Origin of the sequence: Dysgonomonas mossii DSM 22836 (assembly GCF_000213575.1) — a bacterium.
GTDB lineage: Bacteria > Bacteroidota > Bacteroidia > Bacteroidales > Dysgonomonadaceae > Dysgonomonas > Dysgonomonas mossii.
The window spans coordinates 173,014-261,166 of record NZ_GL892009.1; the positions used below are offsets into that span (position 1 = coordinate 173,014).

At 36.6% G+C, this 88,153-nt stretch carries 73 protein-coding genes, 1 tRNA gene and 2 rRNA genes (1 of these 76 cut by a window edge); 31 read left to right on the plus strand and 45 right to left on the minus strand.

Translation table 11 applies throughout. The features are described from left to right. Both HMPREF9456_RS13450 and HMPREF9456_RS13455 read left to right on the plus strand, forming a co-directional pair. Positions 1-170, plus strand: partial view of a DUF1735 and LamG domain-containing protein gene (locus tag HMPREF9456_RS13450; protein ID WP_026177084.1) — the 3' portion only. The gene continues 967 nt to the left of window position 1, outside the view; only the last 170 of its 1,137 coding nucleotides appear in the window; its start codon lies beyond the left edge, outside the window; the stop codon is at positions 168-170. A gap of 266 nt (positions 171-436) precedes the next feature. Then, positions 437-1,093, plus strand: a complete 657-nt coding sequence (locus HMPREF9456_RS13455; protein ID WP_006844090.1) for a carbonic anhydrase — start codon at positions 437-439, stop codon at positions 1,091-1,093. 177 nt (positions 1,094-1,270) lie between these two features. Here HMPREF9456_RS13455 and HMPREF9456_RS13460 read toward each other — a convergent pair whose 3' ends face one another. The 10 genes from HMPREF9456_RS13460 to HMPREF9456_RS13510 form a co-directional block, all read right to left on the minus strand. Next, entirely contained in the window at positions 1,271-1,732 is a 462-nt protein-coding gene (locus HMPREF9456_RS13460) for a DUF4293 domain-containing protein (RefSeq protein WP_006844091.1), read from the minus strand. Between the two features lie 6 nt (positions 1,733-1,738). Further along, positions 1,739-2,071, minus strand: coding sequence for a DNA-directed RNA polymerase subunit omega (locus tag HMPREF9456_RS13465; RefSeq protein ID WP_006844092.1), 333 nt, complete (start codon positions 2,069-2,071; stop codon positions 1,739-1,741). 45 nt (positions 2,072-2,116) lie between these two features. Next, the gene (locus HMPREF9456_RS13470; RefSeq protein WP_006844093.1) at positions 2,117-2,971 is read right to left on the minus strand and encodes an outer membrane protein assembly factor BamD; all 855 of its coding nucleotides are present in this window, start codon (positions 2,969-2,971) and stop codon (positions 2,117-2,119) included. A 93-nt stretch (positions 2,972-3,064) separates the two neighbouring features. Further along, a complete protein-coding gene (locus HMPREF9456_RS13475) occupies positions 3,065-4,279 on the minus strand; it encodes an aminotransferase class V-fold PLP-dependent enzyme (RefSeq protein ID WP_006844094.1) in 1,215 nt (404 codons plus the stop codon). A gap of 70 nt (positions 4,280-4,349) precedes the next feature. After that, a complete protein-coding gene (sufD, locus tag HMPREF9456_RS13480; RefSeq protein ID WP_006844095.1) occupies positions 4,350-5,690 on the minus strand; it encodes a Fe-S cluster assembly protein SufD in 1,341 nt (446 codons plus the stop codon). Next, positions 5,687-6,448 carry a Fe-S cluster assembly ATPase SufC gene (sufC, locus tag HMPREF9456_RS13485; RefSeq protein WP_006844096.1) on the minus strand — a complete coding sequence of 254 codons (762 nt, stop codon included), beginning with the start codon at positions 6,446-6,448 and terminating at the stop codon, positions 5,687-5,689. Before sufC ends, sufD begins: the two co-directional genes overlap by 4 nt. 243 nt (positions 6,449-6,691) lie before the next feature. Next, on the minus strand, positions 6,692-7,456 hold the full coding sequence (locus tag HMPREF9456_RS13490) for an exodeoxyribonuclease III (protein WP_006844097.1): 765 nt from the start codon (positions 7,454-7,456) through the stop codon (positions 6,692-6,694). Positions 7,457-7,470: 14 nt separating this feature from the next. Further along, positions 7,471-8,244, minus strand: a complete 774-nt coding sequence (locus tag HMPREF9456_RS13495; RefSeq protein ID WP_006844098.1) for an ABC transporter ATP-binding protein — start codon at positions 8,242-8,244, stop codon at positions 7,471-7,473. Beyond that, positions 8,241-8,984: an MlaE family ABC transporter permease gene (locus HMPREF9456_RS13500; protein ID WP_026177083.1), complete on the minus strand. Its 744-nt coding sequence runs from the start codon at positions 8,982-8,984 to the stop codon at positions 8,241-8,243. The genes HMPREF9456_RS13495 and HMPREF9456_RS13500 overlap by 4 nt, the downstream gene beginning before the upstream one ends. Before the next feature lie 866 nt (positions 8,985-9,850). Continuing rightward, a complete protein-coding gene (locus HMPREF9456_RS13510) occupies positions 9,851-10,180 on the minus strand; it encodes a hypothetical protein (RefSeq protein ID WP_006844101.1) in 330 nt (109 codons plus the stop codon). Positions 10,181-10,799: 619 nt separating this feature from the next. Between HMPREF9456_RS13510 and HMPREF9456_RS13515 the strand changes: the two genes are divergently transcribed. After that, a complete protein-coding gene (locus HMPREF9456_RS13515; protein WP_245531029.1) occupies positions 10,800-11,141 on the plus strand; it encodes a group III truncated hemoglobin in 342 nt (113 codons plus the stop codon). A 65-nt stretch (positions 11,142-11,206) separates the two neighbouring features. Next, positions 11,207-11,380, plus strand: a complete 174-nt coding sequence (locus HMPREF9456_RS17420; RefSeq protein ID WP_006844103.1) for a hypothetical protein — start codon at positions 11,207-11,209, stop codon at positions 11,378-11,380. Between the two features lie 423 nt (positions 11,381-11,803). On the opposite strand, the gene HMPREF9456_RS13520 is transcribed toward HMPREF9456_RS17420, so the two are convergent. The 6 genes from HMPREF9456_RS13520 to HMPREF9456_RS13545 form a co-directional block, all read right to left on the minus strand. Then, positions 11,804-12,499 (minus strand): SIP domain-containing protein, encoded by a 696-nt coding sequence (locus HMPREF9456_RS13520; RefSeq protein WP_006844104.1) that lies wholly within the window; start codon positions 12,497-12,499, stop codon positions 11,804-11,806. 82 nt (positions 12,500-12,581) lie between these two features. Further along, entirely contained in the window at positions 12,582-13,463 is an 882-nt protein-coding gene (locus HMPREF9456_RS13525; RefSeq protein WP_006844105.1) for a helix-turn-helix domain-containing protein, read from the minus strand. A gap of 334 nt (positions 13,464-13,797) precedes the next feature. Then, on the minus strand, positions 13,798-14,550 hold the full coding sequence (locus HMPREF9456_RS13530) for a ZIP family metal transporter (protein WP_006844106.1): 753 nt from the start codon (positions 14,548-14,550) through the stop codon (positions 13,798-13,800). 21 nt (positions 14,551-14,571) lie between these two features. Beyond that, entirely contained in the window at positions 14,572-15,024 is a 453-nt protein-coding gene (locus HMPREF9456_RS13535) for a hypothetical protein (protein WP_006844107.1), read from the minus strand. Further along, the gene (locus HMPREF9456_RS13540; protein ID WP_006844108.1) at positions 15,021-16,310 is read right to left on the minus strand and encodes an ABC transporter permease; all 1,290 of its coding nucleotides are present in this window, start codon (positions 16,308-16,310) and stop codon (positions 15,021-15,023) included. Before HMPREF9456_RS13540 ends, HMPREF9456_RS13535 begins: the two co-directional genes overlap by 4 nt. 10 nt (positions 16,311-16,320) lie before the next feature. Then, positions 16,321-16,962 (minus strand): ABC transporter ATP-binding protein, encoded by a 642-nt coding sequence (locus tag HMPREF9456_RS13545; protein ID WP_006844109.1) that lies wholly within the window; start codon positions 16,960-16,962, stop codon positions 16,321-16,323. 114 nt (positions 16,963-17,076) lie between these two features. On the opposite strand from HMPREF9456_RS13545, the gene HMPREF9456_RS13550 reads away from it, so the two are divergent. The 8 genes from HMPREF9456_RS13550 (at position 17,077) to HMPREF9456_RS13585 (ending at position 24,724) form a co-directional block, all read left to right on the plus strand. Continuing rightward, positions 17,077-17,487, plus strand: a complete 411-nt coding sequence (locus HMPREF9456_RS13550) for a Fur family transcriptional regulator (RefSeq protein ID WP_006844110.1) — start codon at positions 17,077-17,079, stop codon at positions 17,485-17,487. Positions 17,488-17,528: 41 nt separating this feature from the next. Next, on the plus strand, positions 17,529-17,816 hold the full coding sequence (locus HMPREF9456_RS13555) for a thioredoxin family protein (RefSeq protein WP_006844111.1): 288 nt from the start codon (positions 17,529-17,531) through the stop codon (positions 17,814-17,816). 6 nt (positions 17,817-17,822) lie between these two features. Further along, positions 17,823-18,458, plus strand: coding sequence for a hypothetical protein (locus HMPREF9456_RS13560; RefSeq protein ID WP_006844112.1), 636 nt, complete (start codon positions 17,823-17,825; stop codon positions 18,456-18,458). A gap of 22 nt (positions 18,459-18,480) precedes the next feature. Beyond that, on the plus strand, positions 18,481-19,452 hold the full coding sequence (locus HMPREF9456_RS13565) for a CobW family GTP-binding protein (protein ID WP_006844113.1): 972 nt from the start codon (positions 18,481-18,483) through the stop codon (positions 19,450-19,452). A 15-nt stretch (positions 19,453-19,467) separates the two neighbouring features. Further along, the gene (locus HMPREF9456_RS13570) at positions 19,468-20,658 is read left to right on the plus strand and encodes a GTP-binding protein (protein WP_006844114.1); all 1,191 of its coding nucleotides are present in this window, start codon (positions 19,468-19,470) and stop codon (positions 20,656-20,658) included. A gap of 12 nt (positions 20,659-20,670) precedes the next feature. Continuing rightward, positions 20,671-23,016, plus strand: coding sequence for a TonB-dependent receptor (locus HMPREF9456_RS13575; RefSeq protein ID WP_006844115.1), 2,346 nt, complete (start codon positions 20,671-20,673; stop codon positions 23,014-23,016). Positions 23,017-23,083: 67 nt separating this feature from the next. Beyond that, positions 23,084-24,178 carry a DUF4625 domain-containing protein gene (locus HMPREF9456_RS13580; protein ID WP_006844116.1) on the plus strand — a complete coding sequence of 365 codons (1,095 nt, stop codon included), beginning with the start codon at positions 23,084-23,086 and terminating at the stop codon, positions 24,176-24,178. Positions 24,179-24,241: 63 nt separating this feature from the next. Next, complete coding sequence (locus tag HMPREF9456_RS13585) at positions 24,242-24,724, plus strand: DUF4625 domain-containing protein (RefSeq protein WP_006844117.1); 483 nt, start codon at positions 24,242-24,244, stop codon at positions 24,722-24,724. Between the two features lie 44 nt (positions 24,725-24,768). Here HMPREF9456_RS13585 and HMPREF9456_RS13590 read toward each other — a convergent pair whose 3' ends face one another. Then, positions 24,769-25,179, minus strand: a complete 411-nt coding sequence (locus HMPREF9456_RS13590; RefSeq protein WP_018074937.1) for a Fur family transcriptional regulator — start codon at positions 25,177-25,179, stop codon at positions 24,769-24,771. Positions 25,180-25,416: 237 nt separating this feature from the next. On the opposite strand from HMPREF9456_RS13590, the gene HMPREF9456_RS13595 reads away from it, so the two are divergent. Then, complete coding sequence (locus HMPREF9456_RS13595) at positions 25,417-25,665, plus strand: TetR/AcrR family transcriptional regulator (protein ID WP_006844119.1); 249 nt, start codon at positions 25,417-25,419, stop codon at positions 25,663-25,665. Between the two features lie 219 nt (positions 25,666-25,884). On the opposite strand, the gene HMPREF9456_RS13600 is transcribed toward HMPREF9456_RS13595, so the two are convergent. Both HMPREF9456_RS13600 and pheS read right to left on the minus strand, forming a co-directional pair. Further along, positions 25,885-25,958: transfer RNA gene (locus HMPREF9456_RS13600), tRNA-Arg, on the minus strand. Positions 25,959-26,143: 185 nt separating this feature from the next. Then, entirely contained in the window at positions 26,144-27,163 is a 1,020-nt protein-coding gene (gene pheS / locus HMPREF9456_RS13605) for a phenylalanine--tRNA ligase subunit alpha (protein WP_006844120.1), read from the minus strand. A gap of 400 nt (positions 27,164-27,563) precedes the next feature. On the opposite strand from pheS, the gene HMPREF9456_RS13610 reads away from it, so the two are divergent. Continuing rightward, positions 27,564-28,511 carry a M28 family peptidase gene (locus tag HMPREF9456_RS13610; RefSeq protein ID WP_006844121.1) on the plus strand — a complete coding sequence of 316 codons (948 nt, stop codon included), beginning with the start codon at positions 27,564-27,566 and terminating at the stop codon, positions 28,509-28,511. Between the two features lie 47 nt (positions 28,512-28,558). Here the strand turns inward: HMPREF9456_RS13610 and HMPREF9456_RS13615 are convergent, their stop codons facing one another. Further along, positions 28,559-29,293, minus strand: a complete 735-nt coding sequence (locus HMPREF9456_RS13615) for an alpha/beta hydrolase (protein ID WP_006844122.1) — start codon at positions 29,291-29,293, stop codon at positions 28,559-28,561. A 789-nt stretch (positions 29,294-30,082) separates the two neighbouring features. Between HMPREF9456_RS13615 and HMPREF9456_RS13620 the strand changes: the two genes are divergently transcribed. From HMPREF9456_RS13620 to HMPREF9456_RS13680, 13 genes are all read left to right on the plus strand, one after another. Next, positions 30,083-33,196 (plus strand): SusC/RagA family TonB-linked outer membrane protein, encoded by a 3,114-nt coding sequence (locus HMPREF9456_RS13620; RefSeq protein WP_018074935.1) that lies wholly within the window; start codon positions 30,083-30,085, stop codon positions 33,194-33,196. 20 nt (positions 33,197-33,216) lie between these two features. Next, positions 33,217-34,785 (plus strand): SusD/RagB family nutrient-binding outer membrane lipoprotein, encoded by a 1,569-nt coding sequence (locus HMPREF9456_RS13625; protein ID WP_006844125.1) that lies wholly within the window; start codon positions 33,217-33,219, stop codon positions 34,783-34,785. 52 nt (positions 34,786-34,837) lie between these two features. After that, on the plus strand, positions 34,838-35,347 hold the full coding sequence (locus HMPREF9456_RS13630; RefSeq protein WP_006844126.1) for a lipid-binding protein: 510 nt from the start codon (positions 34,838-34,840) through the stop codon (positions 35,345-35,347). 297 nt (positions 35,348-35,644) lie between these two features. After that, on the plus strand, positions 35,645-36,730 hold the full coding sequence (gene prfA / locus HMPREF9456_RS13635) for a peptide chain release factor 1 (protein ID WP_006844127.1): 1,086 nt from the start codon (positions 35,645-35,647) through the stop codon (positions 36,728-36,730). Between the two features lie 56 nt (positions 36,731-36,786). Continuing rightward, positions 36,787-37,611: an orotidine-5'-phosphate decarboxylase gene (pyrF, locus tag HMPREF9456_RS13640; RefSeq protein ID WP_006844128.1), complete on the plus strand. Its 825-nt coding sequence runs from the start codon at positions 36,787-36,789 to the stop codon at positions 37,609-37,611. Positions 37,612-38,112: 501 nt separating this feature from the next. Then, positions 38,113-41,256: a SusC/RagA family TonB-linked outer membrane protein gene (locus tag HMPREF9456_RS13645; RefSeq protein ID WP_035329743.1), complete on the plus strand. Its 3,144-nt coding sequence runs from the start codon at positions 38,113-38,115 to the stop codon at positions 41,254-41,256. 76 nt (positions 41,257-41,332) lie between these two features. Beyond that, positions 41,333-42,973: a RagB/SusD family nutrient uptake outer membrane protein gene (locus HMPREF9456_RS13650; protein WP_006844130.1), complete on the plus strand. Its 1,641-nt coding sequence runs from the start codon at positions 41,333-41,335 to the stop codon at positions 42,971-42,973. A 280-nt stretch (positions 42,974-43,253) separates the two neighbouring features. Continuing rightward, positions 43,254-43,343: a K(+)-transporting ATPase subunit F gene (gene kdpF / locus HMPREF9456_RS13655; RefSeq protein WP_006844131.1), complete on the plus strand. Its 90-nt coding sequence runs from the start codon at positions 43,254-43,256 to the stop codon at positions 43,341-43,343. A gap of 11 nt (positions 43,344-43,354) precedes the next feature. Next, complete coding sequence (kdpA, locus tag HMPREF9456_RS13660) at positions 43,355-45,046, plus strand: potassium-transporting ATPase subunit KdpA (protein WP_026177081.1); 1,692 nt, start codon at positions 43,355-43,357, stop codon at positions 45,044-45,046. 12 nt (positions 45,047-45,058) lie between these two features. After that, on the plus strand, positions 45,059-47,134 hold the full coding sequence (gene kdpB, locus HMPREF9456_RS13665) for a potassium-transporting ATPase subunit KdpB (protein ID WP_006844133.1): 2,076 nt from the start codon (positions 45,059-45,061) through the stop codon (positions 47,132-47,134). A gap of 6 nt (positions 47,135-47,140) precedes the next feature. Continuing rightward, positions 47,141-47,716: a potassium-transporting ATPase subunit KdpC gene (gene kdpC / locus HMPREF9456_RS13670; RefSeq protein WP_026177080.1), complete on the plus strand. Its 576-nt coding sequence runs from the start codon at positions 47,141-47,143 to the stop codon at positions 47,714-47,716. Beyond that, on the plus strand, positions 47,713-50,382 hold the full coding sequence (locus HMPREF9456_RS13675; RefSeq protein ID WP_018074933.1) for a sensor histidine kinase: 2,670 nt from the start codon (positions 47,713-47,715) through the stop codon (positions 50,380-50,382). The genes kdpC and HMPREF9456_RS13675 overlap by 4 nt, the downstream gene beginning before the upstream one ends. A gap of 5 nt (positions 50,383-50,387) precedes the next feature. Beyond that, positions 50,388-51,068, plus strand: a complete 681-nt coding sequence (locus tag HMPREF9456_RS13680) for a response regulator (protein WP_006844136.1) — start codon at positions 50,388-50,390, stop codon at positions 51,066-51,068. Between the two features lie 241 nt (positions 51,069-51,309). On the opposite strand, the gene HMPREF9456_RS13685 is transcribed toward HMPREF9456_RS13680, so the two are convergent. The 5 genes from HMPREF9456_RS13685 to HMPREF9456_RS13705 form a co-directional block, all read right to left on the minus strand. Next, positions 51,310-53,853, minus strand: coding sequence for a glycosyl hydrolase 2 galactose-binding domain-containing protein (locus HMPREF9456_RS13685; RefSeq protein WP_245531030.1), 2,544 nt, complete (start codon positions 53,851-53,853; stop codon positions 51,310-51,312). 212 nt (positions 53,854-54,065) lie between these two features. Beyond that, on the minus strand, positions 54,066-55,709 hold the full coding sequence (locus tag HMPREF9456_RS13690) for a RagB/SusD family nutrient uptake outer membrane protein (RefSeq protein WP_006844139.1): 1,644 nt from the start codon (positions 55,707-55,709) through the stop codon (positions 54,066-54,068). 12 nt (positions 55,710-55,721) lie between these two features. Further along, entirely contained in the window at positions 55,722-59,027 is a 3,306-nt protein-coding gene (locus HMPREF9456_RS13695; protein WP_006844140.1) for a TonB-dependent receptor, read from the minus strand. Positions 59,028-59,140: 113 nt separating this feature from the next. Next, on the minus strand, positions 59,141-60,124 hold the full coding sequence (locus HMPREF9456_RS13700; RefSeq protein WP_006844141.1) for a FecR family protein: 984 nt from the start codon (positions 60,122-60,124) through the stop codon (positions 59,141-59,143). Positions 60,125-60,184: 60 nt separating this feature from the next. Next, entirely contained in the window at positions 60,185-60,784 is a 600-nt protein-coding gene (locus tag HMPREF9456_RS13705; RefSeq protein WP_006844142.1) for an RNA polymerase sigma factor, read from the minus strand. Between the two features lie 286 nt (positions 60,785-61,070). Between HMPREF9456_RS13705 and HMPREF9456_RS13710 the strand changes: the two genes are divergently transcribed. After that, entirely contained in the window at positions 61,071-61,736 is a 666-nt protein-coding gene (locus HMPREF9456_RS13710; protein WP_245531031.1) for a tetratricopeptide repeat protein, read from the plus strand. A 421-nt stretch (positions 61,737-62,157) separates the two neighbouring features. On the opposite strand, the gene uvrA is transcribed toward HMPREF9456_RS13710, so the two are convergent. The 11 genes from uvrA to nspC form a co-directional block, all read right to left on the minus strand. Further along, positions 62,158-64,995, minus strand: a complete 2,838-nt coding sequence (uvrA, locus tag HMPREF9456_RS13715; protein ID WP_006844144.1) for an excinuclease ABC subunit UvrA — start codon at positions 64,993-64,995, stop codon at positions 62,158-62,160. A 41-nt stretch (positions 64,996-65,036) separates the two neighbouring features. Further along, on the minus strand, positions 65,037-66,014 hold the full coding sequence (locus HMPREF9456_RS13720; protein WP_006844145.1) for a lytic transglycosylase domain-containing protein: 978 nt from the start codon (positions 66,012-66,014) through the stop codon (positions 65,037-65,039). A 143-nt stretch (positions 66,015-66,157) separates the two neighbouring features. Further along, positions 66,158-66,982, minus strand: coding sequence for a 4-(cytidine 5'-diphospho)-2-C-methyl-D-erythritol kinase (gene ispE, locus HMPREF9456_RS13725; protein WP_006844146.1), 825 nt, complete (start codon positions 66,980-66,982; stop codon positions 66,158-66,160). A 119-nt stretch (positions 66,983-67,101) separates the two neighbouring features. Continuing rightward, entirely contained in the window at positions 67,102-67,998 is an 897-nt protein-coding gene (locus HMPREF9456_RS13730; RefSeq protein WP_006844147.1) for a diaminopimelate dehydrogenase, read from the minus strand. A 52-nt stretch (positions 67,999-68,050) separates the two neighbouring features. Then, on the minus strand, positions 68,051-68,737 hold the full coding sequence (locus HMPREF9456_RS13735; RefSeq protein ID WP_006844148.1) for a DUF2461 domain-containing protein: 687 nt from the start codon (positions 68,735-68,737) through the stop codon (positions 68,051-68,053). Positions 68,738-68,839: 102 nt separating this feature from the next. After that, the gene (glmM, locus tag HMPREF9456_RS13740; RefSeq protein WP_006844149.1) at positions 68,840-70,225 is read right to left on the minus strand and encodes a phosphoglucosamine mutase; all 1,386 of its coding nucleotides are present in this window, start codon (positions 70,223-70,225) and stop codon (positions 68,840-68,842) included. 33 nt (positions 70,226-70,258) lie between these two features. Next, positions 70,259-70,876 carry a BamK family beta-barrel-assembly machinery protein gene (locus HMPREF9456_RS13745; protein WP_006844150.1) on the minus strand — a complete coding sequence of 206 codons (618 nt, stop codon included), beginning with the start codon at positions 70,874-70,876 and terminating at the stop codon, positions 70,259-70,261. A 12-nt stretch (positions 70,877-70,888) separates the two neighbouring features. Continuing rightward, positions 70,889-71,935, minus strand: a complete 1,047-nt coding sequence (locus HMPREF9456_RS13750; protein WP_006844151.1) for a DHH family phosphoesterase — start codon at positions 71,933-71,935, stop codon at positions 70,889-70,891. Between the two features lie 44 nt (positions 71,936-71,979). Continuing rightward, positions 71,980-73,953: a ComEC/Rec2 family competence protein gene (locus tag HMPREF9456_RS13755; RefSeq protein ID WP_006844152.1), complete on the minus strand. Its 1,974-nt coding sequence runs from the start codon at positions 73,951-73,953 to the stop codon at positions 71,980-71,982. A gap of 33 nt (positions 73,954-73,986) precedes the next feature. Further along, positions 73,987-74,637 carry a ribulose-phosphate 3-epimerase gene (rpe, locus tag HMPREF9456_RS13760; RefSeq protein WP_006844153.1) on the minus strand — a complete coding sequence of 217 codons (651 nt, stop codon included), beginning with the start codon at positions 74,635-74,637 and terminating at the stop codon, positions 73,987-73,989. A 381-nt stretch (positions 74,638-75,018) separates the two neighbouring features. Next, entirely contained in the window at positions 75,019-76,161 is a 1,143-nt protein-coding gene (gene nspC / locus HMPREF9456_RS13765) for a carboxynorspermidine decarboxylase (RefSeq protein WP_018074930.1), read from the minus strand. 220 nt (positions 76,162-76,381) lie between these two features. Between nspC and HMPREF9456_RS13770 the strand changes: the two genes are divergently transcribed. Then, positions 76,382-77,023, plus strand: a complete 642-nt coding sequence (locus HMPREF9456_RS13770; protein ID WP_006844156.1) for a thiamine diphosphokinase — start codon at positions 76,382-76,384, stop codon at positions 77,021-77,023. A gap of 13 nt (positions 77,024-77,036) precedes the next feature. Here the strand turns inward: HMPREF9456_RS13770 and HMPREF9456_RS13775 are convergent, their stop codons facing one another. The 6 genes from HMPREF9456_RS13775 to gyrB form a co-directional block, all read right to left on the minus strand. After that, a complete protein-coding gene (locus HMPREF9456_RS13775; protein WP_006844157.1) occupies positions 77,037-77,477 on the minus strand; it encodes a SufE family protein in 441 nt (146 codons plus the stop codon). A gap of 13 nt (positions 77,478-77,490) precedes the next feature. Beyond that, positions 77,491-78,486 (minus strand): M28 family peptidase, encoded by a 996-nt coding sequence (locus HMPREF9456_RS13780; protein ID WP_006844158.1) that lies wholly within the window; start codon positions 78,484-78,486, stop codon positions 77,491-77,493. Positions 78,487-78,655: 169 nt separating this feature from the next. Continuing rightward, positions 78,656-79,333, minus strand: a complete 678-nt coding sequence (locus HMPREF9456_RS13785) for a bacteriophage terminase small subunit (RefSeq protein WP_006844159.1) — start codon at positions 79,331-79,333, stop codon at positions 78,656-78,658. A 74-nt stretch (positions 79,334-79,407) separates the two neighbouring features. After that, positions 79,408-80,454, minus strand: a complete 1,047-nt coding sequence (locus HMPREF9456_RS13790) for an EFR1 family ferrodoxin (RefSeq protein WP_006844160.1) — start codon at positions 80,452-80,454, stop codon at positions 79,408-79,410. Positions 80,455-80,727: 273 nt separating this feature from the next. Further along, entirely contained in the window at positions 80,728-81,249 is a 522-nt protein-coding gene (locus tag HMPREF9456_RS13795) for a hypothetical protein (RefSeq protein WP_006844161.1), read from the minus strand. A 101-nt stretch (positions 81,250-81,350) separates the two neighbouring features. Then, complete coding sequence (gene gyrB / locus HMPREF9456_RS13800; RefSeq protein ID WP_006844162.1) at positions 81,351-83,306, minus strand: DNA topoisomerase (ATP-hydrolyzing) subunit B; 1,956 nt, start codon at positions 83,304-83,306, stop codon at positions 81,351-81,353. A gap of 253 nt (positions 83,307-83,559) precedes the next feature. Between gyrB and HMPREF9456_RS13805 the strand changes: the two genes are divergently transcribed. After that, entirely contained in the window at positions 83,560-85,098 is a 1,539-nt protein-coding gene (locus HMPREF9456_RS13805) for a CotH kinase family protein (RefSeq protein WP_006844163.1), read from the plus strand. An 81-nt stretch (positions 85,099-85,179) separates the two neighbouring features. Here the strand turns inward: HMPREF9456_RS13805 and HMPREF9456_RS13810 are convergent, their stop codons facing one another. Then, a complete protein-coding gene (locus tag HMPREF9456_RS13810) occupies positions 85,180-85,938 on the minus strand; it encodes a glycosyltransferase family 2 protein (protein WP_006844164.1) in 759 nt (252 codons plus the stop codon). A 270-nt stretch (positions 85,939-86,208) separates the two neighbouring features. Here HMPREF9456_RS13810 and HMPREF9456_RS13815 point away from each other — a divergent pair, with 270 nt between their 5' ends. Further along, complete coding sequence (locus HMPREF9456_RS13815) at positions 86,209-87,609, plus strand: prealbumin-like fold domain-containing protein (protein ID WP_006844165.1); 1,401 nt, start codon at positions 86,209-86,211, stop codon at positions 87,607-87,609. A 140-nt stretch (positions 87,610-87,749) separates the two neighbouring features. Here the strand turns inward: HMPREF9456_RS13815 and rrf are convergent. Both rrf and HMPREF9456_RS17505 read right to left on the minus strand, forming a co-directional pair. Beyond that, positions 87,750-87,860 (minus strand): 5S ribosomal RNA (gene rrf, locus HMPREF9456_RS13820). Positions 87,861-87,993: 133 nt separating this feature from the next. Then, a 23S ribosomal RNA gene (locus HMPREF9456_RS17505) occupies positions 87,994-88,153 on the minus strand; the annotation flags it as partial.

Sequence of the window (88,153 nt, forward strand, 5' to 3'; positions counted from 1 at the left end):
ATAATATGCACTTCTCTATAGACCCAACCAATCCTAATTTAATTGGTTATTGGCCTATGAATGAAGGTAAAGGAAATACTTTCGCAGATATTACAGGTAATGGACACAATGGTACTGCTGATGAAAACATCCTGATTAATTGGGAACATAATATAAGATTTGATAAATAAATATAGTCTTATTCTAAATAATAAATTAGCATATTAAGCTAGCATCTAACTGAATCGATAGGAAGATAATCTTCCTATCGTATTTTTTTATAAATATCCGAAGGTTATTATATACATGGATTTAAGGTAAAAGCCCATCAATCTATACTTCGTTTAATATTAAGCAATATCCCTATTGAATTTAACAACTTTAAGGTTAGCTATCTCAAAAAATAAGAATAAAAAAGAATAAATATTATCTTTGACTACAAACTAAAAAAGAATACATGTCTGATCAAGAAAAATATAATCGAATATTTGAGGCTAATAACAAATGGATAGAAAAAAATAAGATAGACAATCCCGGATTATTTAAGTTATTAGCAGCAGACCAACATCCTGATTTTCTATATATCGGATGTTCTGATAGCAGGGTACATCCCAATCAGGTTATGGGATTAAAACCCGGAGAGGTTTTTATCCATCGTAATATCGCAAACATGGTTATAGCCACTGACCTGAGTGCTCTCTCCGTCATCAACTACGGGGTTGAATACCTAAAAGTTAAATTTATTATTGTTTGTGGTCACTATGGTTGTGGAGGAATAGAAGCGGCGATGAAAAAGTCGGACTATGGGATACTTAACCCTTGGCTGCGAAGTATACGAGACGTCTACCATCTACATAAAGAGGAACTGGCCGCTATTAATGATATCGGAGCCAGACATAGGCGACTTGTAGAACTTAATACATATGAACAATGCCGCAACATAATCAAAATGGGCGAAGTTCAAAAGTCTTATTACGAAAAAGGATATCCTAAAGTTGCCGGATGGGTTTTTGATATAAAGGATGCCCAACTCCATGATCTTTACTTCGATATGGACGGCGAGCTTGATAAGATTAAAGAGATTTATGATATTACAGGCAATACTGAAGATTGAAGAATCCCCCACCCCTACCCCATAAATATCATTGCACCCTTTTTCCTCTTTAAATACCCTTTTAGGGGCTTTTAGGAAAAAGGGTGTAAATGTCTCTTATATTACTTATATCCGCAATTGATATTAAATAATATCAAAAAACGAATATGTATGCTTACTTCAAATTAATGTCATAGCTTATCGTATGCGGTCTAAAGATTTTACAAGCTTTTCGTCTTTCTTTATACGTGAAACAGCAAGTAAATCAAAGATCAGTGCTAATACAGGGAAAATAATTCCCAGTTGAATATTTAAGGAATATTCTGGAGTAATCTTATCTAAGAATGCATTTATATAAAATGCGGCAGTCACATAATATATAGCTATCAACAAAGCCGTAAATAATCCCAGTTTTATTTGTAACTTCCTTTTCTTATACAAAAATATATTTAGAAAGGCTACTATAGCAGATAGGGCGCAAAAGATAGCAGCTCCCCAAGCATGATAAGATATTGAATCATCAAATATGCCTAAAGAATTGAACAATATACTTGAAAATTTAAGACCTTCACTGGTTATCTCAAGCGATGGAATCACAAAAGTAGCCCCCATCGATATCGTTGTAAGAAGGAGAAAAATCGACTGTATACGCTGTATCATTCTATATTAGAAATTATCTTTATCCTTACTAGGATTTCTATAATAAAGTTTACCTTCTGTATATTCCTGAGCAGCTATAAGCGTTGGCTTAGGTAGTTTTTCGTAATAACGAGAGATTTCTATTTGTTCTCTGTTTTCGAAAACTTCTTCCAGATTATCGTTATATGAAGCAAATTCCTGTAGTTTTTTATCCAAATCCTGTTTCATTTCCACAGAGATCTGATTAGAACGCTTAGCAATAATTCTAACAGTTTCGTATACATTACCGGTGTCTTCTGACAAAGACATCATATCTCTGGTAATGGTATTGCTTGCTGCATTTGTTTTTCTATAATCCATAATGATTTTTAAAATATAATTATATTGTTTTTTTCTATTATTTATTTACTTCTTTAGCTCTTGCTGAACGGCTTCGTTGGTAGCATCATCCACCTCCTGTCCCAATGCTTTTAGAGCAGCACGATAATAGCGTTCACTTTCTTTGGTGTACTTACCGTTAGGGAACATATTCTTATAATTGAAATGTTCATCCATCAGTTCTCTGTAACGTACAGGTTTCTTCTCTTCAACACTATAAACGGCTTGTTCAAATCTCGCTCTTACAATCAAAATCTGGAATTCCTCTGTAAATTCAGAGAAAGGATAAGATTTCAGAGCCTCACGTGCAGTTACTACGCAAGATTCGTAATAGTTCTCTCTATTATAAAGCCCCAAGTTGTAATATAAGCGTGCGGCAAGGAATTCTTTGTATGCTAACTTTTCTTGAAGTTTAAACATCAAATCCTGAGCTTCGGGAGCCTTTTCACTTTGAGGAAAATATTCCAAAAAGTTTTGAAATTCCTGAATACCTTTATAGGTACTTGTTTGGTCTAACCTCGCATCCGGAGAGTCGAGATACAAGCCATAAGCAGAATTGAAACGTGCCAACTCGGTAAATTCTCCCTTCGGGAATTTATTATAATATCGGGTATAATATTGAGTAGCTGTTGTATAATCTTTATCATAGAAATAGGACTGAGCCAACAGATACAATATTTCCTGTTCTTTGGAAGACCCTGTATATGCAGATAAAATCTCATCTAGCAAGGTGATTGTTCTTCCATATTTCTTTTGATCGAAGTATTTCTTAGCATATTCATACTTTAACTCGGCATCGCGGCTTTTCAATATTTTATTATATTCGCCGCATGATGCAAGCAGCATTGCTAATAATAAGGTACACAGGATTCGTATCTTCATTCTACTCAAAAATTAGTTTGCAAATTTACACAAAGCTTTTATAATTTAAAAATAAACTTTTACAATTATATTTTTTTGAGATTCACTATCAGTCTAGCGAAACATCGAAACAACTTTTTTCACTCCAATTACCAACTGATAAATCTCTTCTTTTGTATTGTAGAATGCCAATGAAGCTCTCACCGTACCGTCTATACCCAACTCATCCATAAGAGGTTGAGCGCAGTGATGACCTGTACGAACGGCTATTCCCATTTTATCTAAAAGCATTCCCATATCGTAATGATGAATATTATCTACCAAAAACGAGATTACGCTGCTTTTCTTATCCGAAGTTCCATATATTCGTAAACCTTCTATTTTCAGTAATTCATCAGTACAATATCTTAATAACTCATCTTCGTATGCTTTTATTGAGTCGAGCCCAATATTTTTTATGTATTTCAATGCTGTAGCCAACGCTATCACACCCGGATAATCCGGAGTCCCGGCTTCGAATTTGAATGGTAACTCATTGAATGTAGTACCTTTAAAAGAAACAGTTTTTATCATTTCACCCCCTCCCTGATAAGGTGGCATCTGATTCAGCCATTTTTCTTTCCCGTACAACACGCCTACTCCATTCGGCCCGTACACCTTATGTCCTGAGAAAACAAGAAAATCACAGTCCATTTTTTGTACATCCAGCACCATATGCTGAACCGACTGAGCTGCATCTATTAGCACAGGAACATTATGTTTATGAGCAATTTCGATTATTTTATCAACAGGATTTACAGTGCCCAATACATTAGAGACATGTGTAATAGATATCAGACGTGTTTTTGGAGAAATAAGTTTCTCCATTTCGTCCAACATCAATTCTCCCTTATCGTTGATAGGAATTACTTTAAGCTTAACTCCTCGTATTGGCTCTTGCAACTGCCACGATACAATATTGGCATGGTGCTCCATTGCCGAAATAATAATTTCGTCACCCTCATTGCAAAATTGGCGGCAAAAACTATGAGCAACAAGATTTATCGACTCTGTAGTGCCCCTTGTAAAAATGATCTCATGACTATGTTTAGCATTGATGAATTGTTGCACCACCACTCTCGATTCTTCAGCCAGGTCTGTAGCTTGCTGGCTTAAATAATGTACACCACGATGCACATTGGCGTTCGTGGTGTAATATATTTTCGTCATTTCCTCTACCACACATCTTGGTTTTTCGGTAGTAGCCCCATTATCAAGATAAATAAGAGGTTTACCATAAACCGTAGTAGATAGAATAGGAAAATCTGATCTTATTTCTTCTATATTCATTTTTTTACTGTCAACAGTCAGCAGTTAGCAGCATAATCAGATTCTGCAACCGAAAACCATGTTTCATTTATCATTTACATACTGCACAATTTCCGCAACGAGCAGATTCTCCCTTGAAACGTTTTTCGACCAAATCCAGTAGTCTTTCTTTCAGACGATCGATACGAACATGTTCTAATACTCCCGCAGCAAAGGCTTGCATTAGCATCAAACGAGCAGATTCCTTAGATAGACCACGAGAGCGAAGATAAAATAAAGCCTCTTCATCTAACTGTCCTGTAGTTAATCCGTGCGAGCATTTCACATCGTCTGCATAAATCTCCAACTGCGGCTTAGAATACATATGAGCATTTGGAGAAATACATAAGTTATTATTCGACTGATATGCCAATGTTTTCTGTGCATCTTTTTCAACCCGTATACGTCCACAAAAAGCGCCTGTAGCCTCGTCTTGCAACACATACTTGAACAACTGCGTACTCGTGCAGTGCGGTACAAGATGATCGAGAAAAGCAAAATTATCTACATACTGATGCTTATCCGCTATAACCATACCACAGACATAAGCTTCGGCATGCTGTCCGGATAGTTTTACATTATAGTTATTGCGGCTAACGCCGGTATTAAATGTCATATTATTGATCAATACATTTGATGCTTCAAGCTGATGAACAAACGTATTTGTCAAACGAGTAACTTTATCTGAGTTTTCTTCCAAGTCGTAATAATCGATAAGGGCATTACGTCCCGCAAATATTTCTGTAACCTGTGTTGCTAAAAACTGAGATTCATCTACAGTATGATCGCAAATAAGTAATTTTACCTGCGCATCATCCTCGGCTATAATCAGAATTCGGCGATTAACAAGAATATTAAATTCACTCTTCAATATATTGATCAGCTGAATCGGTTCTTCTACAACAACGCCTTTTGGCACATAAATAACAAAACCATCTTGCGCAAACATTGTATTGAATGCTACAATTCCGTTATTATCCATGTCTGCGATCTGCCCATAATATTTAGAAAACACATCAGGCTTTTCTTCCGCAAAATGTTTGAAACTACCAACAAATACCCCGCTCGGATAGTTTATCTTTGGCTTGTGTTCTTCATGAAATATATCATTAAGAACAAAGTACAGGTTTGTAGTCAAATTGGGGATTTCACACCTAAATGCAACATAAGGGTTCCCTGTAAATGGTAATCTGTTGATATTAAGAGCAAAGTCAGGTAAAAACTCCGCTGCTACGTCCAGATAAAGATAGTCCTCCATCTTTTTAGTAGGGAATCCCTGATCTTTAAAAATATTTAGTGCTTTATCTCGAAGACCATTCATCCCTGATAAAGACTTTGAATCGATCTTATCTCTATACTGGGTAAATATGTCTATATATTGGTTTTCTATCATTCTTCAAAATCTTTAATAATCCAATCGTACCCTCTTTCTTCCAGTTCTAGAGCCAATTCAGCTCCTGCGCTTTTTACTATACGTCCTTTGTATAATACGTGTACATAGTCAGGCTTAATATAGTCTAGCAAACGTTGATAGTGTGTGATAACCACAGTAGCATTATCCTTGCTTCTCAACTTGTTTACACCGGCTGCAACAATACGCAATGCATCGATATCAAGTCCCGAATCAGTCTCATCAAGTATTGCCAACTTGGGCTCCAACATAGCCATTTGGAAAATCTCGTTACGTTTTTTCTCTCCTCCCGAAAAACCTTCGTTCACCGAACGTCCAGCAAGGTCTTTATCAAGCTCAACCAATTGACGCTTTTCACGCATCATTTTCAAAAAATCTGAAGCTGAGATAGGCTCCTCTCGCCTATGCTTACGTATTTCGTTTAATGAAGCACGCATAAAGTTAGTCATACTTACTCCCGGTATTTCTACAGGATACTGAAAACTGAGGAATAATCCTTCGCGAGCTCTATCTTCGGGATCCATTTCCAAAAGATCATGTTCTCTGAAAGTTACTTCGCCTTCTGTTACCTCAAAATTGGGATTGCCTACCAAAACCGAAGCAAGAGTACTTTTTCCGGCACCATTAGGTCCCATTATTGCATGAATTTCTCCTTCATTTACAACAAGATCTAACCCCCTTAATATTTCTTTGCCTTCAACATTGGCATGTAAGTTCTTTATGTTTAATAAATTTGCCATTATTATTTATATGTTGTTAAAAATAAAAATCTTAGTTTACAACTATCCATTTAACACTAAGATCTGATATATGTTCAAGCCTCAATGACTTTCGAATGCAAAAATAGTAAATAAAACACAAAAATAGCCCGTTTTTAACAGGCTATTAGTTATTTATTAAATCTATAATACTTCTTTTTTAATAAATTAAACTATTTAACAAACTAACACGAGTCGTATTCTAAATGAGGATCGATTTTATCCCTAGAAACTCATTTCTACTACAACAGGACAATGGTCAGAAAAGTATATTTCACTAAGAATTGCAGCATTATTAAGTCGAGGACGAGCTTCTTCTGTAATAATATGATAGTCTATACGCCACCCTAAATTTTTACCTCTGGCTCCTGCCCTATAACTCCACCAGCTATACTTCTCCGGACTTTGATCATACACACGAAAAGTATCAATAAGTCCTGTATCTATAAACTCATCAAACCACTGACGCTCTTCAGGCAAAAAGCCGGAGCTTTTGGTATGACGTTCAGGGTGATTTATATCGATCGGTTTATGACAGATATTGTAATCTCCGCAGATAATGAGTTCGGGTCTTTCTTTACGTAGGTTGTTTATAAAATGTGTAAAATCAGCCAAGAATTTCATTTTTATATCCTGACGAATATCCCCCATTGTACCGGAGGGTATATAAACACAAATCACAGTGACATCACCATAATCGGCACGCAATACACGCCCTTCTCTATCATAGTCAGGAATGCCCATTCCAATTTTCACTAAATCTGGTGTCCGTTTGGTCAAGATACCAACTCCGCTATATCCTTTTTTTTCGGCAGGATGAAAATAGTAATTATACCCCAATGATTGAATAGTCAATACATCTATCTGATCTTCCATAGCCTTTATTTCCTGCAAGCATAAAATATCAGGAGACTCTTGTTCAAGCCATTGATAAAGACCTTTATTTACGGCGGCACGTATGCCGTTTACATTATATGATATTACTTTCATTTAATTAAAATGGATTAAGTCAACTTGATACCTTCGTTTTCGGCAGCTTTAACTTTCTTAAATAAGTCGGAGGCAAAAACAAAATCATTAAAATCTTCATTTGTAGAAGACATCACATCTTTGCTCGAACCTTGCCACTCGAGTTCGCCTTCCTTGATAAAATTGATTCGTTCGCCAATACCCATTACCGAGTTCATATCATGAGTGTTGATTACGGTTGTAATATCATACTCCTTTGTAATATCATGTATCAAATCATCTATCACGAGAGATGTTTGAGGGTCAAGTCCGGAGTTTGGCTCATCGCAAAACAAATATTTTGGATTTAGGGCTATGGCTCGAGCTATGGCAGAACGCTTCATCATACCTCCACTAATCTCTGATGGATATAGATGACCCGCATCTCCAAGATTTACCCTTTCGAGGCAAAATCTAGTCCGTTTCTCTTGCTCTATTTTGGTCATTGAGGAGAACATCATTAAGGGGAAATTGACATTTTCGAAAACGGTCATGGAGTCAAATAAGGCCGATCCTTGAAAAATCATCCCCATCTCTTGACGCAAATCTTTCATCTCACCGAGGCTCATTTTTGTAAGATCACGTCCATCGTATAATATTTGCCCGCTTGAAGGACGCATCAAGCCTACGAGATTTTTAAGAAGAACTGTTTTACCCGAACCGCTTCGTCCAATAATAAGATTGGTTTTGCCTGCTTCGAAAAGAATATTTATATCCTTCAGAACTTCTCGTTCATCAAATGATTTATATAAGTTCTTTATTTCTATCATGACATCATCAATTGAGTGATCAACAAGTCTGCAACAAGAATAAGAATACTACCCATAACCACCGAATCAGTACTAGCTTTGCCCACATCCAACGATCCCCCCCGTGCTGAATAGCCGTAGTAAGAAGCCACCGTAGACATAATGAAAGCAAATACTATCGTTTTGACAATAGCATACCATACATAAAATTCTTTAAAGTAGAATTGAAGCCCATACTGAAAGGTATCAGCAGGCATCACTTGCCCTATTATACAGACTGCATATCCGCCTATTACACCAAAGAACATACTAAGAACGACAAGTACCGGGATGAAAGTCATCAAAGCGATTACTTTAGGCAAAATGATATAATTGGCAGAATTTACGCCCATTATTTCCAATGCGTCTATTTGTTCTGTAACTTGCATCGTTCCTATTTCGGATGCGATGTTAGATCCAACCTTTCCTGCCAATATAAGACACATAATCGTCGATGAGAATTCGAGGATAAGGATCTCTCTGGATACATAACCAACCGTATAACGTGGCATAAATGGAGAGTCGATATTCAACTTTATCTGAACCACAATAACAGCACCGATGAAAAAAGAGATTATTATCACAATCCAAATTGAGTTTACTCCTAATTTACTTATTTCGGCTAGATATTGGCGAAGAAAAACACTCCATTTCTGAGGTCTTGTGAAAACCTTTTGCATGAGGAGAGCATAGTGTCCAAGTTTATCTAAAAGAGAAATTATAAACATATTTGTTTTTTCAGAGATTTATAAACATGAACAAAGATACATTTTTTTGTATAATTCTCAGATTTCAATCGAATGGAATGTATTAAGAGAACATTTTTTGAAAAATTTTCACTTATCTTATGAGTTATAGAAAATCAATCCTATCAATAATAACACTGGCAAATTTGATTTATAGTGGATTATAAATCCTTACATTATTGATCTTCGGATTGCAAATCCGAAGAGACGAAGAAAGCTCTTGGAAAATAATAGATCTATTTTCTTTTCTCTAAGTATATGAAAGATTTAAAAGCTATCTTATATCCAATAAATACCCCCAATATTATAAGTAATATATAATTGAAGATTATATCATCTTTGTATAAGTCAAAAATAAAATATATAAAGAAGTATATATAAAAACAATAGCTTACAATTATTTGAGAATATATACATATAAAGCTCACAAATCCATCAGACTGATAATATAGATTTTCCCCTGTTCTCTTTTTAGAAACTAGAAATCCAATTAATTCAAAAACAGAAATAACAATTAGCAATATCCATAATCCAGTTAAAGTATACATTATGATAGGAAGACAAGAAGATTCAATCAATTCATAAAAAAACAGACAATATATCGTTGTTAAGATACACATTGATATAAGAAATTTCTCTCTTAGCTTGGTTATATTTTTCATAAAAATAGAAATTATATTTTCTTCTCTTGCTCTACTTTTTTCAATATAAGCATCATATGAGTCTTTACTTAGGAGCATTATATTGGCAGGATAGTTTAAAATGGACTATAGATACTTGCCCTGTTCATTTTCGGATTGCAAATCCGAAGGGACGAGGTAATATGAGAATAAAGATATTTCTTAATTTGGAATATATAAAGGAAATTCTCTTCGTCCTCCGTTTTTTTTCTTTATTTCGATACTACGTTTACCATATTTTTTGACAATAAAATCACCCACATTTAAAAAGTTCCATGATTCAGGATAAAAATCTACTGTTATATTTAATGTGTCGTTATTAATCGTATAGACTTTAACCACCTTCGCTGCATGATTCGAGTTATCAATATATTTATCTATTATTTGTCCCTCATAACTTGAATTTATAACATCTATAGCATATTCTTTTCTACTACTAATATTACAAGACAAAAATAAACACATCATAAATAAATAAGATATAGATTTCATATATGTATTTAATCTTTTAAGTAAATATGAATTTAGTTTTTGATTCTAAAGAATTTCCAGAAAAAGCAGATAAATTATGAATCAGCTCAATAGAATATATTCTACTGCGAACCAACATGGATTTTCCCATTAAAACAATACATATCTTTGGCATAATTTCTACCAATACTGATATACCAATATGATGAAGACATTACTTGATCTGATCTTTTGCACTCGGGCTGGCTATCTCTATAGCCAAGCACAAACTTAACTAAAAAGTCACAACCAAAGGTCACAGGAGCGAAGCGTATGTAAAAGTAACAACTTTTTGTATGTATTTTTTTGTCACCTTTTTCTTTTCTTAATGTTATAAATATAGATAAATAATCTAGCAAATGATAATTCTGGCAAGGTTAACTTTTTTCAAATGAATACAAATCTCTTAAACTATATCAATATTATTTCTATATATTTAATAAATACGAAACTACTCTGCCGCTCAAATATAACGTCAAAACATTTATAAAATAGAATTTGAAATAAATGCATATCTTTGATGGGAACATTTTGTTTTTATTAAAGAGAAATAGATATGACACCAACTAAAGATATTGAAGATATTAAAGACATAAAAAAAATGGTTGATATTTTTTATGGCAAGGTCAGAAGAGATAATTTAATTGGTCCGATCTTCAATGACAAAATACAAAATCATTGGCCGGAACATCTTGCTAAATTATACTCCTTCTGGCAAGGAATACTATTAGGAGAAAAGACATATAGCGGATTCCCATTCCCACCACACGCACAATTACCTATAAGTAAAGAACATTTTGACCGATGGCTAGCCCTTTTCACTGAGACCGTGGACAGTCTTTTCATTGGGCCAATTGCCGATGAGGCCAAAAACCGTGCATATAAGATAGCTGATATATTCCAAGATAAATTAGCGTATATACGCAACAAGGCAAATAAATAACATGCAAATATTGTATAGAAAATAATCTCTATATTTGCATTTTATAAATTAAATAGAAAATAATTATGATGAAACCACGTCTGGGCATGACTGCCCGAACAGGTGATAAATGTCCGAAGAGTGGTGTATGGAGAGCTATGGGAATAGCGGAATCTGTTACAATGTCTATATCTCGAGGAAATAGAATGCCTATGCATGAGAACAGAAATATAAATTGGAAACTAATTATAATGTTTTAAGTCATTTGTAATAGCTAAGACTTAATCTGAAAGTTGTAGGTTTTCTATAACTGTCAGATTAAATCGTGACTATTTCATTTTATCATTTAATCCTATCAATTAACAATATTGAATGTTATTTTTTCTTTCCAGTTGATAAACCTCCTATCTAAAAAGAGAATAATACAAACAGGTAAACCTTCATCATAAAGTTTACCTGTTTGTAGGGTATTAGCTTAAGTTTTTTGATAGAAAATTATTAAATTATTCGCTGTTGCTAATCTCAAATTCAGCCTCAATATCTATATTTAATTGGACGAAAGCATACAGACTGGATATGTATTATAAAAAACTGATAGTAGCAATATGCCATGTCCTTTTGCATGTTGCTACTATTCACTTGTATACTTAAATAACTTATTTGGTTATCCTCATATATTATTGCTATTTCCAAAATCCATTTGCATATATTTGGGCTCTCACTTTGGGTTTAGATTTCAATATGTTTCTCACTTCTCTTACCATCGAAGAATTTCCTGTAATGTAAATGGATGAGTAAGTTGTCAAATCTTTAGATTCACACCACTGAATCAATATTTTTATTTTATCTTCTAAAACACCAAACAAAAATTCAAATTCTGGATTTTGTTCTTTCAAAGATGACGGTATCTGGGAGTTTTCTTCAAAAAATGTAACTGTATCCAATGGATAGGTTGTCTTATCGATAAGTTGTTTTAGAGCTAAAGAATTTCCCAATGCACTTGCATCGGCGATACACAATACTCTTCCTGTTTGGGATGGTGTTGGAGTTGAGTGTGCCGCACTAAAAATCAAATTGTCACCTATTTTTAGGTCTCTTATATATTTGCTGCCAACACCTTCATGTCCGGCATCAATATACAATGTACAGATTTGCGTTTTATCATCCCAATGAGCAGGAGTATAGTCTCTGTATTTCAATTCTCCAACTTTGCATTTTAAACGTTGTACGCATTTCCATTTATTCATATCAATCATTGGAAGATGCACATCTATTTCATATATGCCTTTCGAGTTCCAAGCTCTGACGTCAATAATTTCAGCAGATGAAGTCATTTTATCTATCAGATTTCCAACAAACCCTTTTAATATATTTGCCATTTTTATTTTATTATAAAGTGAGTGGGCAAAAGTATAGGGATAGCAATAAATATAAAATAGAGAGAAGCGAGTAATGATTGGACTATTTGCGGTATTTTTTTCTGAATTTTAGAGGTGATTCTCCATTTGCATTGGAAAATAGGCGGGAAAAGTAAGTATGGTCGTCGTATCCCAAAGCAAACGCAATTTCTTTTGCATTCATATCACTGTAATAGAGTAATCTTTTAGCTTCTAGCATATTTTCTTCTAAGATCCAATGACTGACCGAAAATCCTGAGATTTTCTTTACAACTTCGTTAAGATAAGAAGTGGATATGTGTAATGCTTCTGCATATTGTGATGGACTTTTCATTGCTTTAAAGTTTTCAGATAATAGTTTTCGGAATTCTGATGTTATAAGAAATTGTCTAGAGTTGGTGTTTAATGTAGCCTCTTGTCGTTCTTGATATATTTTAGAGAACATTCCGATGAAAGCATCAAGCAGAGAAATAATTACTCTATTATCTATTGCCGAGTTATCTGATCTTGATAACTCTTTTTGAATTATAGACAAGCATTGTGTGATATTATAGAATTCCTCTTCTTGTATTTTGACACTTCTATGATTTAATAGATTATCTGTTAGCACCTTTCTATACAGATCATCTATAAGGTTAGGCTCTACTGCAATACCCCAACCGGATAGACCTTTAAGTTCAGGGAGATTTGGAAGATTTGATTGTACTTGTCCCGGAAAAATATAAAATATAGATCTATCCTTTATTTGAAAGTCCTTAAAATCAATTTTAATATTTGCATTACATTTATCCATTACCATAAACATATAGTAATCATCTCGATGCATCTCCATATTAGCAATATCTATATTTGACCAACTATCGTAATTATCTTCTAAATTTATCAGTATAAAACCAATGTCGGTAAAATTTCCCAGTTTATGTACGGGTATGTTTTTTTTTGCCATTATTCCAAAAGATTAAATCTTGCTTTTTTCTCAAAAATAGATATATCTTCTGAAAGAACTGCTTATTCTTCCATAAAATAGCTTTTTCAAGGCTTAAATACGGATATGTAAATGAGAAAAAAGCGCAGCTGATTGTATTCCGGCATTGATAGCTATGAGTGTAATATACTGCAATATGTGGGGATCGGAGAACTCAGAATCACTATTGATATAATTCCAAAGCGACTAAAGCGCAATATATAATCTTAAAATGAATAAAATATACCAACATTTTTGCTCCGTCTTTGTTTTATTTTCTATTTTCTAATATCATGTTGCCTCACAAAGATAGAATTCAGTGGCTATGGCCATTCTGTAGTCCTATGTAATAGATGAAAGCTAGCCCTGATAGAATAAAAATAATATTTACAGCCAGATTTTTCTTGGTAGTATCCCGTAATATTTCCGGAATTAAACAGCCCGTAGCCAGATAAATAAAACCTCCGGCTGCTACGGGAAGCATATATATAGAAAAATGGGCGATTTGAGTTCCTATCCAAAGAGCTATCGCTGTTCCCAATATTGCTGTACAAGCTGAAATGAAATTAAATAGCAAAGCCTTACGTTTATTAAATCCGGCACGGAGCAATATGCCAAAATCGCTGATTTCCTGAGGTATTTCATGCAAGATTATACCTAGTGTTGTAGCCAGACCCAGTTCCGGGCTGAACATCCATGTCGCACCAATGAGTATACCGTCTACAAAATTGTGTATTCCATCGGCATAGAGGCTCAAATATCCATATGGTTTGATAGTCTTTTTGTTTCCATGGTTGATATGTATTAATTGTTCCATTACAAAAAACACTAAAAAACCTCCGAGGATGAACCATGAAGTTATTGCGGCTGATTCCATGTGAAAATAAGATTCCGGCACTAGCTGGAAAAAAGCATTTCCCAATAAGGTACCTATAGCAAAGCAAATCAGGAGATTTAAAATTCCGCTTAATTTGTCCGATTTAAAATATAAAAGAAATACCCCGACAAATGACAGGGCACTGACAAAACATGCGCTTAATATCGCATATAAAGCATTATTAATTTCCATATCTGTAGTTGTAATTTTAATTTATTTAATAACGCGTACCAGTTCTGCATCATATAGCATATACATCAAATGGTAAGGGTCATTTCTGTTTAGTCGTAGAATTCCTTTTATTTCAATATATTTATCTGTTTTGACTCGCTTTAGTTCCTTGTGGCCTTTTTTTACAAATATCTCCATAACGGTTTCTATACCTCCCGTGCCACAGAAGAAACACATGTTTGACGGAGATTTAGAAAGGGCAAATATTTTGCCTTCCATATCAATCGGCACATAAAAACCTTTAATCAATATCTCTTTATTGTTGAGAGCTTCAATGCTCGCTCCAAAACGTGCTACATCATAATATCCATCCAACGCTTTAACATAGCTGCGTTTCCACGTTACATCATTCAATGCCTGCCAGGCAATGGCTTTCTGGGCTTTTACCGAACAAAAACAACAAATGAAAATTATAGCAAAAAATACTTTCTTCATTGACTTAATGTTTTTGAGATATTTGTTTTCATTGCTTTAATAGCGGGAATTATTGCAGCAACTATACCAATGATCAAAGAAGCGATCAATAAAGAAAGATCCGTAGGAGTTACCCATTGTTGCAATGTGTAATTAAAGTTATTATCAGTATAGGTAGATAGAGCAAACATCACAAAACGGCTGGCCACAAATCCGACAATATATCCGATAATAGCAAAACTAATCCCTTCCAGAATAACGATAACAAACAATCGGAATCGACTTCCTCCCATAACGCGTATTAAAGCCAATTCATATTTTCTTTCTTTTAAGGAGTTCAGAAGAGAGATAAATATACTCAAGGCTGAGATTAGGATTATAAATCCGCTTATATAAGTCAAAGCTTCTATCCCAAGCCCCAACAAGGAATACAGGCGATTTATTTCCTGTACGGGAGATGCAGCCTGCATATTTGTCGACTTATTGATAAGACGCGGCAGGCTGATAGCACCCATCGGATTTTGGTACCGGATCAACAATGTTGTTATTTCTTTAGGATGCTCCCCTTCCTCGTGTTCACGTTCCTCATGGCTGTGATCACAATCTGCATCGTGCTCGTGCTCATGTCCCCCATCCGTATCATGCTCATGATCTTTTTCTGCCTCGTTATGCTCATGATGATGCTCATGACTATCATGTATTTTCCATACACTCTCAATATTGGTTAAGATCAATTGGTCGAGCACCGTTCCAGTTTCTTTAAAGATGCCCGTTACTGTATAAGGAGTACTCTCATGTACATCATCCGACTCTGCCGATAGCCCGTGTACCCCTGCAAATTGCCGGCCTATTACTAAGCCTGTTTTTGAGGCGACTTTCGAACCTATCGTTGCCTCAAAGTCTTTTTGCCACAAGCTTCCCGCTTGTATTTGTCCATTATAAATAGTGGGGTATGCCTTATTGGTTCCAACTATGCGGAATCCGTTAAAGTTATCTCCAAGGGCAAGAGGAATAGCCTGTTTTATCAAGGGATTCTTGCTCAGTTCTATTGACTCATTATAATCTATATTTCCGGTTGGATAATCTACATGATAAATACCGGATAGTATCAGTTGTAGAGGGCTACCTTTAGCCCCCACTACAAGGTCAATTCCTCCGGCATTTTTATCCATTTGGTTTTCAAATGAGTCTTTAAGGAGGAAAACCAAAGAGATAATAGTAACTCCGGTTGCAAAAAGAATTATATTCAAAACCGAGGATAACGGACGGCTCTTTATTTGTTTGAAGTTGAATTGTATAATATTCATGTCTGTTTTTTTAAGATTCTAAATGAACGATTTTTGAGAAATCCGGAATAAGCCTGTTGTCATGTGTAACGATTACCAACCCCGCCTGAAGTTTTTCAGCCTGGTAGCGAAGCAGCTTTATAGCTTCTCTACAATTTTTATCATCAAGGCTGGATGTCGGTTCATCTGCGAGGATTAGCGAGGGTTTATTTATAACAGCCCGTGCTATAGACAGGCGTTGTAATTCTCCCTGACTCATCTCATTTGTTTTACGATTCCGACAATGACTTATATTCAAAGTATCGAACAGGATATCCAGATACACATTATCTACAGATAGCTTACTAAGGGATACTGTCATCTTTAGATTTTCCTCTGCTGTTAACGATTTTATAAATTGAGGAGTTTGAAAAACAATTCCGATTTGCCGTCCTCTGTATTTATCCAACTTGGTACCTCTTAATTGAGCAATGTCATTTCCTTTTATCAAAATACTCCCCCTTTTGGGTGTAATCAAACCCGCAATCAGGTGAAGCAATGTTGTTTTCCCACAACCCGAAGCCCCGGTAATAAGTAAATGTTCTCCTTTTTCACAAACAATATCCGGAAACACGAACGTATAGTTCTTATTATAAGAATATTGAACACTATTTGTTATTAAGTTTTTTTCCATAACCAATAAAATTTTCAACAAATGTAATTATTTTTCTTTATCCGCAACAATGTTGCAAATGAATTTATATTACATTTGCATTGTCAATTCATTTCAGATTTAAAATACATCATTATGGAATCTGTCAAAGAAATATTACACAGGAATAATTTAAAAGGAACATCAGCCCGTATCGCCATCTTGAATACGATTATAGGCAGTGAGGCTCCTTTGAGTGAATCTGATATAAAAAAAAGAATACATGAAATTGACAGGGTAACATTCTATCGCTCAATTAAAAGTTTGTTGGATACGAAGATTATTCAGGGCATAATCACCCAAAGAAAAATAATCAAATACACCTTCTGTCATGAGAATCATAGCAGTGAAACATCAGTCCGGTTTTATTGTACCGAGTGTAAAAAACTGACAGACGTGGAGATAGAAGCCCAGATTCCTGTTGTTCCGCAAGGATATACGGAAAAAACATGCAGTATAACTATAACCGGAATTTGCAAAGCATGTAATAATTCAGATGAAGATTAACGAGTGTCGCAATTTAACATTAAAATATAAAAGAGTCGATAATGAAAGAGATCAAAGAAGAATATAAATTAATTGAATTCTATGCAAATTGGTGTGTTTCATGCCACATACCCGAGATCACTACAGCCTCAATAGAGAAGAAAAATGAGAATCTTAATATTCAAAGAATAGATATAGATTCCAATCCGGATCTAACCCTACAGTTTGGAGTTCGCTCTATACCTGCATTGACACTTCTTAGAGGAGAAACTGAAATTTGGAGATATTCAGGTCTGATATCCGAATCTGAACTGGTTTCCGTATTAGCAAAGCATTTAAATAATAAATAAAACAAGATGGAAGTAAGCAATCTATTTTATGGGATACTCGCTGCATTAGGCTATGTATTACTGCAATCGATGTTTATTGTTGGTGTGCGAATAGCTGCCGATGACAGCACTGAAATTTTACCCAACGGAAAACAAAGAGATCGTATGGGGATGATATTATATCCGGTTTTAAAATACCTGAGTCGAACAAAACAGGAAAAAATATACTATGAGGGTTCTCAGTTTACGAGTTTAATCAGCAAGATTAGGATGGCGATACCTGATTTGGCTATAATTGAAGGAGATGGCCGATTGAAAATTATAAGCAGAGGGCGGTCTTTAGGGATATATTCTAATAAGATAGAAGATACACTCTATCACATTGACAACAGGATAAAGATAGAGATGGAAGAGGGACTACTTCGGTTTTACAGAATGGACGAGCAATACCGACTCAATAAATACCTGCGGAAACCTATTCTTCAATGTCCTATCTGTATGTCTTCAGTCTGGAGTATACCCAGTTATTGGATACCCATTATATATAAGTTCGGCTTTAATATGGAGGTACTATATCTGGGAGCGGTTAATATCTGTGTGGTAGCTTGCGTCAATGCCCTGATCTGGGTGAAATTCAAATCCATGCAGAAATCATTAATGTAAAACAAATTATCAAATCAAAACAATGAAGGGCAAAATCCCCGTAACGATAATAACCGGCTTTCTAGGAGCTGGAAAGACTACTCTTATCAATAACCTGATAAAGAAGCACCCTGATAAAAAGTTTGCTATTATCGAAAATGAATTTGGCGAAATTGGCTTGGACGGGAGTTTCATTATCGGAGCTGATGAAAACATATTCGAACTGTCCAACGGATGCATCTGTTGTTCGTTGAACACCGATTTTTATGAACTGATCAATAAGTTACAAACAGGAGGATATGATTTCAACCATTTATTGATTGAAACAACAGGTATAGCAGATCCTACATCGATCGTAAATGCTTTTCTTTCCGATTATGAGATCATCGAACGTTTTACTATTGATTCAGTTATCTGTCTGGCGGATGCTGTCAACATTGAAGATCTGATAGACTCGGAACCGGAAGCCCGTAAACAATTAACTATAGCTGACATTATCTTATTGAACAAAATAGATTCGGTAAGGCAAGGTTACTGTGATGGGCTAATGAGTAGAATACAGGATTTTAACCAACTGGCTACGATATATCCGACTTCACAGGCAGATATTTCACAGTTGGAAATTCTGGATACTTGCCAGTATTCGGGCAGGAAAATAGAACAATCGGTTTCGACTTTTAAAAATCTTGCCTTTCTGGGAAGTAATAATCTAAAGCATGATATCAAATCAATTGGAATCTCCATTCCCGGAGATCTTGATTTTGAGCGTTTCCGCTTCTGGTTTGAGACAATTCTCTATTTTGCCAAGTACAGGCCATACCGGGTAAAAGGGATTCTCAGTTTTAAAGATGTACCCGAAAAATGTATTCTGCATGCGATAAAAGATAATTATGTCTTTGACAGGGGCGATTTGTGGCAGCAAGACGAAGATCGTTATTGCAAGCTCGTATTTATCGGTCGTAATCTGGATAATCTGGAAATAGAAGAAAATATATACAAATTAAGAGCAGAATAATAAACTAAAAAAACAATGAATAAGATACCTGTAACAGTCTTAAGTGGCTTTTTAGGAGCCGGAAAGACAACCATATTAAATCATATACTCAATAACCGGGAGAATATGAAAGTAGCTGTCATAGTCAACGATATGAGCGAAGTCAATATCGATGCACAGTTAGTGGAAAAAGGTTCGGCACTTTCCCGCACAGAGGAAAAACTGGTACAACTCAGCAATGGATGTATCTGTTGTACTCTGCGTGATGATCTGGTAAAAGAAGTAACCCGCTTAGTTGAAAACGGCAAGTTCGATTATCTGCTAATAGAAGGAACGGGTATTGCAGAACCTATGCCGATAGCCCAGTCATTCAGCTATGCTTTCGAAGACTTGGGTGTTGATCTGACTAAAATTTCACGTCTGGATACAATGGTAACAGTTGTTGATGGCTTTAATTTTTATAATGACTTCGGATCATCCGAAACATTAACAGACAGGGATCCAGACAATACGATCAGCGAACGTTCCATAGTAGACCTCCTCGTGGAACAAATTGAATTTGCGAATGTCATCGTACTGAATAAAGTAGACCTGATCTCGGCCCATCAACAAGAAGAGATGAAACATATTATCCGAAAACTAAATCCGGATGCAAAGATTATTCAAGCTGATCATGGAAAGATTGATCCGAAAGAAATACTAAATACCCATTTATTTGATTTTGCTGAGGCTGCTCAAAGTTCGGGCTGGCAGAAAGAACTACAGAATAAGCATACTCCCGAAACAGATGAATACGGCATCGGTTCATTTGTGTTTCGTGAGCATCGCCCTTTACACCCCAGAAGATTCAAGGAATATCTCAGCAAAAACTGGGATACAGGTATTGTACGTAGCAAAGGATTCTTCTGGCTGGCAAGCCGAAAGAATGAGGCATTATTACTAAGTCAGGCCGGAGGTTCTATCGTGGTGGAACGTATCGGTTCATGGTGGGCTTCTTTTCCAACAAAAGAAAGAAATCAACATCCTTCGTTTCAGGCAAATGAGGAATATATCATGGGTCGTTGGGATAAGACATGGGGTGACCGGATGAATGAGATTGTATTCATCGGACAAGATATGGATGAGCAAAAGATCAGAAAAGAAATGGAATACTGTCTCTGTACAGACATTGAATATAATGCTTATCAGAATGAACTGCTAACAGATAATAACTGGGATTTCTTATAAAGAAAAGGTCTAATGAAATTTACTTATACACTACTGACACTCGTTTTATGCTGTTTCACTTTATCAGCTCAATCTTCATTCAAAATCAGTGGGTTTGTGATGAATGAAGATAGGATGCCGGTAGAAGCAGTATCTATTTCTGTGGTAGGGAATAACAATACAATACAAAGTGACCAAAATGGCTTTTTTGAACTTACTTTGGCTGCTTCGGGGACTATAATACTTCATATTGATGCTCTGGGATATTTTCCTCAGTCAACACAATTAAGCGTAAGTAATAATATACATCGCGACTTTATTCTCAGAAAGAATAATATAGAGTTGGAAGAGGTCGTTGTCAGCGGAAACAATAAGAGAAGTCTTCAAATGAAATCAGCTCAAAATCTCGTTCAGGTTGATAAATCATATATCGAAGATAATTTCTCCGGTAGCCTGATGCAAAGTCTGGAGAAAATACCGGGAGTCAGAGCGATGACTATCGGTTCGGGACAGTCCAAGCCTGCTATCAGAGGACTTGGTTTCAACAGGATGATGGTTACCGAGAATGGAATCAAGCACGAAGGACAGCAATGGGGCGAAGATCACGGATTGGAAATAGATCAGTTTTCGGTAGATGATATTGAAATCTTAAAAGGTCCGGGTTCTCTATTATACGGAGGCGATGCCATAGGTGGAGTAATCAGTTTACGTAATAATTATGTCCCTTCAGCTAAAATCGAAGGAAATATAAATCTCTATGGCAGAAGCAATAATGAGTCACTTGGTTTTTCCGGTCAGATAGCAGGACGAAAGAATCGATTTTATTATAAAGTGAATGCCACCTATGTGGATTATGGAGATTACAAAGTTCCTACTGATAGCATACAGTATTATTCTTATTACATAAAACTAAAGGACAGACGACTCAGAAATACTGCCGGAAAAGATCGGAACGCCGGAATTACACTCGGATATATTGATAAAAACTTTAGAAGTAACTTTCTGATATCTGATGTATATTCAAAGAGTGGCTTCTTTGCCGATGCACATGGTCTTGAAGTGCGCATGTCCGATATCGACTATGACAAATCCTCCAGGGATATCAACCTGCCCTATCATTCGGTAAACCATTTCAAAGTAATCAACAACTCCCATTTGCAGATCGGGACATTACATCTTGATGGTAATTTTGCTTATCAAAATAATCTGAGAAAGGAACTGTCAGAACCCGTATCGCATGGATATATGCCTATCCCACCCGATGCTTTGGAGCGTAAGTTTAATAAGAATACATACACATCCAATATCTCCTTCAAACTACCATTCAAGAACAAGCACTCTCTGCAAGGAGGCATTAATGTCGAACATCAACATAACTCAAGAGGCGGATGGGGCTTCATTATTCCAGACTTTCGGACAACAGGTATAGGAGCTTTCCTCTATGACCGCTACTTACTGTCCGAAGATTTAATTCTCAGTGCAGGTATACGTGCCGACCAAACGAATATTCATATAGACAGTTATCACGATTGGTATCAGGCTCCTGTGGAAAATGGAGATTGGGTATATAAAGAGCGGGCTGCCAATCTGAAAAGGAGTTTCAATAGTTTCACATGGTCGGCAGGCATTAATTACAATATAGACAGTTGGATGCTTAAAGCCAATGTGGGTAAAAGTTTCCGTGCTCCTACTCCCAAAGAACTAGGTTCTGATGGGGTAAACTATCACATTTTCCGTTACGAAAAAGGAGATAAGAACCTGAATGCAGAAGAGTCTTATCAAATAGACTTCGGGATTAACTGGAAAAATGATGTTCTGGATATCCAGATAGAACCTTACCTGAACTATTTCCCCAACTATATCTACCTGAACCCGACGTCGGGTTATTACGAAGGTTTACAGATGTATTATTATACACAGGCTAAAGTAATAAGATACGGATTTGAAGCCAGTTTAGAATACAAACCCACCCAACAGATCACATTAGGATCACAAGGTGAATATTTGTATGCAGAGCAGCTTTCCGGAGATAAGAAAGGTTATACGCTTCCGTTTTCTCCACCGTGGTCTTGCAACTTTACAGCTGCTTATCACCCCAAGAACAAAATATTCGGAACGGATAGCGATATTCAGCTAGAGTATAATATAACAGGAGCGCAGGACAGAATTGTACCCCCTGAAAACAAAACAAAAGGATATCAAACTATAAATATATCGATAGGGCGTAGCTGGCAAATCAATCAAAACAGAATAAAATTACGTCTGCAGGGGCAAAATCTATTGAATAAGCGGTATTACGATCATACAAGTTATTACCGGCTGATAGATGTTCCCGAACCGGGACGGAATATATCAGTTATGATCGGATATAATTTTTAACACAATACACTAAGTATTATTTATTCTCTAACCGGGCATATATAGCCCACTTAATTAATTAAATGTTATGAAACAAAAATTTCTATGGGGAACAATCCTTTTTCTAAGTACGTCATTATTCATCTTTACATCATGTAGCAGTGATGACGATGATGACAATCCGGCAAAACCGGTTATAAACCTGACTGAAGTCGGTAGTGAAAATAGCAAGATTGGAGTTGCCGGAAGCGATCTGCATCTGGAAGGCACTATCGTGGCTGATGGGATGATAAAGCAAATTGATGTTGAAATTCATCAGGAAAGTGGAGGCAGCTTTAAAATTGAAGAATCATATAAAGACGGGAAATATATCGGAGTAAAGAATGCCGATTTCCACGAGCATATCGATATTCCGGCTGATGCTCCTGCGGGAGATTATCACCTGCATTTTACAGTAACTGATCAATTCGGACAAACAACAACGGTAGAGTCGGAACTGACTATCGAAGCTGAACCTGTGAATATTAGTATAGACGGTTTGACTTTCGGAGCAGGACATGATTTTGCTGATAATAAGATCGGATATATCGGTACTGCCCCTGTTGTAGAGGCTACATCTATTAAAGCTGAAAATGGAATTGACAAGATATTTGTAGAAATTCACAGCGAAGGCGAAACATCTGCTTTTGAACTCGATACAACTTATACTTATGCCGGTGAAACGGAATTAATAGATTTCCACAAACATCTCTCTATTCCAGAAAACACTCCGGCCGGCGATTACCATTTACATTTCAAAGTATATGATAAGAACGGTAAATCATTGGAAAAATCAATGGATGTAGAAATTAAAGAAACAGGAATCGCAATATCCGGTTTAGAAATAGGAAGCGCTAATTCGGCAGTAGCATCTAATATCCATACCGAATTTAAGGTAAATGCTTCAGATCCTTTGACCTCTATTCGTGTCCGTATTTATAAAGCTGCAACTCCGACAACCTATGTATTCAATGAGACATATTCTGATGAGTTTGCGACCGGAGATGTAAAAGAGTACACTTTTCATAAACATTTGAAAGCAACCGGTGCTGCAGAAGGAGAATATGTAATTGAGATAAGAACAAATGATGCGAAAGGAGCCAATAAAACCATAAAGGAAAAATTGACCATTACAGGAGCATAATAAATTATAAGATATCAATAGCGAATAGTTTTGAAAAAGAACTATTCGCTAAAAATAAAGAATATGATAAATAGAAAAATCATTTTATACTCTCTTGTTTGCCTTTTTGTTATGGGATGTAGCAACGACGATGATGATAGTCAGGATATGGAAAAACCTTCCATCGATATGAGTGGCAGCAATGCTTTTCCTCAGAATTGTATCGTTTTATATCGGGGTGAAAGCTTTCCATTTAGAGCGGTATTTGCTGATAATCAGGAATTGGGAAACTATAATATCGAAATACATAATAATTTCGATCATCATTCTCACAGTACGGATGATGTGGAGTGCGATCTGGAGTCAAAAAAAACTCCTGTAAAGGCATTCGTTTACAATCAGGATTTCACTATTCCTTCGGGTAAAAATACTTATCAAGCCAATAATGAAATTTCTATACCCTCAGATGTAGATACAGGAGATTATCATTTTATGATTCGGTTGACAGATAAGGCCGGATGGCAACAGTTGAAAGCTATAAGCCTGAAAATAAAAGATAAAAATTGAAATTCTTTGTATTTAAAACCGAATATATTAAATTGTATTCGGTTTTATTTTTTCATACAATCGGGACAAATTCCTTCAAGTAAAACTTGAGCAGAATCAACTTTATAACCAGATGGCAAGTGAAGGTTTCTATCCAATAAAGACGAATCTAGACAAGTTACCTTATCACAGCTAGTACAATGAAAATGAGGATGTATTTTTGACAGAACTAAAAGACTGCTTAGGGCATATTTGACCGTATTATTATTCAAGACAATGCGATGTATCACTTTGGCTTCTTCTAATGTTTTAAGAGAGCGGTAGAAAGTGACACGATCGAATAAGCCTGAAAATGCATCTTTGATTTCATTTTCAGTTAAAGCTGTATCATCGCTTTCGATCAGTTTATCTATAATACATTTACGACAAACTGTCTTTTTTATTCCATGTTGTTTTAATATCTGTTCTGCATTCATGATCATTCTTTTTACAAAAATAATAAAAAGCCTCATATTAACTTATTAGATTTTTGACAGAATATTCAAAAGGGAAATATATAAATCAATTAGTTAATTTCTGAAATTATTATCTACAGGAGTTCATTAATACTTCTAGGTATTCAAATAAGTTAAAATACCAAGAAATGCTGATTGTACTATTTCGTTTATAGTTGTTATTTTGGATTCAAATAATGAACATTGTTCTCTATTGAAATGAGGGTATTAAAAGACGATAAATATAGATCTATAATAGGATCTGCCCGAAAGGAGTTTATACTAAGAGGCTTTAAAGATGCATCCATGCGTACTATTGCAAAGGATGCAAATGTAGGATTGAGCAATATTTATAACTATTTCAAGAATAAAGATGAAATATTTCTTGAAATAGTATCACCTGCCACGGATGATTTGTTTGCTTTTGTAAAAGACAAACATACAGAAAAGTATATAGACTTCAATTAACCAAATTGACAGGTAGTGATAATGATAAAGCTAAACCCAATGCTGCAGGTTTTGCAGCAAGTACTTTTAATCTTTCTATATCTTGATTGACAGCCGCTCGACGTAGATTTTCAGGAGATCCCCTAATTTTAGACTTGAGCCAAAGTTTTCTTCTCAAAACTCCACATTTTACCAAAACAAAAAAGGCTTACAATTTCTTGTAAACCTCTCTTCTTAAAGTGACCACGGCAGGATTCAAACCTGCAACCTTCTGATCCGTAGTCAGATGCTCTATTCAGTTGAGCTACGTAGCCGTTTTCCTTAAATGCGATGCAAAGGTAAAATAGTTTTGTTTATTATGCAAATATATTCTGAAGTATTTTCTCCTCAAAAGTGATTATTGAAGCCGAGAGCAAGCTATAATATTGTTTTAAAGATGCTTATAAACACAAAATAAAATGCATAAAATGCTTCGCTCAGCATTTACGATAAGTACATCTTAATATGCACTCTCAAACTGATCAAGAAACCGTTGATCATTCTCGGAGAACATACGAAGATCCTTAACTCTATATTTAAGATTTGTGATACGTTCCACTCCCATTCCGAGAGCATATCCCGTATACACTTTACTATCTATACCACAGTTTTCCAACACATTGGGATCTACCATACCACAGCCTAATATCTCTACCCAACCGGTGTGTTTACAGAATGGACAACCTTTTCCGCCACAGATATTACATGAAATATCCATCTCTGCGCTAGGCTCTGTGAAGGGGAAATATGAAGGACGTAAACGTATCTTGGTATCTGCACCAAACAACTCTTTAGCAACGAATAACAAAGCTTGTTTTAGATCAGCAAAAGATACATTCTTATCTATATACAATGCCTCAACCTGATGAAAGAAACAATGCGCACGATACGATATAGCCTCGTTACGATACACTCGGCCGGGACAAATAATGCGTATCGGTGGTTGTTGCTTCTCCATCACTCGGGTCTGAACAGAAGAAGTGTGTGTACGCAATACAATTTCAGGGCTTCGTGCAATAAAGAACGTATCCTGCATATCACGAGCCGGATGATCTTCCGCAAAGTTAAGAGAAGAGAAAACATGCCAGTCATCCTCTATCTCAGGACCTTCGGCGATAGAAAAGCCTAAACGGCGAAAGATATCACAAATTTCTTTTCTTACAATCGATAGCGGATGGCGAGTACCGAGCTCGATAGGCGCAGCAGTGCGAGTAAGGTCGATTGTCTCATCCACAGTCTGAGAATTTTCTAAAGATTCTTTCAACTGATTTATTCGCTCCTGAGCCTTTTCTTTTAGTTCATTCAGTTTTATACCTACCTCCCGTTTCTGTTCTGCAGCGACAGTGCGAAAATCGTTCATCAAAGCCGATACTTCACCTTTCTTACTAAGATACTTAATGCGCAAAACCTCTATCTCATCTGCTTTAGAAGCTTTCAGTCCCTCAATTTCTGCCAACAGCTTATTTATTCTATCAATCATAAACCTCAATTATGAATTATACTTTTATAAGTTTCTCACTTTGGAATACAAAAATACACTTTTCTTTTTATTATCAATCATTTTAACACAGAAGCCGCCTCAACTTTTAGTTATATCTACACAACTAGAGTTTTACAATCTCACGTATCCATTAAATCCAAAAAGGTTACAATTTCCCACAAAATCAGATAAAACATAAACAACAGTATATCAAACATGTAAATATCAAAAAGTAACAAAAGTAATAGCTATCCGTAATATTATAAATTGTCACTTTAATTTACTTATAAACAACAACAAACATCTTAATACTAGATAATTTAGCCTGTAAGAAATAAAACAAATAGGAAATCCTGAATATTAAACTATATTTGCCATAGTTAAACTACAGATCACAAAAATGAAACTTATATACACTTTTATCATATCCACGCTTTTATTTGTTCCACACAATCTGCATGCTCAGTCGGATACAGAACGTATACAAAAACATCTTACTGCTATTACCAAAACACAAGGATTTCGCAACTTTGAGGATACTGTAACACTCAACAAGGTGGCAGACTATATATTCACAGAATTTAGCCAATATGCAGATACAACATACTATCAAACGTACACTGTAGACAATGTTAATTATAAGAATGTTATTTGTCGGTTTGGCACAAAACAACAAAAAGCGTTGGTTGTAATCGGTGCTCACTACGATGTTTGCGGAAAACAAGAAGGTGCTGACGATAATGCATCAGGCGTAACTGCTATACTCGAATTGGCTCGGTTATTTAACCGATCAAACTTAACACGCCCCATAGAACTAGTTGCGTATACGCTCGAAGAACCACCCTTTTTTGGCACTCAATCTATGGGTAGTTACATCCATGCCAGTGAACTGAAAAAATCGAATACTCCCGTTTATGGGATGGTGGCTGTAGAAATGATCGGATTCTTCAATGATGCTGAAGACTCACAGAGTTATCCATTTGCGCCGATGAAACTATTCTATGGCAATAAGGGTGACTTTATACTCTTAACAAAGAAAATGGGACATGGGCAATTTGTAAAAGATTTCTCCAAACAATTTTACAATGCAAAAACAATTAAAACTAAAAATCTGACAAGCCCCGGAATGATAAAAGGAGTAGATTTTTCAGATCATCGCAATTATTGGGCACTCGGCTTTGATGCCATGATGATTACCAATAGTGCATTTTATCGCAATCACAATTATCATAAACCGGGAGACAAAATGGATCGTTTAGATTTTAAACGAATGGCAGGAGTTATTGACGCCATTTACTATGCGATTATCAACATCGACAAACCTACATCTGTGAAAAAGAAAAAATAATCATTGATACTATAACTAAAATAAACTTTAGCCCGATTTCCAAAAATCTAAATTTCTTTTATCAAAAGGATACCACTCAGAATAGTACTTATCGCATCAGCTTTTTTTACCACCATCAGGTGATCCCCGCCCTCTACAGGAAATGCATTTCGTATATGTTCATAAGAGAAAATCTGATCTTCGGTTCCATGTATATGATAGAGATGTTTACATTTATTTTCGGGCACCCAACCTACAATTTGCTCAATAGCCCACTTAATATAAACAGGATCAACAAAAGTCATTACCTCAGCCAATTCTGATGTTGGTACATTGTAAACAAAACGATTGAAAAGATCCGTTATAAGCTCTGTTGAAGCATATACACGCATCGGAATGCGGTCTGCCACATTTGTTCTTTTAGCTGCTCGAAATAGGATTGGAATCTCTTCGTCTCTTTTAAAAGACGAAATAAGTACTGTTTTTATTGGAGATAAGAAAGAACTCATCACCTGAACAATAACGCCTCCAAAAGAATATCCTATCAGTATATACGGTCTGGAGGTATCAATCTCTTTTGCCATAACAGAAGTATATTCCTGCAACGTCTGTCCGGGAATGGGAACGTGCCATTCAATATATTTCTTCTTATATCCTTCTGGTAATACTATTTTATCAAATACACTACAATTATAGCACATCCCTGAAATAAAATAGACATTAATATCCTTTTTCCAAAGCTTCTTTACACGCTTCAAAACTTCGAATATTCTGTGCGTACCTGTCTTTTTCTTTCTGTCCATAATTTATATTAGCGAATGGGTATATAAAGATAACATTTTATTAACTAAAGATATAATATACACCTCTAGCTTTTCCTTAAACTTTATCAACCTTTTTAAAATCTTATTTCTATATCCATCCTATCTATACCTAATACATGGTACAAAAATACCATTTAATAGGTATTTACTCATTTGATCAAGAGGTATACTTTTACATAAATTTATTTATTAAGTTTTAAAATATGTAATAATTTGTATTTTAGAGATATAATCAGGATACACACACCTCAAAAACATATCATTTCGAACAAATAAATCTAAATAAACAATCATTATGAAACAAAATATTTAAAAAAAAATCATTTTTTATCGTTTTTACAAAAAATTAATTTACATTTGCTCCTAGAAATAAGTTTACTCTTAAAACTTACCTCTAAATAAAAGTAGTGTTCTATAATGAAAATAAAGATAAAGGAAATCAAAGCTAACATAGCTTCAGATTACAGATATACAACTGTAATGCTTTCAATTAGCTTTATCATGCCAAAAATATTTATATACAAAAACTATATAAATATCACACAAGAAGACAATCTAAATCAAAGGAATCACAAAAGGGTTCTTCACCCTTCAATTAGCATGACTCCGCTTCAACATTGTATTCTTTAAGTTTATAAGCGACTCCAATAGCTCGCAGAACTAGTACCAATAAGTATACGAACGGAAAAAACAGTGAAAAAGGAAACTCCGGTCGGTACTACTCAATAGGTGTATTGTGTTAATATTAACAAATTTATGTGTACAAGTATGAAGAAAAAGTTGTTATTGATTTTATCCTGCTTACTGTTAAGCATAGGGTATATTGCCGCACAAACAACAAAGATTACAGGAACCGTTATAGATACGAATGGTGAGCCTGTAATAAGTGCTTCTGTTGTTGTGAAAGGAACTACAGTCGGAACAGTAACCGATCTGGATGGAACATTTTCAATAAATGTTCCGGATGGTAAAAACACGCTGGTATTCAATCTGGTTGGGATGAAAAGTCTTGAAACTAAAGCTACTCAAAATATGCGGGTAGTGATGGAAAATGACGACAAACTTTTGGATGAAGTCGTTGTAACAGCAATGGGGATTCAGCGCGATCAGAAAATATTGGGGTATGCTGCGACTCAAGTGAAATCGGATGAAATATCAGCTGCAAAATCCGGCTCTGTCATGGGCGGATTGAATGGTAAAATAGCCGGAGTAAACATTTCCGCTTCAGGACCGGCAGGTACATCTCAAAAAGTATTAATTCGTGGTATTTCTTCATTTAACAGCAACAATCCTTTATACATTGTAGACGGTGTGCCGATCACAAATGAACGTTCAGGAACAGATTATGTAGACTTTGGTAATAGCGCCAATGACATAAACGCTGAAGACGTAGAATCCGTAACAGTTTTGAAAGGAGCCTCTGCTACTGCCCTATATGGATCTCGTGCAGGGAATGGAGTTATCATGATCACAACAAAGAGAGCCAAAAGCGAAAAACTAACAGTAACATACGATGGTGCATTTACGGCTTCAAATGTTCTTCGTGTAATGCAAACTCAGGATCTTTATGGACAAGGTTGGGGTGCTTGGGATAGAGCCGAAAACGGTTCATGGGGACCACGCCTTGATGGTAGTATTCATGAGTGGGGTTCAGATCAGTTAGCAGAACCAATGACCAAACCTTTTTCGTATGTAAAAAACAATATCCGCAATTTTTACAAGACAGGTCACGAATTGAATAATGTTGTATCTCTTCGCTATGGCACAGAGAACCTTGGTCTTTATGTTTCTTATGGAAATGTAACCAGCAATGGAACTTTACCAAATAATGCCGACACATATTCTCGCAACACATTCTCTTTGCGTGGTAATGCGAAATGGGACAAACTAGCTATAGATGTATCTGTTAACTATGCGCGTAAAGATATCCGTCGTACTGAACAAATGGAGATCGAACTTTTACAAAACCCTGTCGACATTGATATCGCTTCAATGAAAAACTACAATGACGAACGTTATAATCTTGATAATTATTACACTTTTTATGCAACAAATCCTTATTGGATGGTTGATAATAATTATTTCCTATATCAAGACAACCATACATACGGTAAAGTTGAAGCCTCTTATCAGTTGTTGGGTGGCCTAAAAGCTACAGCACGTTTGGGTGGCGATTTTCTTAATTATAGCAGAGAAAATATAAATGCTAAAAATTCATTTATACCCGGATCGTATAGCGATTTAGGAGGTGCTACTGCTCAAAACGGTTATTATTCGAATAATAGATATAATAGAGATCAGCTTGATGCAACAGCATTCTTGTCTGCAGATTATAAAGTATCAGACTTTACTCTTAGCGGCACAGCCGGCTGGAACTTAAATCAACGGACATATGCATACACAGGAGGATATGTAAACGGATTAGGTGTTTCTGATTGGTATAGTCTGGAAAACTCAGGCTCTGCTGCTGTCTCTCAGCAATATTCTGAAAAAAGAAGACTTATCGGTTTATTTGCTCAGGCTGAACTAGGATACAAAAGTTTTGCATATCTAAACCTTTCAGCCCGTGCTGATAATTCATCAACTCTACCTAAAAATGAAAACACCTATTTTTATGGAGGGGGTAATGTTTCATTTATTCTTACGGAATTATTTTCGTCATTAAAAGATAGCAAAATTGACTTTTTGAAATTAAGAGCAGCTTTGGGACAAACAGGTAATGACGCTGGAGTATATCGTACCTCATCATGGTTCGAACCATACAATAGCTATTACACGTACCTTCCTATTCATGGAGTATTGGGCTTAACTGAATATAATAGATTACCGAGTCAATCATTAAAGCCGGAGATTACAACTGAATACGAATTTGGCGTTCAAGGAAATTTCTTCGACAATCGTGTTCGTCTGGACTTTGCTTATTATAACAAACGCTCAAAGGATCAGATAATAAATGCAACGCTAGCTCCTGAAACCGGGTATACATCCGAAACTCGTAATGTTGGAGAATTGGAGAATAAAGGTATAGAACTAGCCGCAGGATTCACACCTATAAGATCAAAAGACTGGCAATGGGATGTAAATGCAACATTTACCAAAAACACAGGAAAAGTGATTGAACTTTGGGATGGATTGCAAGAATACAATATCTACAGCTGGCGTGGTATTGAATATAGAATGAAAGTAGGAGAAAAAATTGGAACATTCCAAGTTCCATCAGTAGACCGTGTAACTGACAAAACTAGCCCTTACTATGGTTATATGATTGTAAACACAAATGGATTCCCTACTCAATCTACTACAGAAAAAGAAGTAATAGGATCATCACAGCCTGATTTTATTTTAGGATTGAACACTTCTATTAAATTTAAGGATTTTAGACTTACAGTTGTTGGTGACTGGCATAAAGGGGGATGGATGGCCTCGAATACATCATACATCACTCACTTTAACGGAAACTCAACACAGACTGTGTATAATGAGCGTAACTCATTTATTTATCCAAACTCTGTGAAAATAGTAGGCGGACAATATGTGGAAAATAATATCCCTGTTATGGCTAATCAGATGAATTATACACTAGGTAACTATTCGTACAATCCTCTAGTACGTAATGAGATGGTAATACCAAAAGATTTCTTTAAAATCAGAGAGGTAACGCTTTCTTACGATCTTCCAAAGAAAGCATTAAAGTCTACGCCATTGAGTAAAGTTACATTAAGCTTTATTGGACGTAACCTCTTCTTATTTACACCAAAGAAGAATAATTATGTAGATCCTGAAGTAGCCAATATGGGCAACGACTTGACTTCTGAATTTGGTGAAATATCTAGTGGTACTTCTTATCGCAGTTTTGGTGGAGCTATCAAAGTAGAGTTTTAATAATCTAATAAAGAAGAAAAATGAAAAAGAAGAATTTAATATATATAGCTTTATTGCTACTGTTAACAAGCGGAACATTTACGTCTTGCGATAACTATTTGGATGTGAACACCAATGCCAACTATCCACCAAATGCCAGCTTGGAGAGCCTTCTCCCATCGGCAGAAGCAAGTACTATTGCTCAATTGGGATTAAATGGGCAATTGATAGGGAGTTTATGGTGCCAATATGTAACTCAGGGAAACTCTACCAACCAGTACAATACTACTGTGAATTACAGTCTAAATCAAGAATCATATAATGCTTTCTGGACCAATGCTTATGCCAATACATTACAGGATCTCAAAATTATGATCTCTTTGGCAGAAGAAAAACAAGCTTGGAACTATTGGATTATCGGTAAAGTTTTAACTGCATACAACTATCACGTGCTGACAGATTTATACGGAGATATACCTTTTACTGAAGCATTGGATATAAAAAAATATCCGGCGCCAAAGTATGATGACAGCAAAACCGTTGTATATCCGGGTATTATAGCGATGTTAGATGAGGCTATAGCAAAAGCGCCCAGTGCATCAGGAGGGATGAATCCTCTAATAGAAAAACAAGATTACTTTTTTGGAGGTAATATTGACTCTTGGGTCGCTTTAGCAAAAAGCTTAAAATTAAAAATATATTTACGTGACTATGAATCGAATAAGACTCAAATAGCAGCCTTAATAAGCCAAGGAGGATTATTTACCGGCAATTTTGCTTTCACTGTATTTGATGATGCAACCAATAAAGGAAATCCTTTATTTGAGTATAATATTCGCCAATTAAATACTAAGGAGAATATACGGGCATGTCATACTTTCCTTGAATTCTTACTTGCAGCCAATGATCCACGTATAGAACAAATCTACGAAATAACTACTGCTGCTAAAGAAGCTATTAAAGAAGGACAAGTTCTTACTACTTATAGACAATTGTATGAAGGTTTACCTTGCGGAACTAAGCCTTCAACGACTGTTGGAGCTTCAGAAGCTGTACCGCTTGTTAATTCATCAAGATATAAACAAGCATATTCGGATACTACATATTTAATGAATTCAGCTGAAGCTTATTTTATGATAGCAGAGGCTCAAGCAAGAGCAGGAAAAACAGCTGAAGCAAAAACAGCATACGATGAAGGTGTGAAGCAAGCTTTTGGACGCTGGGGATTTGATGCTACCGACTTTATTAAAGCCGGAGGTCCATATGAATTCAAAAGTTCCTCTTTAAGCACAATGCTAAAATCTATCTTAACCCAAAAATGGGTAGCTGCAGCAAAAGCCAACGCTTGGGATGCTTGGATGGATCGTAACCGTACAGGAATTCCGGCAATTAGTGACGCTGAAAAGGTACGTTTAAGCAATACAGCTCCCGGACTTGAGGAAGGTTACGAACTAGGATCTTTAGTTCGTCCGGGAACAACAGTACTACAAGCGAGAGAAATACCTCGTCGGCTTCCGGTTCCTAACGTATCGGCTCTCTACAATGTGAATGCACCTGCCACAAAACCAACTCAAGAACCATTATGGTGGCAAGTAGCTCAAGGAAATTAATTATAGTAGAGCTAAGTTTAATTAAATACTCAGTTTTTTAAAAGAAAATAATATGAAACAAATAAGATATATTTCAGTCCTGTTATTATTACTCCTAGGATTTGCATCTTGCGAAACATACGGAGACTATGAAATAGAATATTCTTCTATCCATCCGCTGGGAGGCAAGTATAGAGTGATTGTGAAAGATGAAGCCGGAAAGCAGGTATATAAAAACTACTGTGAAATTTCTAATACTTCTGATGAATCAAAAACTCAATGTTGGATACGTATTGGTAGTTATTCACTAAGTGGAGCAAATGCTTACTCTATTAATGGTAAAATCAATTGTGACTTATCAGCTCTCAGTTTTTCAGGAAGTAATATCGAAAATCTGGCAGGAAATGTTGCTTCTTCAACAAATACATTTACATTGACAGATGGAAAGATTATTTTGAAAGGAGCCACTGCTCCCTCAGGTACTGTTTCCGATTCGATATATTTCACTTTTACGAATTCTCGTTTCCCTGGAAAAACATATACAGCTCAAGGTTATCGTTATACTGGATGGTCTGAAGATTGATCATATAAGTTGAAAGTATCAATAAAAAGGAGACCGAGCGCGCTCCTTATAATTACGCGCTCATCATACAAACACGCTTTTAATGCAGTGATGCGTCAAACTTTAAAGAGACCGAATTCGGTCTCTTTGTTTTTTTATATACTTATAACTATACAAACCTTAAAAAATTGAATAACGAAGCCTCCATTCAGAGATACTCTATTGCTATTTCTTAATCAAATTTTCCATCTCTTAGTAATAATCTAGACACCTTTTTCAGTACCTTTGCCCCAAATTAAATATAAGATAGATTAAGATATGGCCCACTCGTCATTATTAGAAAGACTTGATGCACTCAATATCCGCTTTGAAGAGATAGGGAAACTTATTACAGACCCTGCCGTAATTGCTGATATGAAGAGATACGTCAAACTGAATAAAGAATATCGCGATTTAGAAAAAATAGATATAGCACGTAGAGAATACAAACAACTACTAGCCACCATAGAAGAAGCAAAAGGTATCCTTGAGAACGAAGATGACTCTGAATTAAGAGAAATAGCAAAAGAGGAAATGGATGCCGCCAATGAACGTATGCCTAAGTTGGAAGAAGAAATAAAGTTCCTTCTAGTTCCGGCCGATCCTCAAGATAGCAAAAATGCAATAATGGAGATTCGTGGAGGAACAGGAGGTGACGAAGCCGCTATTTTTGCAGGAGACCTTTATCGCATGTATCAGAAATATTGTGAAATAAAAGGTTGGAAAACAGAGATTACAAGCGTCACTGAAGGCACTTCCGGGGGATTCAAAGAAATTATATTTACTGTAACTGGAGAAGGAGTATATGGCATTCTAAAATACGAATCGGGAGTGCATCGCGTTCAACGTGTTCCCGCTACCGAAACTCAAGGGCGTGTACATACCTCTGCTGCGACTGTTGCTGTATTGCCCGAAGCCGAGGAGGTTGACGTGGATATAAACCCGGCTGATATTGAAATGCAGACAGCTCGCTCGAGTGGAGCAGGAGGACAGAATGTAAATAAGGTGGAAACCAAAGTACAACTAACGCATAAACCATCAGGTCTAGTTGTTGTATGCCAGCAATCAAGATCTCAATTAGCCAATAGAGAGCTTGCGATGCAAATGTTGAGAACAAAACTTTATGACATAGAGCTATCCAAATATATGGATGCAATAGCTTCGAAACGTAAGACAATGGTATCGACAGGCGACCGCTCGGCTAAGATTAGAACATACAATTATCCGCAAGGAAGAATGACTGATCACAGAATCAATCTAACCATGTATAACTTGTCGGCAGTAATGGATGGAGAAATCCAGCCAATTATAGATCAATTGATAATTGCGGAAAATACCGAAAGGCTTAAAGAAAGCGAAATGTAAAAAATAAAAAAGATTAGAAATAAGACAAAAGCGACTCTAATTTTGAAGATACAAATATGACAAAGCAAGAATTATTTGAGAATATTAAAAGAAAAAAATCTTTCCTCTGTGTTGGGTTAGATACAGATATAAACAAAATACCTTCTTTTTTATTAGATGAAGAAGATCCTATCTATGCATTCAATACTGCAATAATAGATGCTACTGCAAAATATTGTGTTGCCTACAAACCTAATACTGCATTTTACGAAAGCCAGGGAGTAAAGGGCATAGTGGCTTTACACAAAACGATAGAATATATTCGTCTGAGATACCCCGATCAATTTATTATACTAGATGCTAAGCGAGGAGACATCGGTAATACATCGGAGATGTACGCCATGTCTGCATTCGAAGACCTGAAAGCAAGTGCAATCACTGTCGCACCTTATATGGGAGAAGATAGTGTGAAGCCTTTTATTAAATATGCCAACAAATGGGTTATTCTTTTAGCCCTTACTTCTAATAAGGGTTCTTATGATTTCCAATTGACAGAAGATAAGAACGGCGAGCGTCTTTTCGAAAAAGTACTCAAAAAATCTCAGAAATGGGCTACAGACGAACAATTGATGTATGTAGTGGGAGCTACACAGGGCGAAATGTTTGCTGATATTCGCAAATATGCGCCGACTCATTTCTTACTTGTTCCGGGTGTAGGTGCACAAGGAGGAAGCCTTGCCGATGTTGTAAAGTATGGGATGAATTCGCAATGTGGATTACTCGTGAATTCTTCCCGCGCGATAATTTATGCAGACAGTTCTGTTGACTTTGCTTTTGCAGCGACAGCCGAAGCAAAAAAAATACAAGAGGAGATGGCTACATACTTAGCTAAATTAGGTTAACTATCTTTTATACTTTGATATAAAAAACTTTGAGTCTTTATTTTAAAGAAACAAAGATTGTAATATTAGATATACCAAAATAAGAAAACTCCGAGGTTGTTTATAAGAACGGCTTCGGAGTTTTTCTATTAATACATTTAAGACGTAATTGAAGAGAGGAAATAAGTTAATTATAAAATTAACAATCCGCAAGTAAAAATATTATGTTTTTTTATAAAAAAGATACAACTTTTTTATTCCTTTGTAGCAAATTTCAATAAATAAGATTCAGAAAAATTGAAGACCAGCTCATATAATATTCATTTTAATATTTCCAGCACGTTAACCTAAACAGGCAGATAGATCAAATCGCCTTTAAAGGGGTAGATAATAACGAAATTTACCTTTATATTCTGTAAGAAATAATTAATAAATACTTAATATAATATTGTCTGTCTCTTTTGGCTTAACATCTATTTTTGCCTCTGCAATTTGAGATAATTTAAATATAAAGCAAAATTTATGTTAAAGAAGTATTTATTTAAAATTTTCATGTTTCTTACTTTTATGTCCATTTCCTCGCAGAGCGTATGGGCACAAAGTACGCAAGTAAAAGGAACTGTATCCTCAGAAGGATCGCCCTTAGTGGGTGTTAGTGTGTCTGTAAAAGGGACAACCATAGGTACAATTACAGACTTGGATGGGAAGTATACATTAGACGTTCCTAACAAACAGTCTATTATACGCTATTCATTCATTGGATATGAAACAGTGGAGCGTGTTGCCGATGCAGGAATTATTGACGTAACCCTTACTGAAAATGCCCAATCGCTAGATCAGGTTGTAGTACTAGGTTATGGAAGCAATGCCCGCAAACAGGATTTGTCTGCTGCGGTAGGTGTTATAAGCAATGCAGATGAATTAACCGTTCGTCCCGTAAGCTCTACCGAGAATATGCTTCAAGGACAGTTGGCCGGCGTAACCATTAGCTCGAATGGTGGAGACCCAACCTCTACTCCCAATATCGTAATTCGTGGACAAGGTTCTCAAAATGGGGACAACGTACTTTGGGTGGTCGATGGCGTTCCGGGAATGCCTATTGCTTCGATGAATGACATTGAATCTATTGTAGTGCTTAAGGATGCCGCATCAGCTGCTATTTACGGAGCTCAATCGGGAGCAGGTGGAGTAGTTTTGGTTACTACAAAAAAAGCAAAGAAGGGTGAACCATCACTTTCGTATGAGGGAATATTCGGTACACGTCAGGCTACTAATCTCCTTCAATCTTTAACTGCAGAACAGCAAATCGAAATGCGTAAGACCTCTTACAGTAATGCAGGCCTTACATTACCTATTGGTTGGGATACTAGCCGGAACCCATATGTAGGAACCACACGAACTGATTGGATGGATGAAATTTTTAGAACAGCCCCATATCAACGCCATAATGTAGCATTGAATGTAGGAACGGAAAGCTTTAAAAACCGTATATCATTTTCTTATGATAACGATCAGGGAACATTGATTAATACTTTCAACAAATCAATAAACCTCCGCTACAATGCAAGTATGAAGCTAAATAAGTGGGTAACGATTTCTGAAGATTTTGTTTGGAAGAATACACAAAGTCGAGGAATTAATACGGGAAGTGCTTATTCGGGAGCTATCCTTTCTGCACTTTATATGCCTCGTAGTGCTACAGTTTACAATCCTCTAGACGGATCTTACGGAGGAGTTACGACTGAAGACCCTGCTTATATTGCAAAATATGGTTCCAACTTTGCTGATATTCACGGAGATGCTATTAACCCGGTTCGCTTACTTCTTGCTGATAACAATTACAACAAAACAAGCAATACATGGACAAATACAACTCTTGAAATTGCGAACATAATAGATGGACTAAAGTTTACCAGTCGTTTTTCATATAATTTAGCAAGCAATTATTATAAGAATTTTACACCTATCCGTGATGAAGTAGGTAAACCCGATATGTCAAACACTTTGAACGAATCTACTTATCGCTCAGATCAGTGGAAAACAGAAAACACGCTGACTTATGACGGAATATTTGGCAAACATTCGATAAGTGGACTCTTGTCTACTACTGCTGATCACTACGACCAACGTGGATTTAGTGTATCAGGAACCGGATTTGCCGATGAATCAGACTTTTTACAATATCTGGCTTTTGCAGGATCTACAACAGCGAAAGATTATCTAAATGGCCCCGATGCGAATGTCTCGCTGATATCACGGTTAGCTTATTCTTACGACGACAGATACTTTGTAACTGGATCTTGGCGCCGCGACTATGCCGGACGTTTGCCAAAAGAAAACAATTATGGTGATTTTCCTGCAACGACGCTGGCTTGGAAAATTTCGAGCGAAAAATTCTTTAAGAAAACCGATCTCCTGAGTCTACTTAAAGTACGTGCATCATGGGGACGTGTAGGCAATATATCATCAGTAAATATGAATTACAAATCATTAATCCTCACAAAAGAGGAAAACTCAGATAATAATTCAGGACAATACGGAGTAACTACAGGAGGTAAATGGGGGACAAGCGTATACAAAAATTTGGCTATTAATCCTGATCTTACATGGGAAACCTCTGAACAAACCGACTTTGGTTTAGATGTCAGTATGTTTAGGGATCGCCTGGCTCTATCACTCGATTATTTTGATAAAAGAACTTTCAACCTGATTCAAACTCAATCAATGGATTGGCCGACAACAATGGGGTTACAAGCGATGAAAATCAATGAGGGAGAAGTGCGTAATAGAGGATTTGAAGTACAGGCCAACTGGTCTGACCGTATCAACAAAGATATGTCTTACTTCGTGTCGGGTAATTTTTCTACTTTGAGAAACTGGGTATCTGACATAGGTGTAAAAAATGCAGACGGAACACCGGGCGTATGGACAGATAATACAACATTCCGAAATCTTCCTTATTTATATCAAACTGCGCAAGGACAACCGTTGAACTCTTACTTTTTGATCAAGACAGACGGAATTTTCCAAAGCGATGCAGAAGCCGCAGCGTATGTAGATAAGGACGGAAAACGTATTCAGCCAAATGCTGTAGCCGGAGACCTGAAGTTTGTAGACTATAATAATGATGGTACCATCAACACAGCCGACCGCCAATATTGTGGAAGTGCAATACCTAAAACAACATTTGCTTTAACTCTAGGCTTCACTTACAAGAAAGTATCATTGAGTGCTATGTTTCAGGGTGTAGGTGGTGCACAATCGTTATACGTAGGCAAATACATGACTTTGAGTGATGTTGAAGGCAACTTTAACCGCTCAAACGAAATATTGAATGCATGGAGTCCGACAAATACATCATCAAATATACCACGTCTATCAAAATCGGACCCTAACAATAATTTCGCAACTGCATCAGATTGGTATTTGGAAGATGCTTCGTATGTGCGCTTCAAGAACTTGACTATTTCTTATGACTTGAGCAACATACTTCGCAAATCATCTCACCTTGCCCAACGCAACAGCAATATGTCTGTTTATGTGAGTGGAGAGAATTTATATACATTCACCAACTACTCAGGAATGGACCCTGAAACAGGAGGATGGGATGCAATTAAATACCCGGTATCCAGAGTTCTATCTTTAGGAGTAAAACTTACATATTAAAAAGTAATATTCAATACTAATTAAATAAACCGGCAGATCATTCTAATTACAGGATCTGCATTAATAATCAACGTATATGGATAGTAAAAAAATTATAATTGCATTAGTCTTATTTGTTCTGGCTTTTAGTTCCTGCTCCGATTTTTTGGATGTTCAGTCGGAAGGGAATCCTACTACCACTTCTTACTTTAAGAACGACCAGCAGGCTATAGATGCAATAACAGCTTTATATAAACCTCTTCACAGAGAAACATCATATGGTCGTGACCTATTTTGGGAACAAGGCGCTGCATGCGACATCGTTTGGGGACGTACACGTGGTTTTCCTACATTGGCTACTTTTGCTTATACGGGAGACGAAAGTCCTTTGAACAATAATTTCACTCTATTTTATGAAAATATTGCTTATTCCAACTGGGTAATTCAGGAGCTATTGAAAAAGCAAAAGAGTACAACCCTTAGCAGCATTGAAACACGAAGTCTGGGTGAAGCATACTTTATGCGTGGAATGTCTCACTTCGTTATGGCATACAGATATGGAACCAACGAACAGGGAGCACCGTTTGTTCGCTACGAAGATTTTCCAAGCGATTATGATAACTCTATTCCTCCGCAACAAGCATCTGTTGTAGATAACTACAAGTATATTATTGAGGATATGGACAAAGCAATAACCTATCTTCCAAAGTTTGAAGCATACGCCGACGAAGATAAAGGTCGTGCACATCAGGCTGCTGCCGTTGCTTACAAAGCTAAGGTTTATGCCTATTGGGCAACATGGGACGAAACCCAATGGAAGAATGTAATAGATATGGTAAATTCGTTGGAAACAAACTACGGACGTGCATTAGCACCTACATTCGCCGAAGTATTTTCTTCCGATTTCTCTAAATTCTGGAATAGTGAATATATCTGGTCTATCCCTTCGGATGGTGGAGCAAACGGTGGTGGCAGTGAGTTTCCCGGAGTTGTTCTCGAAAACAAAGGATGGGGTATCTTTAATGGTTGGGGACAAAACAAACCATCATACGATATTTACGAAGAAATGTTGAAAGATGGAGTAGGCAACGATCGTCTAAAACGTTCTATTCTTGAATACAACCAAGAGTTCCAGTTTTGGGGTACAACTCGTAAATTCTACTCAACATCAGATATAGAAGCCGGATTTATGATCAATAAATACATGGACCCGTTCAAATATGCAAATGCATCGGAAGCCGGTTATGTGAATACAAGTGGAGACTGGCCTACTGCCCGTATCAATTTTCCACTTATCCGCTTTGCCGAAATGCTTCTATTCCGTGCTGAGGCTTATCTGATGACCAATCAGGCGGATAAAGCCAAAAAAGATATTGATGCGGTACGTCAAAGATCAAATCTAGCACTTCTTGATCATACACCTACAATGGCTGATTTGTATCATGAGCGTCGTTGTGAGTTGGCCTTTGAATTCACAGACCACCTATTCGATTTGAAACGCTGGAATCGTTCTTCTAATGCTACTATCAAAGCTTTAGCTAACAAAGAGTTGAATTCTCATCCTCGTGTACGTAAATATGCTGATCGTGCTAACCCTGAGTCGACATTTGAAATCGCAGATTATCAAGATTATAAGATAAAGAATCCCTATCAAGACTATATGATGGTATTTCCTTATCCGGCAGTTCAAGTTACCAAATCGAATGGAAAGCTGAAACAGAATAAAGGATATCAATGATCTTTTTGAACAAGAGCAATATTATCGATAAGCAGGCTCTTCAATAATTTAACAAGCAAGGCAATACGAGAAAATAATATTTTCGACTATTGTCTTGTTTTATTTTAAATCCGAAACTTAATTCGGAGACACCCCTACTCTACCCTACCCAACTACCTTATAAGAACTTCACAAGGCTCCGCAAAATCTTTATAAAATCTTTATACCGCATCTATTTTCTTTACAAAATCCTTACAACTTTCACCATAGCTTTGTATCGTAATTAAAAAGAATATAAAATATGGAAATAACTTATATCATCGGAGCAATTATAGCTATCCTCATTCTAGGATATCTTATTTATGTATTAATAAAACCCGAAAAATTTTAATGATAATTGATATGGAAATCAATGATTACATACAAATCTTCCTTTTTCTATTTTTACTTATAGCGTTGACACCTATATTGGGTTCATTTATGGCCAAAGTATTAAATGGAGAGAAGAATATATTAACTCCGATATTTAGCAAACCGGAGAAGTTAATATACAAAATATGCGGAGTAGATACAAACCTATCGATGAATTGGAAGAAATACACCATGGCATTGTTACTATTTAACTTGATAGGATTTATCTTCTTGTTCTTAGTATTAGTAACACAAAAATGGCTACCATTAAATCCTCAGCAGATAGGGAATATGAATTGGCACACAGCATTTAACACTTCGGTGAGCTTTATAACCAATACCAACTGGCAGTCATATTCAGGAGAAACAGGACTGAGCTATTTCAGCCAAATGATAGGACTTACAGTGCAAAACTTCTTAAGCGCAGCAACAGGGATTGCTGTTTTGACAGCTCTAATACGTGGAATAAAAGGGAAGACAACTGATGTACTTGGCAATTTCTGGGTAGACATCACCCGTTCTACACTCTATATCTTACTTCCTTTATCCATAGTACTTGCTGTCTTATTGGCTGGACAAGGAGTAATCCAGAATTTTGATAGTTACGCCCATGTCACAACCCTGCAAGGAAATACACAAGTTATACCACAAGGTCCCGCAGCATCTCAGATTGCGATCAAACAGTTGGGGACTAATGGTGGTGGTTTCTTTGGGACTAATAGTGCCCATCCGTTTGAAAACCCGACGCCTTTTTCCAACTTTCTGCAACTTTTATCCATTTTACTCATCCCTGCGGCTTTAACATACACTTATGGAAAAATGGTAAAATCACAAAAACAAGGTTGGGCGATATTTACAACTATGTTTATTTTATTTGGAGCGGGTCTTTTTGTCTCTTTGTATTCTGAATTCCACCAATCGGAGGCATGGCACAATATGGCTTATATGGAAGGGAAAGAAACCCGCTTTGGAATAACAAACAGTGTGCTGTGGTCAACGGTCACAACTGCTGCATCTAATGGATCGGTCAACGCCATGCATGACAGCCTCACTCCTCTTTCGGGAATGGTAGCCATGATAAATATGATGTTGGGCGAAGTCATTTATGGCGGAGCAGGTGCAGGCTTATATGGTATTGTGATATTTATTATACTCACTGTATTTATCGCAGGCCTTATGGTTGGCCGTACTCCTGAGTATTTGGGTAAAAAGATAGAAGCCTTTGAAGTGAAAATGGCTCTTATAGCTATACTTAGCCCTTCTATTGTTATTCTATTATTTTCAGCGATTGCATGCACTATTCCACAAGGGTTGTCGAGCCTGAACAATGAAGGCTCACACGGATTATCAGAAATACTGTATGCCTTTACTTCTGCCGCAGGCAATAATGGCAGTGCCTTTGCCGGGCTCAATGCATCTACCGTTTTCTATAATCTTCTGATAGCTTTGGGGATGCTTATCGGGCGGTTCGGTATTATTATTCCTGTGCTTGCGATATCAGGAAGCCTTGCTCAAAAGAAAATCATACCGGTGTCTCTAGGTACGTTCCGAACTGATAATCTCTTGTTTGTAGGATTACTCATATCAATTATCATCATAGTTGGAGGTCTGACATTTTTCCCTGCTTTGTCGTTAGGACCAATTGTAGACCACATACTAATGCAAAACGGAGTTCTATTTTAAAACACCAAAATAATGAAAAGTCAAAATAAAAATTTCTTAGATAAAAAGATATTGATAGAGGCTATCAAAATGTCCTTTATCAAATTAAATCCAAGTCTATTAATCAAAAATCCAGTTATTTTTATTGTTGCAATCGGCGCTTTGCTTACAACCATAATTGTTTTGAAAGGAACGATAGACGGAGTATTCTCTACGTTCAACTTACAAATAGCAATATGGTTATGGATAACTGTTTTATTCGCCAATTTCTCGGAAGCTATTGCCGAAGGGAGAGGCAAAGCTCAGGCAGAGAGCCTGAAAGCCAATCGTTCCCGAACTAAAGCCCGCATTCTGAAAGATGGAAAAGAAGAAATTGCAGCTGCCGAAAATTTGAAAAAAGATGATGTTGTAATCTGCGAAACTGGGGATATAATTCCATCCGATGGCGAGGTGATAGAAGGAATAGCAACCGTAGATGAATCAGCAATAACAGGAGAATCAGCTCCTGTAATCAGAGAAAGCGGAGGCGACCGAAATGCGGTGACAGGAGGAACAAGGGTATTAAGCGACAAGATTATTATTAGAATAACCTCCGATGCCGGAAATACATTTATCGACAGGATGATCGCATTAGTGGAAGGAGCGAAACGTCAGAAAACACCAAACGAGATCGCCTTGACTATTTTACTTTCGGGACTTTCCATTGTTTTTCTTCTTGCTGTGGCTACACTACCTTCTTTTTTCGGCTATAGTCTGCATGCATCAGGGCTACTGCAGTCCAACAATTTGAGTTTGCCTGTACTAATTGCCCTTTTGGTCTGCCTTATCCCTACCACTATCGGAGGATTGCTGAGTGCTATTGGTATAAGTGGCATGGATAGACTTATGAAGCATAATGTAATAGCCACCAGCGGACGTGCAATAGAAGCAGCAGGTGATGTGGATGTTTTACTATTGGATAAAACAGGAACAATAACTTTGGGAAATCGTATGGCAACCGATTTTATTCCCGCGGAAGGTGTAAGCACAAATGAAATAGCGAATGTAGCGCAACTCTCTTCACTGAGCGATGAAACACCGGAAGGTCGTTCGATTGTAGTTTTGGCTAAAGAAAAGTTTAATATTCGAGGGCGTGACCTTGCGGGTATAGAAGCCGAATTTATCCCTTTCACCGCACAAACCCGAATGAGTGGTGTAGATATAACTGTTAATGGCAAGATACAAAAAATAAGAAAAGGCTCTGTGGATGCGATACGTTCTTTCGTCCTTAACAATAACGGATTCTTTCCTGAAGATATAAAACAGAAGTCAGATGAGTTGTCACAACAAGGAGCCACTCCTCTAATAGTCGCAAGAGATAACAAGGTGTTAGGTATTATACACCTGAAGGACATTGTGAAAGGTGGTATCAAGGAACGTTTTACCCAATTGAGAAAGATGGGTATAAAAACAGTGATGATTACCGGAGACAATCCGTTAACTGCTGCCGCTATTGCAGCAGAAGCCGGGGTAGATGATTTTCTGGCCGAAGCAAAACCGGAAGACAAACTTCGAAAAATAAGAGAAGAGCAATCGAGCGGCCATCTGGTGGGAATGATCGGTGACGGCACAAACGATGCTCCTGCTCTTGCCCAATCGGATGTTGGCATAGCTATGAGTAGCGGCACACAAGCTGCACGGGAAGCAGGAAATATGGTCGATCTGGATAGCAACCCTACCAAGCTGATAGAAGTAGTAGAGGTTGGCAAACAATTGCTTATGACCCGCGGTGCATTAACTACATTCAGTATAGCCAATGATGTAGCTAAATATTTTGCAATCATTCCTGCAATAGCTGTTACATTGTATGCGGGAATATCAGGTAAAGGAGCATTGTCGGTATTAAATATTATGGGTCTATCATCTCCGGAGAATGCAATTTTAGGTGCGATTATATTCAATGCCCTTATCATTATATTTCTGATACCTCTTGCCCTGAAAGGAGTAAAATACAGAGCTGAATCACCTTCCAAATCTCTACTCCGTAATCTTTGTATTTATGGACTTGGGGGTATTGCAACACCTTTTATTGGAATCAAACTAATAGATATGTTATTACAAATATTCTGAACAAATATGAAAAGTCAATTAATTATATCATTAAAAATATTGGGAATAATGACTATGCTTTTAGGCGTTATCTATCCTTTGTTCATAACCGGAATTGCTCAATTGGCTTTTCCATCAAAGGCCAATGGCTCATTAGTTGAGGCCAATGGCATATTACGAGGGAGTGAACTGATTGGTCAAAAGACAGATACAGCTATCTATTTCAATCCCCGACCATCGGCAACGGATTATAACACGCTGGCATCGGGAGGCTCGAACCTCAGCCTGACAAGTAAGAAGCTATACGAGCTTGTGCAAATACGAAAAACAGGCATCATCACAAAGAATAAATTATCTAATGCAACCATCGTCCCAGCAGATTTGTTATTCGCTTCGGCTAGTGGATTAGATCCGCATATCTCGCCCGAGGCAGCAAAAATACAAATACAACGGATATCTGAAGCCAGAGGATTTTCGGAAGGACAAAAGCAAAAACTAAGTATGTTAGTAGATAAACTGATAGAGTCACCTCAATTTGGTATATTCGGATGTAAGAGAGTAAATGTTTTTATGCTAAATTTGGAACTGGATAAGTTGAAATGAAAATGGAAGAAAATCGTCCTGATCCTGATAAGCTTTTAACTTCGATAAATCAGGAAGAGGAAATCAAGAAACGTGGGAAGTTGAAGATATTTTTCGGAATGTCTCCCGGTGTAGGCAAAACCTATTCGATGCTACAAACGGCACATATAGACTTGTCTAAAGGAGTTGATGTGGTGGTAGGATATATAGAGTCTCACAACCGACCCGAAACAAGCGCCTTATTAGAAGGCCTCGAAATTATCCCTCGTAAAAAAATAGAATATAAAGGAACATCTCTTGAAGAGATGGATTTGGATGCCATTATTTTGAGGCATCCTTATCTTGTTTTGGTAGATGAGCTTGCGCATACCAATGCCGAAGGAAGCCGACATGCAAAACGTTATCAGGACATACAGGAGTTACTCGACAATGGTATAAATGTATATACCACTGTCAATATTCAACACCTGGAGAGTAGAAACGATACCGTAGCTCAGATAACAGGGGTAACCGTTAAAGAGACTATTCCGGACGAGCTGTTTGAAATGGCGGATGATGTGGAGCTGATAGACATTACTCCAAATGTTCTTCTCGACCGCTTGGCAGAAGGTAAGATATACGGATTACCGGAATCGAGAGAAGCCGCAAAAAACTTTTTCAGGAAAGGGAATATAACCGCATTGCGTGAGATGTCGCTTCGCCTTGTTGCCGACAGGGTAGACAAGCAGTTGAAATCGTACATGCAGCAGAAGCAAATAGCTGGTCCGTGGAAGTCGGGGTTACATCTGCTGGTTCTTGTAGGACCAAGTAAATCCTCAGCCAAACTGATACGATGGGCAAAAAATTTATCATATACGATGGGTGCCGACCTTGTCGCTCTGCATGTGGAAAACACGCAGGTGCTGAATGAAGAGCAACAAGAACAATTGTCTAAAAACATTGATCTTGCCCGAGAATTTGGCGCAGAGGTAATTATAACTTCAGGAAGTGACCTTGTTTCCACAACACTAGACATTGCACATAAAGAAAACATTACGCATATTATTATTGGGAAATCGGGCAAACAAAGTTTCTTTTCATCACTGTTTTCGCGTGACAACTTTGTAAATCGGTTACTGAAAGAAAGTGGAGAAATAGATATTTATGTTATAGAACCCGGATTTGAAGCAAAGCAATACAAAAGGAAGTTAGTTTCTTATCCGGATTTCTCATCGTCATACAAACATTACATTATAGCTTTTCTAGCCGTATTGGCTACTGTTTTGCTTTGCTTGCCTATTGTTAGGGAGACAGGCTATCAGTCTATATCTTTTATCCTACTATTTGTAATCCTCATCCTATCCATGTTTTTCCGCTTGGGTCCTATCATGATGGCATCGGCAGTAAGCGCTGTAGCATGGGATTTCTTTTTTATAACACCTCAATATACATTAAAGATAACTCAACCTGAGGATTTACTGGCATTCTGTATGTTCTTTGCCGTAGCATTAGTAACGGGAACACTAACAGCAAAAGTACGGAAACAGGAACGACTGACACGCAAGAGAGCCGAGAAAACAAACGCTTTATTTCATCTGACTAAGCAACTTGCAAATGCAGAAAATACAAAAAAGATCTTAGAGGTTTCTAAAGAAGATATAAATAACTATTTTGGCGTAGATGCATATTTTCTTCTTCAAGATGGAGAAGGTAGATTAAAGAAGAAACAACAGAATGCGAAGCCTGGAGACTTTACTGAATCGGAATATAGTATTGCTCAATGGGTTTTCAAACATTCGAAAAAGGCAGGAAAACATACCGACACGCTTTCTTTAAGCGAATATACTTTCTATCCTCTGAAAAGTATAAAAACGAAACCGGGGGTTGTTGCGATAAAGCCTAAAAAGAAATTTAACGGAGAAACTGAGCTATTTTGGGATACATTCCTTACTCAGATCTCGAATACATTGGAGCATCACGATTTTGCTCAACAAGCAAAAAAAGCAAATCTGCTTGACGAATCAGATAAGTTGTACAAAACACTATTCAACTCTATATCGCATGAGTTAAGGATTCCGATTGCTACAATTATGGGAGCATCCGACACTCTCCTAGCCGATTCACATCCCGAAAAAGTACGCAAGGAGCTATATAGCGAAATACTAACAGCATCGGGGCGGCTGAACCGTCTAGTAGAAAATCTATTGAATATATCGCGACTCGAAACAGGAAAGATAACATTGCATACCGATTGGTGCGATATGAATGATTTGTTTAACAAAGTAACGGATAATCTACGAGACGAACTGAAAGCTTACCGTTTAGATATTGTTGTGCCGCAAACAATGCCTTTAGTCAAACTCGATTTCGGGTTGATGGAACAGGTATTGCATAATTTAGTTTACAACTCGTGTAAATACTCCACTCCGGGAACTTCAATCCGCCTGAAATCTTTCTATGATAATGAATATCTGATTATCCAGGAAATGGATCGAGGTCCAGGTTTTCCTCCTGATACACTCCCTTTTGTCTTCAATAAGTTTTTCAAAACGGAACATAAAGCAACAGGAGGTTTAGGCCTAGGACTATCTATTGCGAAGGGATTTGTTGAAGCTCATAAAGGAACAATAAGTGTAGAAAACAGGCAGAATGGAGGTGCACGCTTCACGATAAAAATACCTACAAAAATATCTTACATAAACGCATAAGCAGAATGAATACAGATACAATTCTGATTATAGACGACGAAACTCAAATACGCCGCCTGTTGGAAATAACCCTTTCGGCAAGTGGATACAAGACGATAGAGGCCACAACGGGTAAAGAGGGGCTTCTGATGGTCGCTTCACACCAACCCTCACTTATTATTCTCGATTTGGGTTTGCCTGATATGGACGGAATAGATGTATTGAAAAGTCTGAGAGAGTGGTTCTATAAACCGATAATTATTCTATCTGTACGCAATTCGGAAGAAGATATTGTTCATGCTCTCGATAAAGGAGCAAATGATTACCTCTCAAAACCTTTTAGAACAGGAGAGCTACTTGCCCGCATACGAGCATCACTAAGACAAGGACAAACAGCAAACGAGAGTCCTGTATTTCAAATTGGAGATCTCTCTGTGGATATAGCAAACCACATTGCGAAGAAAAATGATGAATTATTAGACCTAACACCAACAGAATTCTCATTGCTAAGTTTATTTGTTAAAAACCAAGGATGTGTGCTCACTCATCAGTATATACTCAAAGAAGTATGGGGTTATGGTTATGTAGAGCAAACCCAATATCTGCGTGTGTTTGTTGCTCAATTGAGAAAAAAGATAGAAGACAATCCCACTAAACCAACACTATTAGTTACCGAATCAGGTATAGGGTATCGTTTCGGATTATAAATATAAGGATTCTAAGAAATGATATTTTTACCATTATTGGATCAAATTTAACAAAATCCAATTTCAAAAAATTCACAATATCATCAAGAAAACGAATAGAGTCAGCTGTAAAGATATGGCTAATATGAATTTTTCTAATATATCGGAAACTGATATATATATAGTAAACCCTAAAAGCCTAGTAGCTTTTAGGGTTCTCTTCAAGGAATCAGTGGTCTTTCAATTTACACTCAATTGCGCCTTAAATATTAACCTCCAACAACGGGCTGTTCCACCCTTTAATATCCATTTTTATATTATTGCTACTAATAGCCCCTTTGTTTACCTTACATTCCAGGATTTTCTTTTGTCCGGGTAATATACTTATATAATTGTCGGACCAAAAAGCAGGAGTTATTATCTCTCCTCTGTTATCCTTTAATTTCAAATTTACCATAAATGCTATTTTATCAGATGGATTTTTTATTTCTACAGTATAAATTATATTATCTTGCTCTTCCGTTTTGTTTGTCTGAACACCTAACTCAACTGTTTTTAAAGTAGATAGATTTTTAAAATCTCCATAACTTTTAGCTGGGGTATGCACCCAATCGGTTTTATCCCACATATATTCATCGGGCTTAGAAGATAGGCAATAGAAATTATCGGCGACCACCTCACCTTCTTTATTCAATATTTCTAAAGCAAGAAATATATTCTCTTTTAGAGGTGCTAGTTGTAAAATACTAACAGATGTATTTGTTTTGATATCTAATGGTATTTCTTTTTTCTCCTTAATGGTAGAGTTTACGTCAAACACCTGTACGACAGCTTTGTACCCGCTTACATCTTTTAGCTGTTCGTTAACGGCATATATATCATTATTCCCATAATTATAGATCAGCTGTAACGGTTGATTCGCTTTCTTTACAGAATAATAAGCAGCCGTAGGCACTTTGTAATAATCGTACATTTGCCAATACAAAGATGGCCATGCAGAGTTTAGCATCCATTGAACAATGCCTGTGGTTTTACCTATATTTACTCTAAATGCTTCAAACATAGCTCGAGTGCCATCGTAATTGACAAGATCAGCCTTCATTAGGTAATCTTCCAGATTTTTAGCCTGTCCGTATTTATTATTTATGACAGTTGTAAGCTCCTTCAATGAATTCATTGCAGCTATGGAGGTCGTACAATGGAAATTCCAAGTATCATTTAGCGGCCACAATTTATCTTCAGGTATAAATTTTTTAATCGATTCTAAAACCGGAAGTTGTGCACCTATTCCTGTTTCGGTATTGTAGCCAAATGCACCTCCATAAAGAGTATCAATATACCAATAGTTTGGTCCTACATACTCATAAGGTCCGGCCATTTTAGTTCCTGTTTTTCCAGACAGTTCACTAGTTCTTTCTTTTGCAGCACCTACATAGATTCTGTTATCTGATTCTTTTAAGAATGCTAGATATTTTTCTTCCAATTTTGGTGTCGGAAGCATATCACTTCCCGGCATCCAAGATATAATACTCGGATGATTGCGCAACCATAGTACTTGTGTTGCGAAGGATTCTGCTATAAGGTCGATTTCTTTATCAGTGAGTATGCAACCATACATTTCATCACATGGTTTTCCAAAATATGCCTCCCACTCCCATTGGCAACTCCAGCCTACAACAGCCATTATTCCGTACTTATCACACAAATCATATATATTAGAGCTTGTACCCCAAAAACTTTCGAAGCGAATCATGTTCATATTCATATCTTTGACATACTGCACCTGTATTTCATTGCTCTCAGGAGTATCGCGCAGGAATATATCGTCCGTCCACCCGGCAGACTTTAGCAAAACATTTTTTCCATTGAGTTTAAAACCTCTGTATCCTTCTTTTGTGAGATAAGATTCTATTTGACGTATACCAAATGTTATATCTTCTCTGTCTGATACAGTATTATCTGTTTTAAATTTTAAGTTCAGGTTGTATAGTTCAGGACTACCCATATTGTTACACCACCAAAGTCGAGGATTTTTGATGTGTAACATTGCCGCCTCAACCGATGTTATCTTTACTTTTTTCTTTTCGTAAGGAGCCAAAGTAACCGAATAAGAAAATTCTTTCGATTCTATTTCTCCAATCAAATCTCCTGAAATCTCCTGATCTGTAAGATTTTCAACTTCAGTTTCTATTGTAAGCCACGCTTCCTCTAAAGTTTCAGTATTTACTTCGGGTTGCACATATGTATTATTCAATCTTACATTGCCTGTTATAGACAAATATACATCTCTATATATTCCCATACTTTCGTCAGCCGGACGAGGGTTCCAATCGGCAAATCCTGTATTAGGATCTCCCGGGCGGGCTCTAAAAACTTCTACAGCTAAAACATTATTATCTGATTTTACATGCGAAGTTACATCAAAAGAGAAATGACGGTATGTTCCATATATAGAATCTTTTGAGGCTATTAATTCACCATTCAACCAAATATTTGCATAATATGATATTCCATCGAAACAAAGAGATACATGCTGATTGTTATTCAACTCAGGCAATGCAAATTCATTACGATACCAGAACGGTTTATCAAACTGGGTTTTATCTATATCTTTAATATTCGTTCCTACAAAAATATCAGGAAAGACTCCATTTGCAGTAAGAACGCCCATCACCGTAGATGGAACTGTTGCTTTATACCAATTCTCTATCGACTGTTGAGAACTAGAGACAAAGTCTCCTTTATCTTTTATACTATCAGACGATTGAAGATACCAGTTAGTAGCTAGATTAATTTTTTGATGCATATTCTCTTCTTGTTCACGGCATGAGCTTGCAGAAAAAAGAAGACACAGTAATATAAATAGAGATAATATTTTTTTGTAAATCATGGCATTTGGTTTGAGTAATTGATCTGTTTTTCTTAGTAGATGAAAATATACAGAAAATTATAAATATGGAGAAAGAGAATGCAAGAATATACATCTTGCATTCATCCCTCCAAAAACATTAAAATTGATTAGAAATTGGCTTTGTTCACATCCCACCAAATACGAGTTATAGGTAAATCTGGACCTCCTAATTTTTTAATTGCATCAGCAACTCCCTCAGCATTACCACTTACTTCTGATTCAGAGAATTTAACTCTACGGAATCCTGTTTCTGTTGGAACAGCTCCCCCACTAGTATTATTAGTAATAGGAAATAATTTAGGATAGCCTGTGCGGCGATATTCAGCCCATGCATTATATCCCTCAGGAAATCCTGCAATCCATTTTTGAGTAATAATTTTTTCTAGTTTAATCTCATTATTTGCCGTATCATCCCATTTTGGAGAAACTTTAGATACTGCCAGGCTACTTTCTGTAGCAGGTTGTAATTGATCTGTAAATGCCGCTGGAAGCTTATCACTATTGAGGTAATCGCTAAGAGAGACTTTCCATTGACTGAAAGATTTTGTTATTCCTGATTCATAATAAGACTTGGCTGTACCACCACCCATATTCCATCCTCTCAAGACACCCTCAGCGCGAAGAAAGTCTGCTTCTGCGGCAACCAGTAATATTGCAGGCATAGAGTTATCATTCATATGGATAGGAGGAGAAATCTTATAAAGCAATGGATCTCCACCAGGTACATACTTGTTCTCGGCCAGATTATGAATTCCCTGACGCATTCCTTTGATTTGACCAATATGTTCTCCTGCATTTACCGGTAAAGCATAGGCTTGTAAACGAGGGTCTTGATATCCGAATAAAATTGATTCGACATTAGCACTTATAGAGGTATCTCCCCATTTAGCAATTGCTGTAAGTGGATGAAAATATCCTTTTCCACTGATAGTAAAATTACCACTATTATCTTCTATCAAACCATATGCAGCTTTTACAGCTTTCTCGGCTTCTGTTTTAGCTAAATTGGGATCAGCTTTAACAATACGCATAGCTAAACGAAGATGTAATGTATTGGCATATTGTATCCATTTAACATAATCTCCTCCGTATGCCATATCAAATTTAGCAAAAGGTTTTGCATTACGAGTCTCTTCTGCATTTACATATGCATTAAGTACTTGAACAGCTGTATCTAGATCTTTAAAGAAATTCTTATACAATTCTTCAACAGAATCATATGTACCTCCAGTCTTCGAATCTCCATAAGTAGAGTAGATAACCGGTCCATACATATCAGATAAACGAGCCAATGCTGTAACTTTCAGAATCTTATTTATTGCATCAAAATGTCCATAAAAGTCATAATCTTTCTCCGATTCTTTTTTAACTATAAGCGTACTCGGCATCATATAAGCATAGGTATAATCCCAAGCAGGATCACTCCATCCCGGTTTATAGGAATATGTTCTGTTATCACTTGTAACACCTCCAAAAGCTGTTGCCGGACATAGATAGCCAGAAAATATATCTGCGTTTAGATTTTGCATTACCTGAAAAGTCCAGTCTGTACCCCATCCCCAATTAAAATTGCAATATATCATTTGCTGCATTCCCGGGAAATAAGCCCCTATCTGGTTAAAATCATAAGAAAGTTGCTCTTCATCTATCCCTATCTTATTTTTATTGAGGTCTTCAAAACTATCAGTACAAGAAGTGATTAATCCCAATAATAAAAATCCGACAATTGTATGTTTTAATATCTTTTTCATATTTTCTAGATTTTAGAAGTCTAATTTTAAATTAAATCCAAATGATCTCAATGATGGCATACCAAAAACATCTATACCTTGTAAGTTATTTCCGGTAGATAAAGATGCATCTGGATCATACGACGCATTATTCTTAAAGAAGAATAAATTTTTTCCAACAAATGAAAGTTCACAACCTCTTACAAACTTATTAACAAACAGTTTTGCTGGTAATCTATAGCCAAAGGATAGCTCTCTCAACCTTATATTTGTAGCACTTTCCACATAATATTCAGTAATACCACTACGTCCGCCAACAGCATCATAGAACCCTTTTACATCTTTGATTTGTTTACCATCAAAGTTCACATATCCTCTATTTCTATCATCTCCTGTCCTTTTAGTCACACCATACAGATCAAGATCAGCTTGAGTGATTGATAATACATCGCCCCCAAAACGTCCATCTATAAGGAAATATAATGTAAAGTCTTTATATTTGAATGTATTACTCCAACCTAAATTAAATTTAGGGGCACTATTTGCTATTTTCTCAAAATCGCCTGTTGATGCGTAAGGAAGATCTTGATCGTTATACAAGATATTTCCTTTATCATCTCTAGCAAATGTTCTACCATAAATATCTCCAAAAGCTCCCCCTTTATATAAACGCATCTGATAGTTATTTGAATTTTGATCTCCAAACTTAAAGAAATCCAGATCTTCAGCAAGTTCTTTTACCTTATTACTATTCTTTGCAAAGTTTACTGAAGTTTTCCAAAGAAAATCATTAGTCATTACCGGACTACCTCCTAATACGATTTCTATACCTTTATTTTCGATGTCCCCTGCATTAATATAATAGTAGGAATAACCAGATCCTGAAGGTGCAGGCATCGTAAACAACTGATTTGTTGTATTCGTTTTGTAGAATGTAAAATCAAAATCAATTCGGTTATTCAAGAATTTCCATTCTGTACCAAATTCCCAGGATTTTGTCATCTCGGGTTTCAATTCAGTAAATGGAGCATAGCCATTTTGAATTAGAGAACCTCCAGCACCTATCGAATTGATTGGATGGCTAATATATGGAGGCAAACCGTTTCCTACTTTTGCCCAAGAACCTCTGACTTTTCCAAAACTAATGAATTCTGGAAGCTTAACAGCTTCATTAATAACCCATGTCAGACCTACTGAAGGATAAAAGAAACCATTATCTACACTTTTGGTATATGCTAATGTGGAAGTCCAATCATTCCTAGCTGTAACATCAAGGAATAAACAATCTGCAAAACCTATTTGTCCTGCAAAAAAGATAGATTGCGATTGAGTATGTAGATCCTCTTCTGTAATATAACCTCCATTCAGGTCCATATTTGCAACAGTAAATACATTAGGGAAGAACAAGGTACTAGGACGAGAGTCTAATCGAAGCGACTTATTACGTTGATCTGTAATACTTGTACCTAAGGATGCAGATACTGAAAATTTATCATTTAATTTTTTCTGATAAGTCATTAACAAATCGGCATAAGTACTTAGCATTGTTGCTTCGTAAGTAATATATCTGCCATTTTCTCCAGCCAGATTGTTATGAGTCCCTACATACATCTTCTGATTATATTTATCTGATATATAATCAGCTGTACCTCTTGCCTGAATATTCAAGTCTTTAGTTATTTTGTAATTTACAGATAGGTTTGCAATAGTACGTAATCTTACATCTTCACTTGGGGTTTTATTCACTAACCAATAAGGATTCTGATCCATATCTGAGAATCCACCATACCAGTTCTGTACATATAGGTTGCGACTTTCGTTAAAACGCTGATAATTATTCTTATAATAATCGAACGACTCGCCTCCCTGAACGCCACCTCTTGGAAAATGGTATAGACCGACCAATGGATTTATGTAATATCCCCCTGGAGTAGACCCATTATTTAACCTTTGATATAATAGATTAATGTTAGCATCAAGTGTTAGTTTATCATCGAAAAAGTTTGCTGTTTCACGAAAGTTAAAGTTGTGTTTATTCAGAGTATTATTCTCAATAACTCCTTTACCGTAAGTATTTGCATAAGAGAAATATGTTTGCATCTTTTCCGAACCGGAGCTTAAAGCAATTGAGTTTATGGTTGTTACTCCAGTATTAAAGAATTCTCCCGTATAGTCCGACTTTGAACCTTTTGTTATCTTATCACCCCAACTCTTTTCTGCTCCAGTATAAGTATTTTGAAAATCAGGAATACCATAAGCTGCATTATCAAATGTTGTATTAGAGTTAAAGCTAATCGATGTACGTCCCACTTTTCCTTTCTTTGTTGTAATAACGATAACACCGTTAGCAGCCTGACTTCCGTAGAGAGCTGCCGCTGATGGTCCTTTCAGTATATTCATTGATTCAATATCATCTGGATTCAGATTAGATATACCATCACCTCCGTCACGATTTCCGGCGTCATTAGTACCTCCAATCGAAGTAGAAGTTTGGTCTGTAATCGCATTATTCATCGGAACACCATCAATTACATAAAGAGGCTGGTTATTTCCTGATGCGGAACGATTCCCTCTAATAACAACTTTAGCTGAACCTCCTAACCCTGAAGCACTCCTATTAATTTGAACCCCTGCAGTTTTACCAGCCAGGGCTGTGATCATATTAGGATCCTTAGTCCTTGTCAGCTCATCTCCTCCGACAACTTGAGTCGAATAAGTTAAAGATTTTTCTTTCTTTTTTATACCTAATGCTGTTACAACAACTTCATCAAGCATCTTTGAGTCTTCTTTAAGGGTGAAATCGACTGTCTTCTGACCATTCAAGGGAATCTCCTGAGAGAGATATCCTACAAAAGTGACAACTAATGTAGCATTTGCCGGAACCGTCAAGCTATAATCGCCATCTACTCCTGTCATCGTTCCATTTGTTGTGCCTTTTTCTGACACACTGGCACCAATCAAAGGTTCTCCGGCCTCATCCAGAGCAATTCCTTTTACTGTAATTTTTTGAGTTTGTTGTGTGGTCTTGGGGTCCTGATTAACGTCTTTCTTTTCAGAAAGAAGGATTTTTTTGTCTCTTATTTCGTAAGAGATGTTTGTTCCAGAAAAAACTTTCTGCAACACTTGAGGCAAGTCTGAGTTTGCTACCTCAATGCTTACAATTCTATCGGTATTGACTACAGGCTGGCTATATGCAAAAGTATAACCTGTCTGTTCGGCAATTGTTGATAAAACTTTTTCCAGCTTCGCCTGCTGAAGATTCATAGTTACCTTTTGTGCAGACACTGTTATCGTCGTACACAGAAACATAACCAGAAAAGCTAAAATTACACGTTTCATAGTTTACATTTTTTAAGGTTAAAAAATAGGTCCTTTACATAATAGACCCACGAGGATAAAAAAAGTATGACTAGGAAGTGTATTTTTTTTATAATTTTATTTTAGTAGGGCTATTACATGCTGACAATCACCGTGTTTTCATCAAGAGTAAATTTTACAGGAGAGATCTTTTCTAAGTCTTTTAAAATTTTCTCTAATGATACGTTCTCCGAAACAATGGTATATGAGTAAATATAAGCTCGCTTATCTTCTACTGTAAAAGAGACATTATACCAACGTTCGAGATCTGCAATAACATCTTTTAGAGGCGTATCTTTAAATGCGAGAATATCTTTTTTCCATAACGAAACAAAGCCGGTATCTTCATTTTTCGTAATTCTACATTCACCGGTTTTTCTATCATAAGCAAGTTTTTCTCCCGGCTTTATATAATATTGTCCTTTTGCAAAAGGGATAAGGCTTATATTACCATTATCCAAAGCTAAATATATTAGGTTGCTGGTAGAATATGCCTTGACATTGAATTCTGTACCATAAACCTTTACCATATCATCATCCATCTGTACAATAAATGGTCTGTCAGGGTTTTTATCTACTGTAAAATAGGCTTCACCGTTCAAAAAAACTTTTCTGTCAAACAGACTAAATTTTTTAGGGTAACGCAAATGAGTATCCGAATTCAGATACGCTTTTGTACCATCCTGAAACATAACCTGTAACCGCTCTCCTTTAGGTACATATACATCAACATACTCTGTTTTACCAAAAAGATCTACTTTCTTATTTACCTGCCACCCCAATCCGAGCAACAAAATAAATGGTATGACAATAGCAGCAGCTCTGTATATTGTACGACGCAATTTTCGCCGCCTTTCCCTGGCAAGTATTTCATTAAACATTTTATCTGATGGAATTTCATGATCAACAAAAAGCTCTTCGTAGCCTTCTTTTGCATTATAGGAACGCATATCTATCTCATGAGACAGATACATTTGTCCTTCCTCGGTAGCAAACCATTCTACTACCGTTGCAGTTTCCTCGAGTGTTGCAATACCATCAACAACTTTTCTGATAGTTTCTTCAGATGGTCTTTCCATTTTTAATACGAATTATAATATAATATGTTAGCATTTTCATATAATATTGACACACATAACCTATGAAAGAATGATAAATAAAATACTTATTAACATTTTTTCTAAGTGGGCTCTTAATAGTTTAATTGATTGCGCATAATGAGTCTTTACCGTATGGATAGAAATTTCCATTTTATCAGCAATTTCTTGATTCGATAATTCTCCTTCCATTTTTAATAAACAAACCTGCTTTTTTTGTAGAGGCAGCATTTCCAAGGCTTTTCTGAAAAGCATCATTAATTCTTTTTGTTCAATAATATCCAATAGGTTATCTTCATAAGATTCTGTAGATTGAGCTAACTCATAATTCTTTTTTATAGCAGTATTATTATCTCTGATCTGGTTTAGTATATAGTTTTTCGTAATAGTATAAAGAAAATTCTTTAGGCTGGCTTTAATCTTAATATCCTTACGAAATTCCCATAATTTAGAAAAAACATGCTGAATGGCATCTTCCGACATATCTCTATCTTTCAGATATGTATATGCTAATAGATACAATTGTTTATGATATCTATTATATACGATAGTAAAAGCCTCCTTATTGCTTTTCTGTATCAAAAAGAATAAGTCAGAATCGTCCATGTGTTGATCTATACGCGCATGTAGTTTTAGAGACATACTGAATTAAGAAAGGTTAACGATACAAATCTACTAATTTTATATATTCAAGACCAAAATGCTCAATAGCTTTTGTCCGAAAGTTTCTATAATTGATCTTTTTATCTAAATTTGCAAAAGAAGCCGCTTAAAACTGTATCAATACTTTATTCTATTTAAAATGAGGATCATATATATATCATCGTTGTCTTTAATGTTTACCTCGTGTAACTCGTCTTGGTTTGTAAATATAGGTATAATTGGTATTATAGCAATGTTCGGGATAATGTTATTATCATTTGCCTTAATGTTTTTCTTAATAGCACGCCGGAAAAAGAAAGGAGAAAAGAGCTTAGTTAAATTTAACAATGATCTATATTTTGCATTAAAAAAGTTAGATACTCCTCAACAGAAAGTAGATATGCTAAATACCCTCATCGAACGCATAAATAATGATGAGAAATATAAAAAAGATACCGAATGGCGAAACAAGGTGCTATTGAAGACCTATGTACACCTCGCTACAGCATATTATCAGATGGGAGATGAAATACGTACATTGAATGTATGCTCCGACATTATAGACCTCGATCCCAAAGACGCGATGTCATATTATAACCGAGGCTCAATATATAGCAATATGGGACTATACGATAAAGCTTTGTTAGATCTTGATAAAACAATAGACTTACAGCCCGATTATGCCAGTGCCTATAACAATCGTGGGTTAGTATATGAAAAACTTGAACATTACGACAAAGCCATACTTGATTATAACAAAGCCTTAAAGCTTGAAAATTCAGCAATAGCTTATTATAATAGAGGAAATACTTATTATGAGATGGAAGAATACAATAATGCGCTGCAAGATTACCAAACTGTAATAGAAATGTTAAATGAAAATAATGATTCTGACCTAAGAAAAGAAGTAGAAGCTAGCATTAAGATTGTAAAAAGCAAAATAGACCAATAAATAAGTATTGGCTAACAACTTACCTTCAGAATTCAGATAAATAAATATAGATATAACCTTTTCTCCAAGAAGTAGGATTATGCTGTAGATTCGTTTTGTGCAAAAGAAAGTCCGCGAAATCACCTTCGCAGACTTCCCAACCTTAACACAAACTTTACAAAACTACACAATAGAGTTGATTGCAGCCTGATTACTTGGTTCAAATGTATTTCAGGAACCAACTCTGTGTTTCTTTATATTGTATTTTTGATTGTAAATAACAAAGCGATCCTTCATTATTGAAGCGGTGATTTTACCTGACTCGATTGTATTTATCTCAAAAATTAATATTATCTCTATTTGCTCAGCAAAGATAGTAAATTTTACACATTAACAATAGATAATATCTATTTTTTTTCGAAATTAATCCTATTTAGCGATTTCACTTGCTTATTTCTTTTCTTAAGTATTCAGAAGTGAAGCTATTACCCTTTCTCACAATGTCTTCGGGTTTACCATAAGCAACCACAGTTCCACCTCCAATTCCACCATCAGGTCCCATATCGATGATGTAATCTGCACTTTTTATTATATCTTGATTATGTTCTATAACGATTATTGTATTTCCTCTATCAACAAGCTTATTAAGTACTCCGAGTAAAACCCGTATATCCTCAAAATGTAAGCCGGTAGTAGGTTCATCCAATATATATATAGTATTTCCGGTATCTGTACGGGCTAACTCGGTTGCGAGTTTCACTCGTTGAGATTCCCCACCGGACAATGTAGTTGACGGCTGTCCAAGTTTTAGGTAGCCAAGTCCGACTTCTTGCAATACTTTAATCTTATGCAGTATATTAGGAACATTCTCAAAGAACTCTACAGCCATATTGATGGTCATATCCAAAACGTCTGCTATCGATTTCCCCTTGAATCGTACCTCTAGCGTTTCCCTATTGTAGCGTTTTCCATGACATTCTTCACATTGCACATATACATCAGGCAAGAAATTCATTGCAATGGTTTTGTACCCGTTACCTCCACACACTTCGCAACGCCCACCTTTCACATTAAAAGAGAAACGTCCGGCTTTATAGCCCCTTATTTTGGATTCAGGAAGATTAACGAATAGATTTCTTATATCTGAAAAAACGCCCGTATAGGTTGCCGGATTTGAACGTGGAGTACGTCCTATCGGCGATTGATCTACACTTATCACCTTATCTACAAGATCTATCCCATCAAGAGTCTTATAAGGTAGCGGATCGGCCAAAGATCGATACAAATGTTGACTCAGAATAGGTAATAATGTTCCATTTACGAGACTCGACTTTCCACTGCCCGAAACACCCGTAACACAAATAAAGGTATTCAAGGGAAAGGAAACATCCACCCCCTTAAGATTATGTCCGGTTGCACCTTTTAATGTAATCTTCTTTCCATTGCCTTTGCGTCTATTCTTAGGTATCTCAATTTCAAGCTTACCGTTCAGATAATTAGCTGTCATTGTATTAGTTTTCAGCATATCGTCAGGAGTACCAGCAAAAACAACCTTCCCTCCTCGCCTGCCGGCATAAGGCCCCATATCTACAATATAGTCCGCTTCCAACATTATATCTTTATCGTGTTCTACTACAATGACAGAATTGCCTGTATCACGTAACTTTTTCAACGAATCTATCAGCCTTGTATTATCTCTCTGATGAAGTCCGATACTAGGCTCGTCGAGTATATAAAGTACATTTACAAGTTGAGATCCGATCTGTGTAGCCAAGCGTATACGTTGACTTTCACCACCCGAAAGGGATACGGATGGACGATTTAGAGATAAATAATTAAGACCGACATCTAACAAAAAGGACAAGCGGGATACGATCTCTTTCTTTATTTCTCCGGCAATCAGCTTTTGTCTTTCTGAAATATGCACATCCATATCTTGTATCCATTCGTAGAGATGCTGAATATCCATCTCGGCAAGATCGGCTATATTCTTATCATTTATTTTATAATGAAGAGCTTCTTTACTCAATCGTTGTCCATTACAGTCGGGACAGACATCTGTTTTGATAAACTGTTCTGCCCATTTTTGTGCCGAAGCAGAAGAATCACTATCCTGCTGCATTTCAATATATTTGGCAACGCCCTCAAAAGCGACTACATAATTAGAACTTCCTAGAGACTCGTTCTTAATTTGCAAACGCTCTTCTGTTCCAAACATGATTTCATCTATCGCTTCCTCCGGAACATCTTTGATTGGTGTCTTAATAGTAACGCCATGTTTCTCACAGATAGCTTCTATCTGCCAGAAGAACAAAGAGTTTTTATATTTTCCTAATGGGGCTATACCTCCGGCATAGATACTCAATTGTGGTTTCGGCACAATCTTTTCCATATCTATTTTGTTCACTATCCCTAACCCCTTGCAACGAGGACAAGCGCCGTGTGGCGAGTTAAATGAGAATGAATGCGGAGCAGGATCACTATAAGATAACCCTGTAGACGGACACATCAGTTGGCGGCTAAAATGCCTTACCTCACCTGTATCTACATCTTGTATCATTATCAGTCCATCACCTTGCTTCATTGCTGTGCGCAAGCTAGTTTTGAGATTATCAGCAAATTTATTGGAAACAGCCAACTTATCAATCAAGATTTCCACACTGTGCATCTTGTATCTATCAAGACGCATACCCGGTATAATTTCACGAATTGCACCATCTACACGTACTGTCAAATAGCCTTTTTTGCTTATTTGCTCAAACAATTCCTTGTAGTGACCTTTCCTGTTGCGGACAACAGGAGCAAGCAAATATACTTTCTTCCCGATATAACGTTCAAGAATAAGCTCTAAGATTTGGTCTTCGGTATATTTAACCATCTTCTCCCCGGTGAGATAAGAATAAGCTTCTCCCGCACGGGCATATAACAAGCGAAGAAAGTCGTATATTTCGGTGGTTGTTCCTACAGTCGATCGTGGGTTACGGTTTGTTGTTTTCTGTTCTATAGATATTACCGGACTCAGACCTGTAATTTTATCTACATCAGGTCTCTCCATACCACCCAAGAAGTTACGCGCATAAGCCGAAAACGTTTCTATATAACGTCTTTGGCCTTCTGCAAAAATAGTATCGAATGCTAATGATGATTTCCCACTACCACTGAGCCCTGTAATCACAACAAGGGAATCTCGTGGAATTTCTACATCAATATTTTTAAGATTATGAACACGTGCGCCATATACATTTATGACGTCTTTTTCTTCGGGTATAGTTGTCTCCATCAAATTTCCAAACGCTCCTTGTCTAATTATGCATATTTTAATTAGTCATGCGAAATCCATGCTTTATCATGGACTCTTACCTTACTACCTTTCTTGTAGTATAATGATTCCTGTGTAGGAATAAGAATTGTATATGAACTTTGGCTTTTAGCCGAAATTGTTAATTTACGATCTCTCAGCCAACTATTAAAATCTTTCAATTGTGCATATGTCAACCCTTTTTCTTTTGCAAAAGATGCCAGATCGGGAATCGATTCTGTTACTTCAACTTTTGTAAATTCAATCGGTTTGTACAGATCTTTTTCTGTGAGGATAAATCCATATTTGGAAGGATTTTCAAATAGCAACTTTATAGCCAACATCCGGAAATAGTAGCGTGAAGTCTCAGAAACGAGCCACAGATCAAGACTTTCGTCAACCTGCTGTTTATCCAGCTCTCCGCTGATACGCCCCTGTCCGGCATTGTACGACATTGCCACACTTGTCCAACTGCGATATTTGCTGTAAGCTTCCTTCAGATATTTACATGCAGCCCGAGTTGATTTTTCGATCGAATATCTTTCATCCACTTCAGAAGAAACCTCCAATCCATATCCGGGTGCGGTTTTTGGCATAAACTGCCATAGCCCGGCAGCACCGACAGAGGATACTGCTCTATGGTCTAAACTACTTTCTATTACCGCCAGATATTTAAAATCTTCAGGAATTCCATTTTCTTTTAAGATCGGCTCAATAATAGGAAAATATCGATTCGCTCTTTTTATAAGTAATAACGTCGTCGAATGTAAGTATGTAAATCCGTTTATCTCTCTATCGAATCTCTCATGAAGATCGTATCGGTCAAGCTTTATCTCCTCCCCTGCAAAATTAACCTTCTCCGGAATCTCTATAGATTTCGTCATAGATAATACATAAGGAACTCTAGACTCTGTTTCGCTATGGCTATTATTTGACAATAACACAAAGGCTAAAACACAGACACAAACGACTGGAATAGTGAACAATAATACTTTCTTCATTTATCGCTAGTTTTGTAATATTTCATTAAAAAAATAGCTATCAAAGGTACAATTTTATTTCTGGAAGTAAAAGTCCGGCAAACATTGCTTATCTATAATTAATCTTAATGCTCCAATTTTGAGCATCACAGCCCTTCCTATTTTTAGTATTCGAATTTTCCTTGTTGACAAAAACAGTTCTTATAAACAGATTCCAAGGCCTCAACTTGTTCGCTGAAAATACCATAGACAGATGAACCAGACCCCGACATTGAAGCATACAGTGCACCCTGCTGGTATAAACTATTTTTTATATCACCTATAGCCGGATATTTAGCAAATACACTTTCCTCAAAATCATTTACCATCAAACCTCGCCATTCTGCAACAGGCAGTTTTACGATTTCCATCAGAGACTGTTTTGGTTGTTTGGGAGAAACCAAAGCAAAAGCATCTTTTGTTGGGACATGTACCTCTGGCTTTATCAGTACAAAATAATAGTTTTTGAGAGACAATTCAACCTTTTGAAAAACCTCTCCTATTCCTGTGGCAAATACGGGGTGATTATATATAAAGAAGGGACAATCAGCACCAAGCTGAACAGCCAATCTGATTAGTTCCTCATCAGACACATTCAACTGAAAAGTTTGATTCAGCAGCTTAAGCATAAATGATGCATCAGCAGATCCTCCACCCAAACCTGCGCCAAACGGAATTTTCTTTAATAGATGGACTTCCACAAATGGAAAATCATAATGTTTTCGCATTAAGGAGAGTGCCCTCATCACTAAATTTGTTTCGGGTTCTGCATCGACCTTAATTCCTGATTCAAAAAAAGTATCCTTACCTTGCCCATCTTTTACAATGATTTCAAGAGCATCTTTTATTGCTAATGGATAAAAAATTGTTTCAAGGTTGTGATATCCATCAGGTCTCTTTGATACTATATTCAACCCTAAATTTATTTTTGCATTGGGAAAGGTTATCATATTTCAGTTTGGATTATAAGTCTAATGATTTTTGATAGTCTGCCTCAAAAGCAAATCGCCTGTTTATAATAAAAATAAATGGAGACCTAACTTTTGGGGCAGACTTCCTAATATAATTATTACACCAGTTTCTTGATTAGAGCCTCTTTATCTCCATATATATAGTCAATAACAGGAACTTCTATCATTGTATAAGCTCCCGGCGCTTGCTTCATTGTTGCTCTTGCCGAAGCAACTAGTACCTGAGCTGTTAAAGCCGGATTATTGATCTTCATATTAAAGTCTAAGAGCTGATTCTGAGTTGCACCCGACACCCCTTTACGCACCATATTCACGCCATGTCCCATATCTTTCAGGTTGTCTACATTTTCAACCTGCATCACATGTGTTTCATCATGAGCAAAATAATCATCACTTTTTATTGCTGACGCTACATCAGAAAAGTTAAAGCCCTCTTCAACCTCAATATACACCATACGACGATGAATGCTTGTACCCAATGGAATAGTCATCGACAAAGCCGCCTTTACTCCCTTAATAGCTTTTACGGCAACAGTATGCCCCATACTCATACCCGGACCAAAATTAGTATATGTCACGCCTTTAGGTGCCATAAACTCAAACATGGAGCGAATCATAGAGTCTGTACCCGGATCCCATCCTGCTGATATGATAGATACCGTATTATTTGCTTTGCCCACAGCATCCAGCTCACGACGTAAATTTACAATACCACCGTGTATATCATAACTATCTACCGTGTTGATACCCAATGCAAGGCACTCTTTAGCATATTCTTCAACGCTGCGAGTTGGAGTACAAAGCACAGCCACACTCACATCTTTTAATTCTTTTATTGATTGTACGACCTGATATTTTTTTAGTTCATCAGGCACATTTGATGGATCACGACGGACAATACCGGCCACCTCAAAATCGGGTGAAGCAATAATTGCATCCAATACATACTGTCCAATATTTCCGTAACCTACAATAGCTGCTCTAATTTTATTCATTGATATTGATTTATATTTGTTAGATTTATTACTATAATTTCCTATTATCAGATTATATCTGAGTGGCTTCCTTCATAAAGTTGTATAACCATTCCATCGCAAGAAAATCGTCTTTTATCAAATTAGCAAAGTCAGCAGAAAATAACTCTTCTCCTACAGGTCTTGTCTTACTTACCCATATCCCTTTGCGTTGTATCCATGGTTGGAAGTACTCAGGCAGATCGTTAGGTATAGGTCGCTTATATTCCTCTCCATTTATTATATACCCCCGATCCAATACCGACTGTTGAGTGATTCGCTGAAACTCCTCAGCATCATAAGTAACTTCATCACGGAAAGCATCCATCACTTTTTTCTTTGGCTGAAACAGCCCTAAGCCAAGCGTATACCCGATAGCCGATATCTCCAGAAAGTATCCCGGATAGTCTTTCCATATATCGTTTGTTACAGGTATCTGAAAAGCCATCCACATAAAATCTTTATAGGGATCTTTATTCTTCGAAAAACGTGTATCTCTATATATCCTCGATAAGCATCGGTGGGGACGCAACTCAAAAGACTGATCGATATTATGCATTGCGGGAGACAATGCCGTAACCAATGCCTTTAATGGATTCAACAACTCTTTCTCATACACATGCTTATTCTCATCAAACCATTCTTTATAGTTGTTCTCTTTCAGTTCTTTGAGAAACTGAAAAGTATTTGGAGTAAAGCCTTTGAATGTTAATTCTTTCATAACTATATTGATCCTTTATATATGATAATTTTCTATACCTAAATATAAAGGTAAAAAAATAGCAGCTTTATACAAAACTGCTATTCTTTATTTATTCTATTTTTATTTTGCAAGTTGCTCGATAACAGCCATTACCTCAGCTCCGATATCTTCAGCCTCTTTCATAGAATGAGCTTCAGAATATACACGGATAATAGGCTCGGTATTGGACTTACGGAGGTGCACCCATTTGTCGGGGAAATCTATTTTCACTCCATCTATATCTGTTACATCATATTGAACATATTTTTCTTTCACCGCTTTCAGTATAGCATCCACATCGATACTTGGTGTTAGCTGTACCTTCTGTTTTGCAATAAAATATTCGGGATATGAGGCACGTATTTCGCTTACTTTTTTCTTCTCGTGTGCCAAATGAGAAAGGAACAATGCAATGCCTACCAAAGAGTCACGCCCATAGTGGCTTGCAGGATAAATTACACCACCATTTCCTTCGCCTCCGATAACAGCATTGGTAGCCTTCATCAGCGTAGTTACATTTACTTCTCCCACAGCAGAAGCATTATATTCACAACCATATTTACGTGTTATATCACGCAAAGCACGGCTAGAACTTAGATTGGATACTGTATTTCCCGGAGTGTGTTTCAAGACATAGTCTGCTACAGCAACCAGCGTGTATTCTTCTCCAAAAAATTCTCCGTTCTCGCATACAATAGCTAAACGATCTACATCCGGGTCAACAACAAAGCCCACATCAGAAGGTGTGGTCTTTACCATTGTGAATATATCTTTGAGATGCTCAGGCAAAGGCTCTGGATTATGCGGAAAATCACCATTCGGTGTGCAATAAAGCTCATTGACTCTATTTACTCCCAAAGCTTTTAATAGTTTAGGTAGCACAATACCTCCCACAGAGTTTACACAATCGATAGCTACTTCAAAATCTGCGGCTTTAATAGCTTCGACATCTACAAGCTCTAAATCTAAAACCGCCTGTATATGTTTATCAGTATAGTCTTTTTCAGTAAGCGTACCAACATGATCGATGTGCGCATAATCAAAATCTTCTGCTTCAGCTATACGAAGAACTTCTTCTCCTTCTTTTGCATTTAAGAATTCTCCTTTTTCATTCAGAAGCTTCAATGCATTCCATTGTTTTGGGTTATGGCTTGCCGTGAGTATAATTCCACCACATGCTTTTTCCATTGTTACGGCCAACTCGGTAGTAGGTGTTGTAGCCAAACCAATATTTACGACATCAAAACCCATGCCCATAAGAGTTCCGGTAACAATCTGCTCCATCATCTTACCCGACATACGGGCATCGCGTCCAACAACTATTTTGTTTGAATCATTATTCTTACTTTCTCTGATGAAAGTGGCATAGGCCGATACAAATTTCACAGTATCTAAAGGGTTTAATCCATCGCCGACTCTACCGCCAATGGTTCCTCTAATTCCTGAAATAGATTTAATTAAGGTCATTTTTATTATATTAATATAGTAAGTCTCTACGGCTTATTTTGCATCAGGTACAATTGTATATTTCAGACGCCCAAAATATATGGGTTCGTACGATCCTGATTGCTGATAATAAGATCCATTTGAAAAAGGAACAATTAAACTCACCTGTGCCTGATTTCCCAAATTATAATCTAAAGGCAAAGCACATCCCGGTGAAAGGAAATAATACATATAATACTCGCTAGACAAACTATAGATATAGTTGCTATTACTGAAGAGATACGAACTGGTATTTCCATAATCCATATACATATATGCAAATTCAGTAACCCCTTGAATATCATTCGTAATTAAAGTATCCGGGTTTGTTTGCAGCATTTTTGTATCATAGAAACGCATTGTTACGTAATCTCCTGATTTAATCTTGTCTTTTGTGCCCGAATCAATTACATGAATATAAATACCTGTATTAGGTTCTTTAAAATATTCTTTATCTTTAAAAACTCTGGTTTCAGGATATTTATTAATCACCTTTATACCTGATGTATCGATAAAGCGATTGATCGTTTTCTCTTCTTTCTTTAACTTATCGGCATAAGTCTCGCTTCCACATGCAACAAATATGATCGCAAATCCGATAAAAGCAAATATAACACCAATGATTTTTTTCATCTATATTCTATGTTATTTAGTAAGTATATTATTCTTTTTCAATAAGTCTCCAAATTCGGGTAATGCTTTCTCAAATATTGCGATAGCCTCATCCATTGTACCGTAAAACTCCCCTCCTGCTGCATTTAGGTGACCACCACCGTTAAAACATTTTGAAGCAAATTGATTGCTTGGAAAGTCTCCTTGTGAACGAAACGAAATTTTTATAAAATCATTGTCTTCACGAATAAAAACTGAAAAAATAATTCCTTTTATATTCAACGGTAAATTTGCAAAACCTTCAGTGTCACCTTTTTTTACATTATATCGATTTTGCTCCTCATTCGTCAACCAAATGAGAGCTGAGTTATATTCAGGATAAACCTTCATTTTCTCACTTAATGTATATCCTAACATACGATAACGATCTTCGGTATAGTTATGGTATACATTCGAATATATCTGATCTTTATTTATTCCTTTTTTCAGTAATTCTCCTACGATATAGTATATTTCAATATTATTGGAGTTATAAGTAAATGCTCCTGTATCTGTCATCATACCGGTATAAATAGCAGTAGCACTATTATAGCTCATCGCCTCAAAATCCCCCATACGGCAGATCAAACGAAACACGAGTTCGCTAGTAGATGATATTTCAGGGTATGAAATCATCACATCACAAAACTCTGTTGGATCAGGATGGTGATCTATCAATACTTTTTTCCCTTTCGCAGCCTCAATAAATGGAGCCAAATGGTGTGACCGTTTTGGCACATTAAAGTCGAGACAAAAGATAAGCTCAGCCTCTGCTATAAGCTTTTGAGCATATTCCGGATATTTTTCATAATCAAAAATATCCTTCGCTCCGGGTATCCATTTCAAAAAATCAGGAAATGAATTAGGAACTATAATATTTACATCATTACCCAAGTCATTCAAATAATGGTACAAACCAAGAGAAGATCCAATAGCGTCTCCGTCAGGTGAAACATGGGTAACTATTACAATTTTGTCATATTGATCGAGTAGCTCTTCTACCGCTGTTATCTTCTGACTAGCTATTATTTTCGATATCATTTAAAGAATTCCTTATTCTAATTAAAATACAAACAACAAAAGTACTAAAAAATCAAACTAAATGCACCACTTTGAGTTACATCGTGATAAGGAATATTTAGTTTTTGACATTCTTTAGCTAGCCGACGTCTTGTATATCTTGATAATGAAGCATCTAAAACCACATTTTCTATCCAAAAGAGCTGAGTTAAAGAATATAAAGAGAAACTGTTACAGTGAGTAAGCACTAAGTTGTTCACTTTGAATCTTTCTTCCGTTGCCTTCTCTTTCCAATTATCAGAAGACAAAATCAGCATATTGCTTGTTTGATTACCGATGTATATATAGCCACTAGGCGCATCACCCGGTAGTATATCGGTTTCCTGTCCCGGCTTGCTCCATTTTATTTCTGAAGCATGGCTTCTATTATAAACTATTACCATTTCGGGTTTATCAACAATCTTACTGTGAATATGACTCGTGAGCAATACGAATATGGCGATTAGGCCTATAATTAAAGCCTTCGATTTCTTATATATAAGGAAAATCAATATCCCTATTATTATGGTAAAGATCAACAACAAGTCGACGAAAGATACTTTCGCATTTTGTAAAAGAGCAAAGGGTAATTGTTCAAACAGATGAATCGTGTATGTCATAAAACTGACTAAAGCCTGTAATGCCTTCACCGGAAGATAGTATAAGTAATAACTAAAATCAGGGAATACAAAACTCAACATTTTTGCAAACACAATCCCTCCGGCTACATACATAATCAAAGAAACAACAGGAACAATTATCAGATTGGCAACAAAGAAATATGTAGGAAACGTTCCGAAGTAGTAAAGGCAAATAGGAAACGTAGCCAACTGTGCAACGAGTGAAAGAGCAAACATCTGCCAAATATATCTTATGTACTTATTTTCTATCTTCATCAGCCCCGACATCTTTGGATGAAGATATAAGATGGAAAGGACCGACATAAAACTTAATTGCAGCCCGATATCAAACAAAGAGAAAGGGTTGACTAAAAACATAAAGAATGCAGCGATGAACAAGGCGTGAATAGAAAAGCTTTTTCGCCTAACTATTTCCGATACACAAAACACACTTAACATTGCGCTTGCCCTAACTACCGAAGGAGGCAAACCCGTAATAAAAGCATACCCCCACAATAAAAGAATTATAAGGACTGGCTTTATCCAATAGTACTTTGAATTTCGATGAACAAACCCCAGTAAGAGAGTTATCATTACATAAATAATACCGACATGTAACCCGCTGACAGATAAAACATGTACGGTTCCCGTCGTCCTGAATCCTTGTTTCAGATCATCACTTAATTCATTCTGATAGCCAAGAGTCAATGCTGACAAAACAGCATACTCTGTTTCTTTCAGATCCAAAGCCTTATAGAAATCGAGAATAGCTTGTCTGCAACGTAAAGCTTGATACTTAATGTTAGATGAGACTTCACCTGTCCTTTTATAAGCATCTGATGAGACGTAAACAGATCCTACAAAGTTCTGATTATACATATACCTGACATAATCAAAATCATCCGGATTCCCCATATTTCGGAAGGGTTGAATCTCTCCATAAAAAAGGAACTCATCACCCGGATACAATCGATCAGAGATCAACGAATCTCTTTGAAAATAACAGACTACCTGCTTATCTTCATCGGGTAAAAACACCCGATATGCAACAGTCTTCGCTTTTTCCTGAGGAGAGTCTGTCACAATACCTCTATAAAGGGTTTTAGTCTCCGAAAAAGCATATTCAGATAAGTGCTGACGATATGCTGTAGAGAAAGCACCTATTCCCACCGTTGCTAAAATCACCCCCAAACCAAAGAGCCAGCGTAAAGAAAATCGCCGATCCTTTGGTACAAGATATGACAAAAGCATAGCCATATTTCCTAAAAGGAAAAAGACTATGCTTATATATTCGTTCTTAAAATAGTACTGAAACAGGATACCTACAATCAGCGAGAGCAGAAGGAAAAGGAATGGTATTTTCGACAATGGATTTCTCATTCCACAATAGCTATCAATACTACATTAGGTCTATTACAGACTCTTCAGTTTGTGAATCATTTCTGTCGGGTTGGCATCCGCAAACACTGCGTTCCCGGCAACCAGAACATCTGCTCCGGCATCAACCAAACGTTTGCCTGTTTCCAGATTTACACCTCCATCTACTTCGATAAGTGTATGCAATCCTCGTCTTACAATCATATCTTTAAGGCAGGACACTTTATCGAGTGTACGCTCTATGAATTTCTGACCACCAAAGCCCGGATTTACAGACATAAGCAATACCATATCCAAATCCTGAAGTATATCTTCGAGCAGACAAACAGGTGTATGAGGATTTAAAGTAACGGCAGCTTTCATCCCCGCATCGTGTATTGCAGCAATAGTTCGATGCAAGTGTACACAAGCTTCGTAATGCACATTCATCATATATGCACCCGCATCCTTTACAACAGGAATATACTGATCGGGGTTTACAATCATCAGATGTACATCCAATGGTTTCTTTGCCATTTTACTGATCTGCTTAATTATCGGAAAACCGAACGAAATATTGGGAACAAATGTTCCGTCCATTACATCACAATGAAACCAATCGGCCTCACTATTGTTTACCATTTCTATGTCGGCTTGCAAATTAAGAAAATCAGCAGACAATAATGACGGAGCTATTTTATGGTGCATACTATTGAATTATAAGTTATAAATTTGATGTTATCATCCTTCAAAGCAAAAATACGAAAAAGAGCACAAGTGACAAAAAGAAAAAAGGTACAAACATCAAATGCCTATACCCTTTATTTCTTTTCTGAGAGATTTCTTAATTCACACAAAATTCATTTAGTGATCTTGGCAAAGATTTCTCAGCATAATATGTTCGTGCAAATTGTTTCAGAAAGTCCAGCGTACTTTTGGCAGGTGCGACAACCTCCCCTTCATTATCAACACTTTTGCACAGCTTATGAGTATAGTTTTTTTTCATAGGCAATTTCCTTAAATAAGTTAGTTCTATCTATGAAACGCCAACCTTATATCTATATTGTTTATGATCTAATATTTAACATTCTAGCTCATACGAGTTTTATAATCCTCGTAACTAAATTCCCTATAAATCTCTAACTGGTTAGACTTATTCCAAAGGGCGATAGCCGGATGAGATATACCATTAAACATAGTAGTCTTCACGATTGTATAATGAATCATATCTTCGAATATAATCTTATCACCTATAAGAAGAGGCTCATCAAAAGACCATTCTCCTACAAAATCGCCACTCAGGCAACTACTTCCCCCCATACGATAAGTGGGTAGTCCTTGTACCGGTTCGTGATATGCACCTCTGATATGCGGTTTGTAAGGCATTTCCAAACAATCGGGCATGTGACATGCAAAAGACACATCGAGTATTGCTGTCTTAATCCCTCTATTCTCTACAATATCTACCACTGTAGAAACCAGAACTCCTGTTTGCCAAGCAAAAGCACTCCCCGGTTCCATGATAATCTCAAGATTAGGATGCTTCGCTTTAAAAGATTGGAGTAAGCCGATAAGATGTTCCACGTCATAATCTTTTCGGGTCATAAGGTGTCCTCCGCCCATATTAAACCACTTAACCTGCGACAATAGATGCCCAAACTTTTGCTCAATCACTTCCAGTGTTTTCTCTAAGTCGTACGACGACGATTCGCACAATGTATGGAAATGAAGTCCTTCTAGTCCTTCGGGTAACTTATCGCCCAATTGATCCAAAGAAACGCCAAGACGTGAACCCGGAGTAGCCGGATTATATAAATCAGTCTCTACCGTAGAATATTCGGGATTGATACGTAAGCCACAGGATACTTTGTGTGAATGTTTCAACGTTTCGGGATAAAACCGATCGAACTGCGATAAAGAGTTGAACGTGATGTGGCTGCTATAACGCATGAAAAGAGGAAAATTTTCGGATGTATATGCCGGAGTAAAAGTATGCGCCAAGCTACCCATTTCTTCATACGCCAATTGAGCCTCATACACAGAACTAGCTGTAGAACATGGTATGTATTCTCTTATAATAGGAAACGATTTCCACATTGCATACGCCTTGAATGCCAATATAATATTCACTCCTGCCCTATCTTTCACCGATTTGATAAGACTGAGATTGTTTCTAAGCAATTCTTCTTCCATCACAAAGCAAGGTGACGGCACTTTATTTATTTCTATCATTTTTATTGAGTTTTTCGTCAAAAAAATTACAAGCTGCAAAGGTCGTGATTTTATTCTCGATGTTTAAATAATTTACTATAAAAAATTAACCTCTTTCTTTACTATGATTAATCTTCCCTATAAAACATATCAGCTTTTATTTTACTTTCTTCATATCAATAAAACTTAATCCTAAACTATTTACTAATTTTACCCCCTCTTATTATATGATAATTTCAGAATGAAAAAATACATCCTCCCCGATATAAACCGCCGGACAGATACAATCATACTGGCTAATGGTAATTTCCCTTCCAATCCTTTGGCTTTATCGATACTCAACAACTGCAAGTACCTTGTCTGTTGCGACGGGGCAACCAATAATCTGGCAGACACAAGCCGTGTGCCGGATGCAATAGTTGGCGATTGCGATTCGCTCTCGGAAGAGAACCAAATACGGTTTGCGGATATTATACACAGAATCCCCGAACAGGAGACCAACGACCTTACAAAAGCCGTACGATTCTGCTTGAAGCAAGGAAGAAAAGAGTTGACGATACTCGGCGCAACAGGTAAACGGGAAGATCACACCATTGCCAATATCAGCCTGCTATGCGAGTATATGAATGACGCAGATGTAGAAATGATTACCAACTACGGCGTATTTAACGGAATAGACTGTACCTCTCTTTTCGAAAGCTATAAAGGACAGCAAGTCTCTTTGTTCTGCATAGATCAGAGCATGGTAACATCGCACAACCTTTTGTATGCTATCGAAAAGCGGATATTTACCAACTGGTGGCAAGCTACCCTGAACGAGTCTACAAGCGATGAGTTTACGATAGAAACAAACGGACGTATGATCGTTTACAGGGCTTTTTGATATTTGCGAAACGTTACGCTCCTACTTCGCCGATTTCCTTTGCCTTATATGCCATCGCATAAAAGCGGATTTGCTTTATCATAGACACAAGCCCGTTGGAGCGTGTAGGCGAAAGGTTTTCTTTCAGCCCAATCTTCTCTATAAAGTAAAGATCAGTATTTATAATTTCATCCGGCGTACGGTTCGACAGCACCTTTATCAGTAGAGCGATAATACCTTTTACGATTACGGCATCGCTCTCCGCTTTAAGTACTATTTTACCGTCGATATAATCAGCCTGTAGCCAGACACGGCTTTGGCAACCAACAATAAGATTGTCTTCTGTCTTATTCTTATCGTCTAATTTATCCAGTGAATTTCCCAATTCTATTAATAATGCGTAACGATCCATCCAATCATCAAACATCGAAAATTCTTCTATAATCTCGTCTTGAACTTCGTTTATTGTAGCCATTTATTCCCTCTGTTTATTTTTCCTTATATACAACTTCCAGCACTGTTTGTCCTACGGCCTTCAATGTTTCTTTACTGATATTACGCATATCGTCTTTTTGTGTATGCCATGAATGGAAGAACCCATGATCCATATCCTGACGGTAATCGATAATATCGATACTCGGTATCTTGCGAATCTGATTTACAGGGACATGATCATCTGTAACTCCGCCCACATCTTTACCAATAAAGAACTTGCCATAACTAAGCAGTCCGGCTGTTCTCCATACTTTTTCAAGTATATCTTCTGCATATTCTTTGGATATAGCTTCTCTATAAAAAGTTGCTCCTTCTGCTCCAACCATATCCAATAATATCCCAAATTTAGCTTTATAGTTTGGTACATGCGGATTATTTGCCCAGTACTGAGAGCCCAAACACCATGTTTCTCCTTTAATCAAAGATTTCTCCGCAAAGGCAGGGATACCATAATCTTCTGCATCAAAAAAGATGATATCTACTCCCACCTCAGGTGCTTTGGTCTGAAGGACTCTTCCTATCTCCATCAATACTCCTACTCCACTGGCACCGTCATTAGCACCCAGCAACGGTTTCTTAAGATTAGCCGGATCAGGATCCTGATCTGAATACGGACGTGTGTCCCAATGGGCAAAAAGCAACACCCTGTTTTTCTTCTCCAAACCATAAGAGGCTATTATATTACGGGCATTAAGCTTTGTGCCATCATATGCCGTTACCACCATCTTCTGTTCCTGAACTTCTGCTCCGAAACGTTTCATTTCGGCTACCAGGAAATCGCCGCAAGCAACGTGCTCTTTAGTGTTCGGCACACGGTATCCGAATGCAACTTGTCTGTCTACATAAGCGTATGCGCTATCGGCATTGAAGTCCGGCGATACTTTCTGATACGAGTCAGCCATCGTATTCGCATTTTGAGTTGTTTTCCCACACGAGCATGCTATAAAAATCAAAGACATGCATGTAATGTATATGTTCTTAATTGCCATCTTATACTAGTTTACTTTACAGAATACAATCTACAAATATAGAGATTTGTTGTGAGGTAGAGGTTTCATTTAAGAGTTTTTTCGATTAGGACCTTCACTACACTAAAACAAGTAAGGCGTCTAACTCCAAAAAGTGACAAAAGTAACACATATCATACTATTTATATTGTCACCCTCTGTAAAGATATCCGGGAGGTAAGACTTCACCACTACGCCTAACCTTAACAAATTTCGGTTTAAGCTCAACTTCCGTGTTTTCATTACTTGCTTCATCACTCTCTACTGTAGAACAATCTGGTATATCTTGTGATTTGGAAGTTTCACTGTCTTTTTGCGGATGTAAATCTTTGTCTTTTTTGGGGGTGTTTCCTGTCCTTAAATTTTCACGTAGTAGATTTAGATTCTCCGCTGTTTTGGGATCACGAACAACAATTGTTAAAGTAGACGGAGTGCTCTCCTCTTCTTTATTGGCTTTACTATCTTGACGAGAAAGTGTAAGCTTTATCGCATGGGTATCAGGGGCGTATTCTTTTTGTTTTACGATCTGCGATTTTAGCACCAGCTCATCAGGATTATTTTTATCGGGAACGTATATCGTTTTTGTCTCTGTAAGGGTATAACCTTCCAGTTTCCTTTTTAGTGACTTGCGAGCCAGCATCATTAACATATCATCACGACGATCTATCGCTTCTTCTATTGCTTCTCTGAATTCGGGCTTTGTATCTTTCCATTCATAAAAAGATTTTCTGCTGATTTTTAATATACTGCATATCTCTGAGATAGAATAAGTATCCGCTTCTATCAGTGTAACAATCTTCTCTACTAGTTTTTCTGTGTACTTTGCCATATCTATTATTATAAGTTGTTTATAATAGATAATTATTTAGGAAAGTGATAAAGATGTATTAGACGGATATTTTTTCAGTTTTTCTTTTGCCTCCATATAGCATCAGCAATAGATCTGTATCTTCCCCAGAATTTATAATGAGTAAGAGAGAAAAATGAGATTAGCCGTCCGGTGTATTTATTCAAAAGAAAAAGATGTTGAATCCGATAGAAAACAATGAGAAGAATAAAAAAGACGATAAAAGAAAAGACTTTTTCGACAAAAGGATAATGCAAAAAGTCGGAAGATAATTTGTTTAACAGATAAGTTGCAAGTGTAGAATAGAATATACTTGTAATAACGAATAGTCCGTGAGCACTTTCTATTGCTCTTTTAGGACAAAGGGACATACATCGCATACAACTCTCGCACTTCAAGAGCCAAAAAGGACGATTATTTAAAATTTTAATTGCTTTTACAGGACATTGTTTCACACACAGCAGGCATCCATCACAAGCAGTTGAAGCATAGAATGATTTTGCAAAGGCAAAACGCCCTGCAATATAATATCCTAAAGATATAGGGGATATCAGTATATCTTGAACAATATCCTTGTATGCTACAAAAACAGAATTTCCCTCAAATATCCTGTCACAGTATTTCTTTACTTTATAAAAATTAGCCTCATGCAAAAATGCCACAGCGTTCTGACTCAATGCCGGATGAATCGACATCCAATTAGACGGCATATCGAAAGGTATTTGTCCTTTAATCTTATAGCCTTTCTTTTTTAGCATTATTGTTGATACAAAAAATGCGATTCCGGTCAAACCTGGTGTTACCGTTTTTCTAATCTTTAGTCCGGCTCTTGTATTCATCAGTACAATATCGTTAGAGCCTTTTGGTAATCGGCGAATAAAGGCGAGGGTTATTGGGGGATAGTTGAATCCATGTATTGGTGAAATAATAATTACCAAAGTGTCAGGGTCTATGTCAATGCTGTTGTGTCTTGCTGTATCTATATTCTCTAAGTTGCATCTTATATTCTTTTCGGTCGCAAATTCTCGAATCCAATAGGAAATCCTTTTCGCATTCCCTGTTCCCGAAAAATAATAAATCCTTATTTTTTTATATACAAGCATTCAGTATATCTGATAAGATTATAATTCAAAGATAGTTACAAATAATAATTCATCCTTTCATTTTCCGATGTAAATCAATAAAAAACAAATAATAAACACCTTTCTTTTCACTTAAGAAATGGGAATCTATCGTCTTTTCGGATTTGCAATCCGAAAATATTTATTCGTAGGATTGCAAATCCGAAAGAACGAAAGATTGCATCATACACACTTTCAAATACAATAGCCAAAGTTATTCTATATTTATAAAATTAGAAGCGTGACAATTTTCATTCAATCATCATACGAATTCACCTTATAAACAAGCTGTAATTTTACTGGTTTATCTTTCGATTTTGGATATTCTTCATTGTTTATTCTTTTTTCAAATTCAGCCATTATATCTAAATCTAAATCGCCTCGCACAGCGAATCGAATAATATTTTCATCTTTTTTCAACTCAAACTGTATCATTATTTTACCTGACTTCTCTGACGCTCTAAATAATTCTTCAAAAATCTTATTTGTTTTATCTATAATGTCTTTCAGATCTTCAAGAGAAGTAGATTTTTTTAGCTCGGCATCACTACTTAAGAAAACAAGTTGTTCTAGAGCGCTCTCTTTCACCCCCTTACCATTTGTTTTTATCTCTTTTCCATTTTGATATTTTTTAAATTCACCCTCCGTCGAATATACTTTTTGTTCTATGGGATTATAATATTTATTTGCAGGCAGAGAGTCGTTTTTTACTATAATCTGAGATATACAAAAAACAGGACATAAGAGCATAAGTATAAAAACTAAATTCTTTTTCATAGCTATAAGATTTAACAAGAATATTAAATTCTTCACAATTATACACAAAAAAACCGCAATTTGATTCAAATTGCGGTTTTTTCTATTTTGTAATATCTTACTTACGCATCAATCTTAGCATAAGTTGCATTTTCTTCGATAAACTCACGGCGCGGAGCCACGTCTTCACCCATCAGCATAGAGAAAACGTGATCGGCTTCTGCAGCATTTTCTATAGTCACCTGACGCAATGTACGGTGTTCAGGATTCATGGTAGTATCCCAAAGCTGCTCGGCATTCATTTCTCCAAGACCTTTATATCGCTGTGTGTGAATCGCATTTTCGTCTCCATCAGCATATTTCTCGATAAATGCACGACGTTGGCGATCGTCCCAGCAATACTCTTCGTTTTTACCCTTGCGACAAAGATAAAGCGGAGGTGTTGCAATATAGATATATCCTTTCTCCAACAATGCTTTCATATGGCGGAAGAAGAAAGTAAGAATCAGCGTTGCAATGTGGCTTCCATCCACATCGGCATCGGTCATGATCACCACTTTTTGATAACGAAGCTTTTGGAGATTCAACTCTTTAGAGTCTTCTTCCGTTCCTATCGTTACTCCTAGTGCTGTATATATATTTTTTATCTCATCACTTTCGAGAACTTTGTGAGGCATCGCTTTTTCCACATTCAGAATCTTACCCCTAAGAGGAAGAATTGCTTGGAATCCACGGTCACGGCCTTGTTTTGCTGTACCACCCGCAGAGTCTCCTTCGACAAGGAAAATCTCACATATCGAAGCATCTTTACTCGAACAGTCAGCCAGCTTGCCCGGTAATCCACCACCTGTAAGCGGGGATTTACGTTGTACCAACTCACGAGCTTTGCGAGCCGCTGCACGTGCCGTTGCCGCAAGGATAACTTTTTCTACAATGATTTTTGCTTCTTTCGGATGCTCTTCAAGATATATACCCAAAGCCTCTCCTACGGCCTGATCAACAGCTCCAATAACCTCATTGTTACCAAGTTTAGTCTTTGTCTGTCCTTCAAACTGAGGCTCAGCAACTTTGATAGAAACAACGGCAGTAAGTCCTTCACGGAAGTCATCGCCACTAATTTCTACTTTTACCTTCTCTAGCATCTTCGAATCATCGGCGTACTTCTTCAGCGTACGAGACAATCCACGGCGAAACCCGGTAAGGTGTGTACCACCTTCTATTGTGTGTATATTATTTACATACGAATATACGTTCTCATTATATGATGTATTGTATGTCATTGCCACTTCTACCGGTACTCCTTGTTTCTCGGTAACAATATGTATAACATCATCGATCAATGCTTCTTTAGATGCATCTATATATCGTACAAATTCTTCCAGCCCTTTTTCAGAAAAGAAAGTATCTGTTTTGAATGTCCCATCTTCTTTTACATGACGACGATCAACTAGCGATAGACGAACTCCGGCATTGAGGAATGCCAGTTCACGAAGACGTGATGCCAATGTATCATATTTGTACTCTGTTACTACAAAAATGGAATCATCGGGTTTGAAAGTTATAATTGTACCTGTATGATCTGTAGTTCCTATTTTTTCTACACCTGTCTGGGGTTTTCCACAAGAATACTCCTGTACATATACATTCCCTTGTTTGTGTACTTCGGCTTTTAAGTATGTAGACAATGCGTTGACACACGACACACCCACACCGTGAAGACCTCCCGAGACTTTGTAAGTACCTTTATCGAATTTACCTCCGGCATGCAAGACTGTAAGAACGACCTCGAGGGCCGATTTCTTCTCTTTAGCCATTATATCCACCGGGATACCACGACCATTGTCTTGTACTGTTATCGAATTATCCTCGTGTATAGTAACTTTGATATCATCACAATATCCGGCCAATGCCTCGTCAATAGAGTTGTCTACAACTTCATACACAAGATGGTGTAATCCTTTTTCGCTTATATCACCGATATACATCGCGGGTCTTTTCCTTACAGCTTCAAGGCCTTCCAGCACTTGAATATTTTGTGCGGAATAAGATTCGCTTGCAATTTTTTGGTTCTCAGTCATATTTATATTTTGCTATTAAATAGGCGAATAATCGCCTGAGGTTTTGCGTTTGAAAAATCTAACAAATATACAGATTTTTATCCACATAAGCAAGAATAGAAGCCATCGTTTTGCTTGCTTATAAATAAAGATTAGAATCAAAAAATTAACAGTTTTATTTATATAAAAACTTGCAAAAACGAATAGAAATCTGATTGCTTTTGTTTTCTTTGTATTGTTCGATATGCCTAATAAATAAATTTAATCCAATACGATGAAAAAACAATTCACCTTTTTATTTTTTATTTTAAGCCTGCTTTTATCTATAACGAGTTGCTCCGATAAAGACAATGAAGTAGAAGATACGCTCAGTGTATCAAAGAGTCAATTATTTTTTAAAATATCGTCTGAAAAACAAAGTTTTACGATCAAATCAAATACCAGATGGGAAATTGACAAAAGCATTCCTTCTTGGTGTACTGTAAGTCCCATGTCTGGAAAAGGCGATGTAACGATTACTGTAGAAGCCAAAGAAAACACGCAAGAGGTTAAGCTTACAACGCAGTTGGTTATAAAAACCAAAACAAAAATACAAAAAGTAAGCATACAACAAGAAGCTGCTCCGCCGGCACCTCTCGAAGGGTACTATTTCCCGCTACTGACTATCAATACTAAAAATGGCACACCAATTACATCGAAGGATGACTATATGGATGCAACGATAAAGATAGAATCAAGAGACAATAAAGGAGCTATAAAAGAGAAGCTAATGGAAGCTGACACCGAAATAAAAGGCCGAGGAAACAGCACGTGGGGAATGGAAAAGAAACCTTACAAACTAAAGCTAAAAGAATCGGCACAAGTATTGGGCATGCCTAAAAACAAACATTGGGTGTTGCTTGCCAATTACTCGGATAAGACATTGATGCGAAACGAATTGGCGTTTGAGATTAGCCGTCGTATGGGATTTGCATGGACTCCACGCATACAGTATGTGGATGTTGTGCTTAATGGAGAATATATCGGAAATTACATGCTTGGAGAACATATACGGGTAGACAAAAACAGAGTCAATATACCCGAATTGAAAGCAGCAGATACAGATATTACAGGAGGATATCTGCTCGAAATAGATGAGCGGAAAGGAGAACCCGTATGGTTTGAAACACTAGAAGCAAAAATGACATTCTGTGTAAACACTCCTGAAGACATACCAGCTAATCAAAAAGAATATATATCAAACTATATCCAAAATATAGAAAACATCATATACGGAAAAGATGATGTAAACCCAATGGAAGAATTGCCGAAGTATTTGGATATGAAATCATTCATTGATTATGTATTACTAAACGAATTATCGAAAAACGTTGATGGCAACCTACGCCTAAGTACATTCGTCTATAAAAATAGAGGCGACGATAAGCTATATTTCGGACCGGTATGGGATTATGATATTGCTTTCGGAAATGTAAATTACGACAACTGCGATATGGTATCAGGATGGCATGCACGTGCAAGAGCTCCTTGGTATCAACAATTTTTCTCTCATCCCGAATTTGAAAATATGGTAAAAGACAGGTGGAACGAATTACGTGGCAATGAATTAAGTGATGCAAACATAAATACGTTCATTGATAATATGGCTGAAAAAATAAATGTATCTCAACATTATAATTTTCAGAAATGGCCAATACTGGATAAGCAAGTCTGGCCTAACCCTATTGTGACTGGGAGTTACCAAGGCGAGGTTAATTATCTTAAGACTTGGATAAAAAACAGATTAAGTTGGATGGATCCACAATTGAAATAAAGAATATCACATACAAGAAACTAAAAAAGAGAAATGACATATATCATTTCTCTTTCTTATTAAGTATTGATTAGAAAGTATCTACCATTTTTTCATAAACCTGTTTATGATTTTCTTCAAACGAAGAAGGTATTTATATTCCTTGTATTTTTTATCTGATATAAAACCATATTTATGCTGTATCATATAGTAATCGGAATAGAAATCGAAATAAGAAGACGATATACCACCTAGTCTGAAATTAGAGATCACGACATCCACTTCTTCGAGCTTTACACCTTTACTTACACATCTGCAAATAAAGTCATAATCTGCCAAGACCTTTATAGAAAGATCAAATGCACCGTATTTATTGTAAACCTCTTTTGATACAAAAAATGTAGAATGGGGAAGTACGCTCTCCGATATAAAGGAAGCTCCACGGCGTTGTACATTAAAAATCTTATTGTCCTTCCACACTCGCTCTATACCGTATATCATGGAGTTGTTTTGATCTACCACTCCGTCAGAAAACTTGTTCCACATAACTTCGAGGGTATTATCCTCATACCAGTCATCAGAGTTAGTTATTCCTACCAATTTTCCGGTAGCAAGAGATATTCCTTTATTCATAGCATCATAAACACCTTTGTCTGGTTCACTAACGATGCGTACCGAGACTCCCTTCTTTTCAAAAGCGGGGATATAACTCTTTATTTTATCTAAGGTTTGATCTTTCGATACAGCATCGATGATGATATATTCAAAGTCAGAGAAAGTTTGTCTTAACAAAGCTTCTACTGTTCCATGTAATGTATTTTCAGAATTGTACGTTGGTGTTATTATAGATATTCTTGGCATATCTAAATTATTTTATTTAAGTCTACGAGCAAAGATACATTTTTTTTATAAATGCATTCACCTTTCTATATATATTAAAAAAAAGAGATTTCATTATTCTTAAAAAGCCTATACAGTGTTAATTATTTAACATTACCAGAGAAACAATTGTGTCTTTTAGACGTTTTAAATATACAATAGGAATATGTTTGTATACATCATGTGGATAATAAATGCTCTTTTATATTATAAGTTTCAATAGAGTTAGCAACCTTGCTAAAACATGAAATAATGAAAACTAAATTATTTGTATACACAAGTATACTATTCCTCGCCGCTTGGATGTCTTATGGATGTAATGAAAAAGAAACGGATACTTGTCTTACCATCTCTGCAAAAGAGATCAACAACAAATCATTTGTAAATGGCGGACAATATCAGATTCTCGATGCTAGTAATAAAGTTGTAGGAACATACACGCTCACTTCCGGAACAGTAAATATCACTAATTTAGCTGTAGGAAAATATGTAGTAGAAGAAATAAGTTCTCCTCAAAATTATTACATTAGTCAAAAGCGAATAGAAGTTATATTGAAATATTCTTGCACAGAAGTTACATTTGAATATATAGACTCGAAATTGAAAGAAATACCAAACAAAAAGAAGGTAAAGTTCATAAATTATCAGGGACTTATAAACCTAGGGGAATACAATGCTGTACGCATTGGTGAATATTACTGGATTGATAGAAATTTTAACCATACAATAAAAAAAGGGAATGGATTCGAAAACGACATACCTATCACTCAAAACATTTTAAATAAATATCTTGAACGGGTACGCATCAATCCCCAATATTACCAATTATCGAATATAGCAGATTTTGAGAAATACTATGGAAGATATTATAGTTATCCTAGTATAGATTATATGAATCAATATTGTTTTATGGCGGATGAGAATGGGAATAAAATTGAAGGCTGGAGATTACCTTTCCCTGCCGATTACAGACAACTATTTTCAATGTCTCCTTTCAATACATCTCATGATGCGAGCCATACCAATCTTAATGAAAGAGATGTCCGTTTTGCCTTAAGCAGCAAGAATAGTGAAAATCCTTTAGCGTTTAATATAAATCAAGGGAATAATAGTCCTTACAAAGTATATTGGTTCGAGAAGTCAACAAATATATATGGTTTTAATATGATGCCCGGGGGAGCTCGCCTCAATGGTGACGGCAGATGGTGCAATGGTCTAGGGCCTAATGGAGGCTGCTATGATGATGGAAAAAGGGGTGATATTTATCATCTATTCTATGCAGTATACCTGGCAACCAAAAATACAAATAATACTCCCGGATATATCGGCATTCACGATTATATGAGTACTAAAGAATATGAATCGTATCACTATCTCAATGTACGATGGTGCAGACCATTAACAGATATAGAGCTAGGGTATAAATTATATATAAATAAGGACAAAACAGATATAAAGAAATTAGATATTAAAGATTCGCCTCCGGAAGGATATACAGAATTACCCCGCGGTTATACTCGTGGATTTTATGTACAATATATATTAAACAACCCTAATACCAAATTAACTGTATCTGACATTGTGAACTATGCTAAAAATGTTCAGGACAATTATGTCTCCGAAAATCGTAACAATTCGAATATAATTTTGTAAAAAGGATGTATACGTCATATTTAAACAAAAAGGAGAGCTTAAAGCTCTCCTTTTCTTCTGTTATTTATCATTCCTAATGGAGTCTGATTGTTCAAAAACAAAGAGTCCGCATACAATTGCTTGTATACGGACTTTGCTTAAAACGGCGGTAACCTACTCTCCCACTTTTACGCAGTACCATCGGCACGACCGGGCTTAACTTCTCTGTTCGGAATGGGAAGAGGTGGAGCCCCGGTGTTATAACCACCTGAATATCGTTACGGATGAATCGTTTTCCATCCTTATAGGATTGACCTGATGTAAAAGAGCAAATAATTCCGTATCATAGATACCAATCTAGCAAACCTCTGGGTTAGTTGTGCGGGGCAGACCTGAGTCCGCCCCCCTGTGAAAGCTTTCGGGCAATTAGTACTGCTCGGCTATGACATTACTGCCTTTACACCTGCAGCCTATCAACGTTGTAGTCTACAACGACCCTTATGAGGATATCTTATCTTGAAGCCGGCTTCGTACTTAGATGCTTTCAGCACTTATCCGATCCAGT

Coding starts and splice junctions, on each gene's coding strand:
- HMPREF9456_RS13510 (WP_006844101.1), bottom strand. CDS start 10,180: ATGAAATCTATATCTTATTTATTTATGATGTGTTTATTTTTGTCTTGT.
- HMPREF9456_RS13815 (WP_006844165.1), top strand. CDS start 86,209: ATGAAAACTAAATTATTTGTATACACAAGTATACTATTCCTCGCCGCT.
- HMPREF9456_RS13540 (WP_006844108.1), bottom strand. CDS start 16,310: ATGAATATTATACAATTCAACTTCAAACAAATAAAGAGCCGTCCGTTA.
- HMPREF9456_RS13490 (WP_006844097.1), bottom strand. CDS start 7,456: ATGAAAGTAATATCATATAATGTAAACGGCATACGTGCCGCCGTAAAT.
- pheS (WP_006844120.1), bottom strand. CDS start 27,163: ATGATTGATAGAATAAATAAGCTGTTGGCAGAAATTGAGGGACTGAAA.
- HMPREF9456_RS13755 (WP_006844152.1), bottom strand. CDS start 73,953: ATGAGAAATCCATTGTCGAAAATACCATTCCTTTTCCTTCTGCTCTCG.
- HMPREF9456_RS13560 (WP_006844112.1), top strand. CDS start 17,823: ATGGAAGTAAGCAATCTATTTTATGGGATACTCGCTGCATTAGGCTAT.
- HMPREF9456_RS13595 (WP_006844119.1), top strand. CDS start 25,417: ATGAGGGTATTAAAAGACGATAAATATAGATCTATAATAGGATCTGCC.
- prfA (WP_006844127.1), top strand. CDS start 35,645: ATGGCCCACTCGTCATTATTAGAAAGACTTGATGCACTCAATATCCGC.
- HMPREF9456_RS13465 (WP_006844092.1), bottom strand. CDS start 2,071: ATGGATTATAGAAAAACAAATGCAGCAAGCAATACCATTACCAGAGAT.
- HMPREF9456_RS13680 (WP_006844136.1), top strand. CDS start 50,388: ATGAATACAGATACAATTCTGATTATAGACGACGAAACTCAAATACGC.
- HMPREF9456_RS13620 (WP_018074935.1), top strand. CDS start 30,083: ATGAAGAAAAAGTTGTTATTGATTTTATCCTGCTTACTGTTAAGCATA.
- HMPREF9456_RS13700 (WP_006844141.1), bottom strand. CDS start 60,124: ATGGAAAGACCATCTGAAGAAACTATCAGAAAAGTTGTTGATGGTATT.
- uvrA (WP_006844144.1), bottom strand. CDS start 64,995: ATGGAGACAACTATACCCGAAGAAAAAGACGTCATAAATGTATATGGC.
- HMPREF9456_RS13795 (WP_006844161.1), bottom strand. CDS start 81,249: ATGAAAAAGAATTTAGTTTTTATACTTATGCTCTTATGTCCTGTTTTT.
- HMPREF9456_RS13455 (WP_006844090.1), top strand. CDS start 437: ATGTCTGATCAAGAAAAATATAATCGAATATTTGAGGCTAATAACAAA.
- sufC (WP_006844096.1), bottom strand. CDS start 6,448: ATGGCAAATTTATTAAACATAAAGAACTTACATGCCAATGTTGAAGGC.
- HMPREF9456_RS13495 (WP_006844098.1), bottom strand. CDS start 8,244: ATGATAGAAATAAAGAACTTATATAAATCATTTGATGAACGAGAAGTT.
- HMPREF9456_RS13790 (WP_006844160.1), bottom strand. CDS start 80,454: ATGCTTGTATATAAAAAAATAAGGATTTATTATTTTTCGGGAACAGGG.
- HMPREF9456_RS13705 (WP_006844142.1), bottom strand. CDS start 60,784: ATGTCTCTAAAACTACATGCGCGTATAGATCAACACATGGACGATTCT.
- HMPREF9456_RS13690 (WP_006844139.1), bottom strand. CDS start 55,709: ATGAAAAAGATATTAAAACATACAATTGTCGGATTTTTATTATTGGGA.
- kdpB (WP_006844133.1), top strand. CDS start 45,059: ATGAAAAGTCAAAATAAAAATTTCTTAGATAAAAAGATATTGATAGAG.
- HMPREF9456_RS13580 (WP_006844116.1), top strand. CDS start 23,084: ATGAAACAAAAATTTCTATGGGGAACAATCCTTTTTCTAAGTACGTCA.
- HMPREF9456_RS13695 (WP_006844140.1), bottom strand. CDS start 59,027: ATGAAACGTGTAATTTTAGCTTTTCTGGTTATGTTTCTGTGTACGACG.
- HMPREF9456_RS13805 (WP_006844163.1), top strand. CDS start 83,560: ATGAAAAAACAATTCACCTTTTTATTTTTTATTTTAAGCCTGCTTTTA.
- HMPREF9456_RS13570 (WP_006844114.1), top strand. CDS start 19,468: ATGAATAAGATACCTGTAACAGTCTTAAGTGGCTTTTTAGGAGCCGGA.
- ispE (WP_006844146.1), bottom strand. CDS start 66,982: ATGATAACCTTTCCCAATGCAAAAATAAATTTAGGGTTGAATATAGTA.
- nspC (WP_018074930.1), bottom strand. CDS start 76,161: ATGATAGAAATAAATAAAGTGCCGTCACCTTGCTTTGTGATGGAAGAA.
- HMPREF9456_RS13550 (WP_006844110.1), top strand. CDS start 17,077: ATGGAATCTGTCAAAGAAATATTACACAGGAATAATTTAAAAGGAACA.
- HMPREF9456_RS13710 (WP_245531031.1), top strand. CDS start 61,071: ATGTTTTTCTTAATAGCACGCCGGAAAAAGAAAGGAGAAAAGAGCTTA.
- HMPREF9456_RS13615 (WP_006844122.1), bottom strand. CDS start 29,293: ATGGACAGAAAGAAAAAGACAGGTACGCACAGAATATTCGAAGTTTTG.
- HMPREF9456_RS13645 (WP_035329743.1), top strand. CDS start 38,113: ATGTTAAAGAAGTATTTATTTAAAATTTTCATGTTTCTTACTTTTATG.
- gyrB (WP_006844162.1), bottom strand. CDS start 83,306: ATGACTGAGAACCAAAAAATTGCAAGCGAATCTTATTCCGCACAAAAT.
- sufD (WP_006844095.1), bottom strand. CDS start 5,690: ATGATAGAAAACCAATATATAGACATATTTACCCAGTATAGAGATAAG.
- HMPREF9456_RS13675 (WP_018074933.1), top strand. CDS start 47,713: ATGAAAATGGAAGAAAATCGTCCTGATCCTGATAAGCTTTTAACTTCG.
- HMPREF9456_RS13545 (WP_006844109.1), bottom strand. CDS start 16,962: ATGGAAAAAAACTTAATAACAAATAGTGTTCAATATTCTTATAATAAG.
- HMPREF9456_RS13775 (WP_006844157.1), bottom strand. CDS start 77,477: ATGGCTACAATAAACGAAGTTCAAGACGAGATTATAGAAGAATTTTCG.
- HMPREF9456_RS13685 (WP_245531030.1), bottom strand. CDS start 53,853: ATGCATCAAAAAATTAATCTAGCTACTAACTGGTATCTTCAATCGTCT.
- HMPREF9456_RS13475 (WP_006844094.1), bottom strand. CDS start 4,279: ATGAATATAGAAGAAATAAGATCAGATTTTCCTATTCTATCTACTACG.
- HMPREF9456_RS13810 (WP_006844164.1), bottom strand. CDS start 85,938: ATGCCAAGAATATCTATAATAACACCAACGTACAATTCTGAAAATACA.
- HMPREF9456_RS13590 (WP_018074937.1), bottom strand. CDS start 25,179: ATGAATGCAGAACAGATATTAAAACAACATGGAATAAAAAAGACAGTT.
- HMPREF9456_RS13535 (WP_006844107.1), bottom strand. CDS start 15,024: ATGAAGAAAGTATTTTTTGCTATAATTTTCATTTGTTGTTTTTGTTCG.
- HMPREF9456_RS13770 (WP_006844156.1), top strand. CDS start 76,382: ATGAAAAAATACATCCTCCCCGATATAAACCGCCGGACAGATACAATC.
- rpe (WP_006844153.1), bottom strand. CDS start 74,637: ATGCACCATAAAATAGCTCCGTCATTATTGTCTGCTGATTTTCTTAAT.
- HMPREF9456_RS13735 (WP_006844148.1), bottom strand. CDS start 68,737: ATGAAAGAATTAACATTCAAAGGCTTTACTCCAAATACTTTTCAGTTT.
- HMPREF9456_RS13625 (WP_006844125.1), top strand. CDS start 33,217: ATGAAAAAGAAGAATTTAATATATATAGCTTTATTGCTACTGTTAACA.
- HMPREF9456_RS13530 (WP_006844106.1), bottom strand. CDS start 14,550: ATGGAAATTAATAATGCTTTATATGCGATATTAAGCGCATGTTTTGTC.
- HMPREF9456_RS13515 (WP_245531029.1), top strand. CDS start 10,800: ATGGTTGATATTTTTTATGGCAAGGTCAGAAGAGATAATTTAATTGGT.
- HMPREF9456_RS13650 (WP_006844130.1), top strand. CDS start 41,333: ATGGATAGTAAAAAAATTATAATTGCATTAGTCTTATTTGTTCTGGCT.
- HMPREF9456_RS13470 (WP_006844093.1), bottom strand. CDS start 2,971: ATGAAGATACGAATCCTGTGTACCTTATTATTAGCAATGCTGCTTGCA.
- glmM (WP_006844149.1), bottom strand. CDS start 70,225: ATGACCTTAATTAAATCTATTTCAGGAATTAGAGGAACCATTGGCGGT.
- HMPREF9456_RS13575 (WP_006844115.1), top strand. CDS start 20,671: ATGAAATTTACTTATACACTACTGACACTCGTTTTATGCTGTTTCACT.
- kdpF (WP_006844131.1), top strand. CDS start 43,254: ATGGAAATAACTTATATCATCGGAGCAATTATAGCTATCCTCATTCTA.
- HMPREF9456_RS13525 (WP_006844105.1), bottom strand. CDS start 13,463: ATGGCAAAAAAAAACATACCCGTACATAAACTGGGAAATTTTACCGAC.
- HMPREF9456_RS13565 (WP_006844113.1), top strand. CDS start 18,481: ATGAAGGGCAAAATCCCCGTAACGATAATAACCGGCTTTCTAGGAGCT.
- HMPREF9456_RS13730 (WP_006844147.1), bottom strand. CDS start 67,998: ATGAATAAAATTAGAGCAGCTATTGTAGGTTACGGAAATATTGGACAG.
- HMPREF9456_RS13720 (WP_006844145.1), bottom strand. CDS start 66,014: ATGAAGAAAGTATTATTGTTCACTATTCCAGTCGTTTGTGTCTGTGTT.
- kdpC (WP_026177080.1), top strand. CDS start 47,141: ATGAAAAGTCAATTAATTATATCATTAAAAATATTGGGAATAATGACT.
- HMPREF9456_RS17420 (WP_006844103.1), top strand. CDS start 11,207: ATGATGAAACCACGTCTGGGCATGACTGCCCGAACAGGTGATAAATGT.
- HMPREF9456_RS13520 (WP_006844104.1), bottom strand. CDS start 12,499: ATGGCAAATATATTAAAAGGGTTTGTTGGAAATCTGATAGATAAAATG.
- HMPREF9456_RS13460 (WP_006844091.1), bottom strand. CDS start 1,732: ATGATACAGCGTATACAGTCGATTTTTCTCCTTCTTACAACGATATCG.
- HMPREF9456_RS13610 (WP_006844121.1), top strand. CDS start 27,564: ATGAAACTTATATACACTTTTATCATATCCACGCTTTTATTTGTTCCA.
- pyrF (WP_006844128.1), top strand. CDS start 36,787: ATGACAAAGCAAGAATTATTTGAGAATATTAAAAGAAAAAAATCTTTC.
- HMPREF9456_RS13555 (WP_006844111.1), top strand. CDS start 17,529: ATGAAAGAGATCAAAGAAGAATATAAATTAATTGAATTCTATGCAAAT.
- kdpA (WP_026177081.1), top strand. CDS start 43,355: ATGGAAATCAATGATTACATACAAATCTTCCTTTTTCTATTTTTACTT.
- HMPREF9456_RS13745 (WP_006844150.1), bottom strand. CDS start 70,876: ATGAAAAAAATCATTGGTGTTATATTTGCTTTTATCGGATTTGCGATC.
- HMPREF9456_RS13780 (WP_006844158.1), bottom strand. CDS start 78,486: ATGGCAATTAAGAACATATACATTACATGCATGTCTTTGATTTTTATA.
- HMPREF9456_RS13630 (WP_006844126.1), top strand. CDS start 34,838: ATGAAACAAATAAGATATATTTCAGTCCTGTTATTATTACTCCTAGGA.
- HMPREF9456_RS13750 (WP_006844151.1), bottom strand. CDS start 71,935: ATGATATCGAAAATAATAGCTAGTCAGAAGATAACAGCGGTAGAAGAG.
- HMPREF9456_RS13585 (WP_006844117.1), top strand. CDS start 24,242: ATGATAAATAGAAAAATCATTTTATACTCTCTTGTTTGCCTTTTTGTT.
- HMPREF9456_RS13785 (WP_006844159.1), bottom strand. CDS start 79,333: ATGGCAAAGTACACAGAAAAACTAGTAGAGAAGATTGTTACACTGATA.